Below are 115,343 nucleotides of genomic sequence, written 5' to 3' on the forward strand. Positions count from 1 at the left end.
TGAGCCATTTACCAGAAGGTTGGGCATGGTCGCCGGCAGGACGGTCGGTTCGCGCAGTGAATCATCGAAATTGGCTGAGAAGTCTACCGTGTCTTTGCTGATGTCTTCCAGCATATCAAAGCCAATCAGCGACATGCGCGCTTCCGTATAGCGCATCGCCGCCGCCGGATCACCATCAATCGAACCAAAGTTACCCTGGCCGTCTACCAGTTCGGCGCGCATGGAAAAATCTTGCGCCATACGCACCATGGCATCGTACACCGATTGGTCGCCGTGGGGGTGATATTTACCCAGCACCTCGCCGACCACACGCGCCGCTTTACGGTAGGGCGTATCGGGGCGCAGGCCCATGTCGTACATGGCGTATAAGATGCGGCGCTGCACCGGTTTCAGCCCATCGCGGGCATCGGGCAAAGCGCGCGACACAATAACACTCATGGCGTAGCTGAGGTAGGATTCTTTCACTTCCTGTTCGATGTCAATTTGTTTTACTAGTCCGATTTCCATAAGTCGCTGTTGTATCCGGTTTTGATTTGAGCGCCATCACGACCTGGTAGGGTTTTGCAATTCTATCGGGCCTGGGCGGGCAGTGGTAAATAGACAATTTCCGTAATTTTAAGCAAAGAACCACAATCCATCTGGCTGTCACTGCCAGAGGAATATTGAAATATTTGTTCTATTTTTGGCGCTAACTATAGGCAATTTTAGGAAGTGTGTCAACCGGCCAATGCCGTCCGAACCCCAGGAAAATTGCAGTTCATTTTATCATCTTTGGCGCTGTGCCTACCAGTCGTCTGGTGATTCTACGTAAACATACCCATTTTCCACTTTGACGGCAAAAGTTGGCACAGGCGATGTGGCCGGCAGGCACAAGGCCCGGCCAGATCGAATGTCGAACCGGGCGCCGTGGCGGGGGCACTCGATCTCATGGTCGTTCAGGTTCCCATCTTCTAACGGCCCATCATCGTGGGTGCAGCGGTCGGCGATGCAGTAAAATTGACCGTTTACGTTAAAAATGACGACGGTTTCTTCAGCGAAATCATGCCACAGGCGTTGGCCGGGGGGAATATCTTCAATGGGAGCTATTTTAATAAATTCGGTCATGGTTATTATGATGAGATGGTGGCTGCCCCGGTTTTTAGCACAGTTAGCGGCAGCAGGGCGCATTTGCGCCGCACCATGCTGAGGGGAACGCCTACCAGAGTAAGCAGCCGTTCGGGCGAAAAGTTGTGAATGTCTGTGAGGGTCATGCCTTTGATTTCTTCGGTGAGCAGCGAAGCGGATGCCTGGCTGATGGCGCAGCCTTGTCCTTGCCAGACAACCTGGGCGACACGGCCGTTATCATCCAACTTCACATCTATCCGAATCATGTCACCGCAAAGGGGATTGTCTTCTTCGTAGGAAAAATCGGCCGTTTCCAGTTCGCCAACATTTAGCGGATGCTCAACTAGATTGATGATCTGCTCTCGGTAAATATCCATGGCGTACCTTTCTCTAACGCTGCTGCTTGCTGCCGATGGTTATAGGCGGAAAAGTTTGCGGGCATGGTGCAGACTGGCGACCAATTTGTCTATTTCGCCGGTGGTGGTGTGCAGGTAGAAGCTGGCCCGCGCTGTAGCGCCAACGCCTAGACGTTGGTGTAAGGGCATGGCGCAGTGGTGGCCGGCGCGGATGGCGATACCATCTTTGTCCAGAACTTCGGCGATGTCGTGGGCGTGTATGCCCGCCAGCGCGAAGGTGGCGACGCCGGCGCGCTGCGAAGCGGGTGGCCCATAGAGCGTAATGCCGGGTAGTTCACTGAGGGCTTCCACGGCGTAATGGGTGATGAATTGTTCGTGGGCGTGAATGGCGTCCATGCCGATGTGGCTGAGATAGTCTACGGCCGTTCCCAGCCCAATGCCCTCGGCAATGCTCGGCGTGCCTGCTTCAAACTTCCAGGGCAGGTCGTTCCAGGTGGAGCCGGCCAGGGTAACACGGCGAATCATGTCGCCGCCGCCCATGAAGGGAGGCATGGCTTCCAGCAGGTGCTGCTTGCCATACAGGATGCCGATACCGGTGGGGCCGCACATTTTATGGCCGGAAAAAGTCATGAAGTCGCAGTCCCAGGCCTGCACGTCTACGGCCGTATGGGGCACAGCCTGCGCGGCGTCTACCATCACCACCGCGCCCACCGCGTGGCCGGCCTCCACCAACTGCCGGACCGGGTTGATGGAGCCGAAGACGTTGGAAACGGCCGTAAACGAAAACAACTTGGTCTTTTCCGTCAGCAAACTGCCCAGGTCGGTCAAATCCAACGTGCCATCCGGCAAAAACGGAATGTAGCGAATCACCGCCCCCGTTTCCGCCGCCAGCATCTGCCAGGGAACCAGATTGGCGTGGTGCTCCATTTCCGTCAGCAAAATCTCGTCCCCCGGCCCGACGTTTTGCCGCCCCCAACTATAAGCCACCAGGTTAAACCCTTCTGTGGCGTTACGGACATAAATTATCTGGCTGGCATCGGCCGCGTTGATGAACCGGGCGATTTTTTCCCGTGCGCCCTCATAAGCATTGGTGGCGTCTTCACTCAGCCGATGAATGCCACGATGGATATTGGCATTAAACTGCCGGTAATAGGCATTCATTGCCTCAATGACAACCTGGGGCTTTTGCGATGAAGCGGCGCTGTCCAGATAAACCAGGGGCACACCCGGATAGGCTTCAACGTCCAAAATAGGAAAGTCTGCGCGTATTTTTTCGATGTCTAACATGGGGCACATTGTATTGCGAATCAGGGGATACGCAAAACGCCATGGGTCACAAAAGCGTGACCCATGACGTTTAACGGATGATACACCAAAGAATAAGCGGCTGAAGCTACCGTTTGGCTTTGGAAGGATTTTCGATGGGCACGCCCACCAGGTTGCCCCATTCGGTCCAGGAGCCATCGTAGTTGCGCACGTTGGGGTAGCCCAACAGGTAAGTCAGGACAAACCAGGTGTGGGAACTGCGTTCGCCGATGCGACAGTAAGCTACCACGTTGTTATCAGGCGATAACCCCTGCTCTTCCTCATAGATGGCGCGCAGGTGTTCGGCCGATTTGAACGACCCATCTTCGGCCACGGCCCGACTCCAGGGCACGTTTGCCGCGCCGCGGATGTGGCCGCCGCGCAGCGCCCCTTCCTGCGGCGAACCGGGCATGTGCAGCAGTTCGCCGCTGTATTCTTGCGGGCTGCGCACGTCTACCAATGGCTGCCCGGCGCGCACATGGTCCAGCACCTGGTCGCGGAAGGCGCGAATTTTGTAATCGGCGCGGGCGGCGGGTTGGTAATCTGTCGGCGGAAACGCCGGCTTCTCTTTGGTTACCTCGCGCCCTTCGGCTATCCATTTTTGCCGGCCGCCATCCATGACGCGGCAGTCGGCGTGACCAAACAGCTTGAAGACCCAAAAGGCGTAGCAAGCCCACCAGTTGTTTTTGTCGCCATAAAAGACGACGGTGGTGTCGCTGCGGATGCCGTGTTTGCTCATCAGGCCGGCAAAAGAGGTCTCATCCAGGTAGTCGCGGCGGATGGCGTCGTTGAGATCGGCGACCCAGTCTACGTGGACGGCGTTGGGGATGTGGCCGGTGCTGTAGAGAAGCACGTCTTCGTTGGATTCGATGAGGCGCACGGCCGTGTTGTGTAAATTTTCGGCTACCCAATCGGTGCTAACCAATACTTCGGGGTGGATATACCCTTTATTCATTAATTCAGGTCTCCTTATTTGGTAGAGACGTTGCATGGCCTACAACGTCTCTACGCTCGACCGAAATTCAAATTTCGCCAGTGCCAATTCGTAAACCAACCAACTAACCCACTCCATTTAAGCGTTGATTTTCTCCACAATCCGGCCAAAAATGCGTTCGCGGACGCCCTCGAAAGGAATGCGGCGCATGAGTGGATCAAAGAAGCCTTGTACGGACATTTCTATCGCCGTTTTGCGCGAAATGCCCCGACTCATCAAGTAGAACAACTCTTCCGGGTCCAACTTGCCGATGGCCGAAGCATGGGTACAGCGTACATCGTCGGCTTCAATCTCCAGACCGGGGATAGAGTCGGCGCGGGCTGTTTTGTCCAGCATGAGGTTGCGGTTGGCCTGGAAGCCGTCAATGCGCTGCGAACCAGGCAGCGCTTTGATCATGCCCTGCCAGACGGTGCGCGAATTGTCTTTGAGCGCCCCTTTGTAGAGCAGGTCGCTGGTGGTATCGCCGGCGTTGTGGTTTTGTTGGGTGTCCAGGTCCAGATGTTGACGGCCGTTGGTAAAGAATATGCCGCTCATCCGACCCCACGCGCCTGGCTGGTCTAATTCCAGCGTTTGGAACGCCTTGGTCAGGCGCGTGCCCATCATGCTTGTCACCCAATCCAGCTTGCCATCACGGCCAACGCGGCCTCGTTCATGGTTTAGCTGCCACATGTTTGTGCCAAAATCTTGCAGCCCGGCATAGATCAGGCTGGCGTTGTCGCGCACCAACAGCTCAATGACGCCGTTGTGCAATCCTTGGCCGGCGCCATTGGCGGAAGCATACTCATCCATCAGGATGACTTCGGCGCTTTCTTCGACGACGACAAGGGTATGGGTGAAGGTTTTGCCGTTTTGCACCCACAAAACGCTGTGCAGCGGGGCGGCCGCCCGGACATTTTTGGGCACGTACAGGAACGTACCACCACGCCAGAAAGCGCCGTGGAGTGCGGCAAACTTACCTTCGTCCACGCGCACGCCTTCGGTCATGAAATATTTTTGGATGAGGTCGGGATGTTGGGCAACGGCCGTGTGCATGTCACAAAATATCACGCCCTGCGCCTGTAACTCGCTGCTCAGAGTCAGCGCCTTCACCACCCCATCCACTTGCAGCATATTGCCGCCCGCTTCATCCGTGGTAAGCTGCTTGCCCAAAAATTCCGGGATAGTCGCCTCGGCGCCGGCATCGCCATTTACCGACGGGCCAATATCGTCTAATTTTAAGCGGCGAATATCGGTCCGCCGCCACTCTTCCATTTGCGTGGTTGGCATCGGCAGGCTTTCATAGACGTCAAACGCCTGCAAGCGAAAGGCCAACATCCACTCCGGCTCATGTAAATAAGCCGATAACTGTTTCACTGCTTCTCGTGTAAATTTGTTCATCTTTGTTTGGTTTGTTGGTGATTGGGGCGGTTCGGCTCATCGGCTAACAAACCAAACCACCCAAAGAGAATGATGACTTCACCATTCACAATTCACAATTCTCTAGCCAATGCTGCCTTCCATCTGTAATTGAATCAGACGGTTCATTTCAATGGCGTATTCCATCGGCAGTTCCTTCACCAGCGGCTCAATGAAGCCATTGACGATCATAGAGGTTGCCATATCTTCGGGAATACCCCGGCTCATCAAATAAAATAGCTGCTCTTCGCCCACCTTACTCACCGACGCTTCATGACCGATGGTAACATCCTCGGCGTCAATTTCGATGTAGGGATAGGTATCAGAGCGGCTGTCTGCGTCCAAGAGGAGGGCATCGCAAACGACGTTTGATTTGCAGTTGACGGCGTTTTTCTCCACCTTCAGCAGACCACGATAAGAAGCCCGACCGCCGCCTTTGCTAATAGACTTGGAGATAATGCGGCTGGTTGTATTGGAGGCCACATGCACCACCTTGCCCCCGGCGTCTTGATGCTGCCCTTTACCGGCAAAAGCGATGGAGAGGATTTCACCATGCGCGCCTTCGCCAACCATGTAGACAGCGGGGTACTTCATGGTGATTTTGGAGCCTAAGTTGCCGTCTACCCATTCCATGGTGGCGTTTTCTTCGGCGATGGCCCGCTTGGTGACCAGGTTGTAGACGTTGTTGGACCAGTTTTGGATGGTGGTGTAGCGGCAGCGCGCCCCTTTGCGCACGATAATTTCGACAACGGCCGAATGCAGCGAATCGCTGGAGTAGATGGGCGCGGTACAACCTTCGACGTAATGGACATAAGCCCCTTCATCTATGATGATCAGGGTGCGCTCGAATTGACCGGCGTTTTTGGCGTTGATGCGGAAGTACGCCTGCAAAGGCATTTCCACATGCACGCCCGGCGGAACATAGATGAAGCTGCCGCCCGACCAGACGGCCGTATTCAGCGCCGCAAATTTGTTGTCATTAAAGGGGATAATCGTGCCAAAATACTCTTTCACCAGGTCGGGGTGTTGGCGCAACCCTTCATCCATCCCCAGAAAGACGACACCCTTGTCTTCCAAATCTTTCTTCACATTGTGGTAAACCACTTCCGATTCGTATTGGGCGGCCACGCCGGAGAGGTATTTTTGCTCGGCGTCGGGAATGCCCAATTTGTTGAAGGTGTCTTTAATATAGCTGGGGATGTCTTCCCAGTTATCGCCTTCACGTTCGCTGGGTTTGATGTAATAGTAAATGTTGTCGAAGTCAATTTCGCTCAGATCCGCGCCCCAGGTGGGCATCGGCCGGGCCAAAAAATGCTCATACGCCTTCAAGCGAATATCTAACATCCACTCCGGCTCCCCTTTCGATAGGGACATCGCCCGGATGATCCCTTCATCCAGGCCTCGTTTAGCCTTAAAAACATAATCTTCGACGTCAGAAAACCCATATTTCGTGGCGTAATCTGAATTGACGCCGGCGACAACTTCTTCTTCAGTTAGTTCGCGTTCAATATCTGCCATTATTCATACTCCGTACTGCATCCAGCATAAGCTAAATACTGTCTAGTGTCCGTATTCGGTAATCCGTAATCCATATCCCGCAGGGCGATACCTACGGATTACGGCATACGGACTTCGGTTTACGGCTGCTAAGCCGGTTCCACGATATTGTATTTCTCGCGCAGCCAGTCGTAACCCTGCTCCTCAAGTTTTAGCGCCAAATCAGGACCACCGCTTTCAACGATACGGCCGTCTAGCATAATATGGACACGGTCTGGTTTGATATAGTCTAAAATTCGTTGATAATGGGTGATGACCAACATCCCCATGTTCATCTCGCGGTACAGCCGCATGGCCCCTTCAGACACAACACGCAGGGCGTCAATGTCCAGGCCGGAATCCGTCTCGTCCATGATGGCGATTTTGGGTTCCACCGTCGCCATTTGCAGAATTTCCACCCGCTTTTTCTCGCCGCCGGAAAAGCCCTCATTCAGGTAACGGCCGGCAAACTTGTGGTCAATGCCCAACATGTCCATCTTCTCTTTGAGCATACGGCGGAAAGCGGGGATTGAAATGCCGCTGTCTTCCGGGTTTTCTGCCTGACGGCGGGAATTGATGATCTGGCGCAAGAATTTCGCCAGAGTCACGCCGGGCACGGCCGCCGGATACTGAAACGCCAGGAACAGCCCAGCGCGTGAACGCTCGTCGGGTTCCATTTCTAGCAAATCTTCGCCATCAAAAATAACCTGTCCGGCCGTCGGTTCATAAGAGGGATGGCCTGCCAGAGTATAAGCCAGCGTGCTTTTGCCAGAACCGTTTGGCCCCATCAGGGCGTGGATTTCGCCCTGCTTGATTAATAAATCAATACCTTTCAGAATGGGCTGATCGCCGATACTGGTATGTAAATTCTTGACTTCGAGTGCAACAGTCATCGGTAGTTGTGTCTCCTGATAATTTTGATAGACCTGTCAGGTCTTATGATAATCTCATGGCCTAAAATCAGGCGGATTATAGCATGTGGTCCTGTTAATGTCAATTTTTATTAAATTAATAATAAAAATAACTATAATTGACAAAACCCCTCACCCTTGCTATAATCCTGCCTGAATTAAAGAGGAATTTTTACGTGAAATCAGTTTCTAACAATCACAAACAAAGTACACGCGACGCAATTTTACACGCCCTGAAAAATGCCAGTCAACTCAAAGTAGAGGACCTGGCAGAGTTGGCGGACGTATCTCCTGTGACGGTCAGGCATCACCTGAACTCCTTGCAGGCTGACGGATTACTAACCGTAGACAGTGTGCGGCGGAAGGTAGGACGGCCGTATTACGTCTACAGCCTCAGCGAAGAAGGGCACGAACTCTTCCCGCAAAAATACGTCCACCTGACCAACATCTTGCTCGACGAGATGAAAATGCGTTTGCCCCAACAAACGGTAGATGACATCTTTGGCAGCGCGGTCGAACGCATCGTCGCCCGCCATCGGGACAAATTTGAGTCGCTAAACTTTGAAGATCGCCTGACTTATTTGATGGGTATTCTGTCCGACGAGGGATTCCTGGCCCGCTGGGAACTAATAGACGGCGAATACCACATTATCGAATACAGTTGTCCTTATCTCTCTGTGGGCGCAAACCACTCGGAGGTATGCACTTTGGATAAAGCATTGATTATCAGCGTCATGCAAGCGCCGATTAAGCAGCACCGCTGCATGTTAAATGGGGATGAGTGCTGCCAATTCTCCATTGACGCTGATGCAGTGAACAGCATCGGCGCCTAAACAAGGATGGGAGACCATGATTATTAGTAAAGATGAAGAGCTGATCGAATCTCTGCGCTCGGTGATAGACCCAGAAATTGGCCTGAATGTGGTCGAGCTAGGGCTGCTGCGGCAAATTGAGATTAACGAAACCAGCGACAGCGCCAAAATCACCATGATTTTAACCACCCCATTTTGCCCCTACGGTCCACAAATTATCGATCAGGTGCGGCAGGTAGGCCAGCAAGTCATGAGTGGCGGGGTAACGGTGGAAATCGGCACAGAACTGTGGGACCCTTCGATGATGGAGGAAGGCGCCGGCGGCGATTGGGGCCTGTTTTAGAATCGGTTTGCACACAACATTTCATTCGTTGCTAAAAAGCGGTATCATGCTCATGATACCGCTTTTTTTTTGACTGGCGCGATTCAACAAGGAGTATATGGAATTTTTCACCGCGCTCACTTTGTTTGGTTTTGGCGTTATGTTCTATCATTACGCGCTGTATCCATTGGTGATGGCCGTGGCGGCGAAACGGCAACGGCCGTCTACACCCCCACCTCCCCCCTTCACGCCACCCCTCAGCCTGATCATCGCCGCCTACAACGAAGCGCCGGTCATCGCCGCCAAGCTGGCAAACAGCCTGGCGCTGCACTATCCGCCCGGCCGGCTGCAAATCATCGTCGTGGCCGATGGTTCCAGCGACGAGACACCGGCGTTGGTGCGCGGCTATGCTGACCAGGGCATAACGCTGCTGTACGAGCCGGAGAGGCGCGGCAAAAGCGCGGCCATCAACCGGGCCATGTTAGCGGCCAGCGGCGACATTATTGTGCTTTCAGACGCCAACGCTTTCTACCAACCAGAGGCGCTGCTAAAGTTGACGCGCCATTTTCAGGACGGCCGTGTCGGCGCCGTGAGCGGACAAAAAACAGTGCAGTCGGGCGAAACGGCCGTCGGCCAATCCTCCGGCCTCTATTGGAAATACGAATCGGCCATCAAAACGTGGGAAAGCCGCGTCGGCAGCACCGTGGCCGTGGTCGGCGAGATGTTGGCGCTGCGCCGCAGCCTGTTCAGCCCCATTCCGACGGCCGTTATCAACGACGACGCCTACCTCGCCACCCTGGTGCTGCGCCAGGGCAACACGGTGCTGTATGAACCAGAAGCCATCTGCTGGGAAACCGCCTCATCGTCCACCGCCGACGAACTGATTCGCCGCCGCCGCATCAGCGCCGGACGCTACCAACTTCTGTTGACGCCCACCTGGTGGCCCTGGGGGAACCGGCTGGCCTTGTTTCAGCTTCTTTCGCACAAATTCCTGCGCCTGCTGCTGCCCTTTTTTATGCTGGCGGTGCTGGCGACAAACGTGACGGCCGTGCTGCGCCGTCCGTCCCATTTTTTGCTGCGGCTCACGCTTCTGAGCCAGATTTTTTTGTACGGACTGGCCGTCGTGGGTTGGCTGGCCGAGAAATACCACCAATCGGCCCGAATTCCGGCGGCCGTTTATTACATCGTCAGCGGCAATTTTTCCTCGCTGCATGGATTATGGCGCTTGCTGACCGGCAAACAGTCAGTGCTGTGGGAAAAGGCGCAGCGGGAGTGAAAGGCCGGTGTTCAGTGTTCAGTGGTCGGTTCAGGAAGTGGTTGGCTGTACACCGCCAAGGTTTCACGAATCATGCGCGCCGGGTCGAAACGGGTCTGCACCAGGGTATGGGCGGCGGCAGCCAGCCGGGCGGCCTGTTCTGGGTTGTCGTGCAGCCAGACCAGGCCATCGGCTAATGCCCGAGGATCGGTTGGGGGGACCAGATAGGCTGTTTCCTCGTGGGTCAGTAGTTCGGCCATGCCGTCTACGGCCGTTACCAACAGCGGCCGTCTATAGGCCACCGCCTCCAACATGGCATACGGCAGCCCCTCCGCCAACGACGACAGACAAAACAGGTCGGACGCGCTCAGAATCGCCGGAATGTCGCGGCGAAATCCGGCCAGATGGACGGCATCTCCCAAGTTTGCCGCAGCGATTTGCTGCTCTAGCTCCGGGCGCAAAAAGCCTTCGCCCACAATCAGGCAGCGCAAATGAGGGCGTTGGCTGACGGCCAACCGCATAGCCTCGACCAGATATTTGTGCCCTTTTTGTGGCTCCAGGCGGCCAACGGCCGTTACCACCCACGCCTCCCGCCCCCAGCCCAACGCTTCGCGCCAGCGCCAATCCGGTTCCTGGTCGGCCAGGGCGGCCAGGTCTACGGTGTTGTCAATCAGAGCCACTTCGGCCACGCCCAGATCATGCAAATAGCTCTGAATGGATTGGGAGACGGTGACAAAGCGGCAGCCCCACCGTTTATTCAGGCGCAACACTTGCTCGAACAGTTTGCCCCGATAAGAATCGGCCTGGGCACGGCCGTATGCCAGATGCACCGTAGATACACACACTGGCGTTCGCGCCCATTTGGCCGCCAACAAGCCCCACAACTGCGACTGTGGGTTGTGGGCATCCACCACCTGGAATCCTTCGCGTTCAATGATTTGTTTGATTTTCCAGGTCAGGCGCGGGTCGCCGCGCTTCAGCGCCATCGGCCGCCGCTGCAAGCCAGCCTGCTGCAAACGTTGGTCCAGCACCGACCCTTCAATGGTGACGACAGCGTAAGGGAAACGGCCGTCAAACGCCCGCGCCAGATCAAACACGCGCACTTCCGCCCCGCCATAGCGCTGCGCCAGGGCAATTAACAAAACAGGTCTTAGGTTCGTCAATAGAGTGCCTCAACTTGTGTCGCACAGATGAATAAGGCCATTTTACCGGGAAACGGCCGTTCACACACCCAATTGCACTTATGTCGTCCGTGTCCCGTCATTTCGTTTATAATGATGAGGCGTCATCTCATCACTTTACCGCCTTGTCTGGACGCCATCCGGCAGCCGGCCGGAGAAGCGGGAACTGATACCTGGGAGAAAGCCATTATGTTCAAACGGTTAGCAGCGCGTCAACAGGAGATCAACGTCGCCATTATCGGCATTGGTTCCATCGGCAATGGGCTGGTTTACCAATGCCATACCACGCCCGGCTTCAAGCCGGTAGCCATCGCCGACATCAAAATCGAGCGGGCCATTACCTGCGCCAACTGGCTGGGATTGGCGTATGAAATTGTAGACAACCCAACGGCCGTCAACGAAACCGTCCGCCGCGGCAAATTAGCCATCAGCGACAACGGCGACCTCATCGCCCAATGCGCCCAGGCGGATGTGCTGATCGAAGCCAGCAGCGCCATCGCCGCCGGCGGCCAACACGCCATCACTGCGCTCAAACATGGCAAGCACCTGGTGATGATGAATTACGAAGCCGACCTGTTGTTTGGGCCGGCGTTATTGGCGCTGGCAAAACAAAACGGCCGTGTCTACACCAGCGCCGACGGCGACCAGCCCACCGTCATCAAACGCATGGTGGACGAGATTGAATTTTGGGGCTTCGACCTGGTGATGGCCGGCAACATCAAGGGCTACCTGGACCGTTACACCAACCCCACCCTCATCATCCCAGAGGCCGACAAGCGCAACCTGGACCATAAAATGTGTTCCTCCTACACCGACGGCACAAAACTGGGGGTGGAAATGGCCGTATTAGCCAATGCGTTAGGGCTGCGCACGGCCGTTCCCGGCATGATCGGCCCCCGCTGCGCCCACATCCACGACATTTTCGACCAGTATGATTTCGCCGACTTGTGGCGCGACCGGCAGGGTGTGGTGGATTATGTTCTGGGTGCAGAACCCACCGGCGGCGTGTTTGTCGTGGGCTACACCGCCAGCAAATTCCAGCAGTTTACGCTGGATTGGTTCCCGCCCAAAATGGGGCCTGGCCCATTCTACCTGTTTTATCGCCCATACCACCTGGGGCACATTGAGGCGCTCATGGGCGTGGCCGAAGCGGTGTTAGACGGCCGTTCCCGCCTGCAGCCCGATTATGGTTTGCGCACCAACGTCTTCAGCTACGCCAAAAAGAATTTGCAGGCCGGGGAGACGTTGGATGGCATGGGCGGCTATGCCTGTTATGGCCTCATCGAAAACTATGCCGATGGGCAGTCGGCTGGCCTGCCCATCCTGCTGGCCGACGACGCCGTACTCAAACGCCCCATCGCCAAAGACCAGCCCATCACCCTGGACGATGTGGCCTACGACGCCAACGCCTTTCAGTTCCAGCTCTATTTCCAGGCCTTAGAACAGTCGCGGCGGGGATGAGAGGGCGGATGGCCCAACCCAAAGGAACAAACATGATGAACGACAGGCAAACGGCCGTTACCGTCCTCATCGCCACCTACAACAAAAGCAGCGCCCTGCGCTACGCCATCGAAAGCGTCTTGTGGCAAACCTTCACCGACTTTGAACTGTGGGTCATCGGCGATGGCTGCACCGACGACACGGCTGAAGTTGTCGCCAGCTACACAGACCCGCGCATCCACTGGCACAACCTGCCACAAAACACCGGCGATCAATCCGAGCCACACAACGAAGGGCTGCGCCGCGCCCAGGGCCAATACATCGCCTACCTCAACCACGACGACCTCTGGCTGCCCACCCATCTGCAAACCCTGGTAACGCACCTGGAACAAACCGGCGCCGACTTTGTGTTTTCGATTTTGGAGTGGATTATTCCCGGCCGCGACCCCTACGTCCTCATCCCCGACTACCCCGTGGCCCCCATTCCGCCCGAAGCAACCGCCACGCTGCACCGCAAAGACGTCATCGAAACCATCGGCTACTGGCGGCGACCGGAAGAAACCTACTCGTTCCCCCGCGCCGACTATTTTCGCCGGGCGCAGTTTGCCGGCAAACGCTTTGAACTGGTCCCGGCGCTGACCGCCCTGAAATTTGGCATTAGCAAAAAAGGGTATGGCGAACTGGTGCAGCAGCCGGAATATATGGCCAGAATCCGCCGTGACCCCGACTTTGCTCATAAAGAATTGGCCCCTATCCTGGTGCGCGTCCAGCTTGAGTTGGAGAACCACGTGCGCCCCAAACGCATCGCCGCGCAAAGCGTGATGACCCTCAAGCGCTGGATGGCCCGCCGCGGCCTGGACCCGGCGCGCATCCGTTTTTGGCAGTCACGCGGCCAACGCATCCGCCAATGGCGCAGGGGCCATGGGTTGGAGGGGTGAGTGTTCAGTGTTCAGTTCACTGAACACTGGTTATTGCATACTCTTCTAGGGTTGGTACTCAAACGCGCCCACATCGGGCGTCAGGCGGGGGTGGCCGAGGATGTCTTCGGTGGGGGCGTAGGTGGGGTTGGCTGTATCCAGGGCGGCGCTGCCGGGGCCGATCTGGCCGTAATTTTGCACCAGCCGGACAAAGGCTTCGCCAATGGTGCGGGAGTTGTCGGCGAAACGGCCGTTCTCCGGCTGCCAGCGCGGCGCAACAATGGTTTGCTGCCCCTCAGGCAGCAGCGGGTCGGCCACAATTCGCGCGACATCGTTGGTAAAATTGATCGGCTCGTCGCCATCGAAGGGGATAGCCTGCCCCCCATTCCAGTAGAGGTTATTCCCCAGGAAAAAGGAAGCCGTGCCGGTGGTGCGCGAAAAACGGTTCCAATCGCCGGGAAACTCCGCCCCCATCGTGCCGGTTGGGTCAGACCAGATGTTGTTGTAGAAGCGAATGTTCTCGTTCGGCAAATTGCCGGTTGTCAGACGGAAGGCAAACGATTTGGCCGGCATATCGCCAACGACGGTATTGTGCCGGAAGATGACGTCGCTTGAGCCAACCACCTTCAGCGCCGCGTGAATGACGTTGGCCGTGTTGCCCAGCATCAGATTATTCTCGATTAAAATGTTGTAGGCGTGGTAATAATTGCGCGGGCTGTTATCACCCATCGTCACAAAGCCATCGCCGTTATTGCCCGACCAGTTCAAGAAGACGTTGCGCCGGATAATAACGTTGTGCGTTCCCAAAATACCATCGGCGTCTTCGTCCACGTCCTTCATCAGAATGAATCCGGCCGTGTCATTCAGGTTCGGTCGGCCGCTGCCGGCAAAATCGTTAAAAAAGATGTTGTCCTGGATGGTGATATTGTAGGCGCTGGTGAGGTCAATATGCTCGTCCAGGCCAGATTGGTTATACAACACGTTGCCTTCAATGAGTATATCGTGAGCGCCGTTGTTAATTTTCAGAATATCGTTGTTGTAGCTGTCGTGGAGGATGTTGTTACGCAAGGTGACGTGGCTGCCGCCGACGCCATCATTCCGCACGTCCTGAATCTGGATGATGTAGCGACCGGCGCCTGATCCGGCGTGGGCGATGTCGAAGCCTTCGATGGTGATATCCCGGCAAAAGAAGCAGGTTATCACGCTGCCGGAATGACGCAGACGCGCCTGATAGGGAATTTCTGAACGGATGGTGATGCCTTCAGCCAGTTGGCGACGGATGTCTATTTGGCCGGTATATGTGCCGGGTTGGACCAGGATGATAGCGCCATCGAACACGGCCGTTACCGCATAGCCAATACTCCGCCACGGCCGGGCGGCCGTGCCGTCCCCCCCTGTATCACTGCCCGACGTCGCCACATAAAAGGTGTTAGACGGCCGGGTGATCATCGGTAAAAACACCGGCGTCGCCGTCGCCGGCGCGCTCGCCGCCAGGCCAACACCTGGCTGAACTGGAACACAACTTAAAACAAAACACACCAACCATACCAATAATCCAAAACGCAATCTTTTGCTGTTCATTACTCGGCCTCTGACTACCTTTAAAGTAAGGCCATATACAGTGAGTGCAGTGCCTCCGCGGTGCTGTCCAGGCCAAATTCCGCTACAATTTTTTGCCGCGCCCGCGCGCCTAATGTCTGTCGCACGGCCGTATCAGCTAATAGAGTAATAACAGCCTCTTGCAAATCCGGCAAGGAGTCCGGCGGAATCAGCCACCCAGAACGGCCGTGTTCGATGATGTCCGGCGCACCACCAACGGCCGTTGCCAGGCAGGGCAGCCCTGCCGCCATCGCCTCCAACAACGAATTGGACAACCCCTCCGTGGCCGACGGCAGCACAAATAAATCGGCCGCCGGCAAATAAGCGTCCACGTCATCTACGCGGCCGCCAAACAGTATGCCCGCCCCGGCCTGCTGCTGCAATGCGGCCGCCTCTGGCCCATCGCCCAGCAGCAGCAGCGTGGCCGCCGGATGCTGCTGTCGCACCGCCGGCCAGACAGCCAGCAGGTGGTTGACCCGTTTTTCGGGGACCAACCGGCCAGTAAACAGCGCCAGCGGACCCTCCGGCAAACCCAACTGCTGCCGCCGTTCCTGCCGCGCCGCCGGCGAGAGCGGGCTAAAGCGGCTCAGGTCCACGCCGTTAGGCACAAAAACGCGCCGCGCCGGCGGCACGCCAATTGCGGCCAACTCGGCGTCAATCTCCTGGCTGATGGTGATAAAGGCATCCACCTGCTGCCGGTAGGAAGCCAGACGGCGCGCGCCAAACGGCTTATGGCGCAAACGGTCCACATCGCCCATCGCGCCGCCGCGCAGCACTTTCACCGCCACCGGGATGCCGTATCGTTTTTTGGCGGCAACGGCCGTACTCAACGGCGAAAACAGGCTAAAGGCGTGAATGAGGTCTGGCGGATAGCGGCCGATTTCGGCCAGAGCGGAGAAGGTGAAGGAGAGAGCGGCCGTCAATTTGGGGCCAGGGGCGGGCAGGCGGTGAACCGGCACGCCAGCCACCACCTCATAAGCGGGTAATCCGGCATAACGGCGCGTGAGAATGCGCAGCTCCACACCGCGCGCTTGCAGCAGCGGGGCAACCATCGCCAACTGCCGCTGCGCCCCACCGACAATGGGGTGATATTCCAAGATAATCATATCAACGCGCAAACTCACACCTGACCATCCTGAAAAATCACCACACAGACAACCAACACCCTGTCACCTGTCACCTGTCCCCCTGCCTCCCGGCAAGCTGCCGATACAACACCAACTGCTTCTCTACCCACACGTCGGCGCTGTAAGAATCGGCTATTTTTTGGCGGGCGGCCTGCCCCATTGACGGCCAGACAGTGGGCGCTTCAACGAGACGCTGGAGGGCCTCAGCAAAAGCAGCGGGCTGCTGCGGAGGCACTAAAGTGCCCATCGTCTCGTCTATCACCAGGGGCACATCGCCAACGGCCGTTACCACACAGGGCAGTCCCGCAGCCATCGCTTCCAGCATAGACACCGGCAGCCCTTCCCAATGGGTGGTGCTGACGTAAATATCGCTGGCGGCCAACAGCGCCGATATATCATGCCGCAAGCCAAGCAGCATGGCTTTGTTTTCCAGGCCCAAAGCCGTGATTTGCGCCATCAGTTCGGCCTCTTGCGGCCCTTGCCCGGCAATCAGCAGGCGCGTTTGCGGGCAGGCGCGATGAACATCGGCAAAGGCAGTCAACAGGTCGAGAAAACCCTTGTGTGACCGTAAACGTCCAATTGCCATGAGGATGACGGCCGTTGGATCATCCACCAAAGAGGCGCGCAGCTGATCGCGTTCGCTGGCCGACAGCGGCGGGGGTAGGGCGACAGCGTTGGGCAGCACAAGCAGGTTATCCAGACCCAGGCGTGTCTGGTGGATGGCGGCAACTTCCTCGCCGACGCCGATCACCTGATCGGTGAGATGCGTGAGGACCCAGTTTTCGAGACGGCCGTGATAATAATGATTCTGGCTCGACAACTGGGTGCTGTGCAAGGTTGTCACCACCGGTGTGCCGGTCAGCCGGCCGGCGAATCCGCCCAGGATATTAGCGGCCGTCAGGTGCGTGTGGATGACGGCGAAGCGTTCCCGACGTACCAATTGGCACAGGCGGCGAAACCGAAACGGATCGATTAATCTTTTGCTGTGCAGGGGGATGACACGCGCGCCAGTGGCTTCAACAGCGGCCGACATGGCCGGCACAATTTTTTGCAAAGTGACAACGGTGAGTATATCCGGGCGACGGCCCAGTTCCAGGGCAAACGTGACGATTAGTTTTTCGGCGCCGCCCACGCGCAGTCCGTCTACGATGATCAGAATGCGCAGCCCATTCTCCGGGAAGGTCTCGGACTTTAATCGCATACGTTTTCTATTGTGAAGCTGGCGACGGGGAGATTGCCAACGATGGCGCGGGCGCGGGGTGGGTTTTTGTCTCCCCCTCTCCCTCTTGCATTATCGCCGTAACTGGCGCCGATTGTCGGCGCGCCCATTCGTAGCGCGCCACGTTGGGCAAGGCAAGACCGAGGCCGATAAACAACCAGAGGTAACGGGCATAAGCCAGGTGAAGGAAAATAGACCCCAACAGATAACCGATCAGGGCAATGCCCAAAGCGATAGAAATGTGGGCATAATCGGGCAGGTTCACGGCCTTGAAGGTCTGGCTGGCGAAGGCGACGCCCCGGAACAGGAACCACAAAATCGCGCCAAATGCCAGCAGACCCATCAGACCGGTTTCGGCGGCAATTTCCAGGTAGAGGCTGTGGGCGGCGCGCGCTTCAAGGCGTCTATCCAGGCCATAGTTTTGCGAATAATCCTGGTAGTTGGCGCTGAAGTTAGCCAGTCCTACGCCCAGAATGGGGTGATCGAGAAACATCTGCCAGGCGACGGTGGTTTCGCTGAGTCGGCCGCGGAAAGAGACCTCGCTGGTAACGGCCGTATCCCTCCCCGCCCCCACCAGACTGCCCAGCGTACCAATCCGGTCTGTGTACTGCGCCGGTAAAAATTGCCAGACGAGCAAACCAAACAGGACAAGGGCCAGCAAAAAGAAGCGGTTCAACTTCATGCGCAGCAGCATCAACAAAACAACCGTTACCAGGGCCAAAAAGCCGCCGCGCGAATAGGTAAAAATGATAGACAGGACAGACACCAGCAGCGTCCAACCGGCCAACAGCCGCAGCCAACCCGATTTTTCGTGCCACAGTCTATCCATTGCCAACGGGACGAGCGGCACGAGAATGAGGGCATAGTAGTTGCTGGACAGCGGCCCGGCAATGCGAAAATCGTTCGTGCCGCGGATGATTTGCTGCACGTCGGCCAGGGCGAAGCCGCCATAGCTGTTGGTAAAGGTGCCGGTTAGATGTTGGAAAGTGGTGATGGTCGCCAGAAACGCGCCGGAAGCCAACAACGCCCAAACAACCTGCCGCAACGTCTCTCCCTTCTGCAAGATCATCACAATGACCAGGACAATCAAGATGTCCTTGACGTAATTCACAAAAGCGGACTGGGCGGCAGCGGCATCGTTGGCATACAACAGAGAGGCGAAACTCACCAACCCGTAGACGCCCAGAAGCACGGCCGTTCTCGTCCACGGCGCCGGCTTTTTCTGCAACAGCAGCCAGCGGGTAAACACCACCAGCAGCAGCATGGGCACAAAGAGTTTGGCGACGGAGGGCGCGCCGTGATATTGCACCAGCACATCCGACAGGCGCGTAAATGTCAGAACCACCAACGCCAGCAGACCCAATTCCACGTAGAACAATGTCAGCACACCCACTGTCAGCCCGGCGAAGGCCACGAACAAATACAAGGGCTGGCCAACCATTCCGGTTAACAGTCCCAGAACCAGGCCAACCACCGCCGCCAGAGCGGCAAAGCCGAGGGCAATCCATTCTTTGGTTGGGGCAAAACGTGTCAGTATCATGCGCTGATAGCTCCTTTGGCCGGTTGGTGGCGGCTAAAAGCGGCCCGCAGACTGATAACAGCCTGGAGGACCACATCGCGCTGCCAAAACCAGATAATGCCGCCATACACCACAGCGCCCACAACAATGCCAGCCAGCAGCTGCCAGATGGGGGCAACGGCCGTCATCTGGTTCATCAGGCCGCGCACCGCCAGGGCCATTATCAGGCCGGCGGCCACCGCCGGCAAAAAGGTCGCGAAGAGAGTGCGCAGCGGTGTATGAAGCATGTGGGCCGCAACAACCAGGGTGATCAGGCCGGTGATGGCCGCCACGACCACCTGCGTCCAGGCGACGGCCGTAATTGTGCCCACCACCACGGCCGACCACCACAACGACGGCGCTAAGAGAACGGCCGTCACCAGCGACAGTTTGGTCAGAATGTCTGGCCGGCCCTGCGCCTTGTACACATCGCCAATGTTAAAGGTGATGGAGCGAATGAGGGTGTAAATGGCAATGGCCGCCAACACCGGGATGGCCTCGGCCCACTTCTCGGTGAAAAAGGTCAAGACGAGCGGGCGGGCCACCGCCGCCAACCCCAAAGCCAGCGGCACGGTAATCAGCGACATGTAACGCATGGTGATCACAAATCCCTGGCTCAGCGCCGCCTGATCGTGTCGGATTTTGGCGTAAGCCGGGAAGATGACCTGCCCGGCGTTGGCGACAAAATCTTTCACCAGCAGTTCCGGGATGCGAAAAGCCAGGGTGTACACGCCCAGCGAGGCGGCGCCCAACACCCGGCCCACAACCAGGTAATCCACCTGGTTGATAAACGTGCCCATGCCATTGACAGTGACGATGTTAGCGCCGTAGGTGAGCAAGGGTCGGGCAAATTGGCGATCAAACTGCCAGGCTGGCCGCCAGGGCGACACCCACCACAGAGCGAGCACCGAAACGGCCGTGCCCGCCACCTGGGCGATTACCAGGCTCCACGCGCCCAGCCCCATCAGCGCCAATAGGACGGCCGTTATTCCTTTGCCAAAGGCTTTGGCGATGTCGGGGACGAATTTACGCTTAAAGGTGAGGTTTTTGCGCAGCAGGGCGCTGTGGATGTTGCCAACGGCCGTGATGGGAAACGTGAGGCCCAAAACCCGCGTCAGGGGAATAATGCGTGGGTCGTTGAAGAAAGAAGCCGCCAGCGGGGCGACCAACCAGGTCAGACCAAACAAAACAATACCGGTAGCCACATTAAGCCAAAAGGCCGTATTCAACACTTTTGGATCGTCGCGGTAATAGATAACGGCCGCGCCAATGCCCAGATCATTCAACACGTCCAAAAAGCTGATGACAATCAGCGCATAGCCGGCCAGGCCAAAATCCTCCTGGATGAGCAAACGCGCCAAAATGACGGTACTGACAAACACCAGAAGTTTACCGCTGTAAGTGGCGGCGTACAGCCAGAAAGTGCCGTGTAAGGTGGCTCTGACGAGGCTTTGGTTGTTTTGATCAGTCGTCATTGAGTGGTACGTGTTCAGTGTTCAGTGTTCGGTGTTCAGTTGACGGCCGGATTGGAATGGCGAGTGGTCTCCGCAGCCGTTTCATGTTCTTCGTCATACTCGCGCTGCCGGTCGGTGAGGGAAACGTAGGCGACGGCCAGGACCGCGCCCACGGCCAGACCTAGAATGGCGGCAACCAGGGCATCGCGCAGCGGTGTGGGGCTGATGGGGCCTTTGGGCACGCTGGGAGAATCCAGGAGGGTGATGGCGTACATGAAATACAGCCCCTCAATGTATTCGGTAGAGCGCTCGCCGATGGCGTTGGCTATCTGCATAACGATTGCAGGGTCTGGCCCTTCAACGGTGACCTGGATGACGTTGGCCTCCGGCAGACCAACGGCCGTTACCGTATAATCCTCCATCACCGCCACCGATTCACCCAGAGATGCGACAGCCTCGCCGACGATGCGGTTGCTGCCAAATACTTCGGCGTAGGTGGTGATGATGGATCGGCGGTCCAGGGTGTCTAAACTGCGGAAATAATCGGTTTCGCTGGCAATACCAGCCTGGGGGCTGACGATGAAACGTGTCGTTGTGCGATAAATGCGTGGTGAGATGGACGAATAGATGAGCGAGGCCACCACGGCGACGACGGCCGTTAGCAGAATAATCCACCAACCCCGTTTTACAATTTGCCAATAGATATTTATTTGAGTCAAGGTTATTGCTCCTTAAAGCAGTTCAAATGGGCTGATTTGCTTTATCGTATGAATCACTTTCTTGCCGACGGAGATGATGGCAGCGACGCCAACACGTGCTGCCGGATGGTTTCGCCTACGCGGTCCCAATTGTAACGATCTTGAAATAATTGATAGCCATTGGCCCCATATGTCTCGCACATTTGTGGATTATCCAGCAAGGTGTGCAGGGCGGCTGTTAATTCAGGCACACTGTTGGGGGCAACCAGCCGGCCGTTGTACCCTTCTTTCACAAAATCGGGGATAGCGCCTACGGCCGTTGCCACAATCGGCAGGCGGTGGGCCATCGCCTCGATAAACGCCACGCCAAATGGCTCTAGCTGCGTTGGCAGACAAAAAACAGACGCTTCCTGATAATAACGGCTCACGTCGGCGACAGGAACCTGGCCTAACACCCGGCAGTTGGGCGCGTCGAGTTCCGGCGCTGCGCCGACAATGGTCAGGCGGGCCTGGGGCAAACGTTTTTGCACCTGCTGGAAAGCCTGCACCAGGTCTGGCCCGCCTTTGCGTTCCCAATCTGCGCCAACAAAGAGGATATGTTGCTGATGGTAACGGCCGTTATCGCCCACAGGCTGCGGCGGCACATTGACGCCGGCATAGACACAAACCACTTTTTCGGCCGGCAACCCATATTGCTCTATCAATGAATGCGAAATGTTGCTGCTGCGCGTGAAGACCAGGTTGGCCTCCTGGTACAGGCGGCGCTCCTGCGCCAGCCAGGCTGTGGAGTTGAGGCGGTGGGTGTTAAAACGGCCGTAACTTAAATTTGCCAGGTGGGTGTGATCCGTATACACAAAATGAGGCAGCCCGCCTGTATGGGCGTCAATCATAGATTGCAGTTGAAACGTAAACGCATAAGAGCCTGGACGCCGGGCCAAAGTCTGCTGAATCAGGCGTTTGGTTTGGGTAAACAGGTAGCTTGTGCCCCAAAACGCCTCGCCAACAGTACGATGCCCGCGCAAAATATCACGGCCGTAATCACGCAGCAGCGCCAGTCCGTTCATTATCATGACATCGGGGCGGCGCTTTAACAAGGCAGTCACGTCCAATACGTCCACCTCAAATTCGGGGAAAGCGGTCCGCAGCATATGGGCCACGCTGTCGCCCACTGGCGCTTTGGGAAAGACTCTGATAAACGCCAGCCGGTTTGCTACAGTTTGCGCAGCAGTCAATAGGCGCCTCGTTGGGTCAGAACGGCCGTTACCGTGTGCAGCAAAATCAAGAAGTCCAACCGCAAACATTGACGATCAATATAAGCAATATCCAGCCGAACCCGCTCGTCAAACTCCATCGAGCCACGGCCGATCACCTGCCACAAACCGGTGATGCCCGGCAGCACATCCAGCCGCTCCGTTTGCCATAATTCATACGTTTCCGCCGCAAACGAAGTCGGACGGGGTCCGACAAAACTCATTTCACCACGCCAGACGTTGATGAGCTGCGGTAGTTCATCCAGACTCGTTTTACGCAGCCAGCGCCCTACCCGCGTGATGCGCGGATCGGTTGTAATCTTGAAATCCGGCCACTGCAATTCATTTAAATGCATGAGTTCTTGCTTCATTTCTTCCGCACCCGGTATCATCGTGCGAAATTTAACCATCTGGAAACGATTGCCATCTTTGCCGGTTCTTAGCTGCTTAAAGAAAACTGGGCCGCCAGGGCTTTCCAGCTTAATCAACAAGCCACAAATGCCAATAATCATCAACCAAACTGGGAAAGAGACGGCAGCAAGCAGCAAATCCGTCCCTCGCTTTGCCAATTGATACTGCGATCCACGCAAAAGCGCCTGCTCTGCGGAAACATTCGTCCACCAGGTTTGTGGGTACTCTGCCGAAATGTGCGTATAGCTGCTGAATGTTATCTGGCTTTCATGTTCTAACGTATCGGTCTTTACCTCAAGATTTACTTCATAATCCAGACGATAACTCATAAATAATGCCTTCTTTACAACGACAAATGGTAAGATTACAATATTTGGGGTTGTGGTCGCATCTCACTTCCCAAGGCTGCCCTCCCGACCGAACCGCCAGCGGGGCAAAGATGCGGCCCGCTGCACCAGGTTACTGAAGATAGATACACGAATAATCAATAAATGCTACAACGAACCCTGTCTGGTGTCATCGGTTGGTTAGGGGGTTCTTATCTCCCCCAAATGGGGGAGATGTTATCTTATCATAGGCCGCTTCGCGTTTGGCCCGTGATTTGATTTTCACCATATTCCTCTACACGAGTCAAGATGGGCTGGTTGCCAGGGGCGGCATTCTCCAGGCGGGCTGCAGCCAGCGTGAGCAGCCTGTTGAACGTGAGGCCATCGGCGGGAAAAGAAGTGACGGCACAGGCGGGAACAAAACCAAATTCGCGGTGGATGGTTTGGGCCAATACGTTTGCCAATAGTTCGGCCTCGTGGGGTGGTGTTTCCGGGCAAATGATCACAAATCTCTCCTGGCGACGTTCTACCAAGAGGAGATCGGCCAGCCTTAGCCCGTGATTAATTACCTCACTGATTCTGGCTTTTTGGTAAGCAACTTGCAGATTGGCCGGTATTCCCACGGCCAAAGCTGGCGGCTGGGCTTTGTCTAGCGGGAAGGGATTAAAGACGATGAGACTTAACGGCCGTTCCTGCCGCCGACTCCGCCTCATCTCTTGCTGAACCAGGCGAAGGCCGGTTTCCGAATCGAGGGCTGGGGGAACGGCCGTGCCGATGCCTAGAACACGCTCGCCCCTGTGCAAAACCTCCAATTCCGCCGAAATCTCGTAAGCCAGACCAGCTATCAGCAGCAAAAAGAAAACTTCAACCAATAAAATGCCCAGATAAGTCCAATTCAGTCCGCCTGTTTCCAGCGCCAAAAATTTAAAGCCAACCCACATGAACACACCCGCCCCCAAAACAAGCCAGCGCGGGCTGCGCCGCAAACCTGGCGCCAGCAGAAACGTCAGCGTCATCAGGCCGAAAATAAGAAGGTCCAACGCCAACTGTGCGGAAGGAAACACAGCTATCATCTGCATACTAAAAAGCAGAAAACAACCAAAACTAGCCAAAAGGGCGGCAATTTTAAGGCGTAAACGCATGGCGACCGCCCTGACCATACGGAAATCTGACGACAACGCGGGAATTGATGGCCCCTCCCCTGGCAAATTCTGTTCGTCTCTTTCGATAATGTTTTGTAACCTGCAACACCATCTCGTTATCCTTCTTCCCAATACAGGCGGCTCTACTAAACCGGCTAAATCCATGCCAGACAAAATTTGGCGTTTAACCGTTTTGGTTCACAGGGTTACGGCCGTTTTGCCCACGCCATCTTGCCCACATTTTCCAATAAAAAACAAGTACCAATACAGAAGCGTTACGTTGCCCTGCTGCCATTTTAGTTTAGAGAATCCAACAACTTCTGTCCATTTGTTTTTAAGAAACACAAATCAAAACGCCAACAGAATATTCCAGGCAAGGCCTGGTCATCCTTTCGCCAGCAAAGGTAAAAACCAGGCCAGACAGTGGCGTTTTGGCCCGCCACCAATGTCATGCGATGGTTCGGCTGCGCTCACCACTATTATCCGTAGGCCGAAGTCCGTATCCCGTTTTTTGTTGGCATTTGCCAGAGGTGGCGCCTACGGATTACCGCTTACGGTTATGAGTTTGGTTGCTGCTTTTGCTAACAAGATCATACAGGCTTGAGGAGCCTGTCCGCTGGGACCGTTGGCTGTTTGTGTGGGGCTGTTGCTGCGCAGCAATTGCTTGAGCAGTCAGGGCAAATGCAACCGATCATTGCATTTTGGGTCTTCCCTCAAAATGGTCCAACCCGCGCCATAAATCCTTCAAACAATAATGGTCGCATTGAGTTTAATGAGAAATGGTTACAGATTGGTTTAAGGTATTCTGGCAACCTGTTGAAAGACCACTATAATGACGCCCATGAAGGTGAAGCGCCTGCAATTCCTCAGTCTGTCTTTAGCCATAGGTATTTGTGGTGCGCTGCTCTTTTTATTAGCGCCAGCCTTTGCCCAGCCCTCGCCGCCACAGCCCTTGGCTGCCCACCTCACGGCCGTTGCCGACAAAATAGACCCTACACTGCAACAAGAGCTATCGGCCACCCTTCCGGCGACCAATCACCGCTACATTGTTCACCTGGCCGCCGCCGCTAATTTACGCTCCCTGGAGAACATACCCCAGGCGCAAGAACGACACGCCGCCATTGTGCAGCAGTTACAAGAAACGGCCGTTTCCACCCAGGCCCCCCTCCGGCAGCAGCTCGCCCAATGGCAGGTTGATGGCGTCGTCGCCACATACCAACCCCTGTGGATTGTCAACGCCATCGTCGTCACCGGACAGGCAGAAACGATATGGCAGTTGGCCCAGGACCCGGCCGTCGCCTCTATTACCGCCGACAACCAACGGCCGCTCATCCCCCAACCCACCGCCGACGTGGCCGGGATTCTGAGCCGGGTAACGGCCGTTACCACCACCCTCACCGGCCAAAGCTGGGGCATAGATCGCATCCAGGCCCCTTACGTCTGGCACGCCCTGGGACTGGATGGCGCCGGCGCAACTGTCGGCATCATGGACAGCGGCGTAGATTGGCAGCACCCGGCGCTGCTGCCCAACTATCGCGGCAATCAGGGCGGGCCAGTTATCCACCAGGGCAACTGGTACGACGCCGCCACCCCCACCCAAACTGTGCCGATTGACGTTTTAGGCCACGGAACCCACGTCGCGGGCACGGCCGTCGGGCAGAATGGCATCGGCGTCGCCCCCGGCGCACAATGGATCGCCGTCAACATCGCCGAACCCAATGGGCTGATCTACGACAGCGCCATCCACCTCGGTTTTCAATGGCTGTTGGCTCCCAACGGCAGCCCCAGCCTGGCCCCAGACGTCATCAACGGCTCCTGGGGCGGCCCAGGCTGGCTGACTACATTCAATTCAGACATCGCCGCCTTGCACGCCGCCGGTATTCTGACGGTCTTTGCCGCCGGTAACAATGGCCCCGCAGCCGGCAGCTTGCTTTCGCCCGGCAGTCTGCCCGGCGTATTGGCCGTCGGCGCCAGCGACAGGCGCGACGAAGCAACCTGGTTCTCCTCGCGCGGCCCCTCATTCATGACCAACGAGGTGAAACCGGCCATCACCGCCCCCGGCGCGCAGATTTTGTCAGCGCTGCCCGGTGGGTCCTATGGCTACGCGAATGGCACTTCGATGGCCGCGCCCCACGTCACCGGGGCGGCGGCGCTGCTGCTTTCGGCCAACCCTGGCCTGTCGCGCACCGACCTGACCCGCATTCTGACGGAAACGGCCGTGCCCCTTTCAACCACCATTCCCAACCTGACCAGCGGCTGGGGCTTGCTGAACGTTTACGCGGCCGTCAGCGCCCACAGCCCACATGGTTGGCTCAGCGGCGTGGTGCGCGCCAGCGGCGCGCCGCTGCCCGGCGTTGTCGTCACCATCACCACTCCGGCCGGCGCGCCGCTGGCTTTTGTGACGGATAGCAGCGGCCGTTACACCGCCGCCCTGCGGCCCGGAACCTACCAATTAACCACCGCCCCCTTTGGCCTTCATCCGGCGTCGGCCAACAACCTCGTCATCCAGCCCGGCCAGACGACCAGTTATGATCTGGATTTGCTGCGGCCGGCGTCGGGTATACTGGCGCTGACGGCCGTAGACGCCACCAATCAGGCCCCCATCGCCGCCAGCCTGACCATCCACAATACGCCCATCAGCCTGCGCCTGAACCCCGGCGATGTCTCGTCTATTCTGCTGCCGGCGGGCAGCTATCTGGTGGAACTGAGCCAGCCTGGCTACCGACTGACCCGCGCTCATGTCATCATCACCGCCAACCAGACCCGGAATGTGACGGCGCGTCTGCCGCGCGGCCCACGCATCTTGCTGGTAGACAGCGGCGGCTGGTATTACGACAGCCACGCCGACTTATACCAGCAAAGCCTGGACAATCTCAACTACAGTTACGACTACCGGTCCATTGATAACCCATACCACCCGCCCACCGCCGACGATTTAGCCGTCTACGACACGGTTATCTGGTCCGCGCCGCAAGATTCGCCCGGCTACATCGCCATCAACGACGTGATTACCGGCTATCTGGGGACCGGCGGCAGTATGCTGATCAGCGGCCAAAACCTGGGCTATTTTGATGGCGTCGGCTCCTTGACGGAGGTGTGGTGGAGTTTGCGTTTGCAAGCCCAATTTGTGAACAAAACGGCCGTTACCCAAACCATCCTCGGCGCGCCCGGCACACTGTATGACGGCCTCAGTTTCAGCCTTAACGGCGGCGACAGCGCCAACAATCAGTTCGCGGTAGACGCTTCCCGCCCCGGGGCCACCGCCCTGACCGACGAGATTTTCCGTTACGCCAATGGCGCGGCCGCTGGCCTACAAGCGGAACAATGCCGCGCCTATAACCTGGCCTATCTCGGTTTTGGTCTCGAAGGCGTTTCGCAGCAGGCCGACCGGGATGCGATTTTGGCGCGCAGCTTTACGTTTTTCCAAACAGCGCCCAGCGCCAACGGCGTTCGTTGGCTGCCAGCCGCCATTGACGATTTCAGCCCGCCCGGCGCAGCGCTGGTCTACCCGCTGACGGTGCAAAATCTCAGCGAAACCGTCACCGATACCTTCTCCCTGAGCGCGTCGGGAGTGCCCTGGCAAACGGCACTCACCGAGGATCAGGTGACGCTGGGGCCGTGCGACACGGCCGTTGTCACTCTCACCGTCACCTTCCCGGCCACGCTGCCCAAAAACGGGGTGTACGATTGGCAGGTAACGGCCGTTTCCCACAACGTCCCCGCCACGCAGAGCAGTCTGCCCATCCACCACAAAGTCCCCGGCGACATCCTGCTGGTAGACGACGACCGCTGGTATGACCAGGAGACCATTTACCGCGCCGCCCTTACCCAGGCCGGCTTCAGCTTCGACGAATGGAACATCGGTTGGGACGGCGAACGGCGCGGCAGCCCACCGCAGGCGCTGCTGGACGCTTACCCATATGTGGTCTGGTACACCGGCTACGATTGGTTCCAACCCATCAGCCCGGCAGAAAACAGTCGGCTGACCGCCTATCTGAACCAGGGTGGGCGGCTCTTCCTTAGCAGCCAGGACTTTTTGTATTATCACCGGCAGACGCCTCTGGCGCGCGATTACCTGGGCGTATTGGCCTACCAGGAATCCATCACGCCGACCCAGGTGTATCGCGGCCACGCCGCCTTGCCGCCAGGCGCGGCCGGGCCGCTGCCGCTGCTTTTCGACAACTTCCGCAACAACGGCGATGGCCTGATCGCCAACCCTACGGCCGAGCCTTTCCTTTGGCATGATCAGGGTATGGCCGCCGGTGTGGCGGCCCAGGGTTTGCAGACAATGGCGGGTGATGGGCAACGGCCGTACCGCGCCATCTTTTGGGCTGTTCCCCTGGAGAAAACCCCGGTTGAACAACACGCCGACCTGATGAACGGCATCATCGGCTGGCTCAGCGATTTGGGCGACAGCACGTTCGAGGTGGATCGGCCGGTCGGCGCGGTCGGCGAACCGCGCACTTACACCATCACCCTGCGCAATTTTGCCCCCAACCAGACCCATCAGGTGACGCTGACCAACACGCTGCCAGCGGGATTGGCGTTGCAACCCGGCTCACTCACCGGCGGCGCCAGTTACGACAGCGCGGCGCGCCAGATTCGCTGGAACGGCACATTGGCCGGCGGCGCAAGCCACGTCATCAACTATCGGGCCGCGCCGCAAGGAACGGCCGTGCCCGGCCTGCGGGTGGACAATGAATTGGAGATTGCTTACGCCCGCCACGACACGCCATTTCACCGGGTGGCTTCGGTGTGGCTGGACGCGCCCGATTTACGTCCCTCGCGGTTGGATGCGCAGGTGACGACAAATGGCAGCACGCAGATTGTCACCTACAACCTCACCGTGGTGAATGCCGGTTTGGCCGCGACGGAAGCGATGACGGCCGTTCTCCGCCTGCCAAACTCGCTGATCCCCATCAGCAGCACCCTGGCGGTGGAGGGTGGCACAGCCAGCCTGGCCCACCGGCGCGTCATTTGGCAGGGCGCGCTTGCTCCCGGCGACAGTCTGACCCTGACCCTGACCCTGACCCGCAGGCTGAGCCTGTCTAAGCCGGAATGGATTTCGGCTGTCGCCACCATCAGCGATGGCCTGACCGAACCGATAACGCGCGGCCGTGTGAGCCATTTACCCCCTTATCGCTATTACTTCCCGGTTATTGTCATTCGTCAATAGAATCGGTATGATCGTAAGTGGTTAGCTTAGAAATTGTCTAAAATTTACTTACCAAGATTGGTCCAATCTTAAAGATTGGACCAATCCGCAAAATGGGGAGTTGTTTTTAGACGCTCACTTAGAGCAAACCGCTTACAGCTTATAGAAACTTTAAAGCGACGATAGGACTCTTTATGAACAAAAGCCGCAGCCAAAACATTCATGTCGTTTATGTTGAAGACGAACCCAGCATCGCCCAACTATTGGTCAGCGGATTGGGACTCTTTGGTATCACTGTTCATCCGGTGTTTATGAGCGCGGAAGCCCTGCTGGAGAAGTATGACCAGCCGGAATTCCAGCAGGCAGACCTCTTTTTCTTCGACATTCGCCTGCCGCGCATGACCGGGTTGGAACTGGCGCGGGAACTGCGTAAACGGGGAGAGACACGGCCGTTTGTCCTGGTAAGCGCCTGGCCTTCGCCGACCGCCAGCGAACTGGAAGCCATTCAGGCCCGCTTTTTACCCAAGCCCTTCGATTTCCCGGATGTCATTCAGACCATTCAGGAACTCATCAACGGCCGTTAAGCAGCGGATGATACATCCACCCCCTGATGCCTGACCAGGTGACAAGGTAATATCTGACAAGAAAACAGGATGACAGGGTGGCATCTGGCTAGCAGCTTGTCGGAGAAGATACGTTTCTCCGAACAAAAATGATTTCGGTGTAAACTTTGGGTATGGCAAGAAAATTCAGAACTGCTGATTACGAAAAGACCCTGGACCTGCAAATCACCTTGCGCGATGTCCTGCCACCCGACCATTTGGCTCGCTTCATTGTCGCTGTCGTCGCCCAACTTGATTTGGGGATCATGTATAGAAAGTATAGTGAGCAGGGTGCGCCACCATACGCCCCGGAAGTGATGTTGGGATTGCTGTTCTACAGCTATGCCAGCGGCGTATTCAGTTCGCGCAAGATTGAACGCGCCACCCATGAGGTGATTCCCTTTCGTTTCATTACCGGTGACATGCACCCCGACCATGACACGATTGCGGCTTTCCGCCAACAATTTCTGGCTGAACTGAAAGAGTTGTTTGTCCAGATACTGTTGATTGCCCAGGCGATGGGCTATTTGCAATTGGGTAACGTCAGTCTGGATGGCAGCAAAATCCATGCCGATGCGTCCAAGAGCAAAGCGGTCAGTTACCAGCGGCTGTTGGCTATCGAAGCCTATCTGCAAGCCGAAGTCGAGGAGTTGTTCACTTTGGCTGAAGTTGCCGATGGAGGACAACTGCCCGAAGAGATGAACATTCCCGATGAGATTGCCCGACGCCAGCAGCAATTGGCGCGGCTGGCCGAAGCCAAGAAGGTGCTGGAGGAACGCGCCCAGGCCCGGTATGAAGCCGAGCAAGCCGAATACGAGGCCAAGATGCAAGCCCGGGCCGAAAAGACCGACCCACAGGAAAAAAGCCGCCGGGCAAACCACCGCAGCCACCCACTCCAGGACCCAGAGATAAAGACCAGTACAACTTCACCGACCCCGAATCGCGCATCATGAAAAACGCCACCAACAGCGGCTTTGACCAACATTATAACGTCCAGGTAGTGGTTGACCATGACAGTCGTCTGGTAGTGGGCAATTGGTTGTGTGACCATACCAACGATAAACAGGCCGCCCTGCCAACTCTCGACACCGTACCACCAGTCGTGGGTCAGCCGAAAAAGGTCAATTTGGACACCGGCTATTTCAGCGAAAACAACATCGCCAGCTTGGAAGCGCGCGGCATTGACCCCCCTACATCGCCACCGGTCGCAGCCCACACCATCAGGGTTGGCGTGCCTTTTTCCTGGACAATCCCAACCCGCCACCCAATGATGCTTCCGTCAAAGAGCAAATGGCTTACAAACTGCAGACCACCCTCGGCAAAGCCACCTACCGTTTGCGCAAATCGACGGTTGAACCGGTTATCGGTATCATCAAGGAAACCTTGGGTTTCCGTCAGTTTTCTCTGCGAGGCCTGGTTGCTGCCGGTGGCGAATGGACATTGGTTTGTCTGGCTTACAACTTGAAACGATTGCATACCTTGCAGGTTGGTTGATGGGGCGTTATTGCCCCCTGCCTGATGCCCGAAAACGGGCTGTAAAACCGTGCAAAATTCATGGTAATGAGGCCAATATGAGTTGCAAACTGCTTGTCTTGATGCTTTGAAATCGTTATTTGTCTATCATCGGGCCTTCAGAAGATATTTTTCCGACAGCCTGCTAGTAGCCGTAAACCAAAGTCTGTATACGGTTTTCCGGTGGCATTGCCGGAGGTAGCGTCCTACTTATCCCGGTTTGCGCCAGTAGGGCCACCATTTTACCCGCCCCACCCAGACAAGTTAAGATAGGAGTCCACTGAAAAAGGTAGCGCAGAGGCGCAGAGACACAGAGTTACCAGAGAAATAATCCCTCCGCATCTCCACGTCTCCGCGTTTCTTCAATAAACTCAAACGGTAAGATTCCACTCATGGCAAAAGCAAAAAAAGAGCAATCGCCGTTACCCAAATTAGTCCAATACGCCCTGGGCAGCGTACCCTATGAAGTCACCACCTTTCCTGCCGACATGCGCGACGCCGAAGAAATCGCCGCCAGACTCGATCTGCCCCCCGACCAACTGTTCAAGACCCTGGTTGTCCTGCGCCCCGGCAAAGGCAAACCACTCCTGGTGATAATCCCTGCCAACCGGCAGCTAGACCTGAAAAAAGTGGCAACGGCCGTTGGCGAAAAAAAAGTAACCATGGCCACCCACGCCGAGGCAGAAGCCATCACCCGCCTCCAAGTAGGGGGCATCTCCGCCCTGGCCCTGCTAAACAAGGGATTTGAGATATACATAGACGAATCCGCCCAAACATTGGCCCAGATTTATGTCAGCGGTGGGCAGCGTGGCTTAGATGTAAAAGTGGGTGCAGCCGACCTGATGCGCATCACCGGCGCGCGCCCTATTTCGGCCACCTGACGTTACCATGAACTCAAGAATAGAGTTGTCAAATCTTAAAGATTTGACAACTCTAAAAAATCAGGATCAAACAGCAGCTATGTGATCATCTAGAAATTACATGGCCCAGATTGGACCAATCTTGGAGATTGGTCCAATCTAAAAAACAGGAAATTATTCTTAGATGATTCCTATGACATCACCTATCACCACTCCCGATTGGGTCAAAGACGCCATTTTTTACCAGATTTTCCCCGACCGCTTTGCCCGACGCGCTTCTTACGCGGACGAATATATCATCCAGCCGGATAATTTCCAGACCTGGGGCGCAGCGCCGACCCCCCACAGTTTCCAGGGCGGCGATTTGATTGGCGCGCGGGAAAAATTAGACTACCTGGCCGATTTAGGCGTCAACGCCATCTTCTTCAACCCGATTTTTGCCTCGGCGTCCAACCATCGTTACCACACCAACGATTATTACCAGGTGGACCCATTGCTGGGCGGCAATCAGGCGCTGCGCGATTTTCTGGACGCAGCCCACGGCCGTAACATGCGCGTCATTTTGGATGGCGTGTTTAACCACGCCAGCCGGGGCTTTTTTCAGTTTAACCATCTGCTGGAATGTGGCGCGGAATCTCCCTTTGTGGATTGGTTCCACGTGCAGAAATGGCCGCTGAACGCCTATGATGAACGCGACAAGCCCAATTATGCCGCCTGGTGGGGCCACCGCGCTCTGCCAAAATTTAACACCAACACAACGGCCGTGCGCGAATTTCTCTGGCGTGCAGCCACCTACTGGCTGGAACAGGGCATTGATGGCTGGCGGCTGGACGTGCCCAACGAAATTGACGACGACGCCTTTTGGCAAGAATTTCGCCGCTGCTGCCGCGCCGTTAACTCAGACGCCTACATCGTCGGTGAATTATGGCAAGACGCCAGCCGTTGGCTGCAAGGGGACCAATTCGACGCGCAGATGAATTACAACTTTACGCGGCTGGCCTATGGCTTCATCTTGGGCAAAAGCATGGACCAGACAGAAACAAGGAAAACGGGATACGGGCGTATGCCCGCCCTCAGCGCCCCCCGGTTTGCCGCCCAACTAGACCAACTCTTCAACCAGACACACCACCCGCAAATCACCCTGGCGCAAATGAACATGCTGGGCAGCCACGACACCCCCCGCGTTTGGACGGTAGCCCGCGGCGATGCCACCGCCGTACGCCTGCTCTTCCTGCTGCAAATGACCGTGCCCGGCGCGCCCAACATCTACTACGGCGACGAAATTGGCCTGCCCGGTGGCGGCGACCCCGACTGCCGCCGCGCTTTTCCCTGGCACAACCCCGGCCAATGGCACAACCACCTGCGCGCCGACATGCAGCGCTTCATCGCCTTGCGGCGGGCCAAAGCAGCCCTGCGCCGGGGCGATTTCCAAATTCTGCACGCCGACCGGGGATTGGTGGTTTTTCAGCGGCAGTATGCGGGGCAAACGGCCGTCATCGCCCTCAACGCCTCCAGCCGCCGCGCATCCTTCACCCTGCCAGCCGGTCTTGTCGGCGCGCTGCCTGAACACCTATGCGCCGACGATCAGGCGGTGGCGTTGGCCGCCGGCCAGACGCTGTGGGTAAACGGCCGTGCCGCCCGCGTCTGGGCCGATTGATCTATCCCCATAAACTCCTACCGACAAGAACCGGTCAGTTTTGATAAGATGGATCATCTTTGGTAACATGGATCATCTTTGGGAGCAGTATCCGGTATCCGGTATCCAGTAATCAGTGTTCAGTGTTCAGTGCGCCTTTTCCAAAGTTAACGCCAACTGAACACCGAACACTGAAACGGGCACAGCTTTTTTCGTAACCTTAACGGCACAGCAGGAGAAATCAAGTACACTATCAGTTTCTAACACAGGCAAAATCAGGCAGCGGACACAGTTATGAAGGGAAATGGTGACCAACCGGGCACACCGGGCAACAATGAGAACGCCTCCATTCTCTACATCGAAGACAACCAGGACAACCGCAAACTGGTCAAACGAGTGCTTCAGGCCGCCGGTTTTCACGTCCATGGCGTGGCCGACGGCCCAACCGGGGTTTGAATACCTGCAAACCCACACGCCAGACCTCATCCTCATGGACATCCACCTGCCTGGCACAGACGGTTACACCCTGACCCGCCAACTGCGCCAAAGTGAACAATTCGCGGCCGTGCCCATCATCACCCTGACCGCCAACGTGACCAAAGAAGACGAACAAAAAAGCCAGGAAGCTGGGGCCAATGGCTTTATCCAAAAACCAATCAATGTAGACAGTCTGCCAGACCAGATCCGCACCTATCTGGCTGAAAATGAACGAGGGAGACCATGAATCAGGCCGTAACCAAAACCCGAAAAGCCATCGAGCCATCCGACGCTCACATTCTCGTCGTGGAAGACAACGTCTCCAATTTTGTTCTCATTGCCCGTTTGCTGGCCTTTATGGGCGTGCAAAAATGCGAATGGAAGACCACCGGTTGGGGCGTGGTGGAGTTTGCCAACACCATGCCGCGCGTGGATCTCATCCTCATGGATTTGCGCCTGCCCCACGAAGACGGCTACGAAGCGCTGCGCCAGATTCGCGCCGATGACCGGCTGGGCAACTCGCTCGTCGTTGTTGTCACCGCCCACGGCAGCAGCGAAGAGATGAAAAAGGCCAGAGAAGCCGGCTTCGACGGCTTCCTGGTGAAACCCCTGGACGCCGATTTATTCCCCGAACAAATCAGCCGAATCTTAAACGGAGAAGAAATCTGGGACCTGGGCATATAAGATGACGTTTCCCGCTGCATTTGCGCGCTGGCTGGCTGTTCAATCTGACGATGAGACAATCATCCAGAAAGGACGCCTGACGCAGAATATCATTATTGCGTTAACGGCCGTTTCCCTCCTCAGCGCCCTCGCCAACCTGTCCCGCCACCTGGCCGCCAACAACGCCGTTAGTCTGCTGCCCGCCCTGGCCGAGCTGCTGATTACGCCCCTCTTTGCCCTCAGCGCCCTCTACATTGTCCGGCGCGGCCAGCCGGTTTGGGCCGCTCACTTCTTTTTTATCGTTCTCAATACCATCTTCTTCATCCAATTTGTCGCCAGCGGCAACATCACCACCCTGCCCTATCTAATGCTGATATCGGTGCTTGGCATCGCCACAATTGATTCTGTCCGCTCCAGCATGGTTTACACCGCGCTCATCATCGCCTCCATGAGCGCCTATTACCTGTTCGCCGACAACGCCATCTACACCCTCACAGACCTGTTGGCCTATGTCCTGACGACATTGAGCATTGGCTTCACGGCCTGGGTCAGCGCCAGCGCCATGCGCCGCTCGCTGCGCACCGCCAACCAACTGGCCGCCGAACAAAAAAAGCAAACCGACTTCGTGCAGCGCCGGGCGCAGCAGTTGCAGCGGGTAACGGCCGTTAGCCAAACCGCCAGCGCCTTACTCGATTTGGAAGAACTGCTGCGCGACACAGTCTACACCGTGCGCGACCAGTTTGGTTTCTATTTTGCCGCCATTTACCTGCTAGACGACGATGGGCAGCACCTGACACTGCGCGAAGCCACCGGCGCCGTCGGCGGCGAAATGAAAACGCGCCGCTACCAGATTGATCTGGACGCCCCCTCTATTGTCGGTTGGGTGGCGCAGCACGGCGAGGCCCGCCTGGCCCGCGACGTGCTGGCCGATCCGGTCTTTTTCAACGAACCCTTGCTGCGCGAGACCCGCTCCGAACTGGCGCTGCCGCTGCAAACACACGGCCGTATTCTGGGTGTCTTAGACGTGCAAAGCCGCGAACCCGACGCCTTTCCCGAAGAAGACCTGGCCGTTTTGCAAATTATGACCAACCAGGTGGCCGGCAGCATAGACAACGCCCGCCTCTTTGCCCGCACCGAACAGCATCTCAACGAAACCCAAACCCTGCTCACCCTCAGCACCAATTTAGCCACCACCCTGGACGTAGGCGAAATCTACCGGCGGGCAGCGCGCACCTTTGCCCAGCAGTTCACCGCCAACGCCTGCACCATCACCCTATGGGACCAGGCCAACAACGCCCTGCGCCGCGAAATTACCTACACGCGCTGGGAAGACGGCCGTACCGCCGACAAATTCAACCTCACCTCCGTCATTTACGATCTGGCCGAGCATCCCGGCTCCGCCCAGGTGCTGCAAACCGGCCAGCCCTGGCCACGCCAACTCGGCGACGCCCACCTCAGCGATGCCGAAAGCCACCGCCTGACCGACGCCGGCCATGCCAGCAGTCTGGAAGTCGCCTTGCTGATCGGGTCGCAAGCCCAGGGCAGCATCATCATCTTTCGCGGGCCAGACCAGCGCCCTTTCACCGCAGCGGAGACCCAATTGGCCCAGGTAATGGCCAACGAAACAGCCATCGCCCTATCCAACGCCCAACTGGCTTCCGAAGCGCGCGGCCGTGTGGCCCAACTCAGCGCCCTTAACCGCCTCAGTCAGGCGCTTTCCCTGGCCCCCACCCTGCACGACATTTTTGACAGCGCGCGGCGCGAGGTATTTTCCCTGTTTGAGGCGACGGCCATGTCTGTCATCCTCGTCACCCCAGACGGCCAACACCTGAACTGGATTTTTGCCTACGAATACGGCCAGGAAGTTGATCTGTCCGGCATCCCACCACTGGACGTTAACCAGGGCTTTAGCGGCGAGGTGGTGCGCTCGCGCCAATATTTGCTCATCAACCGCCAGGTGGCCGAACTGGCAGAAAAGTATCAGTCCATCACCGTTGGCGCACCTTCTAGCACCTGGTTGGGCTTTCCTCTCATTGTCGCCAACGAATTGATCGGCGTGTTGGCGATTGAAAACGAAAACGACAGCGACGCTTTTGGCGAACGAGATGTGCAGCTGTTAGAAACCATCGCCGGTTCCTTAGCCATCGCCCTGAACAACCACTTGCAGTTGGAAGCCGTGCAGCACGCATTGTTGGCCCAATCTATCCAGCGCAATCAGCTGCAAACGGCCGCCGAAATCGCCGCCGCCACCACCAGCATTCTGCAACTAGACCAACTGTTAGAGCGGGCCGTGAACCTGATCCAGGAACGCTTCTCATTGTATTACACCGGCCTTTTCCTGATTGACGCGGCCAGCCAAGAGGCGGTGTTACAAGCGGCCACCGGTGAAGCAGGGCGCATTCAACTGCAAAAAGGGCATCATCTGACTGTTGGCGGCCGTTCGCTGATTGGTGGGGCGACGGCCGATGGGCAGCCACGCATCACCCAGGATGTCTACACCGACGCCGAATGGCGGGCCAACCCCCACCTGCCGGCAACCCGGTCGGAATTGGCGCTGCCGCTGCGCGTCCACGGGCACATTATCGGCGCGCTGACGGTGCAAAGTGTGGAACCCAACGCCTTTGGCGCCGAGCTAATCGGCGTCTTGCAGACCATGAGCGACCAATTAGCCATCGCCATAGACAATACCCGCCTGTTGGCCGATGCCGAAAACCGCACCCGGCGGCAGCGAGAACTGACGCACATCAGCGCCCAACTGCACAACACGGCCGATCTGGATGAGATTATCCACATTGGGCTGAAGGCGATTTCGGAGCGGGTGGCCGGGCAGCCGGTGGCCCTGAACCTGGGCACGCGCCAGGAAGGCGCGGCGGGAACAAACGGCCGTACCCAATCCACGCCCGACACGGTGGGCCAGCCATGACCGACGCCCCATTCCAACAGCCCTGGCAAGAGCATCGCGCCGAAATGATCCGGGCCGCCGCCGCCGCCTTTGCCGAATACGTCACCGAGAACCGCGAAGAACTTAAATCTATCCAGCGCGGGCCAGCCATCGCCGCCGACATCGTGGACCTGGCCTGGCGTTATCTGACAGACGCGGTCAGCACGTTCGACGTCGCCGCGGCCGCCACCCACCTGGCAAAACAAGGGCTGGCGATCATTTCCGGCTCTAACATGATGCAAGCCATCAATCTGGTCATCTACGATGCCTTGTTTACGGCACTGGCAGAGCGGGCAGCGGCCGTTGTGCTGCTGCGCAAATTGACCAACTTCCAACTGCTCTTCCTGGAAAAGCTGGCCGAAACCCGCGAGGTGGTGCAGCTTCGCGCCCAGGAAGAGTCGCAAATCGCCTTGCAGCAGGCATTGTATACCCAACTGGAACAGCAGCGCCTCTTGCGCCGCTCGGTGGAACAACGCAGCCAAAGCCTGAACCAAATTCTCCAGCTCAATGCCCGCCTGGCCCGCGCCACCAGCGAAACAGAATTGTTAGACGAGGCGGTTAGTGGCATTTGTCAGGCGCTGTTGTTGGAACACGTCACCATCTACGAAAAAGCAGCCGCCGCCGACCCCTGGCAGGTGCGTACAACCACCGCCGAAAACCGGCAGCTGGTTCAGCCACAAAACCCAGACGTACAACACACGCTGATCCAGGCCCAGGCGGACAGCCAGGGTGAATTTATCCACCAGCACCACAAGACCCGCCATGTCACCAACCTGTCTGTCACGCTTATTCTGCCGCTGGGCGGCGATTGGCTGGGTGCGCTTATCGCCCACAGCAGCCAGATTGCCGCCGACGACAAGGAGGAACTGCCTATCCTGCTGCGCACATTTGGGCAAGGGCTGGCAACGTTGTGGCGCAACCTCTATTTGCTGCTGGAGACGACGCAGCGGGCACGCGAGTTGGAGATTTTGCACGGCCGTTACGTAGACAGCATCTGGCGCACCGAACAGGCGGCGCTGACGGCCGGCATTGAATCGGGCAGCGTACACATCCGGCGGCAGTTCGACCAGGCCATCCTCCCAGAGCAGCCGGGCATCCCCCTGCGCATCGGCGAACAAACCTTTGGGCAGGTCAGCCTGCCGGCCGAACTTAGCCTGAGCGACGAGGACCAGGAATACATCCAGACGCTTATTCGGGAAATGGGCATTGCCCTGAACAATGCCTACCTGCTGCAAACCACCCGCGCCTACTCCAACCAGTTACAGCTTGCCGCTGAAGTATCCGGCGCTGTCAGCTCCATGCTGGAACGCTACCGCCTGATCGAAGAGGTGGTGGAACTGATCCGGGCGCGGTTCAATCATTACGTGGGGCTATTTTTGGTGGATGAGTCGGGCAGCACGGCCGTGCTGCAAGCGGGAACGGGCGAAGCGGGGCGGGTTCAGGTGGCGCGTGGGCACAGCCTGCCTGTGGGCAGCGGCTCGATGATCGGCAGCGCCATCGCCCGCAACGAAGCGCGGGTGGCGCAAAATGTGGCCCAGGCCAGCGATTTTACCCCCAACCCGGTACTGCCAGACACCCGGTCCGAACTCGCCCTGCCGCTGCGCAGCCGGGGGCAGGTTATCGGCGCGCTGTCGGTGCAAAGCGTGCAAGAAGCCGCCTTTACCCCAGAATCCATCACCGTGCTGCAAAATCTGGCCGACCAGTTGGCGGCGGCTATTGTCAACGCCGATCTATTCAGCCAGATTCAGGCCAACCTGACCGAAACCAGCTTGTTGTATGAGACAGGCCGCCATATCAGCGAGGCGCGTAACCAGGGAGATGTGTACAACGCCCTGATTAACTTCGCCCGGCAGTCTGGGCTGGCGGACATGGCCCAAATTGTCATCGCCGACGACCCAGAATATCTAACCTGCCCGGCCATCTGGCAGCGAGGAGATTTGACCATTGAACCCATTGGTCGTTATCCGCGCAGCCAATTTATTTTTGAGCAGCAGCTTAATAAAAACGAGATCGTGGTGGTCCACGACACAATGCCGGCAGCCGGGCTGGACAAATTCGCCCAACATTTGCGGACAGACGATCGGGTTACGGCCGTTGCCTTTATCCCCATTTTTGTGGAAGCGCAGTGGTTGGGCACGCTGATCCTGCACACCACCGGCCCGGCTTTCAATGAGCGCAGTTTGCAGCCGTTCCGCACCCTGGCCGACCAGGCGGCCGTCACCCTGGCGAACCAGCAGCTTTTGCGCCAGACGGAACTGTTGTACCAGATCGGCCGTTCGCTGAGCCAGGCCCTCACCCGCGACGATGCCATGATGATTGCTGTGCAGGAGATCGCCGATTATACCAGCGCGTCGCAGTGCCGGATTGTCTTGTACGACGAGCAGCAGGGCGTCGGCCAGATCGCGGCGGAAGTAGCGCCTTCGGGCTGGGCGCAGACGGCCGTTTTCCCCATGGCCGGCGATTTTGTCTTTGATACGTTGAATCAACTGCGCCAACCGCTGCTGCTCAGCCAGACCGAGGCGAGTGTTCCGGCGAATACAATCGAGCAGTACGTCACCCAATTTGGGGCGCAGCTCTCCCTGCTGATTCCGGCCGCCAGCCAACAAGATTTGATCGGTTTTTTGGCGCTGGATTCGGTGGGGCAGCAGCCGTTTTCGGCCAGCAGCATCATCTTTGCCCAGACGGTGGTAGACCACCTGACCACCCAAATCGAAAACCTGAAGCTGCTGGACGAAGCGCTGACCAGCGCCCAGGAACTCATCTTCCTGAACCAGATTCAATCGAACATTTCCAGCATCCTGAACATTGACCAACTGGCGCAAACCATTTACCGCGAAGTGGGCGGGTTGATTGACAACAGTTATTTCCTGCTGGCCCAATATCAGGAGGACAGCCGCGAGCTAACGCCGATCCTGGTGGTGAACCAGGGGGTGACGCTGCCCACCACCACGCGCATTTTGCAGCCCAACGAGCCGCTGTACACATTTTTGCACAGCAAACACCACCTGCTGACCAGCGAAACAACGGCCGTTGCCCTGCCCGGCGCCTTCCCTCAAGACAATCCCATACAGTCCGAGTTGTGGATTCCGCTGCTGCGTGAAGGGACGCCCTCCGGGCTGCTGGGCGTGCAGTCGCCCCACCCCCGCGCTTACCGCGAAAACGACGTGCAGTTGCTGCGCAGCATCGCCACCCAGGCCAGCCTGGCTCTGGAAAATGTCCGTCTGTTTGAGCAAATTCAGGCCAGCGTGGTGCAGCTGCGCCAATTGGACCACCTGAAAAACCAATTCCTGGCCAATATGTCCCACGAACTGCGCACGCCGCTAAACTCCATCATCGGCTTTTCGCGGGTTATTTTGAAGGGCATAGACGGCCCGCTCACCCCAGAACAAGAAGAAGACCTGACATCCATTTACAACAACGGCCACCACCTGCTGATGCTGATCAACGAAATTCTAGACATGGCCAAGATTGGCGCCGGCAAGATGAGCCTGACATTTGAACCGGTAGACGTTGCCGAGACCATCACGGCCTGTATGGCAACCATTCGCAGCCTGATCCATGAAAAAGTAACGTTGGAAAGTGATATAGCCCCCCATCTGCCGCGCATCGAAGCCGACCCAATTCGTCTGCGGCAGATTTTGATCAATTTGTTGTCTAACGCCACAAGTTTACACCCAGGGGTGATCCGGTTAACGGCCGTTCCTCGAAGAACTCAACCACCTCCTACTCGCCGTCCCCGATACCGGTACAGGCATTGCCAGGAAGACTTCGACAAACTGTTTACCGCTTTTGAACAGGTAGACAATTCCACCACCCGCACGGCCGGCGGCACAGGGCTGGGCTTACCTATTACCCAGTGGCTCGTTACCATGCATCATGGTAAGCTTTGGCTCGAAAGCCAGGTCGGCATAGGGACAACTTTTTCATTCGTTTGCCCTATCGACAACCGGACGGCCATCTGAAGAAGAGCAAAACATTGCCAGAAACGGCCGTGCCCGCCTGAACCACCCCGCCAAGCACACCGAAACCATTACCGCAATGGATAACGACCTAATTGCTATGAGAAATTTTTCCGTCATCTGCCGGAACTGCCGCACCACACAGCCTACAACCAACCCCTCAACGCCTGCCCGCACTGCGGCGAACACTGGTTGACGCCATCTCGGAAAGCGAAACCATCCCGCCCACGCCCCAAAGCTGGCGGCTAGCCTGCGATTATGGCGCAAACCTCTGGCGTCTACCGCGAACGCCTGCCCCTGCGCGACGACGCCAACATCGTCTCTCTGGGCGAAGGCTGGACGCCGCTCCTACGCGCCCACAACCTGGGTCAGATGCTCGGCCATCCCAACATCTTCATCAAAGATGAGCGCCAGGGACCCACCGGTTCCTTCAAAGACCGGCAGGCCACCGTGGCCATCAGCGTCCTCAAAGAAGCCGGTATCACCGAAGTCGTGGTGGCCTCCACCGGCAACGTCGCCATCGCTTTTTCCGCCTACGCCGCCCGCGCCGGCATCAAACTGTGGGTCTTTGTCACCAGTTCCGTGCCCGCCGACAAAATGCGCGAAGTGGCGCTGTACGGCGCGGAAGTGATCAAAGTAGCCGGGACCTACGACGAATGTAAGAAGGTGGCGGCTGATTTTGCCGCCAGCAAAAACCTGTTCCTGGACCAGGGCGTCAAAGGTATCGCCGCCAAAGAGGCGATGAAGACGCTGGCCTACGAAACAGCCGAACAGTTGGGCAATGTGGCCGCCGGGGTAGATCCGGCGCTGCCCGCCGGCGACCGCTATCCCTGGCAGGCGCCAGACTGGTATCTGCAAGCCGTCAGCGGCGGCTTAGGACCGGTGGGGGTGATGAACGGATTTATCGAATTGCACACGCAAGGGGTGGTGGACAAAGTGCCGAAATTGGCCTGCTTCCAGGCCAGCGGCTGCGCGCCGATGGCCAATTCTTTCCACAAAGGGTTGGACAAAGCCGAAAATGTCGCCAACCCCATCACGGAAATCACCACCCTGGCGACCGGCGTGCCCGGCGTGGCTTATGAAGTGATCCGCGAACTTATTGAGCGATATGGCGGGACCATTGAGGCGATTGACGACGCAGCCGCTTTTGCGGCGCTGCAAGTGGTGGCGCGAATGGATGGGCTGTCTATTGAACCGGCAACGGCCGTTACCTTTGCCGGCCTGTTTAAGCTCATCCGCGAGGGGGTCATTCAACCCCACGAAACCGTCGTCGTCAACTGCTCCGGCCACACCTTCCCGGTGGAAAAGCACATCATCGGCGACCATTATACCCGCGATGTGGTGCTGGAGGAGACGGCCGTTGGCCCTTCCGGCCGACAGGATGGCCTGCTAACCGCCCTGGAAGACATAGACCCTCGCATCCAGCGCATCGCCATCATCGAAGACAACCCAGACGCCGCCCGCCTCATCCGCCGCATCCTACAAGCCCAGGGCGACTACCTGATCGAAGAAGCCAACAATGGCCTGGATGGGTTGATGCTCATCAAAGAAAAACGACCCAACCTGGTTATTTTGGACCTGATGATGCCCGGGTTGGATGGTTTTGCCATCGTAGACGCCATGAAAAAGGATCGCCGCCTGCAAGAAGTTCCCATCATTGTTGTTACCGCTAAGGAGTTATCGCCTATTGAAAGAGAACGACTTAACGGTAAAATAAAAGCATTGTTACAAAAAGGTTCCTTTATGGATTCCGACCTGTTGAGCGACATTCGCCAGGCGTTGCCATAAACCGGTAGATTAGTGACCATGACGACCATGACCGAACAAGGTGTCAAGATTCTATATATTGAGGATGACCACGCCAGCCGCCGTCTGGTGGAACGGGTGCTGACCAGCCGCGGCTATAAAGTCCTGGTAGCCACCGAAGGGCTGGAGGGCATTAACCTGGCGCGGGAGCAAAGCCCGCAGCTGATTCTCATGGACATCAATTTGCCGAATATGGACGGCCGTGAGATTACCACCCGTCTGCGCAGCCTGCCCAACTTCGCCGAAGTGCCCATTGTCGCCCTGACGGCCAACATCAGCGCCGGCAGCCGGGAATTGGCCCTGGCGGCCGGCTGTACCGGTTTTATGACCAAACCGATAGATGTGGCCACCTTTCCCACCGACGTCGAGCGCTTTTTGCAGGGCAAACAAGACACCCTGAGCATTGCCGAACGCAATGAACATTTGGAAAAACATGCGCAAAATCTGGTGGAAAGTCTGGAAAAAAAGGTGCGCGAACTGCGCGCCGCCAACAAACGCCTGATGGAGTTGGACAGCCTGAAAAGCGATTTTATCGTGCTGGTATCGCATGAGTTACGCACGCCGCTGACTCTGGTGAGCGGCTACTCCCATTTACTGGCCGAACAGGTGGCTAACAAAAACGACCTGGTCCCGGCGCAGACCGTCGCCGGCATTGCCGAGGGCCTGAAATCTGGCGTGGCCCGTATGCAAGACGTGATCAACGAGATTATCAGCGTGGTGCGGATTTCGTCGGGCACGTTGGACCTTTCTTTAGGCCCGGTACGCTTGAGCAAGGTGATGAACGACATGCAGCGCACCTATGGCGATATTTGCCGTAAGCGCAACCTGACATTGAACGTCGCCGATTTTGGCGCGCTGCCGCTGATTCAGGGGGATGGGCGGCGGCTTCAGGCGGCTGTGGAACACGTGGTGGGCAACGCGGTGAAGTACACGCCTGATGGCGGGCAGATTGACATCACCGGTTATTATGTGCAGGACAAAGCGGTAGACATTGTGGTCCACGACACAGGCATTGGCATTCCGCTGGAGGAGCAGCGGCATATTTTTGAGCAGTTTTATACATTGGGTTCCATCCAGCACCATTCGACCAGCAAATCCGCTTTTCAGGGGGGCGGCCTGGGTTTGGGCTTAGCCATTGCCAAAGGGATTGTGGAGGCGCACAACGGCCGTATCTGGGTAGAAAGCGATGGCCGCAGCCCAGACACCCTGCCCGGCAGCACCTTCCACATCTTGCTGCCGTTGTCGCCTTCAGATGAAGTGCCGGCTTTGTAGGTAAGTTGACAACGGGCAGTGGGTAGTTGCTAGTGAATCGTTGTGAATTGCGCCGAATCGAATGCCATCCCCACAGAACACGGCCCCACCTTCTGAAGTTGCAGTAGTAGAATCCAAAACCACGCCGGAAAGTAAAGAGTTATTGGCTCGCCGTTGGCGCGAGGGGTTGTTTTGGGCGCTGTTATCGCCTGTTTTTTTAGGAACCATCCCCATTTTTGCCAAGCTGGCCTACGCCGCCGGGGCCAATGTGCTGACGGTGGTGGCCTTCCGCACGCTGTTTGCGGCGGTGGTGCTGTGGACGGCCGTTCTCCTGTTTGCCCGTCATTTCATCCGCAGTTCCACGCCGGGCATCCTCAGCAGCCTGTTGGCTGGCGGCGTCAATGGCATCGGCTCGCTCTTTTATTATGCCAGCCTCAGCCGCATAGACGCTTCCGTCGGCCAGCTGGTCAACATCAGCTACCTGATTTTTGTCACCATCTTGCTGCGGCTCATCGGCCACTCCATCTCGCGGCTCACTCTGCTGCGCACGGCGTTGGCCGTGTTTGCCATTTATTTGCTCACCATTGGCGGCCTCAGCCTGCCAGACTGGCTGGGCGCGGGCATGATGCTGGTGGCCGCCTTTACCTATGCGTTTCAGCTTGTCCTCAGCCAACGCATCATGTTCGATGTGCCCGCGCCGACGATGACCCTGTACGCCATCACCGCCATGGCCGGGGTGGTGACGCTGGCCTGGCTGTTGTTTCCCACGCCGTTAACGGCCGTGCCCGCCGCCGGTTGGGAAGCCATTTTTTTGATGGGCCTGGTAACGGCCGTCTCCCGGCTGACTCTCTTCCTGGGCGTCAAAAAACTGGGCAGTATGCAAACCGCCCTGCTGGGCGTGCTGGAAGTGGTGGTGAGTATCATCCTGGCGATTTTGTTTTTGGGCGAAACGTTAACGGCCGTGCAGTGGCTCGGCGCACTGGTATTGCTGACAAGCATTCTGCTCGTCCGCTACGAACGTGACATTCCCAAATTCATTGATTGGTGGCAGATCATCTGGCGCTGGCGGCTGCCAAAACAAAGACGTGGGCCGTGAGCGATTGGCGATTGAGCGCGTCAAATACGGTATAATGGGTATTAGACAAACATTTAACCATACCAACATCCGACAGTACAGCGTCGGATGTTTCCGTGTTACGCACAGGACAGCACAAATTGATATGTTAACCGAACATCACACAGGACCCGACGCTTTTAGCGCATTGGCCGGAGAATGGGACGCTCTGGCCGGACAAAGCATGACCGATACCCCTTTCCAAACGCTGGCGTACCAGCAGGCATGGTGGCAGCATTTGCCGCCGCCGGAAGCCACTCTGCATACCATCACCGCGCGCGCCGCCGACGGCCGTCTGGCGGCCATCGGTTGTTTTTTCATCCAGGATGGCAGCCTGCATTTCAATGGCTGCGTCGAAGAGACTGATTACCTGGACCTCATCGTCCGCCCGGAAGAGGCGGCGGCGGCGTGGACGGCCGTGTTGAACCACCTGCGCCAACCCGACTTCCCCGCCTGGCGCGTGGCGAAATTGTGCAACATCCCTGGCGCATCGCCCACACGGCAGATATTGCCGCAGTTGGCGGCGCAGCAGGGGCTAGACTGCCGCGAAGTTGTGGCCGAGGTGTGCCCCGTCATCCCCCTGCCGACGACATTCGACGCTTACCTGGAGATGTTAGACAGCAAACAGCGGCGCGAGGTGCAGCGCAAACTGCGCCGCGCCGCCGCGGCCGATGCCCAACTGGTTATCGTTGGCCCGGCGGACGACCTGACTCAGGCCGTAGACGAATTTCTGGCTTTGCTGCAGCTGAGTACTTTTGCGAAGCGGGATTGGCTGCACGACGGCCGTCGCGCTGCCTTTCACGCTTTTGCGCAATCCGCCCTGGCGGCCGGCACGTTGCAGCTTATGTTCATCGCAGTGGAGGGCCAAAAAGCGGCCGCCCTGTTCAATTTTGATTACAAGGGGCGCATTTGGGTCTATAACTCCGGGCTGGACCCAGATGCCTTTGGCGGACTCAGCCTGGGCGTGGTGTTAACGGCCAAAGCGATAGAACACGCCATTGAAAACGGCCGTACCACCTTCGACTTCCTCCGTGGCAACGAAACATACAAATACCGCTTTGGCGCTCAAGACACGGAAATCTACCAGATCAAATTGCAGAAATTGTGAATGGTGAATTGTGAATCGTGAATCGTGAATTGTGAACGGAGCATTTCATTCATAATTCTCAATTAGCCATTCACAATTCACCATTCAAAAGAGAATCTCTTTTGAACCACCCACAACCCATTCATCGCGTTGCCATCCTTTCCGTCCACACCTGCCCACTGGCTATGTTGGGCGGCAAAAAAACCGGTGGCATGAATGTCTACGTGCGCGACTTCAGCCGCGAACTGGGCCGTCAGGGCATTCTGGTAGACGTCTTCACCCGCTCCCAGGATGACTGCCAGCCGATGATCAAGCATGATTTAGGCCATGGCGGGCGGGTCATCCACATTCCCGCCGGGCCAGAAAAACCCATCCCCGTCGCCGAAGTGAACGACTATCTGGACGAATTCACCAGCGGCATATTGGCCTTCGCTGCCCAAGAAGGCATCCACTACGACCTCATCCACAGCCATTACTGGCTCTCCGGCCTGGTGGCCGAAAAACTGCGCGACGCCTGGGGTGTACCCATCGTCCATATGTTCCACACCCTGGGCCAGATGAAAAACCGCGTTGCTCTGGACGATGCAGAGCGCGCCCCGCAGGAACGGCTGGACGGCGAACAACACGTCATCCAAATCGCCGATCGTCTCATTGCCGCCACGCCGGCCGAAGAAGCCCAGCTCAATTGGCTTTACAATGCCGATATGCGTAAAGTGCGCGTCATTTCCCCCGGCGTAGACCTGCAGCGCTTCAACCCTATCCCCAAACAAATCGCTAAAAAACAGATCGGCATTCCGCCTAACGACAAAAACATCATCTTTGCCGGCCGCATCGAGCCGCTGAAAGGCATAGATACCCTGTTGTGTGCCATCGCCCTCATCCAAAAGCGTTACCCGGAAGCGGTGAAGGGTGTCTGCGTCGCCATCATTGGCGGCGACCCCTGGGCCGACACGCCAGATGTGGAAATGGCTCGCCTGCAAGAACTGCGCCGGGAATTAGGCATCACTGATTTGGTAACGTTTTTGGGGGCCAAAGACCAGGAGATTTTGCCCAACTATTACGCCGCCGCCGAAGTGGTCGTCATGCCTTCGCATTACGAGAGTTTTGGCATGGTGGCGTTGGAGGCGATGGCCATGGGCACGCCGGTCATCGCTTCAGAAGTGGGCGGGCTGGCCTTTCTGATACGCGACAACGAAAACGGCTTCCACGTGCCCTCCCGCGACCCGGAGGCGCTGGCGGAACGCATTTATTGCCTGCTGACGGACGAGGCATGCCGCAACCGGCTGGGGCGGCAGGCGCGTTACTATGCGCTGCAATATGATTGGGAGATTATCGTGGGGCGGATGCGGCGGGTGTATGAAGAGGTGGTGGGGGAAAGGGTGGCTGCCCGATGAAACAGCCACCTTGTCCACTTACCGAATTATGTCCAAACCGCCCATATACGGCCGTAACACCTCCGGCACCACAATACTGCCATCCGCCTGCTGGTTGTTCTCCATGATGGCAATCATCACCCGCGGCAGGGCCAGGCCGCTGGCGTTCAGGGTATGGACAATGCGCGTCTTGCCGCCTTCGGCCGGCCGGTACTTTACATTTGCCCGCCGCGCCTGGAAATCGGTGCAGTTGCTGGCCGAACTCACTTCCAGCCATTCGCCACAACCGGCCGCCCATACCTCAATGTCATACGTCTTCACCGAAGCGTAGCCAATATCGCCTGTCGCCAATTCCAAAACCCGGTAGGGAAAACCCAGCGCTTCGCAAATGTCAATCGCCTCCTGCTTCATCTCTTCCAGGGCGGCAAAACTGGTTTCCGGCGTGGTGAAACGGTACATCTCCACCTTGTCGAACTGGTGGCCGCGTTTGATGCCCCGCACGTCCTTGCCCGCGCTCATCTTCTCGCGGCGGAAGCAGGGCGTATAGGCGACATATTTGATGGGCAGTTGAGCCTCTTCCAAAATTTCATCGCGGTGGACGTTGGTCAGGGCAATTTCGGCCGTGCCCAGGAGCATAAAATCCTCTTCCGCGTCCCGGTAGATGTTGTCGTAGAACTTGGGCAGCTGGCCGGCCGTCTCAAAGTTAATCGCGCGCACGATGAACGGCGGGTAAATTTCGGTGTAACCGTGTTTCTGGACGTGCAGGTCCAGCATAAACTGGATAACGGCGTGTTGCAGCCGCGCGCCGGCGCCTTTCAGCAAATAGAAGCGGCTGCCGCTTAATTTTACGCCCCGTTCAAAGTCCAGAATGTTTAGCTGCGGACCTAAATCCCAATGTGGTTTGGGTTCAAAGTCAAATTGGGGGATGGGCGCGCCTTGCGCTTCGTGGACGACGTTGTGGCTTTCGTCTGGGCCAACCGGCGTGCTTTCATGGGGGAGGTTGGGGACCCAGAGCATATTTTTGCGCAGCGTTTCCTCAACTTCGCGCAGCTCTTCATCCAGTTGGGTGATGCGTTCGCCCAATTCACGCGGTTTTTCTTTGGCTTCATCGGCGTTGAACTGCATCGCCAGCACCTGTGTCCGCAGCGTTTCCAACGGCTGGCCCACATCCTGACCGGCTTCCGCCCGCTGCAAATCTGCCTCCAGCTTTTTGAGTGTGCCCATGACCCGGCCAATTTGCTTCGAGGCTTCGTTGACCTGGCGGCGCAGTTCTTCCACTTCTTGCAAAATCTCGCGGCGACGGCCGTCGCCGGCCAAAATCTCATCAATCGGCGATGTGTCATTGCGTTTAGCAATTTGCGCCTTCACCCATTCAGGTTTTTCACGGATCACGTTGATGTCTAACATAATTCTCCCGTCCTTTCATCTTGTGTCGAAATCCAATCGTCAATCGTCAATCGAAAATAAAAAAGTCCCCTCGCCATCTCAGGACGAAGGGACTCGTGGTGCCACCTGAATTTATCAGTCTGTAGTGGACAGTTGGTAGTTGCTAGTGGACAGAGGTTAAGAAGGCCTACTGTTCACTCTATACTGCACACTGTTCACCGATGACTGAACTCTGATTCGCTGTAACGGGCGATCCCGGTTTACCTTAATCGCATGACTGCTTTCGGTAGACGGCTGAGGAGGGGATTTCTGGTGGTTGGATATTGGCTTGCAGCGGCCGCCAACTCTCTGGGTATCCGCACCGCCGTACTTGTCTCCATCACGGCCGTTTCTCTATCTCAATTGTCCGGGCATTATAGCGAGGGGGGAAACGGCCGTCAACCCTCAGGCCAGCCGCTGCGCGCAAACCGAACGCATCCCACAGCGCTGGCAGCGGTTCCAATCGTTGTGATCGCGGTCCACATCCCGGGCAAACAGCCCTTCGTGCATTTCGGCCAACAGGTCCAATAAATCTTCTTCCAGGTCAATCGTAAAATCTACGGCAAAGGCGCGGTCTTGATATTGAATGATGCCATGCGACGGCCGCTGCCCATAATTCACCGTCACCAACAGGCAGTAGGCCGCCAGCTGCAGCACATGCCCCTCGTGGGGGTCGGCCGGCGCGCGCCCCGATTTAACCTCCACCGGCACAATGCTGCCATCCCCCTGCTGCACCAGATAATCCGGCTTACCGGCCAGTTTGTAGGCCGGGGCATACAGGGGTTGGGCATTGGGAAACCATGTCCCCGTATCGGCGTAGATAATCTCGCCTTCAGGCACGCCGCTCTTCTCCCGCCGGTCACGCGACCACAGCCACGCGCCGATGGTGAGCAAAAACAGAACAACGCCAAGAAGCAGACCTGTCGTTCCCACGGCCGTATAGCCCCTATCCCTGGGTACTCATCAATATCTGGAAGGTCACGTAGGCCACCAGGACAAACAGCAGCCCATAGGCCAGGCGGCGAACCAAGATGGTGGTCAGCAGCGAACGGCCGTGCTGCTGATGATACGCCGTCCCCTGGCTCAGTTCCCGCACGTTTTCTGAGGCGTACCCCTGCGTTCGCTGCAACCACCAGGCCCGCCGACAGTAGACATAATTGCTAATTTCGCTTGCCCGAATCCATTTATCGCTCATATGTTCTATTTTACGTCGAATAGGATAAACACGTCAAGCATCAGCGAGATTTATCAGGCAAGGCTCACAATGGAATCAACGTTCGAAATAGGCGCGGGTGGGTACAAAAGTCAACAGCAGCAGGCCGATGAGGATAAACAATCCGCTGACGTCCCACAGGCCAAACAAGAGCATCGCCAACCCTAACCCGGTGAGGATGGGGGTTTCGCGCCAGGCTTGCCAGGGGCGCGTGCGCGGCACCGTGTAACCGGCCGCTTCTAAACGGGCGCGAAGCTGCCCCAACGTTGGTTCCGTCAACGCGCTGTCGTCGGGGAAAACCAGCGTCGGCACGCTTTCGTAGCCATCGTTGATTTCTTGCAGGCGGATTCTGGCCGCCAGGTTTTGCCCGGCGTCCACATACTCATAGGGCGCGGCGGCGCGGTCTAACATGCCGCGTACCGGCCCGACCGCCGGACACTTTTTTGTGCCGTAGAGGATAATTTTTTCAGGCATAGGTGGTTGGATGTTTGGGTGGGCTGCCAACGAACCAATTCTCAGGCAGACTCCGACAATTCTCGCCAGAAATCGGGCGATAGGGTTCCCTGGGCAACGGCCGTTACCTCACCGGTTAACACGACCCGCCATGCCTCGTCCACAGCCACGGTGGCTGCGCCGCCGGCCATGCGCACGATGACCGGGCTTTGGCAGCGGCCGGAGCGCACAGCCGTGCCCGCCGCCGCGCTGGCCGACGTGCCCGAAGCCAGCGTATAACCCGCGCCACGCTCCCAGATAGCAATCTCGATGGTATGGGCGTCCAACACGCGCACCAGTTGGACGTTGGTGCGCTGCGGGAACAGCGGCGCGGTTTCCAGCTGCGGGCCGATGGTTTGAATGGCGTCCAGGTCATCGGTGAACAAAACGCAGTGGGGGTTGCCAATGGCAACGGCCGTCACCCGATACATCACACCATCTACCACCACCTCCTGCTCCAGCCGGGAAAAAGTCAATTGGCCCATCGCCAGGCTAATCTGGTGGGCGTACTTGTCTAACACAACCGCCTGAATGGATTGACCGTGCATGGTGATGGTGAAGGAACGGCCGTTTACCAGACCCGCGTCCCACAAATAGCGGGCAAAAATCCGCAGTCCATTGCCGCTTTTTTCTGCCTCTGTGCCATCCGGGTTAAAAAAGCGCATCGTATTGGCGCCCATTTCACCGGGCAGCGGCCCATAACAGAGGCCATCGGCGCCCAACCCCTGATGACGATGGCACAACCGCCGGATGCGCGCCGGAGTAAGGGGCAGGGTAAAGTTGGTCGGGTCAATCACCAACATATCGTTGCCGGTGGCGTGGTATTTGGCAAAAGGTTGGCTCATCGGTCACCCCGTTGGGTGCCTACGCCCCGCAGGGTGACTGCGCCGCGTAAGGTGTCTGGAGTGGCTGCTCCCGGCCACTCTTTGCGCAGCAGGGCAAACAGGTGCAGATCGTGGAACGCCTGCCGCCAATAGCCATATTCGCGCATCAGCCCTTCATGGACAAAGCCCAATTTCTCCAGCAGGTGAATGGACGGGGTGTTTTCCGGCACGACAAAGGCTTCGATGCGGTTCAGGGCCATGATGACGAAGCTAAATTCGATGACGGCCGTTAACGCCTCGGTCATCACCCCCCGCCGCCAATACGCCGGAGCCAACTCATAGCCCACAGCGGCGTTAAAAAACTTGGGCCGCAAGTTCATCAGACCGACTGAACCAATCAGGGCATCATCGCCCTGGGTGGTGATGGCCCAGCGGATGGAACGCCGTTTCTGATAGTTTTGGCGCATGGCGGCGATGCGTTGGGCAGCCTGTTCAACGGCCGTAAAAGTCTCTAACCCATAATGGCGCGTCACCGCTTCGTCGGAAAAGAGGGCGTAGATGGCAGTGGTGTCGGACGGCCGTATTTGCCGCAGCACCAACCGCTCTGTTTCCAGCACGGGAAAATCGTCAAAAAATGCGTCTACATCCACCATGTCGTGCCTCACTGTGTCTGTTGTGCCGCCAGGGTAAAGGCCGGTCATACCGTCGAGGTCGCGCGTAGGGCAATGCCGAACATAAACAGCACCGTAAACGCCAACACCCATTGGCCGCGATTGGAATCATCGCCCCGCAGCCAGACCATAAAGACAAAGGGCAAAAAGACCAGCGCAAAAGAGCCATAGAGGACGTGCATAAACGGCCGTGCCACCAACACCATGTTGCCATTTAGCCATAAAATGCCACCCAACACGCCCTGGACAACATAGAGAATCTGTCCAATCACCAACGCGCCCATATAGCTGCCATCCACCGCCTGCCCGCGAATCGCCCGAAACAAGCCCCACAGCCCCAGGACCAGAAAAAAGACCCAGATAGTTTGTGAAAGCTGTGTATGAATTAAGACAATAGTGCCCATGTGGAACTCCAGTGTTCAGTATCCAGTGTTCAGTATTCAGTGTTGTTGAGTATTTCGTATTCGGAGTTTAACCAGCCCCATACCGGTTGTCAACGCAACCGCGCCAACGCGCCAACGCGCCAACGCGCCAACGCCCCCTGTCCTGATTGCGCTTTTCGGCTACAATTCCCGGCTATGGAAATTGGCGCACCCTCACCGGCTTACGTAGAAGCCCTGGATTATCTGTACAGCTTGATCAACTTCGAGCGGCAGCGGCTGGATCGGTACACCGCGAGCAAATTAGACCCGGAACGGCCGTACCACCTGGTCAACTTCCTCGGCGCGCCGCAAAACCGCTTCCCGGCCATCCACATCGCCGGGACCAAAGGCAAAGGCTCCGTAGCCGCCATGTGCGCCTACAGCCTGCGCGCCGCCGGGCTGCGCGTGGGGCTGTATACCTCGCCCCACCTGCAAGAATTCCGCGAACGTATTCGCATCCTCACCCCAGAAGACGCCGACGGCCGTATCCCTGAAGCTCCCTTTGTAGACCTGGTCGCCGCTCTCAAAACCGCCCTCAACCACGTGCCCGACGTTACCTGGTTTGAAGCCGTCACGGCCATCGCCTTGTCCTACTTCGCCGACCAACAGATAGACGTAGCCGTCATCGAAACCGGCCTGGGTGGCCGACTGGACGCCACCCGCGTCGTCAACCCTCTAGTCTCCGTCATCACCAGTCTCAGTCTGGACCACACTGAACTGCTGGGCCACACCCTGGCGGAAATCGCCTATGAAAAAGCGGGCATCATTAAACCCGGCATTCCGGTCATCTCCGCGCAGCAGCCCCCGGAAGCGGCCCAGCGTTTACAAGAAATCGCCGCCGAGCGCGGTTCATCCATTGCTTTTGTGGGTCGCGCCCTCCACGCCGCACTGGAAACAACCTGGCTGTACGAAGGGGTTTACCACAACGAGGGACAACAACAGCAAATGGCGCTGCTGCGCGCGCCAGACGCGGCGTTTGTGCGGCCGGGAATGCCGTTTACACTGGCTCTGGATGGCGAACATCAGTTGGAGAATGCCGCCGTCACCCTGGCGGCGCTGCACACTGTGCAGCCCCATTTCCCGCTGCTGACAGAAACGGCCGTGCGCACCGGTCTGGCAACCGTCAACTGGCCCGGTCGCCTGCAAATCGTGCATCCTGGCAACAACCGCACCCCAGCCCTGCTGGTAGACTGCGCCCACAACCCGGATTCAATCGGCCGGCTGTGCCACGCCCTGACCCACGATTACACCTACCGGCGGCTGCTGCTGCTTTTTGGCGCGCCGGCCGACAAAGACATCGCCGAGATGTTGGCCCAACTAGTCCCGCTGGCCGACGGCATCGTCACCACTTGCGCCGACCACCCGCGCGCCGCCACCCCCACCAGCCTGGCGCAAATCGTCGCCGACCTGGGCGGAACGGCCGTAGCCAGCCCATCTATCGCGCAAGCATTAACGGCCGTGTGGCAAATGGCCCAACCCGGCGACCTCATTTGCGCCACCGGCTCGATCATCGTCGTCGGTGACTTGCTAAATCAGTGGGAACGCCTAAAATCACACCTGCTGCACCAAACCACGACAACAAATTAAGGAGACTCTTTGGGGAACTTACCAATCGTCAATCCTTCGGCAAGCTCAGGACCAATCGTCAATCACAACGTATCACGAAAAACGAATTACGGATTACCGATTACCGATTACGAATCCACTCCCCAAAGACCCATCAAGGACCATTCCATGATTAGTGAAGATGATTTCATCCTGTCCCAATACCCAGATTTTATGGACAGTATGCCTGGATTTGAAGACGAGTTTTTTGCCCTAGATGACGCCATCGAACAAGACGGCTACATAGACTGCCCCTTCCTGCCCCTGCGCGATCTCGTCCTCTACCCGCAAATGGTCATGCCCCTGTTTGTCGGGCGTGAGCGATCATTGGCAGCCATTAAAGCGGCCGTCACCAACAACGAAAACATCATCGTCGCCGCCCAAAAAGACAGCGAAGTCGTCGAACCGGGCATCAACGATATTTACGCCCTGGGCACAGAAGTCACCATCGGCAAAGCGCTGCGTATGCCCGACGATTCAACCAGCGTCCTGGCCCAGGGCCGCCGTCGCGTTGAAATCATCGAATATACGCAGTGGGCGCCCTATATTCGCGTCCGCGCCCGGCGCATCCGCGAACCCAAGCAGTGGGAGCGCGCCACCGAAGCGCTCATGCGCGCCGTCATCACCCTGTTTGAAAAAGTGGTCAGCCTCAACCGCAGCCTGCCGGAAGACGCCTACACCTTCGCCATCAATATCGAAGAGCCAGGCTGGCTGGCCGACTTCATCGCCTCCACCCTGAACACGCCGCTGGAAGAAAAACAAGACATCCTGGAAACCATTGATCCGGCCGTGCGCCTGCAAAAAGTGAGCATCGCCCTGGCTAAAGAGCTGGACATGCTGGAACTGGAAGACCAGATTCACATGCAAGTCCAGCAAGAGATGGACAAATCGCAGCGCGAGCATTTCTTGCGCGAGCAAATGCGCGTGATTCAGGGCGAACTGGGCGAAGCCGACGTTTTTACCCAAGAAGTCGGCGAAATGCGCGAAGCCTTCGCCAAAAAAGAGATGCCCGCCGATGTGCGCGCCAAAGTAGACAAAGAACTCAGCCGCCTCAGCGCCATGCCGCCCATGTCGCCGGAAGTGGGCATCATCCTCACCTACCTGGATTGGATCCTCAATCTGCCCTGGCTGGACCAATCCGAAGACAACCTGGACGTGCTGCACGCAGCCAGGGTATTGGCCGACGACCATTTTGGCCTGGAAAAAGCCAAAGAGCGCATTCTGGAATACATCGCCGTCAAACAAATCGCGCCGGATACGCTGCGCAGCCCCATCCTCTGTTTTGTGGGACCGCCAGGAACCGGCAAAACCTCTATCGGGCGTTCCATTGCCCACGCCTTAGGCCGCGAATTTATCCGCATGAGCCTGGGCGGGGTGCGCGACGAGGCAGAAATTCGCGGCCACCGCCGCACCTACATTGGAGCCATGCCCGGCCGCATCATCCAGGCCATGCGCCGCGCCGGCACCAAGAACCCGTTGTTCATGCTGGACGAAGTAGACAAATTGGGCCAGGATTTTCGCGGCGACCCGGCTGCGGCGCTGTTGGAAGTGCTGGACCCGGAGCAAAACCACGCCTTCGCCGACCATTACCTGGGGCTGGATTTTGACCTCTCCAAAGTGCTGTTCATCACCACCGCCAACTACCTGGACACCATCCCGCCGGCCTTGCAAGACCGCATGGAACTCATTGAGTTTGAGGGGTATCTGGAGGAAGAAAAGCTGGAAATCGGCCGTCAATTCCTGGTTCCGCGCCAGATAGAGCAGCATGGTCTGGCGGCCAGTGGCATTCGCTTTGAGGACGAAGCGCTGAAAGCGATCATCCGCGAATACACACGGGAAGCGGGCGTGCGCAACCTGGAACGGGAAACGGCCAATGTCTGCCGCAAAATCGCCAGAGCGGTGGCTGAGAAAAAACGTTTCCCCAAACGCATTACGGCGCAGCGTGTCCACGACTATCTTGGCCCGCCCCGTTTCTCCAGCGAAGAGCTGCACGAGGAGAACGAAATTGGCGTAGCTACCGGCGCGGCCTGGACGGCCGCCGGCGGCGAGATCATGTTCATCGAGGTGAACCTGATGCCCGGCAAGGGCGGCATGATGCTGACCGGCCAGTTGGGCGACGTGATGCAAGAAAGCGCGCAAGCCGCGCTGACGTACACGCGCAGCCAGGTAGACGTGTTGGGCATTGATCCCGACAAGTTTGACAAGGTGGATATTCACCTGCACGTGCCGGAGGGGGCTGTGCCCAAAGATGGGCCATCGGCCGGGGTGGCGCTGGCTTCGGCGCTGATTTCGGCCTTTACCAACCGGCCAATTCGCCGCGACGTGAGTATGACGGGCGAGATTACGCTGCGTGGGCGGGTGCTGCCGGTGGGCGGCGTGCGCGAAAAGGCGCTGGCGGCGCGGCGCGCCGGGATTCGCACATTTATTCTGCCGCAGAAAAATGAGCGCGACCTGGAAGAAATTCCCAAGAAACTGCGCCAGGATGTGGAGTTTATTCTGGTGAAGCAGGTGGATGAGGCGCTGGCGGTGGCGCTGCTGCCGGCCGTGCAGCCGGTAGGCTGAGGTGTGATAGGCGATGAATACAATACGGCCGTTTCTCATCCAACTGCCTATCCAGGTGAAGACCTACGACATAGACTTTGCCAATATCGTCCACAACGCGGTCTATATCCGTTGGCTGGAAGATTTGCGCACGGCGATGCTGGCCGACTATTACGCCATCGAGCAAATGCTGGCCGATGGCCTGACGCCCATCCTCACCAAAACGGAAATCGAATACCGCCGCCCGGTGCGCTTTGGCGACGCCGTGCTGGGCCGCATGTGGCTGGCCGACCTGGGCCGCACGCGCTGGACGGTGCAGAGTGAAATCTGCGTCGGTGAAATTGTCGCCGCGGCTTCCCAACAGACAGGTTATTTTGCCGAATTGGGTAACGGCCGTGCCACCCGTGTCCCCGCCCAACTGCGCGCCATCTGGCAGAGCTTTCTAAACCCCGCTTAACCCACACTTTACACATTTTTTACCTTTCCGATGGACAATGAGGTCACTGGATTTATAGTTTCCAGATTGGACCAATCTTGGAGATTGGTGCAATCTCAAAGCAATTCGGAGGTAATGATGAAACAAACGCATCGTGTTGCAGCCCTGGTGGCTGTTTTGATTTTAGGTATTTTGCTTTTGGCCGGCTGCGGCCCAGCTTTGACGTTGAATGGTGCGCCGACGCAGGCGCTGCCGGCCGTCGCCGCGACGAATAACGTGGTCGAAGAGACCAGTCCGGTGGTAGCAGTGAGCGGTGTGGGTGACACGGCCGTTGGCGACACAGTCTACAGCGACACACCGGCGCAAGTTACCAGCCAGACGTCCCCCACTCTGGATTTAAATGCCTTCCAGGACACCCTGACCAACCTGTATGAGCAGATCAACCCCGGCGTCGTCAATATTCAGGTCACGCTGGACAGCGGCGCGTCTTTGCCGGAAGGCCTAGACCTGAACAGCCTGCCGGAAAACCACCCATTCCTGACCCCACAGTTTGGGCAAGGCTCCGGCTTTGTCTACAGTGACGAGGGCTACATTATCACCAATAACCACGTGGTGGAAGGGGCCAACAAAATCACCGTCGTCTTTGCCGATGGCACGGAAGCCGACGCAACGCTGATAGGCACAGACCCCGGTTCGGACCTGGCGGTAATTCAGGTGGACGTGCCCGCCAGCAAACTAAACCCGGTTCCCGTGGGCAGTTCCGACGATTTGAAGGTAGGCCAGTTTGTCATCGCCATTGGCAATCCATTTGGGCTGGATGGTTCGATGACTTCCGGCATCATTTCCGGCTTAGGGCGCACGCTGCCGGCCGATACCACCACCGTTACCGGCAGTCGCTTCAGCATCCCGGCCATCATCCAGACCGACGCGGCCATCAACCCCGGTAATTCTGGCGGCCCGCTGCTGAACCTGGCTGGTGAGGTGATTGGCGTAAACACGGCGATTGCTACGGAAAGTGGCACATTCTCCGGCGTCGGCTATGCCGTCCCGGCGGCCACAGTGCGCCAGGTCGTGCCGCAGATCATCGAAACCGGCGAGATCGCCCATCCGTGGATTGGCATTTCTGGCCGGGAAATGAATGGTACATTGGCCGAGGCGATGAATATGGACGCCGACCAACGCGGCGTGCTGGTGGTAGAGGTTGTGGCTGGCGGCCCATCGGACAAAGCGGGACTGCGCGCCAGCAGCGACCTGGTAACGATTGATGGGTTTGAGGCAGCCATTGGCGGCGACATTATTGTGGGCATTAACGGCCAGCAGGTGGTGAAGTTCGACGATCTGTTGAGCTACATTGTGCAGAAAACGGCCGTTGGTGACACCATCAACCTGACTGTTTTGCGTGGCGGGGAACAGGTAGAGGTATCCTTAACCTTAGAAGCGCGGCCAACGCAGTAAACAGATTTTGAACGTGACAATAAAAAAGGGCGGTGTTTGCACCGCCCTTTTTTTATTGCCACTCCTCAATCCGCTCTTTGATGGCCGCCACAAAATGATCGGCGACCGCGCCATCCAGGATGCGATGGTCGAAGGTGAGACTGACGTAGGCCGACGGCCGTATGGCTATCGCGTTTTCCCCCACCACCTTCACCCGCTTCTCGATCATGCCCACACCCAAAATGGCGCACTGCGGCTGGCTGATGATCGGCATGGCGAACAGACTACCGCTGACGCCGTGATTGGTGATGGTAAACGTACCATCCTGCGTCTCATCCGGGCGCAGCCGCTTGCGCCGGGCGCGTTCAGCCAGGTCGTTGATGGCCCGGGCCAGGCCCAGCAGGTTGAGCGAATCAGCGTTTTTGATCACCGGCACAATCAGCCCTTCGTCGAGCGCCGTCGCCAGCCCCAGGTTGATGTCGCGGCGCAGCAGGATGCCATCCGTCTGCCATGTGCTGTTGACCAGCGGAAACGCCTTCAGCGCGGCGACGGTGGCCGCCGCCAAGTAAGCGGTGAAGGTCAGGCGGGCATCATCGCGGGCAAATGCTTCTTTGTGGGCGGCGCGATGGGCGGATACGGCCGTAAAATCAAACTCAAACACCGTCGTCGCGTGGGGGCTGGTCTGGCGGCTACGCACCATATGTTCGGCAATGCTGCGCCGCATGGCCGACAGCGGCAGTAGATGGCCGGGAATTGCGGATTGCGGACTGCGGACTGCGGATTGACGATTTTCCACAAAGGCCAGGATGTCTTCTTTGGTGATACGGCCGTCTAGCCCGGTTCCGGTCACTAAATCTAAATCTACCTGGTTTTCGGCGGCGATGCGGGCGACGACCGGGCTGATACGGCCGGTGTAGCGGCGTGGTTGGGTGGGTTGGGCTAGTTGAATTGGTTCGGTTGGTTGGGCTAGTTGAATTGGTTCGGTTGGTTGGGCTGGTTGAATTGGTTCGGTTGGTTGGGGAACGGCCGTTGCCGCCCCATTTCCACCTCCGCTGGCGCTCAACTCCTCGCCCGGCGCGCCAATCACCGCCAACAGCGTGCCCACGGCCACCGTTTCCCCGGCCGGGACATGGATTTTTAGCAATACCCCGGCCGCTTCGGCAGTGGCCTCCGTCGTCACCTTATCGGTCTCAATTTCCAGCAGCGGTTCATACAACGCAATGGCCTCCCCCTCCTCCTTCAACCAGCGCGCCACCGTCGCCTCAATAATCCCCTCACCCATCTCAGGCATTAATATTTGTGTTCCCATAATTCCTCAATGAGTAGTTAGTTGATAGTTGATAGTGGATAGTGGTTAGTTGATAGTTATGCGGACCACTCCCAACTCCCAACTACCAACTACCAACGGTAAACTCCCGGATTCGCTTCGTGCATCAGACCATAAACCACGTCGAACACGTCTTGCACGTTGGGTTTGGAGAAGTAATTGCCGTCTGTGCCAAAAGCGGGGCGGTGCGGCTGCGCCGTCAGGGTGCGCGGCACGGCGTCTAGCCAGTGGAAGCCACCCTGGGTCTCGATCACCTGCTGCATCATGTAGGCGGTGGCGCCGCCGGGCACATCTTCATCCATGAAGAGGATACGGCTGGTTTTTTGTAAGGATTGCCGGATACGGCCGTTCACGTCAAACGGCAGCAAGCTCTGCACATCAATCACTTCCAGGCCAATGCCAACGGCCGTCAACCGTTCGGCCGCCTCCAACGCCAGACGGCAGCCCGCGCCATACGTTACCAGCGTCACATCGTCGCCGGGGCGCAGCACCTCTGGCACGCCCAGAGGAACCGTCACCTCGGCCAGGTTAGACGGCATCTTTTCCTTCAGGCGGTAGCCGCTCAGCACCTCGACAATCAGGCCCGGTTCGTCGGATTGCAGCAGGCTGTTGTAAAACCCGGCCGCCTGCACCATGTTGCGCGGGACCAGCACGTTAATGCCGCGCAGCAAATGCACCGTCGCCCCCATCGGCGACCCCGAATGCCAGACACCCTCCAGCCGATGGCCGCGTGTGCGGATGATGACCGGCGCTTTTTGGCCGCCGGCCGTGCGCCATTGCAGCGTCGCCAGGTCGTCAGACAAAATTTGCAGGGCATAGAGCAAATAATCCAGGTATTGAATTTCGGCGATGGGGCGCAGGCCGCGCAGCGCCATACCGATGGCCTGGCCGATGATGGTCGCCTCACGGATGCCTGTATCGGACACGCGCAGCGGGCCATATTTGGCTTGCAGCCCGGCGAATGATTGATTGACGCCGCCCAATTTGCCCACGTCTTCGCCAAAGGCGATCACGCGCGGGTCGCGGGCCAACATGGCATCGAAAGCGGTGTTGAGGATTTGGAAGCCGTTCAGTTCCGGCGGGTCGGCGGCGTAAACCGGCTTCACTTCGGTCACGTGGCGGGCGGCTTCGGCCGATTGGCTGACCAGGTGGGAACCGGCGCGGGCGCGGTTGAGCTGCACCTGCGCCTGATGCCAATCGGCCAACTGCTGGCGGGCGGGGGACGGGTGATGGCGGCTGGCGATGAGGGTTTCATGGACGGCCGTTAAAATATCCCGGCGGTAGGGCGTCTGTTTGGCCGTTAACTGGGCCGCCAGCGGCGAATCCGGGACCGCCGCCTGAATCAGGGCCACCGCCTCGTCGCGCTCTTTATGAAACGGCGACGTGTAGGCCGTCCACGCCTTCATTTTGATGTTTTCCACCAGTTTTTGCGCGTTGCGCTCAATCTGGTCCAGCTCCCCGGCGGTGGCAATGCGCTGCTCGATAATCCATTGGCGCATCTGGCGCAAACAGTCGTATTCCGCTTCCCAGGCCAGACGTTCGGGCGATTTGTACCGTTCATGGCTGCCGGAGCTGGAATGGCCCTGCGGCTGCGTCATTTCGATGACGTGGACAATGGCTGGGACGTGGTCGCGGCGGGCCACATCGGCCGCCTGTTGGTATGCTTCGATGAGCGCCAGGTAATCCCAACCTTTGACGGTGTAAATGTCGTAGCCATCGGCGCGGTCCGGCGCGCGGCGGAAGCCAGCCAACAGTTCGGTGAGATTTTCTTTGACCATCTGAAATTCGTTGGGCACGGAGATGCCATAGCCGTCGTCCCAGATGGAAAGGACGACCGGCGCTTTGAGGACGCCGATGGCGTTGATCGCTTCCCAGAACATGCCTTCGGCGGCGCTGGCGTTGCCGATGGTCCCCCAGGCGATTTCGTCGCCGTTGTGGGAGAACTGGCTGAATTGATGCAGCTCCGCCAGGTCGCGGTAGAGGCGGGAGGCGTAGCCCAGCCCTACCAGGCGGGGCATTTGCGAAGCGGTGGGTGAGATGTCGGCGGAGGAGTTGAATTGGGTGGTGAGGTCACGGAAACGGCCGTTTTCGTCCAGGCTGCGGGTGGCAAAGTGGGCGTTCATCTGGCGGCCGGCCGAGCTAGGCTCTTGTGTCACATCGGCGTGGGCGTAAAGCTGGGCAAAATACTGCTGAATCGTGGTCGCGCCAATGGCGAACATAAATGTCTGGTCGCGGTAATAGCCGGAACGCCAATCCCCCTTGCGAAACGATTTAGCCATGGCAATTTGGGCCACTTCTTTACCATCGCCAAAGATACCAAACTTCGCCTTGCCGCTAAAAACCTCCCGGCGACCAATGAGGCTGGCCTGGCGGCTTTGCGCGGCCAGGGTGTAATCACGCAATATGTCGGCCGTGCTGATGAATTTTTGCGCTGGAAAAGGGTTTTCTTGCCGGTGTTGGGTCTGTTCTTGGGTTTGCGGTCTGTTCATGTTGCCCGCCTCCACTGCGGATGCAGGCGAATCATGTCGAATCGTGGGATGGGACTCATAGACTGTGCTGACCTCCGTTTGGCGTTTATCTGTGGGAATGGGATGTAATCATCAGTTTTCCTGATGTAAAACCGATCCGATTGTAGGGAAATTTGCTTACAAGGCAAACTAAGGGGATGTTGGTGTAATTGGTTGTAAGATTGGACCAGTCTTTTGGCGGGAAGTTCAATTTTTCAGGCGGCGCAATTACACCTTGTTGGTTGACTGAAGGGGGAGAGAACGGCCGTTAGCCGCTCTGTGGACGATTAACGCGAATCAACTGCCCGGACACATTTACGCCTGGATCAAGCTGATCATGAACGCGATAAGCCCACGCCGTGAAATCAGGGTCAAACGTACACATAAACGCGCCATGTCATGCCTGTTCGTTGTCCACAATCTGGCGATCTATTGCATCGGGAAAAGCACGGTAATAAGCCCTGGCATTGGCCAAATCTTCGGCGCGTACCGAACACAGATTACGGAATACCGCACACGACCACTACTCCCCCAACGGCGTCACCGACACATTGTCAAACTGCACCTGCACCCCGCCCAGGCCCAACGTCTCTACCATCAGGCCCACATCGCCTTGTTTGAAGGCGTCATCCGTCACCCGGCCGACCTCCTGATCGTTGACATAAAAAATCATGTTCCCGCCTTCTGCCTGCACTTTCAGCCGGTTGGTGCGGTTTAGCCCCTGCTGCACGGCCGTTGATTCAAACCACCACTGTCCAATCAACGGCTGCGCTTCCCCCGCGCCGCCGCCGCGATAGCGGCCAATCCACACATAGCCATCACCGCTGATCTTAAACAGATAAAAATCATCCTTCTCGTTGTCCAGGCGGAACAGCAGACCATAGCCATTATTCAGCGGTCCAGCCACCTGAGTGGCGTCCATTTCATAAATGCCATCACCAAAACTTTCGCCGGCCGTCGTCCAGATAATCACGTCGTCGGCCGTCACCGTCAGGTCGTAGACGCCGTTAGCCACCTGGCCGATGGCGTCGGCGTCTGTGCCCACGCGCCATTTGCCGGGCGCATCAAAAGTCTCCAGATAGCTGCTCTGGCCGCGACATCCTGCTAGTAAAAGCACCGCCAGAAGCAGCACGGCCGTCACTGTTTTGTATTTTGTCGTCATAAGTATAGTTCCTTGACATGTTAGTTGGTTGGCTAATGAACTGACCAACCCGATACCCTTCCAAGTTTATAGAAAGCTGGCTGATTTGCCACCTCCATCAGCCCAGGTTAAAAACCTTCTCAGGCAAAACGGCCGTGCCCCCACCGCACTTTTTACGCAGAGATGCGGAGAAGGCATTGGCAATTGACACTTGACGATTGACGATTGGTCCTGAGCTTGCCGAAGGATTGACGATTGTTCACTTCTCATTCATCGCGCCACACCCCAAAACCCCGTATAATTGCCGCATGGATGCACAGATCGACTCCCTCGTCCAACAAATTGTCGCCGCGATGGGCAGCCGGTTAACGGCCGTAACCCTCTTCGGCAGCTACACCCAATCCCACTACCAGCCCGGCGAATCCGACGTCAACCTGCTCTTTGTCCTGGCCGACGACGCCAACTTGCTGGACTTGCGCCAGGTAGTCCTGCCCCTATGGCCGCAAAACGCCGCCTGGCTGCGGCGCGGCCCCTGGGCCGCCCACGCCGACGCGCTGGCCCGCTTCTGCCACCTCCACCCGACCTTTGCCCACCACCTGGCCCACGACGGCCGTCTGCTGTACAGCAGCCCTACCATGCAACCCACGCCCCAGCCCGCCCTGGACGCCCACGAAACCTGCGCACGCCTGGCCACACAAGCCCTCAGCGCCTCCAACGCCCTGCTGCCCGACCTGTTAGACGCCGCCACAGCCGCCAACCGCCATGCCGCGCTGCGCCGTCTGGCGCGCCAATTGTGGCGCAAACCAATCCCCACAGAAGAAACGGCCGTTCACACCTATGCCCGCGTCCAACAAATCCTCGGCCCACAAATCGCCCAACTGCCCGCCGCCCACGCCTGGGCCAATACAACCATCCCGGCCGTCACCGCCCCCTTTCTGCCCGGCCTGCAAGCCCTGTACCAACAAGGCCCCAACATCGTCATGGTCCTGGCTAACCTCGGCCCGCAGCACGTCCGCGATACCGACTGGCAGCATCTCGCCGGACCGCTGACCAAAGAATGTGAAGGATTGGTGGTGACAACGGCCGTGCAGCTCAGCCTGAGCCTGGTCTACGACAACCCCCTGGCCCTGGCGCTAAAAAACTATCGCCACAGTTGGGGCATGAATCCTCTGGCTGATTTGGTGACTTCCCGCCGCCAAATCATGCGTCAGGCTGCCACCCTGCCCGCCAGCATCGCGCTGACCGAACTACCTACGGTTTACCTGACCCAGGACGACAGCCACCTGCACACCATCATCCACGACTTTCAAAACCGGCTGCTAAACGTGCAGTTGGAACACGAACTCCTATGCCGCCTGGGACACACACCCCGCTTTGTCCCGCCCACCCCCCTACCCGACCGCGACGCGCCGCCCCAGCAACGCATCGCCGCTATCTGCCAGCACCTGGACTGGTGGTCGGAATTTTACCTGGACCAGATGAGCTGGGCCGAAGACGCATGAGACGCCCCGCCTACAGCAGCGGGCTGCGACTGTTCATCCTGGCGCTTATTCTCACCTTCATCCGGCCCGCTCCCCTGCTTGTCACCCCTGGCCCACCGCAGACGGTAGAGACGCAGCACCCCATCCTCGGCGTACACACCCGCCTCACGGACGAAGTGGAGGAGTGGAAGGTTAAACACAGCCTGGAACTGGTGCGGCAAATGGGCGCGCCCTGGATTGTGGAATTTTTCCCCTGGGCCTATTATGCCGCCGCCGATGGCGGTTACGCCTGGGGCCACCCGGATATGGTTGTCGGTCACGCCGCCGCCCAGGGGCTAACCATCATCGCCCGCCTGGGGCTGACGCCCGACTGGGCCAGACCGCCAGACACCCCCCTGACTTACCTGGATAAATCAGCCTACGGTGATTTTGCCGCCTACGCCGCCGCCTTCGCCGCCCGCTACCGAGGCCAGGTGGATTATCTGATCATCGGCAATGAACCCAATTTGAGCTATGAGTGGGGCTACCGGCTGACTACCCCGGCCGATTACGTGGCGCTGCTGCAAGTGGTGTATACGGCCGTTAAAGCCGCCAATCCCGACATGCAAGTGCTGGCCGGGGCGCTGGCGCCGACACTGGAGCCGGCCGGTTCCCCCTGGGGACTCAATGACCTCATCTACCTGCAAGGCATGTACGATGCCGGCGCGGCCGCCTATTTCGATGGGCTGGCGGTCCACGCCTACGGCCTTACCTTCCCGCCAGAAGCCGAACCCGGACCAGACATCCTCAACTTTCGCCGTGTGGAATTGGTACGCCAGGTGATGGAAGCCAACGGCGACGCCGCCAAAGCCATCTACATCACCGAAACAGGCTGGAACGACCATCCCCGCTGGACGTTGGCTGTGCGCCCGGCGCAGCGCATCCAATACACCCTCGCCGCGCTGGAATACGCCGAAACCAACTGGCCGTTTGTGCGGATGATGGCGATTTGGGCCTTCCGCTTCCCCGCGCCGCAAAAGAGCTATATGGATTATTACACCCTGGTGACGCCGGAATTTGTTAAAAAGCCAATTTATGATGCCTTGCAAGCCTTTGCCCAGGAGACTTCACCGGCTGCGCCGACCACCATGAATGAAAACCCTGGGAGCGCAGGCGTCTCGCCTGCCGGGGCGGACGGGACGTCCGCACTCCCATTTTTGAAGGAGCAGTAACGGAATCAGTGCAAAAAAGCCTCCGTGTCCTCTGTGTCTCCGTGGTACTGCTTCTACTTTGGGTGGGGTGCAACGGCCGTGCCCAAACCTGGCCGCGCATCCAACAGGAAGGGGTGCTGCGCGTGGGGCTGGACCCGACCTATCCACCCTTTGAGGTGGATGCGGGCGGCGAACTGACCGGTCTGGATGTAGACCTGGCGCGGGCCATCGGCGCGGATTTAGGGCTGGACGTGGCTTTTAGCTACTTCGGCTACGATGGCCTGTATGATGCGTTGGCGACCGGGCAGGTGGACGCGCTGCTCTCTGCCCTGGTGGTAGACCCGGCGCGCACCAAAGATTTTGCCTACAGCGACCCTTATTTCAACGCCGGGCTTATTTTGCTGACGCGGCAGGCAGAAACGGCGATTGCCGCCATGCCTGATCTGGCGGGCCGCACGCTGGCTGTAGAATTGGGGGCGCAAAGCCATGTGGAGGCGCTGGCCTGGAGTCGCAAGTTGGTTGGGCTGGTGGTACAGCCACACACGACGCCGGAAGAAGCAGTGACGGCCGTTCTCGCCGGCGCGGCCGACGCGGCGTTGATGGATGGGGTAAACGGCCGTCTCCTGCTGCGCGACACCCCCGGCCTCACTCTGGCCGCCGAAGCCGTAACCGTAGAGCCATATGCCCTCGTCGTTCGCGCCGCCGATGGCGACCTGCTGCGGCAGCTAAACGACAGCCTGGCCCGGCTGCGGGCCTCCGGCGAGCTGGCGGCCATCACTGCCCGCTGGTTGTCGCCCACAAGCCAGGAGAGACTTCATGAGTAGGCTAAACTCTGAACGACTGTTAGGCGCCGCGCTTATCGTGGGCGGCGTATTGGTAGGCGTGGTCGTGGCTGCGGTGCTGCGCAGCTATACACAAGATGGGATGATGACGGGGGGAACGGCCGTTACCGCCGCCATCATCGCCTTTCTCTTACTCGTCCTGCCCCAGTTAGCCCTGGGCATCAGCCTCATCCGCCACACCTCCCCGCCAAATGACCCATGAATTTAAAACTGCCAACCACAAGCAACGTATGTTATACTGTGACCATCCTGCCAAACGGGCATCCTTTACAAATAAAGCGAGCAACCATACAACCAGAAAATCTGTATCGTTGCGTTTTTCTCTTTGTATCTTTGTCCCTTTGTCTCTTTGTAATAAATTCTTTGTCAAAGGAGAAATGTAGATTATGAAAGAATACGTGTCCGACTTGTACGATAAAATCAAAGGCGAGTCCAGCGGCCTGGGCAACTTGCTTGCCAAAGTGCCCGGTCTCGGCGGCTACATGGAACGCAGCCGCCGCCGCGAAGCCGACCAAATTCTGCGTGATACCATCTCCAGCCACCTGGAAGCCTCCCGCCTCACCCTCAGCAGTGTCCACCAAGAACTTGGCCGCGACATCATCAAAGCGATGGACCACGCCGAATCTCTGGGGCGCGCCGACAACATGCTCATGGGCCTTATCGGCAAAATTAAAGACGCGCCACAAGGTTATGCCGGTTTCTTCGACGCCATCAAAGTCAAAGAAGAAGACCTGGCCCGCATCTACGCCTTCGACGAAAGCATGTTAAACCACGCTGATGAAATAGACGCCAGCATAGACGCCCTGACCAAAGCGGTCCGCGACGATGGCGACATCAACAGCACCATCCGCCGCCTGACCACCGTCTTGCAAGCCGCCAATCAAGATTTTGCCGGCCGCAACGAAGTGATCATGGGCATCAGTTAAGAATTGATAATTGACGAATACAGATTACGCAACAAAGGAGTAAAACCCAATGGCTCAGATATTTGACCGAGTTGCCATAGACGCCTGGCAGCGTGACGAACTAGTGCAGAAATTCCCGCCCGGCGGGCTGGGCGATATTAAGATGGGTTCCCAACTCATCGTCAACCCCGGCGAGACCTGCGTCTTTGTACGCGGCGGTGAACCGATGGGCACATTCACCCCCGGCCGACACACCCTGACCACCGAAAACATCCCCCTGCTGACGAATATGATAGAGCGCGGGCTGTTTGGCGGTAAAAATGTCTTCACCGCCGACGTTTATTTTGTCAAAACCACCGACATTACCATGAAATGGGGCACTGCTAACCCCATCATCGTCGAACATCCGCAGCGCTCGCCGGGGGCCAGCGCCATTGTTGGCAACGGAACCTATGTCACCAAAGTAAAAGACCCCTGGCGCTTCCTGAACGCCATGGACGCCTTCCGCAACAGCACACGCCAGGACGAAGTAAAAAACCGTCTCGACCCGATGCTGGGCGTGATGATGCAAGACAAGCTCAGCGAACTGGCTATCGCCAAAAACCTGGGGCCGGCGCAGTTGCAATCCTTCTCCAAAGAGATCAACGACCTGCTCGCCGGGCTGCTGCAAGAGGAATTCGACGCCATCGGCATGGTGCTGGTGGACTTCAACATCCGTCTGGCGCTGCATCCCAAATCGCTGGAAGTGGTCACCAACATGGGCTACGGAACCAGCTACACCGCCAAACAACAGGCCGACGCCTTTGTCGCGGCCGCTTCCAATCCGGCCGGCGGTTCGATGGGCGATATTGGCATTGGGGCGATGGGCATGGCGGCGATGCAAAACCTGCAAAACCAGCAGGCATGGCAGCAGCAGCAAGCCCAACAAACGCAGCCTGCTGCCCCGGCCGCCCCGGCTGGTGGTTCGGCCGCCGCGCCAGATGTCATGACCCCCGGACAGGCCGCCCAAATCTTGCAGGTGACGGAAGAGGACATATTGGCCGCCATTCAGGATGGTTCGCTGAAGGCCAGAAAAATTGGCAACGCTTACCGCATCAGCAAAGCGGCTCTGGATGAGTTCCTGGCTGGCTGAAAGCCACCACTGAGTAATCGTCTAAGAATAACTTCCTGTTTTTTAGATTGGACCAATCTTGGAGATTGGTCCAATCTGGGCCATGCCATTTCTAGATGATCACTTAGTCAGATTATCGAAGTGACGTTTGCATCCTCGTAGGCGAACGGTGGGCATCTGAGGATGCCCACCGCCTCAATGTTGATCTACTCATAGTTCGATGGGAGTGATTACACCTCCGGGAGATGGCTTATCTCCCGGAGGTTGTGTTGTATAGGAATAGAGAGAAAACGATGTTGTTGAATATGAATCCATTGGGGCCAAATCTGGCCTTTGTATGGGATGTGATTGCCCTGGTGTTGACCTTTGTGGTGATTCAGACGTTGGTGCTGGTGAATGGCGTTTTGCAAAAGCGGGAAATACTGCCAACGTACATCACGCGCAAGGTCATCCACATATTTGCCGCGCCGCTGTACGTGGTTTGCTGGATGTTGTTTTCTGGCGATGCGGCCAGCCGGTATCTGGCGATGGTGGTGCCGCTGGCGTTTATTGGGCAGTTTGCGGCGATTGGCTTGGGGCTGCGCAAAGATGAGGCGTTTGTCAATTCGATGTCGCGCACCGGCAACCCGCGTGAACTGCTGGGCGGCACGATGCACTACGCCATTGTGATGTTTGTCTGTACGATTTTGTTTTTTGAAACGGCCGTGCCCAACACCACCCCTAACCCGGCCGCCCTGCTCATTCTGGGGGCGCTGGCCGGCGGCGATGGCCTGGCCGACATTATCGGCCGGCGCTATGGCAAAGGGCGCACTTTTGGCCGGGCCGGGTCGCAGAAAAGCGTGCCTGGCTCCATCGCCATGTTTGTCGGCGCGGCGGGCATGTCGTTGATTCTGGTGGCGCTGTTCAGCATCAACACCAACCTGTCTGTGGGCATGGTACTGCTGCCCACGCTGCTGCTCAGTCTGCTGGCGACCATCGTCGAGGCGGTTTCGCCCAAAGGTCTGGACAATTACACCATCGCGCTGGCGGTGGTGGTGGGCATTGTCGTTTTGTCGCTGGCGGGGATGTGGCCGTTTGCGCCGTTGTTTACGCTGTAGCCGGGGTTCGGTGTTCAGTGTTCGTGGTCAGTGGGTGGTTTCTTTGATTGAACTGAACGAGGCTTGCAGCAAACAAATATGAATGATCTGACTGTTCTCAAGTTGGGCGGGGCGCTGCTGACGGATAAGCGCGCGCCGGATTCGCTGCGGGCGGAGACATTGACGGCCGTTACCCATGAAATCCGCGCCTGTCTGGACGCCGGGCTGTTGCAGCGGCTGATCGTGGTGACGGGCGTCGGCTCGTTTGGGCATCCGCCGGTGCTGCGTTACAAATTGCACAAAGGCTTCCAATCGCCCGACCAACTGCTGGCGCTGACAGAAACGCAAAACAATGTCATGCGCCTGCGCCGGGCGGTGGCTGAAGAGTTTCAGGCGGCCGGCATGCCGGTTTGCCTGATGCTGCCCAGTTCGTGCATGGCCGCCAGCGGCTTTGCCCACGCCGAGAGCTATCTGACGGCCGTCGCCGGATTCTTGCGCCTGGGCATGGTCCCGCTGTTGGGCGGCGATGTGCTGGTGGATGATCAGGTGGGCTTCATGGTTTATGGCGGCGACGAGGTGGCCGTGGACCTGGCGCTGCATTTTGGCGCAGACCGGTTAATTTTAGCCACCCAGGTAGACGGCATCTACGACAAAGACCCACAGCAGCACCCAGACGCCCAGCGTCTGCCCACCCTGTCGCTGAATGGTCCGGGGGAAACGGCCGTTTCCCTGGACCACCACCCGCTCATAGACGCCAGCGGCGCGATGGCCGGCAAACTGCGGGCCATCCGCCGCGCCGAAGCCGCCCTGGCCGCCGGCCTGGAAGTCTGGCTCATTTCGATGATGGAACCGGGACGGTTAACGGCCGTCTTGCAAGGCGACCCGGCCGCCGGAACCCGCGTTACCCTTTAAGAAGAGGGGGAGACATGGAGACATGGAGACATGGAGACATGGAGACAAGGAGAGATGTTTCTCCCAGTCTCCCAGTCTCCCCCTCTCCCAGTCTCTCTTACAACTCCCGGTTGCGCACGGCGCGGAAGGCGTTGTAAACGTGGTCTTTGCGACGGCCGTCTTTGTCCACCACCCCGGCGTTACGCATCCAATCCGACCAGGCAAACCAGATGAGCGCCTGCACCAGATCCGTGTGCCGGTCTTGGACGTGTTTGTACACATCCTTCATGTAATCGCCAATTTCCGCGTAATACTGCGGGCCAATTTCGCCATCGTCGGCCACGCCAATTTCAGTGATCCAGAATTTGTAGCCGGGTAGTTCGCGCCGGTAAACATCAAACGCCTGGGCCAGCGTGCCGTATTGGCCGCCCCAATCGAAGGGGGCTTTGGTGGCCCAGCGGGTGTAGGGATGGATGCCGATGGCGTCTACGGGCAGTTTGCCGCCAACGGCCGTTTCCACCTTCTTGATATACGCGGCCGTCGCCTCCGGTCCCGTCGCCATGCCGTTAAAGATGATGGGCGACGCCGGCGAAGCGGCGCGGATAGCCTGGGCTACAGCCTGGGTGATCAGCGCCATCTGCGCCGGTTCCAGAAATACCGAAGCGGGGTTGTTTTTCTTGTCCCCCTCGTTCCAAATCTGGTAAGCCACTTTGTCCTCGTAGCGGCGGTAATGGGTGGCAATCTCTTTGGCTGTCGCCGCCAGGTCTTGGGCGTAGCCCGGCCAATTGTTGGCGCCTGTCCAGGGCGCTTTGCCCCAAATGGTCTCCTGGTTGATGATGATGAGCGCTTTGATACCCTGGCGGTTATAGGCGTGAACGATGGGATCATATTGGGCGAAGGCTTTGCGGATGTCGCCCCGCTCGGCGACAACGATGCGGGCGTCTACTTTAAAGACAAAACGCACCCAATCCATCCCCTTGAGGTCATCGGTCTCAAACGGATTGCTGTGGGGGGCATCGGGGTTGATGTTGACGCCGGTTTGCAGGCTGGACACGGGCACGTCAATGGGCGTGTCAATCGGCGCGGGATTGCCTTTGGTGGAGCGGTAGAAGATGGCAGCGAGAATGGCTTCCCACAACGGCCGTCCCGCCCGCCCATACCGCTCCTTCAAAGACGCCTCCTGCGCCGGGAGCAGCCAGGGGTCGTTGATGCGGTAATCGTCGCCGTCTTTGCCCACAATCAACACCCAATGTTGGTCGTTGTCGGTGTACGGCGTATCGCTGGTGAAGTCTACCTGCACCGTCACCGGGCGCCCTTCGGCCAGGCTGGCGTCTATGCTCTGGATAACTTCTGGGTTGGAGGGCAGCTTACCGCCATAAATCATATCGGTGTAGACATCGGTCAGGGCGTTCCACTTGGTCAGGTTGACGTCAATAAAACCACCCTGGCGCACCATCGTGTCGTTGAGCTGCGCCGGTGTAACCTGACGGCCGTACACATTGGCCACCATCGTAAAGCAAGTCAGCAAACAGCCCCACTTGCCAATGGTGTGATTCGACCCAACATGGCCCAGCCGTTTATCCGCCCAACGCGCATCCCGCTGCGACACCGGGGCCACCACCGAACTGCCCGCCTGCCAGGGAACCTGAATGCGCACGTAGACAATCTCGCCAAACACCTCGCCGCGATCATCAAACAAGCGCCAATCTTCATAATGGGTTCCCGGCGCGGTTGGGGCGACCATTTCGATGGCAATATCCACCGTGGCGCCAGGGGCGGCGGACGGCAGCGGCAAACTCTCCTGGGCGGCCATTTTGATGCCGCCCACATAGCGGATGGTGAAGCCCAGCCCCCAGGCGCGGGTTCCACTGTTTTGCAGCCGCCAGATTTTGGTGAAGGTCTCGCCCGGTTTGAAGGCGGTGTCATCGGGGATGGTTACATCAGCGACAAATTTGCTGTTAGACACGCCGGTCGGGTCGGCCACTGGCGGCTGGGCGATGATGCGGGTATAGATGATGTCGCCAAAAAACTGGCCCTGGCTGTCCTGGAAGCGCCAATCGCTGAAGTGGGTCCCGGCCGTATCGGGCGCGGTCAGGGGGATGGTAATTTCGACTTGTTGGCCGGGTTGGGCGGCGGGCAGCGGGTGGCTGGTAACGGCCGTCATCGGCTGCCCGGCCACGTGGACCAAACGATAGCCACTGCCCCAGGCTACACGGCCGCTGTTTTCCACCAGCCAGGTTTTGTTGAACACCGCGCCGCTGGTGATGACGGTATCGTCTAAAATCGTCACGTCGCGCAGGAAACGGCCGTTGGCCTGCGCCGTAACCACCGGCGGCGACATGGGTGGGTGTTCCGTTGGCGGTTGTTCGGCCGGGTCGGGGACGTCGAACGTGGTAGAGAGCGAAAACTGGGTGATGGGTTGGATGAGCCGTTGGGCCAGGTTGGCGATACCGGCGAAGCCCGGCCCCAAATACCAGATGGCCGCGCCTAAAACTTCCGGGAAGCGGGCGTAGTATTCGGCGACGGCAGCCACGTCGGCCATCGCTTTGGGGACGTGCAGAGGGACCCGTTCGTGGGTCCAGCCCCATTCGGTGATGAGGATAGACGGCCGTTGAATCCGATGTTTGTCGCAGGCCGCCAGCAGCTTCTCGAAACGGCCAATATGATCGCCGCGCAAGAACCAGATATCCTCGGTCTTAAAGCTGTACTCGTGCAGAGCCACCGACAGCCGGTCAGGGTGCTGCTGGCACAATTCCAGATAACGCAGCATCCCGTCTGTCTCCCAGGCCCCTTCGTCTGGCGTGCCCGCAGAGTAACCAAAAGCAGAGAATTTGTAACCATCGGCCAGGGCCATCTGGCCGGTGTGAAAGGCAAATTGGCCGATCCAATCGGCCCAGGCCACCTCTTTGCGCAGCTCGTTGATGGTTTCGATCCACACCAGTTCTGGGTCCAGTTCTGGCGGTAGGTGGCGTTTGTGCCAGGCCCAATGTTCGGCGGCCGCCTGCTCTGGCTCTTTGTCGTAATCGGGCACGTCGGGGTTGCCAGATGGCGGTGTGCTGTCGTCGGCCGGCACAGAGCGGCGGAAGGCCAGCACGTGGGGCACAGCCCCCGGCCGGGCGCGCACCAGCTCCTGGGCATCAAACAGGCCAGTCATGGCATCGGCTGCTTTGATGACAAAGGGCACGTTGGCCGCGTCCAGCTTTTTCAGATAGTCGCCGATGCCGGTGGCGTTGCCGCCGCTGGCAGTGTGGAAACCAATTTTGTTAAACGCTTTCATGTGGGAACCTTCCTTGTGAATTGTGAACTGTGAATGGTGAATGGTGAAGTTCTTTGTTTACCGCCCGAATAGCTAAAGGGTATATGATGGCGGGGAGGGCTGTCAACGAAGATCATTAACAAAAACATAACAAATGTCATTTGTTATCCTGGCGCAAGATGCTACTATTTTAACAGAAGCGATGATCCACATTGACGTTTACCACTGATGTCGTTTTCTATTGACGTTTCGCCGCCTCAATTCCCACTGAACCAGCGCGTGATCGGCGAATGTTCCCTGTTTAGAACCGCCCAGTTGGCAAACCCGTTTCGCTCATTTATTGTCAGACCCGGTCAGCCCTGACCGGATCACCTAATAAGGAGATTCTTATGAAGCACAGACATCAACCCGTGTGGCGAGTTAGTATGGCGATGGGAACGGCCGTTCTCATCTTCCTCGCCCTATTCGCGGCCCTGAACGCCAACGTTCTTGCCGCTCCTGACGACGGCAGCTACCAGGCCTTGCCTTTTAGCCAAGACTGGACGGATACCAGTCTCATCACTACGAATGATGACTGGTCAGGTGTGCCTGGGATTATTGGTTATCGGGGCGATGGTTTGGCAACCACCACTGGCGTTGATCCGCAAACCATCCTTGTCGATGGGACAACAACGCCGATAGACGTAAACGCCAACCAAACAAACCCCAATACCTTTACCACTGGCGGTGTTACCGAGTTTGAGATTGCTGATCCCGTAGTAGCCTTACAAGGATCGGGAACTGCACGCGCCCCATTCCTACTCGTTCATCTGATACCACCGGCCTGAGTAATATCCAGGTGGCCTATAATATTCGCGATATAGATGGTTCTGCGGACAATGCCATTCAGCCGGTGGCTCTGCACTATCGCGTGGGCGACAGCGGTGACTTCACCAATTTACCTGACGGCTTTGTAGCGGACGCTACCACCGGCCCTAACCTGGCCGATCTGGTGACGCCCGTATCCGTAACGCTGCCATCTGCAGCTAACAACCAGAGCATTGTACAGATACGCATTATGACAGCCGATGCCCCGGGCGCTGACGAGTGGGTGGGCATTGACGACATATCCATCACCGCGGACCCGGCTGAACCGGAGTTGGCAATCAGCAAGATCGTGGACCCGGCAACGGCCGTTCCCTTCCAAAGCCCCGTCACATATACTGTTGTGTTGCAAAATAACGGCGGCATGGCAGATACGGCCGTTCTCTTCACCGACACCCTGCCCATCTCCACCACCTTTGGCGCGTGGGTAGAACAACCGGCCGGCGCTTCCGAAGCCGGTAACGAAATCACCTGGTCCGGTACCGTCACCAACGGCGAGTCCATCACCTTCACCTTCACCGCCGACCAGACCGGAGACTACGGCGACACCATCACCAATACCGCCGAATACAGCGGCACAACCACCACCGGAACCGCCCAGGCCGCCTTCACCGTCGAATCGCTGGAAGGCGACATCACCTTTGTCTACTACGACCTGGAAGACGTGGTGCAGCCCGGCGAAGGTGTATTCCTGGCTGGTGATTTCAATGGCTGGAACCTTACCAGCACGCTCATGACGGCTGACGCCGCCAACAATGTCTTCACAGTTACCCTGACGGCCGTACCCGCCGGAACCTACGAATATCTTTACCTGGTTTATACAGACACCGTGCCCACCGGCGCGCCAAGTTACAACTTACTCAGTACCAACAACCGTTCTTATACCGTCGCCGGCACGGCCACCGTGAACGATTACCGCAACGTCGTCATCGGGTGGGCCAACCTGCAATGGCCGCCCACCCTGGAAACGGATATGGGTGTGGCGACGGACAATGTATACGGCCGTGTTTTCGTCAATACTGTCACCAATCCGCCCGGTGAAGGGCGCGGCCTCAAAGCCCAGGTCGGTTTTGGCGGCAGCGCTAACCCCGCCGCCTGGACCTGGTTCCCCATGGTTTACAACGTGGACGATTTCGACAATGACGAATTTGTCGGCGTTATGACCCCCACTCTGAGCGGCGTCTACTCCTATACCACCCGCTTCGATGGCAATTGGGGCAGCGGCAATCCCAATGCCGCCTGGACCTACGGCGACCTGAACGGTATCCCCTTTAGTCTGGATCAGACCGGCGTCCTCACCGTCAACTTCGCCGCCGTGCCCATCGCTACCGCCCGTGCCGGCAACTTGGGTGAAATCTTTGCCGTTGAAGGCGTTGTCACCTACGTGCCCGGCACGTTCAACGCCCAGGGCTGGGCGCTGCAAGACGCCAGCGGCGGTATTGGCGTGTTCGACAACGCGCTGGTTCCAGCCGTAGATTATGGCGATACCGTGCAGATCATCGGCGTCCGCGGCGCGTTTAGCGGCGAAGAACAGCTGACGGCCCTCAGCTTCTTCAACAATGTTGGCCCTGGCCCCGAAGTGACCCCCATTATCACCACCACCGGCAGCCTGGCGGCCGGCAGCGGTGAAGGCTGGATTGTGGAAATCCAGGGGACCATTTCCAGCCTGCCGGCCTGCACCGGCAACTACCAATTCCTGGTAGATGACGGCTCCGGTCCGGTGACCGTCTTTGTAGACGCCGACACCGGCGTGAACGTGTGCAACCTGGGCGCGGCCAACGGCGAAGAGATTCGCGTTGTTGGTTTTGCCACCCAGTTCAACGCCCTCAACGAAGTGAAACCGCGCCGCCTGAGTGACGTGCAAGTGCTGCTAGACGCCCCCGTCGTCCTGAATACCGTCCCGGCCAACAACGCCACCGGCGTCGCCACGGATGCCACCATCACCATTCAGTTCAGCGAACCGGTGACGGTTACGGCCAACTGGTTCAACCTGAACTGTTCGCTGAGTGGTCTCATCGGCGGCGCGACTACTCCGGCCGGCCCGACCAGCAGCTACACCATCACGCCCGCCAGCAGCTTTGTTAACGGCGACTTGTGCAGTGTAACGGTATTGGCCGACCAGGTGACCAACGGCAGCAGCCAGACCATGGTGGCGAACTATAACTTCAGCTTCCTGGTCGGTTCGCTGCCATTTGGCGTTTGCGGCGACTCGGCTGTTCCGATCAACTTTGTGCAAGGCAATGGCCTGGTCTCGCCGCTGGTTGGAACCAGCGTGGTGGTGGAAGGAGTCGTTGTCGGCGACCATCAGGCAACCCTGAATGGCTATTATATTCAGGAAGAAAACGCCGATTTCGACGATGATCCGATGACTTCGGAAGGCATCTTCATCTATGATCCAGACAACACGCCGGCCGTTAACAACGGCGATGTGGTGCGCATTCAGGCTACCGTGGCCGAGTTCCGCGGGCTGACCCAACTGCAAACCCTCAGCAACATCAGCGCCTGCGGGACAGATGTTGTCACCCCTACCGTCGTCACCCTGCCGCTGGCCGAGGCCGACGATTGGGAATGGTACGAGGGGATGCTCATTGCCATTGAAGATGAGCTGACAGTGACCAACAACTTCTATCTGGGTCGTTTTGGGCAGGTGCGCCTGAGTATTGGCGACCGGTTGGCGCAGCCGACGAATGTGGTGGCCCCTGGGGCAACGGCCGTTGCCCTGCAAGACCTCAACAACCGCAGTTCCGTCACCCTTGACGACGCCAACCCATCATCCAACGTAGACCCGATTGTCTTCCCCAATCCGCAGCTCACCTTCACCAACACCCTGCGCGGCGGCGACCTGGTCCCCGGCGGCATTGTCGGTGTGGTGGACCATTACAACAACGACGCCTCCGACGATTACCGCGTCTTCCCAGCGCAGCCAGTGGTGTTTGAACACGCCAATACGCGCCCAGCCATGCCCATTGATGTGGGCGGCACGCTGCGGGTAGCCAGCTTCAACGTGCTGAACTACTTCACCACCCTGGATACCGGAGCGCCGATTTGTGGTCCGCAGCAAAATATGGGCTGCCGCGGCGCCAACACAGCGCTGGAATTCCAACGGCAGCGGGTCAAAATTATCAATGCTATTGTTGCCCTGGACGCTGACATTGTTGGCCTGATGGAAATGGAAAACCATTTCCAGGATGCGGCGCTGCAAAACCTGGTGCAAGGGTTGAATGACGCCGCCGGCGCCGGTACGTATGCCTACATCAACACCGGCGTCATCGGTACAGACGCCATCAAAGTGGCGCTGATTTACCAGCCAGCCAACGTCACCCCCGCCGGCGCATATGCCATTCTGGACAGCGCGGTGGACCCAACCTTCATTGATACACTGAACCGGCCGGTGTTGATCCAGACCTTTGCCGAAAACGGGACGGGCGAACTGGTAACGGTAGCCGTCAACCACTTGAAATCCAAAGGCTCGGCCTGCGCCGACGACCCAGACACGGGTGACGGCCAGGGCAACTGCAACCTGACGCGCACGGACGCTGCGACAGCGCTGGTGAATTATCTGGCGACAGACCCCACTGGCAGCGGCGAAGCGCGTTATCTGATCATCGGCGACCTGAATTCTTACGCTCTGGAAGACCCCATCGTGGCGATTGAGAGCGCCGGATATACCAACTTGATCGCCCAGTTCCAGGGACCGGATGCGTATGGCTATACCTTTGAAGGGCAGTGGGGGTATCTGGACCACGCCCTAGCCAGCGCGGTGCTGACGCCGTTTGTCACAGGTGCGGGCGGGTGGCATATCAATTCTGATGAGCCGGTAGTCTTAGATTACAACATGGAGTTTAAGACAGCCAATCAGCATGTGATTTTGTTTGGCGAAGAAGCATACCGCGCCTCTGATCATGATCCCGTGTTGATTGGGCTGGACCTGACGGCCGTTGTCGTCACCCCCACCATCACCATCCTGACTCCCACCAACGGACAGGTGTACACCAGCACCAACGGCACGGCCGTTGACGTTTCCATCGTCATCACCACCACCGACTTTGCCATCCCGGCCGATGGCCACTGGCATTTGTGGGTGGATGGCGTGGATACCGGCCCGGTGCTGGGCTACACGGCCACGGTGGCCCTGCTGCCCGGCGCGCATGTCATCACCGCCGAACTGAACAGCCCAACGCACGTCTCGCTGGGCATTTCCGACTCGGTGACGGTGACGATGAACGTGGTTTACACCCTCTACCTGCCGGTGATTATGAAGCCGTAAGCTGTAGGCTGTAGGCCGTAAGCTGTAGGCTGTAGGCGGGACACATACAGAAGCAGGGCACGAATTGAGATTCCATCTCTCTTTCGTGCCCTGTTTTTGTGTGGCGGTTCTGGTTGACTGACAAAACTCGGCATGGTTCATCGAGAATGAACCATGCCAAAAACTCATATTCAGCCCATTTGGCGCAAGACGACATTTTCTCCGCGCCATCTCGCCCAACAAACGCCTGTCCGGGCAAAGAAGAGAGCGAGACAGGCGGGGGCGAGGCATTGGTGATGGGCAAAGATGCTGCCCCGCCTGTCCCGCCCCTACCTGCTCATTTTGAAACACACCCCTTAACAATTTCATAACCAAATCACCCTTTACGAAAGGGCGTGTCGCCCATACAATTCGTTCGGCTTCTTTTTTTGGAGCCTCCTTCCACATTGCCCGCGGCGGTGCCGCGGGCAAAAAACAGACACCCTGTGTCGTCTGAAAATTCACCAGTCATTTTGCAGGATAAATCTAAATCAAGGAGTCGTCACGTTGAAAAAGCGCTTGTTTTTCATGTTGTTTTGCTGTGTGTTGTTAGGTCTTATCATGACGGGGCAGTCGGGGGGAACGGCCGTTGCCGCCCCAGACGCCCCGTTTGCCACCATTTTTAGTGAAGGGATGTATGATGGAACCGGTGGCTCAAACGGCGACTCAATTGCCGTGCATGAGAGCAATAACCGCTTTGTCAATGATGTTTTGACAATGAGCGGCACAGGTGACATGCGCAATAATTTACCTTCCGGTTATTCTGGTGCGTCCGGAACCTGGAACACAATGTTAAACACTTCTGGAGAGTATTTTCAGATCGCCGATATCAATACGACAGGATATACCAATCTTACCCTATCATTTGGCGTAAGGAAGAGTACAAATGCCGAAAATGGGTCTGGACTAACTGTTACCGTGAGCAGTGATGGAATCAACTGGACAAACCTTACCGTGCCTGCTTTGCCTACTGGAACTGGTACGGCAATCTGGCATTACCGAACCGCCAGCGGTGCGATACCGGCAACGGCAAACTTGCGCATCCGATTTACCAGTTCCAACGCGGTAGAATGGCGTATTGATGATGTCTTATTAGAAGGAGATTTTAGCGGCGGCGACACACCGCCAACCGTCAGCAGCACCAACCCGGCCAACAACGCCACCAGCGTGGCCGTCAACGCCGACCTCAGCGTCACCTTTAGCGAGCCGGTGACCGTGAGCGGCAGTTGGTTCGAGATTAATTGTGTAACCAGCGGCGTGCGGAATGTGGGGAACACGGCCGTTACCGGCGGCCCCACCACCTTCAGCCTCAACCCCGCCACAGATTTCGCCGCAGGTGAACCCTGCACTCCCACCATCATCGCTGCCCAGGTAACCGACCAGGACAGCGATGACCCGCCGGACATCATGGCCGCCAACTATGTCTGGAGCTTCACCACCTACACACCACCGTCCAGCGTCACCAAAATTCATGCCATTCAAGGCAGCGGCAGCACCGCTGCTTCTGGCACGTTCACCATCGAAGCCATCGTCACCGGCGACTACCAGGGCGTGGCCGGCGTGGATGACTACAAGTTAGATGGCTTTTTTATCCAGGAAGAAGACGCCGACGCGGACGCCAACCCGGTCACTTCCGAAGGCATCTTTGTCTACTGCGCAACCTGTCCCACCGATGTCACCGTCGGCGATCTGGTGCAGGTGACAGGCGCTTCCAGCGAATACTTTAATATGAGCCAGTTGAACGCGACCACGGCCGGGGCCGTAACCGTCCTAAGCAGCGTAAATCCCTTACCCTCGCCAACGGCCGTTTCCCTCCCCATCCCCGGCGTTACAGCCACAGACCTGGCCGGGGCGCAGGCGCAAATCAACGCATACTTTGAGCCGTTTGAAGGGATGTTGGTGACGATTAGCCAAGAGCTAACCGTGACAGAGTATTTTGAACTATCTCGGTATGGGCAGGTGGTGCTGGCGCAAAACGGCCGTTTCCGCCAATTCACCGACGCCAATCCTCCCTCTGCAGCCGGTTATACCGCCCACCTCATTGACAAAGCGCGGCGCACCATCATCCTGGACGACGACAGCAACCAGCAAAACCACGCCTTGTTTCAGAATGCCCCCGTTTTCCACCCCACGCCCGGTTTCAGCATCACCAACTACTTGCGCGGCGGCGACACCATCGCCAATCTGACCGGCGTATTGCACTGGTCGTTTGCCGGACTGATCGGTACCGATGCCTGGCGCATCCGGCCAGTGACGAGCAATTTCAATTATAATTTTACGGCCGTCAATACCCGATCAACTTCTGCAAATGACGTGGGGGGAAATACGGCCGTTGCCAGCTTCAACGTCCTCAACTACTTCACCACCTTCAACGTGCGCGGCGCACATTCCGCTGCCGAACTAGACCGTCAGGCAGCCAAAATTGTGGCAGCCATTGAGGGGCTGAACGCTGACGTGATCGGCGTGATGGAGATTGAAAACAACAACGATGGGGCCATTGCCAACCTGGTCAGCCGCCTCAATGCCACAGCCGGCGCAGGGACGTATGCCTACATCCCCACTGGAACCGTAGGCACAGACCAGATCACCGTTGGCGTCATCTACAAACCAGGGCGTGTTACGCCAGTGGGTACGGCGCAAATTCTGACGGCCGCTGCCTTCACCGATCCCAACAACACCGGCACAGCGCGCAGCCGTCCGGCCGTGGCTCAAACCTTCGACACCATCATCACCGGCGAACGCTTCACTGTAGTCGTCAACCATCTTAAATCGAAGGGAAGCTGCCCTGCCAGCGGCGCAGATACCGACCAAAATGACGGCCAGGGCTGCTGGAACGACACGCGGCAAAAAGGGACCAGCTATCTGGTGAGCACCTGGCTGCCCACTCTGGCTGCCACCGTGGGCGATCCAGATTTCCTGATCCTCGGCGACCTGAACGCTTACCGCCGGGAAGAACCCATCACCAACATCGTCAACGCCGGGTACGCAGACTTGCTGGATGATTTACTGGGCGCACCGGCATATGGCTATGTCTTCGATGGGCAGCTTGGCTATCTGGACCACGCCCTGGCAAGTCCGACGTTGTACGAGCAAGTGACCGGCGTCACCGAATGGCACATCAACAGCGACGAAGTAAATTTGCTGGATTACAACGATACGCTACAAGATACCGGTGAAGCGAATTTCGACGTCAAACCAGCCGCTCTGCCGCTCTACGAAGCCAACGCCTACCGCTCTTCCGACCACGACCCGGTGCTGGTGGGCCTCTTCGACTACGACCTCAGCAGCGCCCCGGCCAGCTACGGCTACGCCTGGCACGCCCGCGGCGACATCCTACACCTGGGCAGCGAATGGTCCGCCGACCGGGGACCGGCCAATGACATCAGCGATGGCGTGGCGCGCACCCCCGGCGTGGCCTGGACACCCAACAGCGCCAATGGCTCAGTAGACGTGATCGTGGAAGGCGAAGTGTGCCAATCCAGAGACTGCTTCCTCAACGCCTGGGTAGACTGGAACAACAGCGGTGCATTTGACGCCGGTGAACAGATTTTCACCAATGAGGCCGTTGGCGAAGGGCAACAGACGTTGACCTTTGCCGTGCCGCCCGCGCCGGCCTGCTTCAGCAGCAACCCCTGCCGCGCCCGCTTCCGCCTGACAGAAACAGCCGATGACGGCACACGCGCCCCGGTAGCGGCCACCGGCCGGGCCACCACCGGCGAGGTGGAGGATTATGCCTGGAGTTTCACGCCAACGGCCGTTTCTCTGCAATCCTTCACCACCCAGCCCACACTCCTGGTCTGGCCGCTGCTGTTAACCGCCCTGCTAGGCATCGGCATCACCGCCTTCGCCCTGCGCCGCCGGGCAAGGTAACAGCCCATCGCCAGGCAATGGATAGAGACACGGATTGAACGGACTAGCAGGCTGTCCAATCCGTGTCATCCGCTTACCTATTTTTGCTCGCAGGGCATAAGACCTGCCCGGTTTTGGATTTTCCGGTAAACTTCCACTACTTGAGCCGTTTAAATAGAAGACTTCATGAGTGGCTTACCCACCACCATGAATGAAAACCCTGGGAGCGCAGGCGTCTCGCCTGCCAGGGCGGACGGGACGTCCGCGCTCCCGTTTACGAAGGAGAATTCCATGACCACAAACTATGAAGCATTGCTGGAAAAAGTGCATGAAATCAACGACCTGGGCAAAGCCCTGGCCGTACTCAGTTGGGACAAAGAAGTCAACATGCCCCCCGGCGGCCTCAGCGCCCGCATCCAGCAGATGACCACCCTCAACCGTTTCACCCACATCCTCAGCACGTCCGACGAGATGGGCGAGCTAATTGAAAACGCCGCCGCCGAATGCCAGGACGCCCCATACGACAGCATCGAAGCCAGCCTGATTCGCCTGCTGCGGCGCACGTATGAAGACGGCCGTAAACTACCACCCGAATTTGTCACCCGTTCGTCACAAGTCAGTGGGCAGGCCCATGCCGCCTGGGTACAGGCCCGCGCCAACAACCAGTTCGCCACTTTCCAGCCCTGGTTGGAGCAGGTGGTGGAACTATGCCAGGAGATGGCCGAGTTATACGGTTACGAAGACGAAAAATACGACGCCCTGTTGGATAAATACGAGTTTGGCATGAAGACAGCCGAAGTCCGGGCCATTTTCGGCGCCGTCAAAGCGGAGTTGGTCCCCTTACTCCAGGCGATTGTGGAACGGGGCACGGCCGTAGACGATAGCATCGTCCACCAGAGCTTCGACGTGGCTGCACAGCAGGAGTTCGCCCGCTACATCACCCAGGCCATCGGCTACGATTTTAGCCGCGGTCACCTGGGCACGGTGGTCCATCCCTTCGCCACCAGCTTCAGCCGCGACGATGCGCGCATCACCACCCGCTGGTATCCCGACTTCCTCAACCCCTCCCTGTTTGGCGCGCTGCACGAAGCGGGGCACGGCATGTATGAGCAAGGAACCCACCCGAACCTGGCGCGCACGCCGCTGGCGCGGGGCACGTCGTTGGGCATTCACGAATCGCAGTCACGCATGATGGAAAATCTGGTGGGGCGCAGCCGCGGCTTTTGGCGGGCGCATTATCCCAAGCTGCAAAGCTTGTTCCCGGCCCAGTTGGGCAGCCACACAGCCGAAGATTTCTACCGGGCGATCAACAAAGTCCAGCCCTCGTTCATCCGCGTGGAAGCCGATGAGCTGACCTACAATTTCCACATCATCTTGCGCTTTGAGTTGGAACAGGCCATGCTCAACGGCGACCTGGCGGCTAAAGATTTGCCGACCGCCTGGAACGCCAAAATGGAAACGCTGCTGGGCGTGACGCCGCCAACCGACAGCGAAGGCTGTCTGCAAGACGTGCATTGGACGCGCCCTGGGTTTGGTTATTTTCCGACGTATGCGTTGGGCAATTTATACGCGGCGCAGTTGTGGGAAACGGCCGTCACCCAAACCCCGGCCATCCTCGATGAATTAAACCAGGGCCAGACCACCAGCCTGCTGGCCTGGTTAGGCGAGAATATTCATCGGCACGGCCGTAAATTCACCCCCGGCGAACTGGTACAGCACGTCACCGGCCAGCCCCTCGGCCACGCCGCCTTCATGCGTTACGCCACGAACAAGTTCAGCGACTTGTACGGCTTGTAAGAAAAAGACGTCCGGCGTCCGGCCACCCACAGAGCCGCCGGACGCCGGACGCATCCCTATTCATGATCCGCACCAGAACCATCTGGCCCACTATCTGGCGGAGCGGGGAATTCAATGCGTACCCGCGTCACCGCCAGACGGTCAATATCCAACACCCGAAAAACAACATGCTCGCTGTAAACCACTTCGTCATTCACTTTTGCCGGTCGGCCCAATTTCGCCACAACCAGGCCACCAACAGTCTCCACATCCGGCAGTTCATCTTCCGCGCCTAAGAAGACCATCTCCATTAAATCATCCACCAGATAATCGCCAGCCGCTTCAATAACCCCCGGCGACAAAATCACAAGCGGCTCCCGCTCCAGATCAAACTCATCGCGCACCTCGCCGACAACCTCTTCCACCAGGTCTTCCAGCGACACAATACCGGCCATGCCGCCAAATTCGTCCAACACAACGGCCATGTGCAGACGCTGGCTCTTAAACGCCGCCAGCAATTTCTCCACCGGATAATCTTCCGGCACGGCCGGGGCCGAGCGCAAAATCAGGCGAATATCGAAACGGCTGTCCGGGCGCATGGTCTGGCGAATCAGGTCCTTCAGATGCACGATGCCGATGATGTGGTCTCGATCACTGTCGTACACGGGAAAACGGCTGTGGCGGCTTTGGGTGACAATGCGCAGCAGTTCGTCTTTGCCGATGTCCAGCGGGATGGCCTGCACCCGTGTGCGCGGTGTCATCACCTGCCCCACCAGTCGGTCGCTAAAATCAAAGATATTGCGGATCATCTCCTGTTCATCTTCATTCAACAGGCCACCCTCGGCGCTTTCTGTCACCAAAAGTTCGATTTCTTCCGGCGACAACACACGGGCGTGGCCCTCGGCCGGGGGGACTTTAAACACGCGCAGCAGCCAGGCGCCAATGCCATTCAACAGCCGCACCGGGATGATCAAGATTGTTTGCGCCACTTGCATTGGCCGCGCCACACGCAGCACTGTGTGGGAGGCGTTTTGCAAAGCCAGGGATTTGGGGACCATCTCGCCGAAGACCACGTGCAAATAGGTCATCAACGACAGCGCCACCACATAGCCAATGGAGTGAACCATCGCCTCGGTCGGCTGGAACCATAAACGGCTGATCCACGGCTCGATCAGGTGTGAAATTTGCGGCTCGCCATACATCGCCAGGCCCAAGGAAGCGATGGTAATGCCCAATTGGGCGGTAGCGATGTAGCGATCCTGCTTCACGCGAGAGTCCAGGACGCCCAACACAATCTGGCGCTCGCTGCCGGCCTGGACTGCGTTCATTTCCTCGAGTTGGGTGCTGCGCACGCCGATGATGCTAAATTCGGCGGTCACAAAAAAGCCGTTCAGCAGCACCAGCAGCAGGATCACCACAACAGGCAGCAGCACAGCGCCCAGGTTAAATGATTGCTGCTGTGGCGCAGCCGAGGCAAACAAGATGGCAACGCTCATACCGGGGATGGTCAGGGTGAGCAGCAAGAGCTTACTCATGGTCGGCCACCTCCCATTCGCTAAAGCCAGACATTTCGTCGAGGGGCGGAAGCTGCAAGGAGACCTCTGACACGCCCAAATCGGCCATCGCTTCGATGCGGATGGGTGTGTCGCCGACGACGACGACTTCATGCTCCACCGGCGGCCGACCGAGGACGCTAAAGACCAACCCGCTGAGGGTATCGGCCTCGGTGGGCAGGTTAAGTTCCAGGTATTCGTTGACGTCGGCCACCAGCAGGTCACCGCGGAGGTAGACACGGCCGTTTTGGTCCCGTGCGATCAGCGCCATTTCATCATCAAACTCATCTTGCAGCTCGCCAAAAATCTCCTCAATCAAATCTTCAAAGGTGATCAGCCCGGCCGTGCCGCCATATTCATCAAATACAATCGCCAGATATTTGCGGTCTACGTTCAGCTTTTGCCACAAGTCGGCCACCGGCATCGTCTCCGGCACGTAAATCACTTCGCGCAATACCGAACGCACATCGCCTTCGCCCGCCAGATAGAGGCGAAACAGGTCCTTGACGTGGACAAACCCGATGATCTCGTCAATGGATTTTTTGTAGATGGGAATGCGCGAGAAACCTTCGGCAATCGCCAGGTTGAGAACCTCTTCGATAGGGCTGTCGGCCGGGGCGCCCACCAACCGGGTGCGATGCACCATTACCTGCCGCGCATGGAGATCGCGCAGGCGGAAGGCGTTGCGCAGCATTTGCCGTTCTTCGTCGTCTAGCAGGCCACTTTCGTGGCTTTCTGTCACCAGCAGTTCGATCTCTTCCGCGGAGTGGGCCTGAATGCCCTCTTTGGGCCGGTGACCGATAATACGCAGCACCAGGTTGCCACTGCCGTTGAACAGCCAGATTAACGGCCGTAACAACACCAACGAGACGCGCATCGGTACAACAAGCGCCAGGGCAACGCTTTCCGGGTACTGAATGGCTACCGATTTGGGGAACAATTCGCCCAAAACCACTTGCAACATGGTAATCACGGCCAGCACCACCACAAACGCCAGCGATTGGGCGGCCGTTTCATTGCCGGCGATGAAGCCTAACGGTTCCACCAGATAACCGGCAATTACGTTCTGCCCGTAAGCGCCCAATACCAGCGAAGAGATGGTGATGCCGATCTGGCAGGCAGCCACATACGTGTCTATGGCGGCCGTGTCTTCCATAATGGGCCACAACATTTGGGCCATTTTGTTGCCGCTGCTCGCCAACTGGCTGATGCGCGTGCGGCGCGCCGACACGGTGGCAAACTCCGCTGCGACATACAAGCCGTTGATGAAAATCATCAGGGCAACGGCAGCAATAATGACAATAACTGTAGACATGTTCCTTTATCAGCCTGAATACGAAAGATAATGCGTGGGGGTATCGTCGTTAATTGTGACCACCCATGATTTTTGTCATGGACGAAACAGCGGCAGGCGGCAGCAAAATGCAAAACCTCCGGCTGCATTCAAAGTTTATTGCCAATCTTTGTCTGGAAGAGTACCTGGCAGGGTGAGGCGGTTCAGAAAGTGGTTCAGTCAAGACTGGCGCTCCCGGACAGCCCCGACAAAATGTTTGAGCATTGGTATGGTTTGAGCGGCGGATGTTTCCGTCATGGAATATTCGCGTTTAAGCGATTCTTTTTTTGCCGTCTGACCGCAAAAAAATCAGTATCAATCAACATTGCTAAGCATACGATTCAACATTTACCCTGTTGGGACTGTGAAAGATTATAAAACAGCGCCAGAGATTGGTCAACGTCTGTGGTTGGCGGCCGGCAATTCCCAACCTGACAACTTCGGCTAACCTCTGACCACCACCAAATTTACGCGAAAGCGTGCATAACACAATCTTTGCAGTTTTAGTACCATTTACTTTTTTCGGTATGGTTCACTTCTGCCGAAACGATCTTTACAATTTTATGTCATGCTGCGGCCCTCCTCAGCATCTCTTTGCACGAGGCTGTAGGGATTCTTCGCTCCGCAGGCTCCGCTCAGAATGACATATTCGGGGCAAATTTTGTTAAGGACATTTTTGTCTTTCTGAACATGGCAATTATTCTAATGCCAACATTAGATTGATACCAGCAGCACCAGGCCAGAAATATCGCCGAGCAGGTGCGCCAGCCAGACCACCCAAAGATTGTTGCGGCGGGCAAACATCACACCGTACAGGATGGAATCGAAAACTATCAGGCCGGTGTCCATTAAGACAACAAGCCCTGGCCCTGGGGCGAAATGCGCCAGCCCAAACAGGAGCGAAGCCACCCCCACTGCCGCCGGGATACCGATAAACGGAGTCAGCCGTCCCTGTATCAGCGTCCGATAAGTCATTTCCTCGCCCACCAGGGAAATTGCCAGCAGGGGCAGCAGTACACCCCAGGAAATACCAGTCTCAAACGGCAGGCGTGCCTGAACATGCGCCAGGAAAGCAGGGAAAAACGCTTTGGCCCACAAAACAGTCAGGGGTTGGATGACAAAGCCCAACAGGACGAACAAAACCCAGTTGGCGCGTAAATCGGCCCCAAAGGTACGGCCGTTGAAGCCCAATTCGCCCCAGGTACGCTGGCGTAGCTGACGTTCGATCAACAGGTACACGACCGGCAAGAGCGCAAAGAACGTCTTGGCCGAAGGAATGAGCAGCATTCCCAACAGGGTAACAGCAGTAACAGCAACGGTCTCGATAAGGATTCGATATTTTTTAATCAATCCACACTCCTTCTAGAATCTGCAATCAAATAATTCATCGTCCGGTTCCAGCACAATGACCTGGTTCAGGAAACTCGTCCCAAACCAGCCTGCCTTCAATGAATTCCTTCAAGGTTTGGGCAAAACGGGCGGCGGGAGCGCCGTCCACAATATCGTGGTCAAAACTGATGGTTATGCAAAGAACCTGGCGGGTTTCTACCACACCGTTGACCATTGCCAGCCGCTGTGCGATGCCGCCGAGGGTAATCTGAAGCGTATGGTTGGAAACCGGAATTCCCCATCCACCCCCCTGCCCAAACATACCCACCGAGGTCAGGGAGACCGTCCCGTTCATTTCCTTTAGCCAGTGTGGATTCTTGAACAAAATCCGCAAAAAGAGGCGCCTGATAAATCCGGGCAGCCAGACAAACCAGCCGATGAATTTTCCCTCTTTACCCTCGGCGTGATCGGCCTGGAATGCCCGAATTTCGTTGTGAATTTGCCGCAGCGTCTTTTTGTTCACGGCGCGGATGATGTGGGGGCGAATAATTTTTTGACCAGCCACTTCGACTTCAAACATTGTGTTGACATCTACATCGTCAAAGATGATCAGTTTTCCCCGCCAGGTGCGGTAAGCCTGTATAGATTTGTCTTTGTCAATCGCCCGACCCAGGCCGGCTATGATAACGGCCGTAAAAGAGATTCCCTCGCCGGTCTGGGTGCGATGTTCATGAATCAACCGGCGCGCCTCGGTGACGTCCATCTCGAACAGGCCGTGGACAAGGTGTTTCTGGCGGCCCAGCCGCCCGCCATCTTCCATCAGACGGCGGATTTTGGGGAAAGGAAGAACCTGGTAATTTGCGTTTGTCATGCTTATGCTCCCAAATAGTGTCTGACGATTTTGACGGCGCTGCCCACGCCATCTTCCCTGCGGATGGCTCGCCCGACAGCTTCCGCCCGCTGCTTCATCACCGAATCGGAAACCGCGCTGTGAATGGCTTGCGCCAATTTGGCGGACGTCAACCTGTTGGCTCTGATCGGCTCCGGCCCCGCGCCCAATCCGCGGACTCGCTTGCCCCAGAAAAGTTGGTCCACGATGAAGGGGACAATCACGCCGGGCGCGCCGGCGCGCAGCCCCTCCGCCGTCGTCCCCGCGCCGCCGTGGTGAACAACCACCGACATGCGCGGAAACAGCCAGCCATGCGGCGCCGCGCCCAGAATAAATACATCCTGTGGTACATTCAGCACATTCATGCCGCCCCATCCGGTGGCAAGAATGCCTCGCTGGCCGCTCTTTGCCAGGGCTTCCAGCACAATTCCTGCAAAGTGCTGCGGGTTGCGCCCCGCCATGCTGCCAAATCCGACATAAACCGGCGGTTTGCCCCGACTGAGAAACGCTTCCAATTCGGCGGGTGGCTGCCAGGTGGCTTGCGCCGCCTGAAACCAGTACCCGGTAAGATGCACATTTCCCGGCCAATCCCTGGGCTGGGGGATGACTGACGGACTGTAAGCGCCTAACAGGGGCACGGAGGTCAGGACGCGCTGAAAATCGGCGCTGTGCAACGGCCGTAATCCAAATCGTTGGCGAAATTGGTTGACAAACGGCCGATACCACTGCCAGATGACCGCCATCATGGCAAACCCGGAGAGGCGGTTGTGCAGCCTGCCTAAATCCTTTTGTATAGGCCAGCCAGGAGCGGGAAAATCCCCTGTCGGCAGTACCGGGGTCGGCTCGACCAGGATGAGCGGAATGCCGCGTATCTCAGCAATCGTTTGCCCGAAGGGAGCGAATACGGCCAGGGTGATGAGCGCATCGGCATGGCGGCACGCTTCCAATACGTCTTCCGCCATTTGCAGCGCAATTGGCCCCAGCATTTTGCGCATGGCAAGGATGGATTGGAAGGGATTGGCGCCACCCGTTTCCATATACTTTTGCCCCGTTTCGCCCGCCATGATTTGCTGCACGTCCCCGCGCAGGGGATGGAAGGGCAGCCCTTCCCCCTGAATCAGAGCGGCAAAGTTCTGTGGAGACGCCAGCAGGACATGCAAACCAGCCTGCTGCAAGCCCTTGCCTAACCGGATGCAGGGCTGAACGTCACCCTGGGAACCTGCGCCGAAGATGGTAACGCGCATTTGTAATCAACTCCTCTCATTCGGTCCATCCGAATCATCGCTCATAAAATCCTTGGTGAATATGTTGACAGTATAGAGCGAAAAAGGGGGATGGTCGCCTACCGAAGGGTAGGGTTGAGGGTAGGTTTAGAGGCAGGTTTGGCGGTTGGAAAGTTGGCTAGATAGCTGAATAGTAGTTGGCAAACAAAGCAACAAACTACTCAACCAATTCCAATTCTCGGGCGCGAACGATGGCCTGGGCGCGGTTGCTGGCCCCTAATTTTTGCAAGATGTTGTGGACGTGCCACTTGGCCGTGCCGGGGCTGATGAACAGTTCGTCGCCGATTTCCCGATTAGACAGCCCGGCGCAGAGCAGGCGCAGGACATTGGTTTCCTGTTCGCTCAGAGCGTCGGGAGGGGCTGGGATAACGGCCGTTCCCCCCAATTCACCCTGCAAAGCGGCCAACAACTCGTCTACAAACGATGGGGCAGCGAGGCGGACAGAGGGCAGCAGGGCAGCCAGCGGCGCGCCTTCGTCCAAAAAAAGGCGCAGAAACCGCTCCGGCGCGGCCAACTGGAGGGCCTGGGAGAGGATGGCAACGGCCGTTCCTCGCTCCCCTTCGGCCTGCGCAATCAGCGCCAGCAAAATCAACGTCTCAATGTGCGTCCGCTGACGGCCGTCGGTCGTCGCTTTCTGCTGTACCGAGAGAATGAGGGATTTCGCCTGCGCCAGATCGCCGTGCGCCAGGAAGACCCGCGCCAGGGTCAGCGCCACAAACGCATCTGGCGACGGCGTGGGCGCAGCCTGATACGCCATCGCCCATTCCGCTGCCGCCTGTTTTTGGCCTAACCGCAGCTGCAAGCGGGCCAGGTGGGCGGCGGCCAACGTGGACAGACGCGGCATCCCATAGGTTTGCACAATGGCGGTTGCTTCCTGAATAGCGGCAAAGGCGCCGGACAGATTGTTTTGCGAGGTGCGCAGGCGCGTCAGGAAAGACAGCCCCCATACCACGTTGTCCGACACACTGCCCTGACGGGCCAGGGCGATGCCATCCTGCATAAGTTCTTCAGCGGCACTCAACTCATTGCGCTCCAGGGCAATCCCGCCCAAAATAACCCTGGGCAGCCCTAGCAAGGCCAGCCCCTCCCGTTCCGCTACCTGCTCTGCCTGGCGGCAGGTTTGCTCGGCCAGCGTCAGCTGCCCCTGCGCGAGCTGCATCTGCGCGGCGGCGCAGCGGGCGTGGACTTCCAGAAAAAACACCCCTGCCGCCTGCGCTGTATCGGCTGATTGTAAATAGTTTTGTACAGAGCGCTCGGTTGCGCCGGAGAGTTCATAGGCCAGCCCCAGACTGTAAAAAGCGCGGGCGTGGGGCAGGCGATTGTCCGGTGCGAGGTGCGCCTGGGCGAAGGTTGTCTGCTCAACGGCTTGCGCCACATCCCCGCGCACGGCGGCGATGGCGCCGCGATAGAGGGCGGCCAGCGCCAGCAGCTGTCCCGTAACGGCCGTTTCTGGCACGGTTTTGACGGATTGCTCCGTCTGGTCAATATACCTTTCCGCCAGATCATAACGCTTTGCCAGGTAAAGAATGCGCGAGGCTTGCAGGCTTAACTGCGGACGGCTTTGCAGGGTTTGGAGCGGCAGCCCGTCCAGCCAGGACGTGAGCAAGGCCACGTGGCCGCCCGACCATGTCGTATCATTCAGCAAGGCTCGCTCGATGACAGCGGCGGCAAAATCAGTGTCGCCGCTGGCCAGGGCATAACGCACCGCCTCAAAGATCAGCTCATTGGCCTCATGCCACAGGGCGGCTTTTTGGTAAAGCGCCGCGACTTCGGACCTGTCCAGTCCGGCGCGCAAATAATCGGCAAAAAGATGGTGGTAGCGGAACCAGTCGCGGGCGTCGTCCAGGGGGATGAGGAAGAGGTTGGCCTGCTCCAGCCGCTGCAAAATAGCCTGGCTGTTGGGGCGACCGGTAAGGGATTGGCAGAGGGGGGCGTTGAAGCGGTCGAGAACGGCCGTTGCCCGCAAAAACTCACGTATCTCCACCGACTGCTGCCCCAATACTTCTTCCGCCAGATAGTCGAAGACATAGCGGTGGCTGCCGCCAAAAGCGCGGATGAACGCCTCGGTTTGGGCCGCGCTGCGCCCTTGCAAGGAGAGCGCCGCCAGCTGCAGGCTGGCAATCCAGCCCTCGGTGCGCCCTTCCAGCGCCGCCACCCAATCGGGCGGCAGATCTAACTGCATCGCCTGGTTGAAGAATCGAGTCGCTTCTTCGACAGTAAAGCGCAAATCCTGGGCGCGAACTTCCGTCATCTCGCCGCGCACGCGCAGACGGGGCAGCGGCAAGGGCGGGTCTTCGCGGCTGATGAGCAGCAGATGGCAGGCGGGCGGCAGATGTTCCAGCAGCAGGTTGAGCAGCTCGTGGCTGAGGGGTTGGCGGATTTTGTGGTAGTCGTCGAGAGCGAGGAGGAAACGGCCGTTGGTTCCCCCGGTCATCTCTTGCCCCATTTGCGCCAAATCATGGCATAAACCAGCGGCGATTTCCTCAATGGGCGGCAGGTGCGGTGCATCCAGGGCCGTCCGCAACTGGGCGCCGGCCCCATCCGCTGCTTTTTGCAGGGCCAGCAGCAGATAAGCGAGAAAACGGCTGAACTCATTGTCCTGCTCATCCAGAGAGAGCCAGGCGATGGGCAGCGCCGCCTGACGCACCCACTCAGCCGCCACCGTTGTCTTGCCGTAGCCAGCCGGGGCGGAGATGAGCGTCAATTTACGGCCGGTCAGTAAACCTTGCTGTAACCGTTCGCCCAGACGGGGCCGGGTCACCCCGTTCGGGCGCGCGAGGGGCAGGTGACATTTGGTGTGCAGAATCTGAGTCGCCATGCCTAAAGCATAAACGGGATACAGCTTTGCGGCAACATCACCCTTTGCGGCCTGCTATCATTTACTGAACCAGGCGAATCAGCAGGAAGATCAAGAAAGCCTCAGTATTTCATCTCGGCTAACCAGGAGGTGAGACGTTCTTCGCGGGCCTTGAGGTCGTCGCCCTCTTCATCGTATGCGCCAGCCAAATACTCTCCCGCAATTTTGCCATCGAACATGCACAGCACCCGCTCGGTTTTGGCGGCCACTTTGACATCATGCGTCACCAACAGGATCGTTGTGCCGCTCCGATGAATCTCAGCCAGCAGCCCCATGATTTCGTTGGCCGCTTTCGAGTTCAACGCGCCCGTCGGTTCGTCGCCAAAGATAATCTTGGGTTGCCTCATCAGGGCGCGGCAGATGCCCACCCGTTGGAGTTGGCCTCCTGAAACCTGGGTAATGTCCCGCTTCTCCAGTTCAGCGATGTCTGCTCTTTGCATGAGCGACCTGGCTTTGGTGACAACCTGACCGTTCTTTCCCCGCTGGTCACGCATGGACGGCAGGATGATGTTGTCGAGGATGTTGAGGTTTTTCAACAGCGTCGGCTGCTGAAAAACAAACCCCATTTTTGTGCGGCGGATGTCGGCCAGCTCATTTTCCCGGAGCGCGGCCAAATCCTGGCCGTCAAAGATCACTTTCCCCGCGTCCAGGCCATCCATGCCGCTCAGGGCAAACAGCAGCGTGGATTTGCCCGAACCGGATGGCCCCATCACCGCAACAAACTCGCCTTCATGAATGTCAACGGATACCCCGTCGAGAACGCGCCGCTTCTCCTCGCCCGCGCCAAACGATTTGACGATATTTTCGCCGGCAATTATCTTGTTCATGGTTTACTCCTTGATGTTTTCCGCTATCTTGATGCGTCCCGCATCCAATGTGCCGATGATTGTGGCCACCAACGTCGCCAGGAGCATCAGCAGGGGATAAATGAGATACGCCGTCAGTGGATTGACGGCAAATTCAAACGACGACGCGCCAAAAAAGGCGATCACCGCCCCCGCCAGCGCCTCGCCAAGCGTGTTAGCCAGGAACGCGCCGAGCAAAATGCCGATAATCAGAACAAAAACGGAACGGGCCACATACTGCGCCATAATGTCGTTATTGGTGAAGCCAAACGCCTTCATCACGGCAATGGCGTAGCGGTCTTTGACCACCAGCATACGCATGAACAGCAGGGTGACGAGCGCCGTGATGGACAGGGCCACGACAACGGCCGTTGCCGCCGCCAGGCCGATGGAATGGATGGTCGAGCCAAATGTCTGGGCAATAAACGCGTCAATGGCGGAGACTTTGGCAAAGGCAAACTTTGCCGCGTACTCGGCCGTTTTTGTTTCGATGAGGGATTTATCCACCAGATTCGCGCTGACGACGCTCCACATAATATCGGCCGAAGGGTCGGTAAAGACGGCCTTGGCGGTTTTGCCGCCGTTGGTCACGTCGGAATAGATGCCGCAAACGGTAAGATTTCTCTCCTGCCCGTCAATCATAACGGTAAGGAGATCGCCGATCTCTTTTCCCATCTCTCTGGCGTTCAGAACCGACAGCGCGATTTCATCTGCGGCGACCGGCGACCGGCCGGCCGAATAGTTGATAGGGAATACCGAGTGGTCGCCCAGTTCGACTTTTATCTGCCTTTCTGAGCCGTCAGCCATCGTTGTCCGGAAGGTTTGGGTGGTCAGCACAACGTACCTGGCGATGGCGATGTCGTTTTCCAGGGTGTGGGCAACGGCCGTTGCCTTTTCAGCAATCTCGTCCGTCTGTTGAATATCAACTCGCAGGTCGCTGTCGCCGATACCCATGTAGGCGATGAAGCCTTTGGCGGCAATGGTGTTGTGCAAATTCTGCGGCACGATGATGATAAAGGCCGCCGCCACCAGCACTGCCAGCATGGTGGCGTAGAGCCTCTTGCGGGCCAGAACATCCTTGACGCCGAGAAACAGATTCACGCCCATCAGCCTGATCTGGCTCAGGCGGAAATGGTTGGTCCCGGCCGATTTTTCCTGGGCGACGCCAAAGCGGATCGCCTCCGCCGGGGAGATGCGGCGAAAGCTCCCCAGGACGCCGTTCACATAGACGATAATTGCCAGGAACACCAGCAAGACGCCGATGCTGCCCAACAGTGGGGCCAGGGCAGCATTATCGCTTTCGCCCATGTAAAGTCGGATGTTTTCCAGAAGCATCCCCCGGAAGGCAAACGACAGAGCAAATCCGAGAATGCTGCCGACGGCGGTAATCGCCGCATATTTCGCCAGATAAATCTTCTTGATGTCGCCCACGCGCAGCCCAATGGCCTTCATCACGCCAATTTCGCGGTAATCTTCTTCGATTTTCGCCAGCAGCGTGAAGCGGATGCACATAAAGGCAATGACCACGACCAGGGCGCTGACCAGCAGAATCACGGCGATCATCAGCCCGTCGGAAAGAGCGTTGAGCATTCGGAAAAGCGGGTAAGTAATCGTCGGTCCGTTGGCGTCCAGTCCGGCGGCGGTGTAGGCGGCTTCAAATGCGCCCAGGGCGGAGGGGTCCGTTAATCTGAACTCAATCAGGTATTCCATACTGCCCAACGCTTTTAGTTCGGCGAACTCATTGGCGCTCACCAGAAACCGCTTTGAGGAGGCGAGCAGCGAGTTCATTTGCGAGTCACGCAAAAATCCGGCGACGGTGAACGGCTTGCCATACACCTCAACCGTGTCGCCGACTTTTGCCGAACCGTCCTGCATAGTACGCAGCGGCGCATAAACCTCCCCGTCGGCGACCTGGATCACGTTGCCATCAAGGTCGAGCAGGTAATCGAATGTTTCGCTTTGAACAGAGAAGCCGTTGTCCTGCACGCTTCCCGCCAGAGAATGCCCGGCGACAACGATCTGCGCGTTGTCCACATTGAGAAATTCAACCACCTGGAACGCCTCGATGTCGTCGCGCTGCGCCGCAAAAGCCAGAAGCCGCGCCTGGTCCAGTTCGCCCGAATGCATCTGCATAAAATGGGGGGTTTTGGCCCGCGTCATCAGCGTATCTATGGCCCCGGAAAGATTGACGATGAGGATGGCCGCCAGCGAGACCAGCATGGCCGCCGCAGCGACAAAGATCATGGTTGTGAGGGTAATCGCTTTATGCTTTCGCGCATCATTGCGGATTATTCGGTAATACATGATTGACCTCTTGAATAGCTGGAGCAAGAGCGAGAGTCTGGCTCGACTTCTTACTCTCGCTCTTGCTTTTCATTCCTGGCGTGGGCCGTTCACTGGCTCACTGTTTGCGGATACGTCTCTGGCAGGACAGTTCCCGTCAAAATTTCATGCAGCGCCTCAAACTGCTCGAAGGCGACCGAATGCCCGGCGTTCTCAATGGTGTAGAGCCGCTTGCTGGGGGCGTCCAGCATCTCGTACCATTCCAGAGCCAGCTCGCGCCGCGCCGTCAGCTCGGCCGCGCCATCCAGAATGTAGACCGGTACGTCCAGACGGGGCACATCCTGGCGGAAATCAATGTGCTGGAGCTGGGGATACATGATGGAGAACATATCAATCAGGCCGCGCAGCACGTTGACCTTCTCCACGAAGTTGTATTCGCTGCCGAAGATGCCGTAGGGTCCCAGGTTGACGGCCGTTCCCCGTTCGATATAGGCGCGAGGTGGCGTGTAGGGCGTCTCCAGGCGGGGGTAGTAGCCCATCACCACCGCGTTCGGATAGGGTACGTCGGCGTAGGGCGGTTCGCCAAAGGTCAACATTTGTTCACGCAGCGCCATGTCGCCGGTGCGCTCGGCCAGGGCCAGGATGTCGCGGTAAAGCTGGCGGTCGGTCTCGCGCTGGCTGACCATCTGGCCGCTGGCAATCCAGGCGTGGTAGAGATCGGGTTGCTGCTGCACGGCCAGCACGCCCAACGTCGCCCCCCACGATTCGCCCATCAGGTAGATTTTTTCCTCGTCGAAGCGCTGGCGCAGGTAGTTGGTCAGCTCAATGGTGTCGGCGATGGCCTGGTCGAGCGTCAGGTCGCTGGTGGGGTCGAGGGCGGCGTAGGATTTACCCGCGCCGCGTTGGTCCCAGCCGACGACGATGAAATCCTGAGCCAGGTCGGCGAACAGGACGCGGGAATAGGCCAGGTCGCTTTGCCCTGGCCCGCCGCTGAGGTAGAGCAGCACGGGCAGGTCGGCGCTGCGGCCGTGGATCATGATGGCCTGTTCTTGCCCACCCAGGCGGATATGAGCCAGTTCGGCGAGGCTGCCGGGGATGGGGCTGCCGTTCTCATCCACAACAGGCGGCGTGCGGGCCGGGATGGCGTTGAGGATGACCAGGCCAATCAGCAGCAGGCCGGGCAGCAGCAGCGATGGCCGCCATACGCTTTGCCCCTGCGCCCAGGCCAGGCCAATGCCAATGCCCAACCACATGGGCAGGAAGGCGACCAATCCATGAAAGACGCGACCGACAAGCAGGGCCAGGATGCCGAATGGGTTGTCCAGGCGCAAGGCGTCTACGGTTGGCCCGACGACGTTCATCCGGCTGAGTTCTACGGTGACAATGTAGATGAGGGGCAGCAGCAGATAGGCCCAGCGGGTGCGCAGCGCCAGCCCGCCAATCAGGCCGATGGCCAGGCTGCTGAAGAGGACAAGCCAGAGTTGAACGGCCGTTACCGGCCCGCGCGGCATGTAGAGAGCGGTAAGAAACCCGGTAAAACTGACAAGGGCGGCGGGGGCGGGGGGCGTGCAGGAGCGCCGGGGCGCCGGGGCTGCCGGCAGCAGCGCCCGTAGCCAGCCTTTGATTTGTCGAGACAAACGCATCTGTGGGCGCGTGAGAGATAGATTGCTTGGGGGTGGACATGGTAGAAGCTCCTTGAGAAGAATTTAATACAAAGAAACAAAGGGACATAAGGGACAAAGGAAAACGGAAACATTCTTTTGATTTTTAGACATGATGCACCTCTTAATTTACGATTGATCATTAACAATTATTCCGCGCCCATCTGCTGCACCGAGAGTAGTTCCAGGTCGAGGTCGCGGATGCGGTTGAGCAAAGCGTGTAGGGCCGCATTGTCCAGCGCTTTGCCGGTGATGAGGGTCTCGCCGTCAGGGGTCAGCGAGATGGTCAGCCCTTCAAACCAGCGGAACCAGCGGTCGTCCAGATGGCCGCGCACGCGGATTTGGTAATCAGTTGCGTCCATGAGTCATCTCCTTTGGCCTCAGAGGGCGCCATAGGTGGGCTGCTGTTTTGCCTCTCGCTGGCTGGCATGATTAGGCCGGAAAACGGCCGTTGCCCACCCAGCTATCAACAAGCCGCCGAGAAACCCGATGATGATGCCTAAAGCAACGTTGCCCAGTGCGCCGCCAAAGAAAAGAGCGACGAACGTTTTAGCGAGGAAGGTGATCACGCTGCCCAATACCGGGCCAAAGAACACGCCTCCCAAGAAAATGCCCATCAATAAGCCTGCAACAAGGGTTATGCTCAATTTACGATTCATCTCACGTCTCCTGCGAGAAGTTCAGCTTCTTTGTTGAAACTGAAATTCTAGGTCGGTTAGGTTAGCGGATAGAGGTCAGGAAAGTTTCGACGGCTGCTTCATTCCAACCGCTGACCGGTTCCAGCAGAGTCAGCAGCGTCGGGCCTTCTTTGCCCTGGAAAACGGCCGTTACCTGCCGCACTTGTTCATCCCCCCACTTCGTCCCTTCGCTGATGGTCAGGGTGATGGGTTGGTCGCGGATGGTGAACGGCCGTTGTTCCACCACCGTCATCTGGCTGTCATCCTGGCTGTAGCCGGGAACCAGATTCGCCAGCGTCTCTTCCAGCGTCGTCAGCACCGCGTCGCTCGCCTCTTGCCCGGCTTGCACCAGGTAGAGGTGGCCGCCGCTGTCGCCGCTGTTGTAGGCGACGACGGTATAACCGATGGCGTGCAGGCCAAACTCCGGCTCGTAGCCAGTTGGGGGGGTGAAGTCGGCGATGAGAACGGCCGTTTTCCTCACAATCTCGGCCGTGTCCGTGCTGTTACGGGTGCGCGCCGTACAGCCCGCCAACGCCAGCAGCACAACCAAAACTAAAATAGATTTTCTCAGGTGATTCATGTTGCCCTCCGGGTAACTGCATGTGTATTTGTTCGCAGTATACCGTTGGGGCTGGGAAGGAGTCGCCTATCTAAAGATAGGTTGGGGGGTAGGTTTGAGGGTAGGTTAGGTTAACCCGTATTCAATCAATCCCATCTCGCGGGCGCGGATGATAGCCTGGGCGCGGCTGCTGACGCCCAGTTTTTGTAAGATATTGTGGACATGCCACTTGGCCGTGCCGGGACTGATGAACAGTTCAGCGGCAATTTCCCGGTTAGATAGACCGGCGCAGAGCAGGCGTAAGACATTTATTTCCTGTTCGCTCAATGGTTCTGGCAACTGCGCCAGAAACGGGGTGTGCGGTTGATATTGGGGCTGGCTCATCGTCAGAAGCGTGTCCACCCAATCCGGCGCAATGGGGCGCGCCTGGGGCAGCAGGTCAAGCAACGGCCGTCCTTCATCCAAAAAGAGGCGGGCATACCCCTCCGGCGCAGCCAATCGCAGCGCCTTACCCACCCACTCTTGGGCGGCCGTCTCTTCCTGATTGGCCTGGCAGCACAATCCCAGCAGCAGCATCGCTTCCAGACAGATTTGCCCGCGCCCCCCTTCTTCTGCCTGCGCCAGCAGTGGATGCAAAATGGCGGGCAGCGGCTCCAATTCGCCTGCCGTCAGAAGGATATGCGCCAGAGTCAGCTCCTCAAACTCGCGTAGGGTCGCGCTGCGCAGCGTCCGATATTCGGCCGCCCACTGCACCGCCACCTCTTTCTGCCCGGTGTCGTGTTGGATGCGGGCCAGGTAAGCCGAGACAAGAAGCGACATGCGCGGTACGCCGTAAGCCTGCACAATCGCCTGTACTTCCTGCATAGCAGTCAGGGCGCCGCTTGCAGCCCCTTGCGCCGCCCGCAGCCGGGCCAGAAAAATCAGCCCCCAGGTCAGATCATCCATCAGGCGTCCCTGGCGTGACAAGGAGATGCCTTCTTGCAGCAGCCTGTCTGCCTTCTCCAGCTCATTGCGCTCCAGGGCGATACTGCCCAAAAGCGAGTGGGCCAGCCCTAAGAGCGGGATAGACGCATTTTCCGCGAATTGCAGCGCTTCCTGGCACGTCTGCTCCGCCTGACGCAGCCGCCCCTGGACAATTTGCAGGCGCGCCGCCGCGCAGCGAGCATGGACGACGAGGAACAAAACGCCGGCCGCCTGCGCTTCTGCGCTGGATTGCAAGTAACTCTCTACGGCGCGCGCCGTCTGGCCGGAAAGATGATATGCCTGACCCAGGCTGAACAGGGCGCGGGCCTGAGCGAGATGGTTTTCTGGCAGCAGGCGGGCCTGGGCAAACTGAATCTGCTCGATGGCTTGCACCGCATCCCCGCGCACCGAGGCAATTGAGCCGCGATAGAGGTCGGCCAGCGCCAGCATTTGTTCTGTTTCCGGTGTGGCGGGAAGCGCTTGCAGCGCTTGTTCGGCCTGGGTGATGGATGTTTCCGCCGTGTCGAAGCGCCCCAATGTAAACAGAATACGCGAGGCGTCCAGGCTGAGTTGGGGGCGGCTTTGCATGGTTTGTGGCGGGAGGGCGTCTAGCCAGGCTAAAAATTGGGTGACGTTGCCGCTAGACCAGGTTGTGTTTTTCTCCAGGGCGCGCTCGATGACGTCGGCGGCAAAATCAGAGTCGCCGCTGGCCAGGGCGTACTGGACGGCCTCAAAACGCAGACCGTTGCCCTCGCACCAATAGGCGGCGCTGGCTCGCAGCCGGGCTAATTCTTGCGGGGTGAGTCCGGCGCGCAGATAATCGGCAAAAAGATGATGGTAGCGAAACCAGTCGCGCTCGTCGTCCAGCGGAATCAAAAAGAGGTTGGCCTGTTCCAGCCGCTGTAAAATGGCCTGGCTGTCGGCGCGGCCGGTGAGGGATTGGCAGAGAGAGGCGTTGAAGCGGTCGAGAACGGCCGTTACCCGCAAAAACTCCCTCACCTCAGCATCTTGCTGCCCCAATACCTCTTCGGCCAGATAATCAAAGACATAGCGGTGGCTGCCGCCAAAAGCGTGGATGAACGCCTCAGTTTGGGCCGCGTCGCGCCCTTGTAAGGAGAGCGCCGCCAGTTGCAGGCTGGCCACCCAGCCTTCGGTGCGCGTTTCCAGCGCTGCCACCCACTCCGGCGACAGGGTTAGCTGCATTGCCTGGTTGAAGAATTGGGCCGCCTCGGCGACGGTGAAGCGCAAATCCTGGGCGCGGATCTCGGTCATCTCGCCGCGCACGCGCAGGCGGGGCAGCGGCAGCGGCGGGTCTTCGCGGCTGATGAGCAGCAGGTGGCAAGCGGGCGGTAGATGCGCCAGCAGCCGGTTGAGCAGGTCGTGGATCAGGGGTTGGTGGATTTTGTGGTAGTCGTCGAGAGCGAGGAGGAAACGGCCGTTTTCCTTCACCTCTTGCCCCAATTGCGCCAGGTCGTCACAGAGACAGGCGGCGATTTCCTCCAGTGAAGGCAGATGCGGTGCATCCAGGGCTGTTTGTAACTGAGACCCGGCGTTGGCCGACATCTTTTGCAGAGCCAGCCGTAGGTAGGCGAGAAAACGGCCGAACTCATTGTCTTGTTCATCCAGCCCCAACCAGATGATGGGCAGCGCCGTCTGCTGTACCCAGTCCGCCGCCAGCGAGGTTTTACCATAACCGGCTGGGGCAGAGATAAGTGTCAGTTTACGGCCGTCCAGGAAGCCACGTTGCAGCCGTTCGCGCAGGCGGGGCCGGGACACGCCGTTGGTTCGCCAGGGAGGCATGTGGCATTTGGTGTGCAGCAATTGCGTGACCATGTTTCAAGCATAGACAGAATAACGGTTTATGGCAACACCGCTCCGAAAAAGTTCACAATCCGCAGCCGCCGACCGGTTCGGTGATAAATCGTTCGCCAAAGCCGGCAATCAGGGGTCTGCCCTCAGCAATGGCTGCCTGAACGGTTGGCAAAGACAACGACACTTCATGACTTGCCGGACTATCCCAGACTTCCGTCACCCAAACCGCGTCGTCATCGGCTGCGTCTCTGGCAATGATGTAACTTAAACAGCCAGGCATCTGCCCTGTTCCCTGGAGCAGGATAGCGATCAAGGCGTCCCGCTGGCCGGGGACGACACGAATCTTGCCAATGAGTCCATACATAGTTGCTCTCCTTTTAACGTTTTCAAAAAAGTATAGACTGGTTGAATCGGCGTGACAAAGGATACCTGTCCCAGCCGAGGCCATATCTGTCCCAATCTGGTACAATCCCAGGCAAGAACTTGTCCTTAACCATTCACACAAAAGGTAAAACAAACCATGACAAACAATTATTTATGGTGGCAAACCGGCATCATCTACCAGATTTACCCCCGTTCCTACCAAGACAGCAACCATGATGGCGTCGGCGACCTGCCCGGCATCCGCCAACGCCTGGACCATCTGCAACATTTAGGCGTCGAAGCGGTCTGGCTCTCGCCCATCTACCCCTCGCCCATGCACGATTTTGGCTACGACGTGGCCGATTACACCGGCATCCACCCCATGTTTGGCAGCATGGCCGATTTCGACGCCCTGCTGGCCGACATGCACGCGCGCGGCCTGAAGCTCATCCTGGACCTGGTCCCCAACCACACCTCCGACGAACACGCCTGGTTTGTGGAAAGCCGCAGCAGCCGCGACAATCCCAAACGGGACTGGTACATCTGGCGCGACCCCGCCCCAGACGGCGGGCCGCCTAACAACTGGCTCAGCTTTTTTGGCGGTCCGGCCTGGACCTTCGACGCGACCACCGGCCAATATTACCTGCACCAATTTGTCACGCAGCAGCCGGAGCTGAACTACCGCCACCCCGATGTGCTGCCGGCCGTGCTGGCTGCCATGCGCTTCTGGCTGGACAAAGGCGTAGACGGCTTTCGCGTGGACGTCATCTGGCTGATGATGAAGGATGAGCTGCTGCGCGACGAGCCAACCAACCCGGATTGGGACGGCGTGGAACCATACGCCAGCTTGCAGCACATCTACACGCAGAGCGTGCCCGGCGTCCACGACATCATCCGGCAGATGCGCGCCTTGCTGGACGAATACGACGAGCGCATGATGGTCGGCGAGATTTACCTGCCGTTTGACGAGTTGGTGGCCTATTACGGCCGTGCCCACGATGAATGCCACATGCCCTTCAACTTTCACCTCATCGCCAACAAAGATTGGCGGGCAACGGCCGTGCGCCAACTGGTGGAAGCCTACGAAGCCGCCCTGCCCAAAGGGGCCTGGCCCAACTGGGTGCTGGGCAACCACGACCAGCACCGCGTCGCCACGCGCCTCGGCGCGGCTCAGGCGCGTATCGCCAACATGCTGCTGTTAACCCTGCGCGGCACGCCCACCACCTACTACGGTGAAGAAATCGGCATGGAGGATGGGCACATCCCGCCTGAATTTGTCCAGGACCCACCGGCCGTCAACCAGCCGGAAATCGCCCACATCGTCGGGCGCGACCCAGAGCGCACCCCGATGCAGTGGGACGCATCGCCCCACGCCGGTTTCACCGCCGCCAACGCCCAACCCTGGCTGCCGGCCGCCGCCGATTACCCGACGCGCAACGTGGCCCAACAAGAAAGCGACCCGGCTTCAATGCTGCATCTGTACCGGGCGCTGGCCCACCTGCGCCGGGCAGAACTGGCCCTGCAAGTAGGGGCTTATGCCACAGTGGACACGGCCGACGACGACGTCTTCGCCTACCAACGCGCCCACCCTGGCGCGGCCAGTTTCCTGGTTGTGCTGAATTTTGGCCGCGAAGCCCACACCCTGGACCTGAGCGCGGTGGCCGACATGGCCGTCATCGCCGTCGCCAGCGACATGCAGCGCAGCGGCCCGGTGAACCTGGCCGCACTGTCCATCAGCCCCGATGAAGGGCTGGTGCTAAAGCTGTAGTGGTCACGAATCTGGTGGGCTGAACAACTGGGCCATTTCGGCCGCCGAGAGACGGCCGTTGTTCCTGAAAATCAGCGTCAACGGCTGGTCGTAGACCACAAAGCTCTCGTCTACCCGCCCGCCGTTGAGACCGGGCATGGCGTCTGCCAGATAGCGCGCCGCCATGTCCGGTGGTTGCAGCCCCGGCCAGCCAAAGGTATCGGGCCGATAATAGACAGAAGCCAGATGGGGGTAACGGCCGTTGACCCAGACCAATTCATACCCCAAACGGCCGTCCAGCAGCATCTGGTGGTATTGGCCGGACAGCGGATAGAGTTCCGGCAGGCGCGGGACCACACCATAAGCCCGGCTGCTGCTTAGCGTCAACACATCGGCCGCCGCCAACAGGTCCAGATTGGCGGCCAGTTTGGCGGCGTCGTCCCGTTCGCCTACGCCTGTCAGCCAGGTGAGTTCGGCGTGGCGGTACGTCTCGCTCAGGCGCGGCGCGCCCGCCACAAACAGGGAGATTGGCAGGCCATCGTCCCACTGCTCGCTAAGAATCAGCGCCCCCGGCGGCGCGTTGGCGTACAGCCATTCGGACGCCGTAACCCAGGGATGGGGCGTTTGGTAGATGTTGACGAAGGCCAGGGCGTATACGGCCGTAACCAGCAGCGCCCCACCGGCCACCCATCCCCGCCAACGCCGCGCCAACTGCCACACCAGCGCCGCCGCAAACAACATCAACAGCGGGACCAGCGGCTGCATATAGCGCATAAACTTCACGTAAAAACTGCCCGTCACCAGAAAAAAAGGCACAGCCCAGGAGAGGACGAGGAACAAAGGGCGAGAGACAGGGAACAAGAGACGCCATCCGTTTTTAAACTGCAATGTTTTGCTTTCTTGCCCGATGACCCAGCCAAAGCCGGCGAAGGCCAGAAGACCCAACAGCCAGCCCATGCCCCATTTAAGCTGCATTTCGATGGGGTACAAGTAGGGCAGCGTGCCCTCGTATTGGCGGGTGAAGGGAATGTCGCCGCCGCCGCCGACCATAACGCTTTGCGCCGTCAGGTTGTCCAGGTAGCAGGAAGCCCAGTTGATTTGCGGGATGGTTAGCGGCCCAACAGACATGGCCGGGGTGATGACCTGGCAAGACCAATCCAGCACGGCAAACGGGTTGGTGAGGAAAAAAGCGAGGAAGGCGACGAGAACGGCCGTGCCCCACCAGCGCCACCATCTCGCCCCCGCCGCCGCCCAAGCGGCCGCTGCCAACGGCACAAACAGCAGCACCGCTGAGAATTTAGCCCCCACCGCCAGCCCGGCAAAAACGGCCGCCACAAGGAAGGAACGGGTGACGGGATGACCTGGTGACAGGGTGACGGGGTGACAGGATGCGTCGCAATCCGCAATCCGCAATCCGCAATCCGCAATAAACCACATCGTAGCTGCCACAAAAAACGTCAAATACGGGTCTACAGTGAAGAAGTGGGCCAGTTGGATGTGCATGACGTTGAGGGCTAAAAAGGCGGCGGCCAGCAGGCCAACGGCCGTGCCAAACAGCCGCCGCCCCAACAAAAAAAGAAGCAAAATTGTGCCCAGGTCCACCAGCCCGGTCAGCGCCCGCGTCACCGCGGCCAGATGACGAAACTCCACCATGCCGGCCTGGTTCAAAATATCCCGCGTTAGCAGCCAATCTGGCGGCAGACGGTCGCCCCAGCGCCCTCCCGCCCACTCGGCCAGCCGCGTGGCGGCCACGCCCAGGTAGAGCGGCAAATGCCCGTAGGCAAAACGGCGCGGCGCGTCTTGTGGCGTCACAATGCCAGGGCTGGCGGCGTCTGGCGGCCAATAATACGGGTTTAGTGTGGATTCGTGCAGAGTGAGAAGTGCGCGCCAGGAAGACGGCCGTTCAATTGTCGTCGCCACCCAATGAATGTAGCGCTCATCAGGATGAAAGTGATGGTAATCGTCCCAATCCAGCCCCGTCCAGCGCAAAGCGGCCGCCACGAGCAAGATACCTATCAGACCAACCACCACCAACCATCTGGACATCATCAATTCCCAATTGCGGCAGGGGCGAATAATCATAAGCCCCTGCCTAAATGAAAAGGGTGTGTTTCAAATGAGTTGAGTATGAAACACACCCAAATAAAAAAGGCCAGAACTCTCGACAGTTCCAGCCTTTGTCACACGCTGCCACAAGCAGAGCAAACTACTCGAATTCGTCTTCTTTCTTACCCTTGCCAATGACCTCCACCGTATCGGCCAGCGGCGCATAGGCATCCACCTCTTCCGCATCGGTGGCCACACGTTCGTAAGAGAAGGCGGCCACAAGGGCGTCCAGTTCGGCCATAATAGTAACGCCTTCCGGCACAACCAGATCGGCCACGGTAATCACGTCGTCGGCGTTAACAATCTTGCTAAAATCAACTTCGATTTGCGCTACCAGGTTGTCGGGCAAACATTCAATCGCCACACTGTGCATAACCAGGGTGACCGAGCCTAAGCCCTGTTCCTCTGGGGCCGCCAGACCCACGCCGACCAATTCGGCTTCAGAAGCGATGATCGCCTTCATATCTACCTGCAGAAAATCCACGTGAACCAGATCGCCACGGGTGAGGTGTTGTTGAATTTCACGCGCCAGGACCGTGTGTGTCTGCCCAGACACGCTCACGTCAATCAGGTGATTGGTGCTGGCTTTGCGTAGGGTTTTAAACAGCGGCAGACTTTCTAACTGAATGTTCATCGGCTCTTGCTGCGTGCTGTAAATCACCGCCGGCGTCCAGCCCTGACGACGTAATTGTTTTACTTGTTTGCCCACAATTGTGCGCGGTTCGGCTACCAGGGTATAACGTTCTTCAGACATAATTCCATTCCTCAGCTTGTCAACTCCTCGTTGGACGAGGGGATTTTTACGATTATTTTGCGTTCACGGCCGTTCAGATTCTTCATCCCGTCGTTGATGGCCGCCTGTTGGCATACCTTAAAATCAACTGTTCGATTATAATTCGAATCTGGTTGGAAATGAACCGTCGAAGTATAAACAAGGATTGCTAAATCGTCAACCTGACGCCCGCCTCTGAGCGGGGTAAAAAAGTCGCTGCGGAGGCACGATGACACAGACCATCACAGGCAATGATTTGACGGCCTATTACACGGCCGTGCAACATACCGGCAAACTGCGCACCCCAGACCACGCCCGCCGTTGGAGCGAGGCGACATTGCGCACGTTGGCGCTGAATCTGAACGGCCGTACCAAAAAAGAGCTGGCCCACGCGCTGCCCGAAGAACTGAGCAAGCAGCTAACAAGACAGTTTTGGCTGCTCCACTTCCGCAACAAGGGCCTCACCCGGCTGGAATTCCAAAAAATGGTCGCCCGCCGCGCCGGCAATACCGACGCCCAATTTGCCCGCTACCCCATCACAGCCACCTTCCACAATCTCAAAACCCTCGTTGGCGATAATGTCAGCCAGACCGTGGCCGACACCCTTTCCCCCGAACTGCGTGAGATGTGGCAAGCGGCGTGAGACGGCCGTTGTTCGTAAGCCGTAAGCCGTACCCCGTGTTCCGTGTTCCGTATTCCGTGTTCCCTCCACGGTTCACAGAATACGGAACACGGCTTACGGTTTACGCTCTTCTTGTCGCACTTCTCCTCGTCGGCTGTGCGGTGGAATCGCCGGTAACGGCCGTTAGCGAACCCCTCCAGGTCACCCTCATCGCCGACGGCCAGAGCTTCAATCTCATCACCGAGGCCGCCAACGTGCGTGAACTGCTGGCCGAAGCCGGCGTGGCCCTGGGCGAAAATGACGAAATCGTCCCGCCCGTCTACACGCCGCTGACCGGCGGCGAAACCGTCACCATCACCCGCATCCGCGAAAGCACGGAAACCATCAGCCAAAGCCTGCCCTTTGCCCGCAAAACCGTGCGCAACGAGGCAATGGCCGCCGACGCTCCGCCGCTGATCGTGCAGCCGGGCAAAGATGGTCTGCAAGAGACCACCATCCGCATTGTCTACCGCGACGGCCTGGAGGCGGAACGTTGGCCCACCCAGACCATTGTCATCGAAGAGCCGCAGGATGAGATTGTGATGGTAGGCATTGGCGCGGGCAGTGGCAACGCCCGCTTTGACGGAACCCTGGCCTACATCAGCGACGGCACGGCCGTTCTCCTACGCGGTGAATCAGCTTTTCCCATCCAGCTCAACGTGGCCGGACCATCCGGCGGGCAGCTAGACGGCCGTGTCTTCAGCCTCTCGCCCAACGGCAGCCACCTGCTCTACAGCCGCGTGGACGGCGACCCAGCCGTCTTCAACAACGCCCTGTACGTCATCGAAACCCAACGCGACGCCGAACCGCGCCCTCTGGGTGTGGCAAACGTGCTTTGGGCCGATTGGAACCCAACCGACGAGGCAGAAATTGGCGAAATTGCTTATACAACGGCCGTCTCCATCACCACGCCGCCCGGTTGGGAAGCCAACAACGATTTGTGGCTGGCGCAAATCCCACCTGACCCTGACGATGAATTGCAGCCGGAACAGCTGGTGGAAGCCTACGCCGCCCTCTATTCCTGGTGGGGCGGCAACTTCGCCTGGTCGCCGACCGGGGCGCAAATCGCCTACAGCTACGCCAACGAAGTGGGACTGATTAACCTGGAACCGGCGCGGGGCGAAGCGCAGCGGGTGACGCTGCAAACCTTCACCGAATTTGACCCGCCGGGTGATTGGGTATGGGTTCCGACGTTGACATGGTCGCCAGACGGCCGTTTCCTGGCCTTCACCCGCCACGACAGCGACGACCCGGAAGAAGCGCTGTTTGCCAATTGGGTGGTGGATACGCTTGGCGGCGTCGCCGGGCGCTTTGTGCCCAACGCCGGCATGTGGGCGCATTTGCATTGGGCCAGCAATCCGGCCGCCGACGCGCCCCTCGCCTTCTTACGCACCACCGACCCATTAGACAGCCTGCGCAGCAGCTACACCCTCTGGCTGATGGACCGCGACGGCAGCAACGCTCGCCAGATTTACCCGGCCGCCAACGAAAACAGCTACTTCCCGCGCCAGCAAGCCTTCATGGCCTGGGGGCCAACCGGTGACGAGATGGCCTTCATCTTCAACAACGACCTTTACCTCTACACCCTGGCCGATGGCCTGGCTCGCCGCCTGACCGACGGCGACGCCGTGAACACCCACCCCACCTGGGCGCCCTATGGCACGGCCGTTGCCGCTGCCCTGCCCACCCGCCCCACCCCCCCATCGCCCGACCAACCCGGCCGAGAGCCATAGCTGTAGTATAATCTGGTCATCTTAATTGGGAGAATGCCGATGAGTCGCATAAATTGGAAAGATTACATCACCATTGATCCTGATTTGCATCATGGCGCACCGTGCATAACAGGCACGCGCATTCCAATCGCTACCATTGTGGGCAGTCTGGCCGATGGCCTGTCGCCCGATGAAGTTATCATCGGGTTTCCGCAGTTGGATGAGGCGAGTATCCAGGCCGCTTTAGCCTACGCCGCCGAAGTGATGCGCCAAGAGTTATTGATTCCGTTTGCCAGTTAATCCACCACGCGGCTTGCGGATTCGGCGCAAACCGTAAACCTTGCTTGGGGGAGCCATCCATGCGAAAAGTGTGCTGCCATATCTTGATCGTTCTCGTTCTGCTGGTGATGGTGTGTGCGCGACAAGGGGAAGGAAACACGGCTGGTATTGCCGCCCTCGGTTGGGTCATAGACCAATACCAGGTCAGCACCGACAAGCGCAGCGGCATCACCAATGACCCCAACAACCCCGACGATGAAACCTACATCCTGCGCCTCATCAAACAAGTCATCACCGTCAGCCTGGAAACCGTCGCCATTGTAGACGCCTTGCCGCCGCTAGAGATTGCGAAACTTGATGCGTAACCGTTACACTATGTCTGCACTTCTTCATTGTCATTCCCGCGAAAGCGGGAATCTACTTTGGCGAGTCAGATGGATACCCGCCTCCGCGGGTATGACACCCTCTCTGGTAGATCTAAAAACTGAAGATGGTGCATTACAACTAATTAGAAAAGTGCCATTTATATTTTTGTCAGTTTCATGAAGTTGATCAGATCGGGAGGTGAATAATGTCTTGGTGGAAAAAGCTCTGGGAGGAATTTAGTCATGCACCGTATCAACGATATCCTGTATGCGAAGGGTCTGGAAAGATAAAAAACGGATACTTTACGACACAATGTGAAACATGTGATGGCTTAGGCCATATTGTGCCAGGCCAGGAAAAAGCGCCCCTTTCCGTTCGATGCTCCAATTGTCAGGGTCTTGGCAAGACGATTGGTAATCAGAATTCCGTGATAGTATGCCCAATTTGTGATGGTTCAGGTCAAACCATACCAGGTAAAGAAAAGGATCCATTTCGTCTGGCATGTGGCATTTGTAATGGCACTGGGGTCAGGATCATTGGAAGTCTTACAACGAAATGTACAGTGTGTGGAGGAGTCGGTTACCTGCCCCGTCCCGAAGAAAAATCAAAAAGTACGCCATTTAGCGAGTTGTTTCCCATTCCCAACTGGCAATCGAACACCTGCCCTATTTGCAATGGTCAAGGATGGGTTGAGGTCACTGCACCTGGCACACCAGCTTATTTGCTGAATAAGACGCCAAAGCAAACGCAAGTATGCGGTAAATGTGGTGGAAGCGGTAAGATCTAGCACCTATCCCTCCTAAACTTATCAAACAACAAAGAGGGCCGGGCATTGCTACCCGGCCCTCTTTGTTTGTCAGCAGGCCATTTCAGACAAGCGGTTGGTTAATTTTCAAATAACAGGGCGCAAATTCTAAGCGATAAGGCGCAAACAAAAATTTCGGTATGGTTCATCTAGCGAGAAACCATCTTTACAAATTAGCGCCGAATTGTCATGCTGAGTGGAGTCCGCGGAGCGAAGCATCCCGTTCACCCCAGAGGAGCGGGATGCTTCGGGGGACCTCAGCATGACATGTCTACAGAAAAATTTGTAAAGGACCTTTCGCTCAAATTGAACCATGCCCAAATTTCCAATGCGGAAACGCACAAACTCCAATGCGGAGATTTAAATCTCCAATGCGGAAAATAAAATCTCCAATGCGGAAAATAAAATCTCCAATGCGGAAAATAAAATCTCCAATGCGGAAATTTCTTACCCCTAAATTACCAACGGATCATCCGGGTGTTCGGCATCCCACATCTGCTTCAACTGTTCATTGGTCAGCCCCACGCCGCTTTTGTTTTTGGCGCGTCCCACGTACACATCGCTGTTGTTAAGGGCCTTCTTTAAGGCCGCGTCGGCACGAAAGCCTATTTTCATCTCGCCGTCGCGGTTGATAACCGGGGTGAATGTGCCCACGCCCGGCAATTTTACCGGCGTGCCTTCGCTGGCAAAAAAGATGATGCCTTCGTGCAACTCCTGCAAAACCATCATGACTTCGCTCTTGTTTACCCCGGTGCGGCTGGACATCCAGGCCACCACACGGTCTAGCTGGGCCGTTTTGTTCAAATCTAATTTGGGGCCATAAGCGTTAACTGCCTGCAACAAGTTTGCCATTGTTTAAATTCCTCCGTCTTTTTATTTGTATGGCTTTTGCTTGTCTGGCTGTGGGGTTGGCAACGTTTCCCCCTACCAACTGACGGGTTCATTTTAGGCAAGGGAAAACAGGCAAGTCAATAGGTCTATTGGGTGATAAGATTGGTCTAATCTCTTCTCTCTGTACAAAGGCAGCCCGCCGGGGCATGAATGCCCCGGCAAAAAGCAACGCCCCCTAAAGGGGGCTAACAGAATAAACAGCCGGGTTTACCCGGCGTCGTTTTTCTGCCGGGGTGTTCACGCCCCGGCAGGGCACACAAAGGCAGCCGCCCTGCCGGGGCATCAATGCCCCGGCAAAACAACAACGCCCCGTGAACGGGGCTAACAGAACAAAAGCCGGGTTTACCCGGCGTCGTTTTTCTGCCTGGATGTTCACGCCCCGGCAGCACGCTCTGCTGGCACAGGCCAAACTGGAACTTATCCCGTAAACTCCGCCAAAATGCCCCGGACACTCTCACAAAGCGACGGTAAATCATCTTGAATCGTTCGCCAAATCACAGCCTCATCCACTCCCACATAATCATGAATGAGTACATTCCTCATGCCAATCATTTCTGACCAGGGAAGTTGAGGATACATTGCGCGAATCTCTGCCGGTACGTTACGCGCCGCTTCGCCAATAACTTCAAAAGCGCGTGTTACTGCATACTGCTTTTCCACATTATCCTGGAAATCCTCAAATTCCAACCCCTCAACAAATTGCAGGGCAAGTTCCGCAGCCGTCAAAATATCGCGCAAGGAATCTTCATAAGTTCGCTTCATACAGGCACAACCTCAGCCAGAATATGCTCGCCAATCTTCGGCTTGAGGGCGCTTTTCATAACCAGGTCCACGGGTATGCCCAGCGAATCAGTCAGTTCGTTTTTCAGGCGAACAAATTGGAAAAGCGTGGGCGTCCGCGAAAAATCTACCAGAACATCTAGATCACTTTCTGGATGAACTGCACCATGTACGTATGAACCAAAAACGCCCAAATAACTCACGTGATAATTCGCAGCCAGGTTCGGCAACTGCTGCCGCAGCGCTTCACGAATTTCCCCCACTGATTTAGCCGTTGGATTTTTCGATTTCTTAGCCATCATGACACAATTGTAACATATCCTCACACGCATAGTCCCAACCCTCTCGGAAGCTCAGAAGTTCCGGGAAGGTATCGCGCACGAAAGATTTCTACAAAGGCAGCCGCCTCCCATGCCGGGGCATGAATGCCCCGGCAAAAAGCAACGCCCCCTTTGGGGGCTAACAGAACAAACAGCCGGGTTTACCCGGCGTCGTTTTTCTGCCG

General features: G+C 57.9%; 88 protein-coding genes, 2 pseudogenes and 1 other annotated feature (1 of these 91 running past the window's edge). Of the genes and pseudogenes, 42 read left to right on the forward strand and 48 right to left on the reverse strand.

The window, feature by feature from the left end; all coding sequences use genetic code 11:
* From gyrA to sufC, 8 genes are all read right to left on the reverse strand, one after another.
* Nucleotides 1-507: the 5' end (the start) of a DNA gyrase subunit A gene (gyrA, locus tag IPM39_01055; protein ID MBK8984663.1), read on the reverse strand. Its footprint begins 1,977 nt before the window's first position; the window shows 507 of its 2,484 coding nt (coding positions 1-507); its start codon is at nt 505-507; its stop codon lies off the left edge, out of view.
* Between the two features lie 276 nt (nt 508-783).
* Entirely contained in the window at nt 784-1,104 is a 321-nt protein-coding gene (locus tag IPM39_01060; protein ID MBK8984664.1) for a non-heme iron oxygenase ferredoxin subunit, read from the reverse strand.
* Between the two features lie 5 nt (nt 1,105-1,109).
* Nucleotides 1,110-1,481 carry an iron-sulfur cluster assembly scaffold protein gene (locus IPM39_01065; protein ID MBK8984665.1) on the reverse strand — a complete coding sequence of 124 codons (372 nt, stop codon included), beginning with the start codon at nt 1,479-1,481 and terminating at the stop codon, nt 1,110-1,112.
* Between the two features lie 39 nt (nt 1,482-1,520).
* Nucleotides 1,521-2,747 carry a cysteine desulfurase gene (locus IPM39_01070; protein ID MBK8984666.1) on the reverse strand — a complete coding sequence of 409 codons (1,227 nt, stop codon included), beginning with the start codon at nt 2,745-2,747 and terminating at the stop codon, nt 1,521-1,523.
* A gap of 106 nt (nt 2,748-2,853) precedes the next feature.
* Nucleotides 2,854-3,720: a sulfurtransferase gene (locus IPM39_01075; GenBank protein MBK8984667.1), complete on the reverse strand. Its 867-nt coding sequence runs from the start codon at nt 3,718-3,720 to the stop codon at nt 2,854-2,856.
* Nucleotides 3,721-3,837: 117 nt separating this feature from the next.
* Nucleotides 3,838-5,136 carry a Fe-S cluster assembly protein SufD gene (gene sufD, locus IPM39_01080; GenBank protein ID MBK8984668.1) on the reverse strand — a complete coding sequence of 433 codons (1,299 nt, stop codon included), beginning with the start codon at nt 5,134-5,136 and terminating at the stop codon, nt 3,838-3,840.
* Between the two features lie 102 nt (nt 5,137-5,238).
* Entirely contained in the window at nt 5,239-6,672 is a 1,434-nt protein-coding gene (gene sufB, locus IPM39_01085) for a Fe-S cluster assembly protein SufB (GenBank protein MBK8984669.1), read from the reverse strand.
* A 128-nt stretch (nt 6,673-6,800) separates the two neighbouring features.
* Entirely contained in the window at nt 6,801-7,583 is a 783-nt protein-coding gene (sufC, locus tag IPM39_01090; GenBank protein MBK8984670.1) for a Fe-S cluster assembly ATPase SufC, read from the reverse strand.
* A gap of 194 nt (nt 7,584-7,777) precedes the next feature.
* Between sufC and IPM39_01095 the strand changes: the two genes are divergently transcribed.
* From IPM39_01095 to IPM39_01105, 3 genes are all read left to right on the forward strand, one after another.
* Nucleotides 7,778-8,434 carry a DeoR family transcriptional regulator gene (locus IPM39_01095; protein MBK8984671.1) on the forward strand — a complete coding sequence of 219 codons (657 nt, stop codon included), beginning with the start codon at nt 7,778-7,780 and terminating at the stop codon, nt 8,432-8,434.
* 16 nt (nt 8,435-8,450) lie between these two features.
* The gene (locus IPM39_01100) at nt 8,451-8,756 is read left to right on the forward strand and encodes a metal-sulfur cluster assembly factor (GenBank protein MBK8984672.1); all 306 of its coding nucleotides are present in this window, start codon (nt 8,451-8,453) and stop codon (nt 8,754-8,756) included.
* A 97-nt stretch (nt 8,757-8,853) separates the two neighbouring features.
* Nucleotides 8,854-10,011, forward strand: coding sequence for a glycosyltransferase family 2 protein (locus IPM39_01105; GenBank protein MBK8984673.1), 1,158 nt, complete (start codon nt 8,854-8,856; stop codon nt 10,009-10,011).
* 11 nt (nt 10,012-10,022) lie between these two features.
* Here IPM39_01105 and IPM39_01110 read toward each other — a convergent pair whose 3' ends face one another.
* The gene (locus tag IPM39_01110; GenBank protein MBK8984674.1) at nt 10,023-11,153 is read right to left on the reverse strand and encodes a glycosyltransferase; all 1,131 of its coding nucleotides are present in this window, start codon (nt 11,151-11,153) and stop codon (nt 10,023-10,025) included.
* A gap of 207 nt (nt 11,154-11,360) precedes the next feature.
* Here IPM39_01110 and IPM39_01115 point away from each other — a divergent pair, with 207 nt between their 5' ends.
* Nucleotides 11,361-12,632, forward strand: a complete 1,272-nt coding sequence (locus IPM39_01115; protein MBK8984675.1) for a homoserine dehydrogenase — start codon at nt 11,361-11,363, stop codon at nt 12,630-12,632.
* Between the two features lie 8 nt (nt 12,633-12,640).
* Complete coding sequence (locus IPM39_01120; protein ID MBK8984676.1) at nt 12,641-13,549, forward strand: glycosyltransferase; 909 nt, start codon at nt 12,641-12,643, stop codon at nt 13,547-13,549.
* Between the two features lie 45 nt (nt 13,550-13,594).
* Here IPM39_01120 and IPM39_01125 read toward each other — a convergent pair whose 3' ends face one another.
* The 9 genes from IPM39_01125 to IPM39_01165 all read right to left on the reverse strand — a co-directional run bounded on the left by IPM39_01125 (nt 13,595) and on the right by IPM39_01165 (nt 24,234).
* Nucleotides 13,595-15,109, reverse strand: coding sequence for a hypothetical protein (locus IPM39_01125; protein ID MBK8984677.1), 1,515 nt, complete (start codon nt 15,107-15,109; stop codon nt 13,595-13,597).
* 20 nt (nt 15,110-15,129) lie between these two features.
* On the reverse strand, nt 15,130-16,251 hold the full coding sequence (locus IPM39_01130) for a glycosyltransferase family 4 protein (protein ID MBK8984678.1): 1,122 nt from the start codon (nt 16,249-16,251) through the stop codon (nt 15,130-15,132).
* 52 nt (nt 16,252-16,303) lie between these two features.
* Entirely contained in the window at nt 16,304-17,455 is a 1,152-nt protein-coding gene (locus IPM39_01135) for a glycosyltransferase (protein MBK8984679.1), read from the reverse strand.
* A 7-nt stretch (nt 17,456-17,462) separates the two neighbouring features.
* Nucleotides 17,463-19,013 carry an O-antigen ligase family protein gene (locus IPM39_01140; GenBank protein MBK8984680.1) on the reverse strand — a complete coding sequence of 517 codons (1,551 nt, stop codon included), beginning with the start codon at nt 19,011-19,013 and terminating at the stop codon, nt 17,463-17,465.
* On the reverse strand, nt 19,010-20,506 hold the full coding sequence (locus IPM39_01145; protein MBK8984681.1) for a lipopolysaccharide biosynthesis protein: 1,497 nt from the start codon (nt 20,504-20,506) through the stop codon (nt 19,010-19,012). Before IPM39_01145 ends, IPM39_01140 begins: the two co-directional genes overlap by 4 nt.
* Before the next feature lie 35 nt (nt 20,507-20,541).
* Nucleotides 20,542-21,204, reverse strand: a complete 663-nt coding sequence (locus tag IPM39_01150; GenBank protein MBK8984682.1) for a hypothetical protein — start codon at nt 21,202-21,204, stop codon at nt 20,542-20,544.
* 53 nt (nt 21,205-21,257) lie between these two features.
* Nucleotides 21,258-22,415 (reverse strand): glycosyltransferase family 4 protein, encoded by a 1,158-nt coding sequence (locus tag IPM39_01155; GenBank protein ID MBK8984683.1) that lies wholly within the window; start codon nt 22,413-22,415, stop codon nt 21,258-21,260.
* Nucleotides 22,412-23,173: a sugar transferase gene (locus IPM39_01160; protein ID MBK8984684.1), complete on the reverse strand. Its 762-nt coding sequence runs from the start codon at nt 23,171-23,173 to the stop codon at nt 22,412-22,414. Before IPM39_01160 ends, IPM39_01155 begins: the two co-directional genes overlap by 4 nt.
* A 242-nt stretch (nt 23,174-23,415) precedes the next feature.
* Nucleotides 23,416-24,234 (reverse strand): hypothetical protein, encoded by an 819-nt coding sequence (locus tag IPM39_01165; GenBank protein ID MBK8984685.1) that lies wholly within the window; start codon nt 24,232-24,234, stop codon nt 23,416-23,418.
* A gap of 76 nt (nt 24,235-24,310) precedes the next feature.
* Here IPM39_01165 and IPM39_01170 point away from each other — a divergent pair, with 76 nt between their 5' ends.
* The 16 genes and pseudogenes from IPM39_01170 to IPM39_01245 all read left to right on the forward strand — a co-directional run bounded on the left by IPM39_01170 (nt 24,311) and on the right by IPM39_01245 (nt 48,769).
* Entirely contained in the window at nt 24,311-24,916 is a 606-nt protein-coding gene (locus tag IPM39_01170) for a hypothetical protein (GenBank protein ID MBK8984686.1), read from the forward strand.
* Nucleotides 24,917-25,144: 228 nt separating this feature from the next.
* Nucleotides 25,145-29,488 carry a S8 family serine peptidase gene (locus tag IPM39_01175; protein ID MBK8984687.1) on the forward strand — a complete coding sequence of 1,448 codons (4,344 nt, stop codon included), beginning with the start codon at nt 25,145-25,147 and terminating at the stop codon, nt 29,486-29,488.
* Between the two features lie 173 nt (nt 29,489-29,661).
* Nucleotides 29,662-30,051, forward strand: coding sequence for a response regulator (locus IPM39_01180; GenBank protein MBK8984688.1), 390 nt, complete (start codon nt 29,662-29,664; stop codon nt 30,049-30,051).
* A gap of 152 nt (nt 30,052-30,203) precedes the next feature.
* Nucleotides 30,204-31,563 (forward strand): annotated as a pseudogene (locus IPM39_01185) (transposase).
* A gap of 410 nt (nt 31,564-31,973) precedes the next feature.
* Complete coding sequence (locus tag IPM39_01190) at nt 31,974-32,462, forward strand: aminoacyl-tRNA deacylase (protein ID MBK8984689.1); 489 nt, start codon at nt 31,974-31,976, stop codon at nt 32,460-32,462.
* A 163-nt stretch (nt 32,463-32,625) separates the two neighbouring features.
* Nucleotides 32,626-34,098 carry a glycoside hydrolase family 13 protein gene (locus IPM39_01195; GenBank protein ID MBK8984690.1) on the forward strand — a complete coding sequence of 491 codons (1,473 nt, stop codon included), beginning with the start codon at nt 32,626-32,628 and terminating at the stop codon, nt 34,096-34,098.
* Nucleotides 34,099-34,371: 273 nt separating this feature from the next.
* The gene (locus IPM39_01200) at nt 34,372-34,533 is read left to right on the forward strand and encodes a response regulator (GenBank protein ID MBK8984691.1); all 162 of its coding nucleotides are present in this window, start codon (nt 34,372-34,374) and stop codon (nt 34,531-34,533) included.
* Nucleotides 34,502-34,801 carry a response regulator gene (locus IPM39_01205; protein ID MBK8984692.1) on the forward strand — a complete coding sequence of 100 codons (300 nt, stop codon included), beginning with the start codon at nt 34,502-34,504 and terminating at the stop codon, nt 34,799-34,801. Before IPM39_01200 ends, IPM39_01205 begins: the two co-directional genes overlap by 32 nt.
* Nucleotides 34,798-35,238, forward strand: a complete 441-nt coding sequence (locus IPM39_01210; protein ID MBK8984693.1) for a response regulator — start codon at nt 34,798-34,800, stop codon at nt 35,236-35,238. Before IPM39_01205 ends, IPM39_01210 begins: the two co-directional genes overlap by 4 nt.
* A 1-nt stretch (nt 35,239) precedes the next feature.
* Nucleotides 35,240-38,140 carry a GAF domain-containing protein gene (locus IPM39_01215; protein MBK8984694.1) on the forward strand — a complete coding sequence of 967 codons (2,901 nt, stop codon included), beginning with the start codon at nt 35,240-35,242 and terminating at the stop codon, nt 38,138-38,140.
* Nucleotides 38,137-42,120 (forward strand): GAF domain-containing protein, encoded by a 3,984-nt coding sequence (locus IPM39_01220; GenBank protein MBK8984695.1) that lies wholly within the window; start codon nt 38,137-38,139, stop codon nt 42,118-42,120. The genes IPM39_01215 and IPM39_01220 overlap by 4 nt, the downstream gene beginning before the upstream one ends.
* A gap of 255 nt (nt 42,121-42,375) precedes the next feature.
* Nucleotides 42,376-43,905, forward strand: coding sequence for a pyridoxal-phosphate dependent enzyme (locus IPM39_01225; GenBank protein MBK8984696.1), 1,530 nt, complete (start codon nt 42,376-42,378; stop codon nt 43,903-43,905).
* 27 nt (nt 43,906-43,932) lie between these two features.
* Nucleotides 43,933-45,195: a hybrid sensor histidine kinase/response regulator gene (locus IPM39_01230; protein ID MBK8984697.1), complete on the forward strand. Its 1,263-nt coding sequence runs from the start codon at nt 43,933-43,935 to the stop codon at nt 45,193-45,195.
* Nucleotides 45,196-45,337: 142 nt separating this feature from the next.
* Entirely contained in the window at nt 45,338-46,270 is a 933-nt protein-coding gene (locus IPM39_01235; protein ID MBK8984698.1) for a DMT family transporter, read from the forward strand.
* 124 nt (nt 46,271-46,394) lie between these two features.
* Complete coding sequence (locus tag IPM39_01240; GenBank protein MBK8984699.1) at nt 46,395-47,396, forward strand: GNAT family N-acetyltransferase; 1,002 nt, start codon at nt 46,395-46,397, stop codon at nt 47,394-47,396.
* Nucleotides 47,397-47,560: 164 nt separating this feature from the next.
* Nucleotides 47,561-48,769: a glycosyltransferase gene (locus IPM39_01245; protein MBK8984700.1), complete on the forward strand. Its 1,209-nt coding sequence runs from the start codon at nt 47,561-47,563 to the stop codon at nt 48,767-48,769.
* A gap of 18 nt (nt 48,770-48,787) precedes the next feature.
* On the opposite strand, the gene serS is transcribed toward IPM39_01245, so the two are convergent.
* The 7 genes from serS to IPM39_01280 all read right to left on the reverse strand — a co-directional run bounded on the left by serS (nt 48,788) and on the right by IPM39_01280 (nt 53,777).
* Nucleotides 48,788-50,155 carry a serine--tRNA ligase gene (gene serS / locus IPM39_01250; GenBank protein MBK8984701.1) on the reverse strand — a complete coding sequence of 456 codons (1,368 nt, stop codon included), beginning with the start codon at nt 50,153-50,155 and terminating at the stop codon, nt 48,788-48,790.
* 76 nt (nt 50,156-50,231) lie between these two features.
* Nucleotides 50,232-50,526: a binding site (T-box leader), on the reverse strand.
* 52 nt (nt 50,527-50,578) lie between these two features.
* A complete protein-coding gene (locus tag IPM39_01255) occupies nt 50,579-51,106 on the reverse strand; it encodes a Dna2/Cas4 domain-containing protein (GenBank protein ID MBK8984702.1) in 528 nt (175 codons plus the stop codon).
* 13 nt (nt 51,107-51,119) lie between these two features.
* A complete protein-coding gene (locus IPM39_01260) occupies nt 51,120-51,368 on the reverse strand; it encodes a hypothetical protein (GenBank protein MBK8984703.1) in 249 nt (82 codons plus the stop codon).
* 75 nt (nt 51,369-51,443) lie between these two features.
* Complete coding sequence (locus tag IPM39_01265; GenBank protein ID MBK8984704.1) at nt 51,444-51,860, reverse strand: hypothetical protein; 417 nt, start codon at nt 51,858-51,860, stop codon at nt 51,444-51,446.
* Between the two features lie 41 nt (nt 51,861-51,901).
* Nucleotides 51,902-52,723, reverse strand: a complete 822-nt coding sequence (gene dapF / locus IPM39_01270; GenBank protein ID MBK8984705.1) for a diaminopimelate epimerase — start codon at nt 52,721-52,723, stop codon at nt 51,902-51,904.
* Nucleotides 52,720-53,355, reverse strand: a complete 636-nt coding sequence (locus IPM39_01275; GenBank protein MBK8984706.1) for a GNAT family N-acetyltransferase — start codon at nt 53,353-53,355, stop codon at nt 52,720-52,722. The genes dapF and IPM39_01275 overlap by 4 nt, the downstream gene beginning before the upstream one ends.
* A gap of 44 nt (nt 53,356-53,399) precedes the next feature.
* A complete protein-coding gene (locus IPM39_01280; GenBank protein MBK8984707.1) occupies nt 53,400-53,777 on the reverse strand; it encodes a hypothetical protein in 378 nt (125 codons plus the stop codon).
* A gap of 45 nt (nt 53,778-53,822) precedes the next feature.
* On the opposite strand from IPM39_01280, the gene IPM39_01285 reads away from it, so the two are divergent.
* From IPM39_01285 to IPM39_01300, 4 genes are all read left to right on the forward strand, one after another.
* Nucleotides 53,823-55,382 (forward strand): bifunctional folylpolyglutamate synthase/dihydrofolate synthase, encoded by a 1,560-nt coding sequence (locus tag IPM39_01285; protein ID MBK8984708.1) that lies wholly within the window; start codon nt 53,823-53,825, stop codon nt 55,380-55,382.
* 201 nt (nt 55,383-55,583) lie between these two features.
* On the forward strand, nt 55,584-57,962 hold the full coding sequence (gene lon, locus IPM39_01290) for an endopeptidase La (GenBank protein MBK8984709.1): 2,379 nt from the start codon (nt 55,584-55,586) through the stop codon (nt 57,960-57,962).
* Between the two features lie 13 nt (nt 57,963-57,975).
* The gene (locus IPM39_01295) at nt 57,976-58,398 is read left to right on the forward strand and encodes an acyl-CoA thioesterase (protein MBK8984710.1); all 423 of its coding nucleotides are present in this window, start codon (nt 57,976-57,978) and stop codon (nt 58,396-58,398) included.
* Between the two features lie 114 nt (nt 58,399-58,512).
* The gene (locus IPM39_01300; GenBank protein ID MBK8984711.1) at nt 58,513-59,832 is read left to right on the forward strand and encodes a trypsin-like peptidase domain-containing protein; all 1,320 of its coding nucleotides are present in this window, start codon (nt 58,513-58,515) and stop codon (nt 59,830-59,832) included.
* A 52-nt stretch (nt 59,833-59,884) separates the two neighbouring features.
* On the opposite strand, the gene IPM39_01305 is transcribed toward IPM39_01300, so the two are convergent.
* The 3 genes from IPM39_01305 to IPM39_01315 form a co-directional block, all read right to left on the reverse strand.
* Nucleotides 59,885-61,120 carry a 2-oxo acid dehydrogenase subunit E2 gene (locus tag IPM39_01305; GenBank protein ID MBK8984712.1) on the reverse strand — a complete coding sequence of 412 codons (1,236 nt, stop codon included), beginning with the start codon at nt 61,118-61,120 and terminating at the stop codon, nt 59,885-59,887.
* 89 nt (nt 61,121-61,209) lie between these two features.
* On the reverse strand, nt 61,210-63,627 hold the full coding sequence (locus IPM39_01310) for a transketolase (protein MBK8984713.1): 2,418 nt from the start codon (nt 63,625-63,627) through the stop codon (nt 61,210-61,212).
* Nucleotides 63,628-64,168: 541 nt separating this feature from the next.
* On the reverse strand, nt 64,169-64,807 hold the full coding sequence (locus tag IPM39_01315; GenBank protein MBK8984714.1) for a hypothetical protein: 639 nt from the start codon (nt 64,805-64,807) through the stop codon (nt 64,169-64,171).
* Between the two features lie 287 nt (nt 64,808-65,094).
* Between IPM39_01315 and IPM39_01320 the strand changes: the two genes are divergently transcribed.
* From IPM39_01320 to IPM39_01355, 8 genes are all read left to right on the forward strand, one after another.
* Nucleotides 65,095-66,288 (forward strand): hypothetical protein, encoded by a 1,194-nt coding sequence (locus tag IPM39_01320; protein MBK8984715.1) that lies wholly within the window; start codon nt 65,095-65,097, stop codon nt 66,286-66,288.
* The gene (locus tag IPM39_01325) at nt 66,285-67,478 is read left to right on the forward strand and encodes a hypothetical protein (protein MBK8984716.1); all 1,194 of its coding nucleotides are present in this window, start codon (nt 66,285-66,287) and stop codon (nt 67,476-67,478) included. The genes IPM39_01320 and IPM39_01325 overlap by 4 nt, the downstream gene beginning before the upstream one ends.
* Nucleotides 67,479-67,486: 8 nt before the next feature.
* Nucleotides 67,487-68,281 (forward strand): amino acid ABC transporter substrate-binding protein, encoded by a 795-nt coding sequence (locus IPM39_01330; GenBank protein MBK8984717.1) that lies wholly within the window; start codon nt 67,487-67,489, stop codon nt 68,279-68,281.
* A complete protein-coding gene (locus IPM39_01335) occupies nt 68,274-68,501 on the forward strand; it encodes a hypothetical protein (protein MBK8984718.1) in 228 nt (75 codons plus the stop codon). Before IPM39_01330 ends, IPM39_01335 begins: the two co-directional genes overlap by 8 nt.
* A gap of 184 nt (nt 68,502-68,685) precedes the next feature.
* Nucleotides 68,686-69,225, forward strand: coding sequence for a hypothetical protein (locus tag IPM39_01340; protein ID MBK8984719.1), 540 nt, complete (start codon nt 68,686-68,688; stop codon nt 69,223-69,225).
* 49 nt (nt 69,226-69,274) lie between these two features.
* On the forward strand, nt 69,275-70,336 hold the full coding sequence (locus tag IPM39_01345) for an SPFH domain-containing protein (GenBank protein ID MBK8984720.1): 1,062 nt from the start codon (nt 69,275-69,277) through the stop codon (nt 70,334-70,336).
* Nucleotides 70,337-70,608: 272 nt separating this feature from the next.
* On the forward strand, nt 70,609-71,412 hold the full coding sequence (locus IPM39_01350) for a hypothetical protein (protein MBK8984721.1): 804 nt from the start codon (nt 70,609-70,611) through the stop codon (nt 71,410-71,412).
* Between the two features lie 78 nt (nt 71,413-71,490).
* On the forward strand, nt 71,491-72,303 hold the full coding sequence (locus tag IPM39_01355; GenBank protein ID MBK8984722.1) for a hypothetical protein: 813 nt from the start codon (nt 71,491-71,493) through the stop codon (nt 72,301-72,303).
* A gap of 97 nt (nt 72,304-72,400) precedes the next feature.
* Here IPM39_01355 and IPM39_01360 read toward each other — a convergent pair whose 3' ends face one another.
* Nucleotides 72,401-75,559: a C39 family peptidase gene (locus IPM39_01360; protein MBK8984723.1), complete on the reverse strand. Its 3,159-nt coding sequence runs from the start codon at nt 75,557-75,559 to the stop codon at nt 72,401-72,403.
* 368 nt (nt 75,560-75,927) lie between these two features.
* Here IPM39_01360 and IPM39_01365 point away from each other — a divergent pair, with 368 nt between their 5' ends.
* The 4 genes from IPM39_01365 (at nt 75,928) to IPM39_01380 (ending at nt 86,333) form a co-directional block, all read left to right on the forward strand.
* Entirely contained in the window at nt 75,928-76,365 is a 438-nt protein-coding gene (locus IPM39_01365; protein MBK8984724.1) for a hypothetical protein, read from the forward strand.
* Nucleotides 76,366-76,376: 11 nt separating this feature from the next.
* Entirely contained in the window at nt 76,377-80,669 is a 4,293-nt protein-coding gene (locus tag IPM39_01370; GenBank protein MBK8984725.1) for an ExeM/NucH family extracellular endonuclease, read from the forward strand.
* Between the two features lie 525 nt (nt 80,670-81,194).
* Nucleotides 81,195-84,557: an ExeM/NucH family extracellular endonuclease gene (locus tag IPM39_01375; protein MBK8984726.1), complete on the forward strand. Its 3,363-nt coding sequence runs from the start codon at nt 81,195-81,197 to the stop codon at nt 84,555-84,557.
* 270 nt (nt 84,558-84,827) lie between these two features.
* Nucleotides 84,828-86,333: a carboxypeptidase M32 gene (locus IPM39_01380; GenBank protein ID MBK8984727.1), complete on the forward strand. Its 1,506-nt coding sequence runs from the start codon at nt 84,828-84,830 to the stop codon at nt 86,331-86,333.
* Between the two features lie 56 nt (nt 86,334-86,389).
* On the opposite strand, the gene IPM39_01385 is transcribed toward IPM39_01380, so the two are convergent.
* From IPM39_01385 to IPM39_01450, 14 genes are all read right to left on the reverse strand, one after another.
* Nucleotides 86,390-87,847: an HlyC/CorC family transporter gene (locus IPM39_01385; protein MBK8984728.1), complete on the reverse strand. Its 1,458-nt coding sequence runs from the start codon at nt 87,845-87,847 to the stop codon at nt 86,390-86,392.
* The gene (locus tag IPM39_01390) at nt 87,840-89,180 is read right to left on the reverse strand and encodes an HlyC/CorC family transporter (protein MBK8984729.1); all 1,341 of its coding nucleotides are present in this window, start codon (nt 89,178-89,180) and stop codon (nt 87,840-87,842) included. Before IPM39_01390 ends, IPM39_01385 begins: the two co-directional genes overlap by 8 nt.
* 732 nt (nt 89,181-89,912) lie before the next feature.
* Complete coding sequence (locus IPM39_01395; protein MBK8984730.1) at nt 89,913-90,548, reverse strand: CPBP family intramembrane metalloprotease; 636 nt, start codon at nt 90,546-90,548, stop codon at nt 89,913-89,915.
* Nucleotides 90,549-90,582: 34 nt separating this feature from the next.
* Nucleotides 90,583-91,398, reverse strand: a complete 816-nt coding sequence (locus IPM39_01400; GenBank protein ID MBK8984731.1) for a 2-oxo acid dehydrogenase subunit E2 — start codon at nt 91,396-91,398, stop codon at nt 90,583-90,585.
* 2 nt (nt 91,399-91,400) lie between these two features.
* Nucleotides 91,401-92,660, reverse strand: a complete 1,260-nt coding sequence (locus tag IPM39_01405; GenBank protein MBK8984732.1) for a glycosyltransferase family 1 protein — start codon at nt 92,658-92,660, stop codon at nt 91,401-91,403.
* A 196-nt stretch (nt 92,661-92,856) separates the two neighbouring features.
* Nucleotides 92,857-95,517 carry a hypothetical protein gene (locus IPM39_01410; GenBank protein MBK8984733.1) on the reverse strand — a complete coding sequence of 887 codons (2,661 nt, stop codon included), beginning with the start codon at nt 95,515-95,517 and terminating at the stop codon, nt 92,857-92,859.
* A 101-nt stretch (nt 95,518-95,618) separates the two neighbouring features.
* The gene (locus IPM39_01415) at nt 95,619-96,383 is read right to left on the reverse strand and encodes an ABC transporter ATP-binding protein (protein MBK8984734.1); all 765 of its coding nucleotides are present in this window, start codon (nt 96,381-96,383) and stop codon (nt 95,619-95,621) included.
* A 3-nt stretch (nt 96,384-96,386) separates the two neighbouring features.
* Nucleotides 96,387-98,705 carry an ABC transporter permease gene (locus tag IPM39_01420; GenBank protein ID MBK8984735.1) on the reverse strand — a complete coding sequence of 773 codons (2,319 nt, stop codon included), beginning with the start codon at nt 98,703-98,705 and terminating at the stop codon, nt 96,387-96,389.
* An 89-nt stretch (nt 98,706-98,794) separates the two neighbouring features.
* Nucleotides 98,795-100,327, reverse strand: coding sequence for an alpha/beta hydrolase (locus IPM39_01425; protein ID MBK8984736.1), 1,533 nt, complete (start codon nt 100,325-100,327; stop codon nt 98,795-98,797).
* A 167-nt stretch (nt 100,328-100,494) separates the two neighbouring features.
* Entirely contained in the window at nt 100,495-100,707 is a 213-nt protein-coding gene (locus IPM39_01430) for a hypothetical protein (GenBank protein ID MBK8984737.1), read from the reverse strand.
* Between the two features lie 18 nt (nt 100,708-100,725).
* Nucleotides 100,726-101,004: a hypothetical protein gene (locus tag IPM39_01435; GenBank protein ID MBK8984738.1), complete on the reverse strand. Its 279-nt coding sequence runs from the start codon at nt 101,002-101,004 to the stop codon at nt 100,726-100,728.
* Nucleotides 101,005-101,065: 61 nt separating this feature from the next.
* Nucleotides 101,066-101,602: a hypothetical protein gene (locus IPM39_01440; protein ID MBK8984739.1), complete on the reverse strand. Its 537-nt coding sequence runs from the start codon at nt 101,600-101,602 to the stop codon at nt 101,066-101,068.
* A 105-nt stretch (nt 101,603-101,707) separates the two neighbouring features.
* Nucleotides 101,708-104,377 (reverse strand): hypothetical protein, encoded by a 2,670-nt coding sequence (locus tag IPM39_01445; protein ID MBK8984740.1) that lies wholly within the window; start codon nt 104,375-104,377, stop codon nt 101,708-101,710.
* A gap of 52 nt (nt 104,378-104,429) precedes the next feature.
* A complete protein-coding gene (locus IPM39_01450; GenBank protein MBK8984741.1) occupies nt 104,430-104,720 on the reverse strand; it encodes an antibiotic biosynthesis monooxygenase in 291 nt (96 codons plus the stop codon).
* A gap of 156 nt (nt 104,721-104,876) precedes the next feature.
* Here IPM39_01450 and IPM39_01455 point away from each other — a divergent pair, with 156 nt between their 5' ends.
* Nucleotides 104,877-106,487 carry a DUF3459 domain-containing protein gene (locus IPM39_01455; GenBank protein ID MBK8984742.1) on the forward strand — a complete coding sequence of 537 codons (1,611 nt, stop codon included), beginning with the start codon at nt 104,877-104,879 and terminating at the stop codon, nt 106,485-106,487.
* Nucleotides 106,488-106,490: 3 nt separating this feature from the next.
* Here the strand turns inward: IPM39_01455 and IPM39_01460 are convergent, their stop codons facing one another.
* Nucleotides 106,491-108,548 (reverse strand): glycosyltransferase family 39 protein, encoded by a 2,058-nt coding sequence (locus IPM39_01460; GenBank protein MBK8984743.1) that lies wholly within the window; start codon nt 108,546-108,548, stop codon nt 106,491-106,493.
* A gap of 124 nt (nt 108,549-108,672) precedes the next feature.
* Nucleotides 108,673-109,326, reverse strand: coding sequence for a 50S ribosomal protein L25 (locus tag IPM39_01465; protein MBK8984744.1), 654 nt, complete (start codon nt 109,324-109,326; stop codon nt 108,673-108,675).
* A 247-nt stretch (nt 109,327-109,573) separates the two neighbouring features.
* Here IPM39_01465 and IPM39_01470 point away from each other — a divergent pair, with 247 nt between their 5' ends.
* The 4 genes and pseudogenes from IPM39_01470 to IPM39_01485 all read left to right on the forward strand — a co-directional run bounded on the left by IPM39_01470 (nt 109,574) and on the right by IPM39_01485 (nt 112,361).
* The gene (locus IPM39_01470) at nt 109,574-109,987 is read left to right on the forward strand and encodes a DUF2267 domain-containing protein (GenBank protein ID MBK8984745.1); all 414 of its coding nucleotides are present in this window, start codon (nt 109,574-109,576) and stop codon (nt 109,985-109,987) included.
* Nucleotides 109,988-110,127: 140 nt separating this feature from the next.
* Nucleotides 110,128-111,738, forward strand: a complete 1,611-nt coding sequence (locus IPM39_01475) for a G5 domain-containing protein (protein ID MBK8984746.1) — start codon at nt 110,128-110,130, stop codon at nt 111,736-111,738.
* A 33-nt stretch (nt 111,739-111,771) separates the two neighbouring features.
* Nucleotides 111,772-112,017, forward strand: a complete 246-nt coding sequence (locus IPM39_01480; protein MBK8984747.1) for a DUF433 domain-containing protein — start codon at nt 111,772-111,774, stop codon at nt 112,015-112,017.
* 149 nt (nt 112,018-112,166) lie between these two features.
* Nucleotides 112,167-112,361, forward strand: a pseudogene (locus IPM39_01485) (helicase).
* Nucleotides 112,362-113,620: 1,259 nt separating this feature from the next.
* Here IPM39_01485 and IPM39_01490 read toward each other — a convergent pair.
* From IPM39_01490 to IPM39_01500, 3 genes are all read right to left on the reverse strand, one after another.
* Nucleotides 113,621-114,019 (reverse strand): hypothetical protein, encoded by a 399-nt coding sequence (locus tag IPM39_01490; GenBank protein ID MBK8984748.1) that lies wholly within the window; start codon nt 114,017-114,019, stop codon nt 113,621-113,623.
* A 456-nt stretch (nt 114,020-114,475) separates the two neighbouring features.
* On the reverse strand, nt 114,476-114,820 hold the full coding sequence (locus tag IPM39_01495) for a DUF86 domain-containing protein (GenBank protein MBK8984749.1): 345 nt from the start codon (nt 114,818-114,820) through the stop codon (nt 114,476-114,478).
* On the reverse strand, nt 114,817-115,137 hold the full coding sequence (locus IPM39_01500; GenBank protein ID MBK8984750.1) for a nucleotidyltransferase family protein: 321 nt from the start codon (nt 115,135-115,137) through the stop codon (nt 114,817-114,819). Before IPM39_01500 ends, IPM39_01495 begins: the two co-directional genes overlap by 4 nt.
* Between the last annotated feature and the right edge of the window lie 206 nt (nt 115,138-115,343).

The sequence above is a fragment of the Candidatus Leptovillus gracilis genome (assembly GCA_016716065.1).
Classification (GTDB): Bacteria; Chloroflexota; Anaerolineae; order Promineifilales; family Promineifilaceae; genus Leptovillus; species Leptovillus gracilis.

Excerpts from the sequence above, each read along its gene's own strand:
- IPM39_01120 (MBK8984676.1), top strand. The coding sequence starts at position 12,641 with ATGGCCCAACCCAAAGGAACAAACATGATGAACGACAGGCAAACGGCC.
- IPM39_01140 (MBK8984680.1), bottom strand. The coding sequence starts at position 19,013 with ATGATACTGACACGTTTTGCCCCAACCAAAGAATGGATTGCCCTCGGC.
- IPM39_01265 (MBK8984704.1), bottom strand. The coding sequence starts at position 51,860 with ATGCCTGAAAAAATTATCCTCTACGGCACAAAAAAGTGTCCGGCGGTC.
- IPM39_01335 (MBK8984718.1), top strand. The coding sequence starts at position 68,274 with ATGAGTAGGCTAAACTCTGAACGACTGTTAGGCGCCGCGCTTATCGTG.
- IPM39_01355 (MBK8984722.1), top strand. The coding sequence starts at position 71,491 with ATGAATGATCTGACTGTTCTCAAGTTGGGCGGGGCGCTGCTGACGGAT.
- IPM39_01390 (MBK8984729.1), bottom strand. The coding sequence starts at position 89,180 with ATGTCTACAGTTATTGTCATTATTGCTGCCGTTGCCCTGATGATTTTC.
- IPM39_01490 (MBK8984748.1), bottom strand. The coding sequence starts at position 114,019 with ATGGCAAACTTGTTGCAGGCAGTTAACGCTTATGGCCCCAAATTAGAT.
- IPM39_01240 (MBK8984699.1), top strand. The coding sequence starts at position 46,395 with ATGTTAACCGAACATCACACAGGACCCGACGCTTTTAGCGCATTGGCC.
- IPM39_01495 (MBK8984749.1), bottom strand. The coding sequence starts at position 114,820 with ATGAAGCGAACTTATGAAGATTCCTTGCGCGATATTTTGACGGCTGCG.
- IPM39_01430 (MBK8984737.1), bottom strand. The coding sequence starts at position 100,707 with ATGGACGCAACTGATTACCAAATCCGCGTGCGCGGCCATCTGGACGAC.
- IPM39_01480 (MBK8984747.1), top strand. The coding sequence starts at position 111,772 with ATGCCGATGAGTCGCATAAATTGGAAAGATTACATCACCATTGATCCT.
- IPM39_01220 (MBK8984695.1), top strand. The coding sequence starts at position 38,137 with ATGACCGACGCCCCATTCCAACAGCCCTGGCAAGAGCATCGCGCCGAA.
- IPM39_01145 (MBK8984681.1), bottom strand. The coding sequence starts at position 20,506 with ATGACGACTGATCAAAACAACCAAAGCCTCGTCAGAGCCACCTTACAC.
- IPM39_01205 (MBK8984692.1), top strand. The coding sequence starts at position 34,502 with ATGGCGTGGCCGACGGCCCAACCGGGGTTTGAATACCTGCAAACCCAC.
- IPM39_01200 (MBK8984691.1), top strand. The coding sequence starts at position 34,372 with ATGAAGGGAAATGGTGACCAACCGGGCACACCGGGCAACAATGAGAAC.
- IPM39_01465 (MBK8984744.1), bottom strand. The coding sequence starts at position 109,326 with ATGTCTGAAGAACGTTATACCCTGGTAGCCGAACCGCGCACAATTGTG.
- IPM39_01170 (MBK8984686.1), top strand. The coding sequence starts at position 24,311 with ATGGCGACCGCCCTGACCATACGGAAATCTGACGACAACGCGGGAATT.
- IPM39_01470 (MBK8984745.1), top strand. The coding sequence starts at position 109,574 with ATGACACAGACCATCACAGGCAATGATTTGACGGCCTATTACACGGCC.
- IPM39_01405 (MBK8984732.1), bottom strand. The coding sequence starts at position 92,660 with ATGCGCGTTACCATCTTCGGCGCAGGTTCCCAGGGTGACGTTCAGCCC.
- IPM39_01445 (MBK8984740.1), bottom strand. The coding sequence starts at position 104,377 with ATGGTCACGCAATTGCTGCACACCAAATGCCACATGCCTCCCTGGCGA.
- sufB (MBK8984669.1), bottom strand. The coding sequence starts at position 6,672 with ATGGCAGATATTGAACGCGAACTAACTGAAGAAGAAGTTGTCGCCGGC.
- IPM39_01410 (MBK8984733.1), bottom strand. The coding sequence starts at position 95,517 with ATGGCGACTCAGATTCTGCACACCAAATGTCACCTGCCCCTCGCGCGC.
- IPM39_01460 (MBK8984743.1), bottom strand. The coding sequence starts at position 108,548 with ATGATTATTCGCCCCTGCCGCAATTGGGAATTGATGATGTCCAGATGG.
- IPM39_01305 (MBK8984712.1), bottom strand. The coding sequence starts at position 61,120 with ATGGGAACACAAATATTAATGCCTGAGATGGGTGAGGGGATTATTGAG.
- IPM39_01500 (MBK8984750.1), bottom strand. The coding sequence starts at position 115,137 with ATGGCTAAGAAATCGAAAAATCCAACGGCTAAATCAGTGGGGGAAATT.
- IPM39_01105 (MBK8984673.1), top strand. The coding sequence starts at position 8,854 with ATGGAATTTTTCACCGCGCTCACTTTGTTTGGTTTTGGCGTTATGTTC.
- IPM39_01075 (MBK8984667.1), bottom strand. The coding sequence starts at position 3,720 with ATGAATAAAGGGTATATCCACCCCGAAGTATTGGTTAGCACCGATTGG.
- IPM39_01415 (MBK8984734.1), bottom strand. The coding sequence starts at position 96,383 with ATGAACAAGATAATTGCCGGCGAAAATATCGTCAAATCGTTTGGCGCG.
- serS (MBK8984701.1), bottom strand. The coding sequence starts at position 50,155 with ATGTTAGACATCAACGTGATCCGTGAAAAACCTGAATGGGTGAAGGCG.
- IPM39_01260 (MBK8984703.1), bottom strand. The coding sequence starts at position 51,368 with ATGAGCGATAAATGGATTCGGGCAAGCGAAATTAGCAATTATGTCTAC.
- IPM39_01315 (MBK8984714.1), bottom strand. The coding sequence starts at position 64,807 with ATGACGACAAAATACAAAACAGTGACGGCCGTGCTGCTTCTGGCGGTG.
- IPM39_01115 (MBK8984675.1), top strand. The coding sequence starts at position 11,361 with ATGTTCAAACGGTTAGCAGCGCGTCAACAGGAGATCAACGTCGCCATT.
- IPM39_01195 (MBK8984690.1), top strand. The coding sequence starts at position 32,626 with ATGATTCCTATGACATCACCTATCACCACTCCCGATTGGGTCAAAGAC.
- IPM39_01125 (MBK8984677.1), bottom strand. The coding sequence starts at position 15,109 with ATGAACAGCAAAAGATTGCGTTTTGGATTATTGGTATGGTTGGTGTGT.
- IPM39_01065 (MBK8984665.1), bottom strand. The coding sequence starts at position 1,481 with ATGGATATTTACCGAGAGCAGATCATCAATCTAGTTGAGCATCCGCTA.
- IPM39_01160 (MBK8984684.1), bottom strand. The coding sequence starts at position 23,173 with ATGAGTTATCGTCTGGATTATGAAGTAAATCTTGAGGTAAAGACCGAT.
- IPM39_01225 (MBK8984696.1), top strand. The coding sequence starts at position 42,376 with ATGGCGCAAACCTCTGGCGTCTACCGCGAACGCCTGCCCCTGCGCGAC.
- IPM39_01190 (MBK8984689.1), top strand. The coding sequence starts at position 31,974 with ATGGCAAAAGCAAAAAAAGAGCAATCGCCGTTACCCAAATTAGTCCAA.
- IPM39_01400 (MBK8984731.1), bottom strand. The coding sequence starts at position 91,398 with ATGACAAACGCAAATTACCAGGTTCTTCCTTTCCCCAAAATCCGCCGT.
- IPM39_01420 (MBK8984735.1), bottom strand. The coding sequence starts at position 98,705 with ATGTATTACCGAATAATCCGCAATGATGCGCGAAAGCATAAAGCGATT.
- IPM39_01365 (MBK8984724.1), top strand. The coding sequence starts at position 75,928 with ATGAAGCACAGACATCAACCCGTGTGGCGAGTTAGTATGGCGATGGGA.
- IPM39_01060 (MBK8984664.1), bottom strand. The coding sequence starts at position 1,104 with ATGACCGAATTTATTAAAATAGCTCCCATTGAAGATATTCCCCCCGGC.
- sufD (MBK8984668.1), bottom strand. The coding sequence starts at position 5,136 with ATGAACAAATTTACACGAGAAGCAGTGAAACAGTTATCGGCTTATTTA.
- IPM39_01385 (MBK8984728.1), bottom strand. The coding sequence starts at position 87,847 with ATGAGTAAGCTCTTGCTGCTCACCCTGACCATCCCCGGTATGAGCGTT.
- IPM39_01230 (MBK8984697.1), top strand. The coding sequence starts at position 43,933 with ATGACCGAACAAGGTGTCAAGATTCTATATATTGAGGATGACCACGCC.
- IPM39_01215 (MBK8984694.1), top strand. The coding sequence starts at position 35,240 with ATGACGTTTCCCGCTGCATTTGCGCGCTGGCTGGCTGTTCAATCTGAC.
- IPM39_01245 (MBK8984700.1), top strand. The coding sequence starts at position 47,561 with ATGTTGGGCGGCAAAAAAACCGGTGGCATGAATGTCTACGTGCGCGAC.
- IPM39_01300 (MBK8984711.1), top strand. The coding sequence starts at position 58,513 with ATGATGAAACAAACGCATCGTGTTGCAGCCCTGGTGGCTGTTTTGATT.
- IPM39_01280 (MBK8984707.1), bottom strand. The coding sequence starts at position 53,777 with ATGGGCACTATTGTCTTAATTCATACACAGCTTTCACAAACTATCTGG.
- IPM39_01450 (MBK8984741.1), bottom strand. The coding sequence starts at position 104,720 with ATGTATGGACTCATTGGCAAGATTCGTGTCGTCCCCGGCCAGCGGGAC.
- sufC (MBK8984670.1), bottom strand. The coding sequence starts at position 7,583 with ATGACTGTTGCACTCGAAGTCAAGAATTTACATACCAGTATCGGCGAT.
- IPM39_01275 (MBK8984706.1), bottom strand. The coding sequence starts at position 53,355 with ATGGTGGATGTAGACGCATTTTTTGACGATTTTCCCGTGCTGGAAACA.
- IPM39_01455 (MBK8984742.1), top strand. The coding sequence starts at position 104,877 with ATGACAAACAATTATTTATGGTGGCAAACCGGCATCATCTACCAGATT.
- IPM39_01380 (MBK8984727.1), top strand. The coding sequence starts at position 84,828 with ATGACCACAAACTATGAAGCATTGCTGGAAAAAGTGCATGAAATCAAC.
- IPM39_01100 (MBK8984672.1), top strand. The coding sequence starts at position 8,451 with ATGATTATTAGTAAAGATGAAGAGCTGATCGAATCTCTGCGCTCGGTG.
- IPM39_01340 (MBK8984719.1), top strand. The coding sequence starts at position 68,686 with ATGAAAGAATACGTGTCCGACTTGTACGATAAAATCAAAGGCGAGTCC.
- IPM39_01425 (MBK8984736.1), bottom strand. The coding sequence starts at position 100,327 with ATGCGTTTGTCTCGACAAATCAAAGGCTGGCTACGGGCGCTGCTGCCG.
- dapF (MBK8984705.1), bottom strand. The coding sequence starts at position 52,723 with ATGAGCCAACCTTTTGCCAAATACCACGCCACCGGCAACGATATGTTG.
- IPM39_01320 (MBK8984715.1), top strand. The coding sequence starts at position 65,095 with ATGGATGCACAGATCGACTCCCTCGTCCAACAAATTGTCGCCGCGATG.
- IPM39_01135 (MBK8984679.1), bottom strand. The coding sequence starts at position 17,455 with ATGCGATTAAAGTCCGAGACCTTCCCGGAGAATGGGCTGCGCATTCTG.
- IPM39_01435 (MBK8984738.1), bottom strand. The coding sequence starts at position 101,004 with ATGAATCGTAAATTGAGCATAACCCTTGTTGCAGGCTTATTGATGGGC.
- IPM39_01210 (MBK8984693.1), top strand. The coding sequence starts at position 34,798 with ATGAATCAGGCCGTAACCAAAACCCGAAAAGCCATCGAGCCATCCGAC.
- IPM39_01345 (MBK8984720.1), top strand. The coding sequence starts at position 69,275 with ATGGCTCAGATATTTGACCGAGTTGCCATAGACGCCTGGCAGCGTGAC.
- IPM39_01440 (MBK8984739.1), bottom strand. The coding sequence starts at position 101,602 with ATGAATCACCTGAGAAAATCTATTTTAGTTTTGGTTGTGCTGCTGGCG.
- IPM39_01295 (MBK8984710.1), top strand. The coding sequence starts at position 57,976 with ATGAATACAATACGGCCGTTTCTCATCCAACTGCCTATCCAGGTGAAG.
- IPM39_01070 (MBK8984666.1), bottom strand. The coding sequence starts at position 2,747 with ATGTTAGACATCGAAAAAATACGCGCAGACTTTCCTATTTTGGACGTT.
- IPM39_01325 (MBK8984716.1), top strand. The coding sequence starts at position 66,285 with ATGAGACGCCCCGCCTACAGCAGCGGGCTGCGACTGTTCATCCTGGCG.
- IPM39_01175 (MBK8984687.1), top strand. The coding sequence starts at position 25,145 with ATGACGCCCATGAAGGTGAAGCGCCTGCAATTCCTCAGTCTGTCTTTA.
- lon (MBK8984709.1), top strand. The coding sequence starts at position 55,584 with ATGCCTGGATTTGAAGACGAGTTTTTTGCCCTAGATGACGCCATCGAA.
- IPM39_01350 (MBK8984721.1), top strand. The coding sequence starts at position 70,609 with ATGTTGTTGAATATGAATCCATTGGGGCCAAATCTGGCCTTTGTATGG.
- IPM39_01310 (MBK8984713.1), bottom strand. The coding sequence starts at position 63,627 with ATGAACAGACCGCAAACCCAAGAACAGACCCAACACCGGCAAGAAAAC.
- IPM39_01360 (MBK8984723.1), bottom strand. The coding sequence starts at position 75,559 with ATGAAAGCGTTTAACAAAATTGGTTTCCACACTGCCAGCGGCGGCAAC.
- IPM39_01180 (MBK8984688.1), top strand. The coding sequence starts at position 29,662 with ATGAACAAAAGCCGCAGCCAAAACATTCATGTCGTTTATGTTGAAGAC.